Below are 115343 nucleotides of genomic sequence, written 5' to 3'. Positions count from 1 at the left end.
AATAAACTCAGTATAAGGCGATTTTACATCGTAATATTTGATCTCATTCGCATAATAATAGTTATACTTTTTACCTGTTGGCAACATCGATGGATTGAAAGGTGAATTTTGATATTCTAAATCCACAACAACACCTCCAACATTAGGATAAAATAATTTCCCAAACGCATCCTGCTTTATAAAGTTTTGGTTGTAATAGTTTTTGATATGCAATGTTGTATCAATAACTTCTGGCTTTCTGCCATTTGTCCAAAACTTATAATCGTCGATTTTAGTTTTAAAATACGTTATAGAATCATTCCCTGACGATCCTTTTAAAGGTTTTAAACTTTTTATCGAATCTTCTTGAGCTTGTGCTATCACAGCTCCCAATAAAAATAAACCAATGATTGTTTTTTTCATCCTGTTGAATAAATCGTTACAAAAGTAATCTAAAATTGAGAGATACAAAAAAACCCACTTATTTCTAAGTGGGTAAATGTTATAAAAAATTCTTACAACTTACTTCCAAAGTGGATGTTGAGTCATATTAGGGTTCAATAATCTTTCAGATAGTGACATTGGTAACACAAAAAATTTACTATCAGCTGGTATACTACAAGTATTGTTAGAAGAATTACAATTATCTCTCTTATCATACCCTAAGTTATTACGTTTTAAATCGTAAAAACGGTGTCCTTCTGCAATAAATTCTTTTTGAGCATCTAACAAAATTGCAGTAAGAGCATCACCTGTGTATGGTTTAGCATTTCTTTCTGCTGCGTGCTCATTAAGTTTTGCTAATGCTCCAGCATTATCTCCCTTTTTCGCCATGGCTTCCATGATAACATATTTAGCTTCTGTCATACGAAAGACTTTGATATTTCCATACCAATTCCCTCCCACACTACGAGGGTATTTTCTTGTCCAAACTCCACTCGGTGAGTCAGTATCAGGAGCCCCTGCTGTGTTCATTAAAGCTACACGCGCATCGTCATCATCTTTATTTGGTGTATCAACTCCGTCAAACAACTCATAAACCCATTTTCTAATTAATAATCCTTTATGAGTCCCTTGATTAGAATAGAATGTTGCAGGATGTGCATTAATTTGCAATGAGAATCCTGACTTTTGCTCTATCTCATAAATAGTTTCTGGTTGTTCTTCTGATTTTGCTTCAGATGTTCCTGTAAAGTAATCATATAGCTTATCATTCGTAATAACTTCAAAATTACTTGGAGATTTTTCTAATACTTCAGTTGCATATTGTATTGCTTTATCATAGTCACCAGAAGCACCTCTTGTCAAATAAACTTTAGATAAAATCAGTCTACCTGCAGTTGGAGAAAGAAATGTTTTAGAAGATCTAGCGCTTGGGTTCATTTCATTAATACCTTCTGTTAAATCTTTAATTATTTGATCATAATTTTCAGATACAGTATTTCTAGCAGGATAGTAATTTGGTGTTTCATATTTCATTAACATCAATGGTACTCCATCTTCTTGGTATTGACCTGACGTTGGATTAGAAGCGTACAATTGCATTAAATAGAAATAGGCTAATCCCCTTGCTATTTTCGCTTCTCCTTTGAAACTTTTTACAACATCTGTTTCAGGTAAATTATCGTCTAAAATTACAAAATTTGCTTTTTGTATCACATCATACAGTCCTCTCCAAGATCCAAATCCAGAATCTCCTGACCAGCCCATGCTCTGCATATTCTGATAATAGCCACTTGTTAAACTATTGCTAACGAAGACATTGTCTGACATTAAATCAGAATGAATTAGTAAATCTGCTCCGAATAATGAACCTGATGCTAATGATGTGTATATACTGTTTGTAGCCCACAACATTTCTTGTTCATTTGTTAAGTCTCCTGTATATATTTCGTCTAAAATAGGTTCTAAATCTAATCTATCTTCACTACATGAGTTTAACCCTAAAAGTGAAGTTGTTACAATTATACTTAATAATATTTTTTTCATAATGTGTTTCTAAGAAAATTAAAAATCTAATGATACTCCTAATGAAATAGATTTCATAATTGGTGAAGTATAGTCATATAATCCTTTACCTGCAGCACCTCCATAAGCATTAGAGTTTGATTCTGGATCAAAATCTAAATTTTTGTCAAATGTGTAAAGCCATAGATTAACACCTTTTGCATAGATTGTTAGATTATCTACTCCTGTACTTTTCTTAAACAAATCATTGAAAGTATAAGCTATTTTCACTTCTTTCAAACGAATATGATCTCCTTTTCTCACCCAACGATCTGAAAGTAATTCTGTTTCGTTTCCATGACCTGCAATCGGTTTTGGATTTTTAGCATTTCGATTATCAGGTGTCCAAGCGTCATATAATGCAGATTTAATTTGGTTATTCCCCATTTTAGATCCGTCACTTAAGATAAAGTTTTGCCACATATTGTGTACGTAGAAATCAAATTGTCCTGTGAAAAAGACTGAAAGCGTAAATCCTTTATAAGAAAAGTCATTTTTTATACTTGCCAAATACTTAGGGAAACCAGATTTTCCTAACCAAGCACTTTTTGCTTTAGTTCTATCTGTTGTCATTTCAGTTTTGGTTTCATCTGTCCACCATCTTCCTGCTCCTGTTTCTGGATCAACACCTGCCCATAAAGGAACATAATACTCACCAAATTCTCGCCCTACACTCAACGCTCTAATTCCGTTTCCTGAAATTCTTTCGATTGCATCAGGGCGATCAGGGAATAATGAAACTACTTTATTCTTGTTATAAGAGAATGTTCCAAAAATATTCCATTTGAATTCTTTATTAATAGGTTTAGCATTAATTGTAGATTCTATACCTTTATTTGAAAGTTCTCCAATATTTGCATAATATGAAGATGGATTTCCATGAACACCAATAATTGTCGTATTGTAAATTGCGTCGATTGTTCGCTTATTGTATACGTCTAATGTAATATCAAACTTGTTGAATAAATTAAAATCAACACCTATATTTAATTGTTTACTAATCTCCCAACCTAAATCTGGATTCCCTACCCTGCTTAAGCCAAGTGTGGTATTTGTTCCATACCCTGCTGGATTAATACTTTGTAAAAAGTATGTGTTATATTGTGGCCCCCATTGGTCTGCATACGGTATATTTCCGATCTCTCCATAGTTTCCTCTCAGTTTTAATTTTGATAATACATTACTATTTCCAAAGAAAGATTCTCTTGCTATATCCCAGCTACCTCCAATAGACCAGAAAATTCCACTTTTGTCATTCATACCTAACGTAGAGTTGGAGTCTCTTCTTAATTGTCCAGAAACCGTGTACTTACCATCATAAATATAGTTTAATCGACCAAAATAAGAAATCTGAGTCCATCTTAGGATATCATCACCAACTGATTTAGCTTTTGGATTTCCTCCATATGAAAGATATGGTAAAGGTTTAGTCAAACCAACAACTCTCGCCCATTCTTGTGTATATTCGTGCTCTTGGTATTCCATACCTACCCACGTTTGTAAATCATGTTTATCGTTGAATACTTTTCTGTAACTCAAAGAGTTTTGCCAGTTCCAATCAAAAACATTTGAATGTGCTACCGTCACAATACCTCCAGGTAATCCATCTGGTAAATCTTTATCATCCGGATCTGGTGCGATTTCTTGATTCTTACCATCTCCTACAGAAGGATCCCAATATTGTTTCTCTTTTATTCTTTGATTTTGAACACCAAACATCGAAAAGAAATACAAATTTTTTGCTAAGGTATATTCTGCATTAATCGAAGCTAAATACGTTTGAATATTTCCTTGTACAAAATCTACATTTTGAATGGCTAAAGGATTGAAATTCGAATTCCCTGCTCCTAAATTATCCATATTGTAAGATCCGTCTGCATTATAAATTGGATAGATTGGCAATACGCTAAATTGAGTTGTCCAAGGGTTACGATAAGCTCCTCCATCATCAAATGTTCTTCTTTTAACATTCGAATAATTCAGGTTAAGTCCTAAAGTTAACTTATCATTAATTTTATGATCTAATGCTGAATTTATACTTAGACGATTAAACTTTGAATTTATAATCAACGATTTATTGTCGTAGTACGATCCTCCAATACGGAAAGATGTATTTTCACTACCTCCACTCGCTGAAAAATTATACGTATTGACAGTAGACTGAGAACGTTGGATAGCTTTTCTCCAATCTGAATCTGTAACACCATCATATTTATATTGTGTATTAACAACATAATCTCTTGCAGCATCCATTGAAGAATAAACAGGATTACCATTTTTATCTACAGTATTGAAATAAGCTAAAGTAGCCCAATCAATAAATTCAGATGAAGTCATAAATTTTTGCTCATCGTATGCTATTGACTGTACTCCTGTATCACTTGATAAATTAAATCTTGTTTTCTGATTGTATCGTCCTTTTTTTGTCGTAATTACAATTACTCCATTTGCGCCACGTGCTCCATATAAAGCAGTAGCTGAAGCATCTTTAAGGACCATCACATTTTCTATTGCATTTGGATCAATTGAAGCCAATGGATTCCAAGACTCCATAATTCCCGCATTGTCTGCTCCTTTACCAACTACAACTCCATCAATTACATATAATGGGTTTGGAGTTCCAATAAGCGAGCCAACCCCACGAATTGTAATAATATTTGCAGAACCTGGATCTCCTGAATTAGATGAAAATGCTAACCCTGCAACACGTCCATTTAATACCTCGTCTACTGAAGCTGTAGGAGCTAATTCAAAATCCTCTTTCTTTACAATATCATAAGCACCAATTTTTTGTGCAGCATCCATTTTGATCCCACCAACTAAATTTACTGTACTTAATTCGATATTTTCAGATGCTTTTGAAGCGAATTTTACATCACCAAGCATTGTTGAAGTAACTTTAATTATCTTTTCTTCTCCCATAGAATCGATAATCTTCAATGTATCTCCTACTTTCGCGTCTACATTAAAATTTCCATCTCCATCTGTATAGACAGAAGCTCCTGTTCTTGTAACAATCACCTCTGCTTCTTCCATTGGAAATCCATTCGAGTCTTTTAAGACTCCTTTAACTTGAGCATAAGCCAAACCTCCCATCAAAAACATTGATAGAATGCCCAAAGAAGTAAATCTTCTCCTCATATTGTGTTAATTTTTAGTGCTAATTATTACAAATATGATAAATAAATATTTACAATGCAAATATTTTGTTAAAATTATTTAAAATTTACACAAAAAAACCACTTATCTCTAAGTGGTTATATATTAGTAAATAATAAATTATTCTACTTTATCAAAAAGAATAAGTAGTGCCTTCTGCTCCATCTTTTAGTTGAATTCCTAAATCACTTAATTGATCACGAATTTGGTCAGATAAAGCCCAATTTTTATCTACACGTGCTTGATTACGCATTTCGATTAGCATTTTTACAACACCATCTAATTTATCAGAACTTTCGTTAACAGCTTCAGTATCTAAACCTAAAACATCATGAACAAAACCATTCATAATTGCTTTCAAGCGTTCTAAATCTTCTGTTGTAATATTTTCGAAGCTATCTTTGATCGAGTTGATCATTTTCACGGCATCAAATAAATGAGCGATCATAATTGGCGTGTTGAAATCATCATCCATTGCGGTATATAATTTCGCTTCCAACTCATCAATGTTAACAGTAGATATTTTCTTCGGTGTAATATTTTCTAACGTTTTTAAGGCTTCAACCAAACGGTTATACCCTTTTTCCGAAGCCAACATCGCTTCATTCGAAATATCTAACACACTGCGGTAATGCGCTTGTAAAAAACAAAAACGAACGACACTTGGATGAAACGCTTTTTCGAAAAAGTTATTTTCGCCATTTACCAATTGCATTGGCAAGATGTAATTCCCTGTCGATTTACTCATACGTTGTCCATTCATCGTCAACATATTAGCATGCATCCAATATTTTACTGGTTCGTGGCCATTAGAACCTTTTGCTTGTGCAATTTCACATTCGTGGTGAGGGAATTTAAGATCCATTCCTCCTCCATGAATATCGAAAAAGTCACCAAGATATTTTGTACTCATCACTGTACATTCTAAGTGCCAACCCGGAAAACCATCTCCCCAAGGCGAAGCCCAACGCATAATGTGAGCAGGCGAAGCATTTTTCCAAAGTGCAAAATCTACTGGATTTTTCTTCTCTCCTTGTCCGTCTAAATCTCTTGTGTTATTGATTAACTCTTCGATATTACGGTTACTTAACTCACCATAATTAAGTCCTTTTTTGTTGTATGCTTCTACATCAAAATAAACTGATCCATTTACCTCGTAAGCTAAACCTAAATCGATTAATTTTTCTGTTAAAGCAATTTGTTCTAAAATATGTCCTGTTGCTGTAGGTTCGATTGTTGGAGGTAGTAAATTAAATTTTTCTAAAACTTGATGAAAATCTACCGTGTACTTTTGCACGATTTCCATTGGTTCTAATTTCTCTAATTTTGATTGTTTTACAAAACGATCATTTTCTACATTTCCGTCATCTGTTAAATGTCCCGCATCAGTAATATTACGAACGTAACGCACTTTGTAACCCAAAAATTTTAGGTAACGATAAATCATATCAAACGACATAAATGTACGTACATTTCCTAAATGCACATTACTGTAAACCGTTGGACCACAAACATACATTCCAACATTATCTTGATTGATTGGTTCGAATGTTTCTTTCTGTCCCGTTAAGGAGTTATGTAATTTTAATTGATTTTCTTTTACCATTTTATAGGATTTATAGTTTTAAACATTGAAAGGAGTTTTCATTCCGATATACGAAATAAACTCTTTTCTTAATTGCTCACTTTCTTTAAAAGCTCCACCAAATTCAGCTGTTACTGTACTTGATTCGATATCTTTGATTCCGCGCGAATTGACACACAAATGTTTCGCATCAATAATACATGCGACATCGTCTGTCCCCAAAGCATCTTGCATCGCTTTCACAATTTGCATTGTCAAACGCTCTTGTACTTGTGGACGTTTTGCATAATATTCTACAATACGATTCATTTTAGACAAACCGATTACTTTCCCTTTCGAGATGTAACCAACATGTGCACGACCAACGATTGGTAAAAAGTGATGTTCGCAAGTCGAATAAACCACGATATCCTTTTCAACCAGCATTTGATTGTAGTTATATTTATTTTCGAAAGTTGACATTCCAGGCTTACGCTCTGGTAATAAACCACCAAAAATCTCTTTTACGAACATTTTCGCAACACGTTTTGGCGTTCCTTTCAAACTATCATCTGTTAAATCTAAGCCTAAAGTTTCCATGATATTACGGAAATCCGCTTCAATCTTTTCCACTTTTTCTTCAGCAGACAACTCAAATGCATCAGCTCTCAAAGGCGTTTCTAAGTTTGCTGACATATGGTCGTCCCCCATTTCGTCATGAAGATGTTTATCACACATTACATAAAAATTTCTGCAAATTTATAAAAGTTAGTCATATAAAACCTTATCAAACCTCAATTATTCAATTGAAATGATTTCTATCTTTTATCAAATCAATGAAAAGATTATCTTTGATGTATCACAAATTCGAAAAAATGATCAAGAAAACTTACGGTATCGATTTTCTTTCGTTCGAGGATTACAAAGGAATCAAAGAAGGAAATATCGAAATTGAGCTTAACGAAGCAAGTAAAGAACAAATCTTAAAATCTCAACAAAACGTTGCTAAAATAGTTGCTTCTGGACAAACAGTTTATGGAATAAACACTGGTTTTGGACCTCTTTGCGACACAAAAATCTCTGAAGCAGAAACGCGTCAACTTCAACACAATCTATTAATCAGTCATGCAGTTGGTGTGGGAAATCCGATTAAGAAAGAAATTTCTAAAACCATGTTAATTGCAAAAGCACATGCTTTATCAAAAGGCTATTCAGGTGTGACTTTAGATGTGGTGGAACGAATTTTAGTAATGGTTGAAAAAGACATTATTCCAGTTGTTCCAGAAAAAGGATCCGTTGGTGCATCTGGAGATTTAGCTCCTTTATCACATTTATTTTTACCCTTAATCGGCGAAGGAAAAGTTTGGGATGGCGATACAATTGTTTCGACAAAAGAAGCTTTAGCCAAACATAATCTACAACCATTAAACTTATCCGCAAAAGAAGGTTTAGGATTAATCAATGGAACACAATTCATCTTATCTCATGCCTTACACGGATTAGAGAAATTTGAATATTTATTGAATTTAGCTGACGTCGCAGGCGCTTTATCATTAGAAGCTTACGAAGGTTCGCCTCGTCCATTCGAAGAAGAATTACACCAAGTTCGCCCATTCAAAGGAACATTGTTGGTTGCAGAACGTATGAGAAATTTATTAAAAGGTTCTGAAATTGCTTTCTCTCATGCAGAATGTGGTCGTGTACAAGACCCCTATTCGTTGCGTTGCATGCCACAAGTTCATGGCGCGTCACGAAATGCATTTTTCCATTTACAAGAATTAGCTGAAATCGAATTAAATTCTGTTACGGATAATCCAATCGTTGTTTCGGATAAAGATGCTATTTCAGGTGGAAACTTTCACGGACAACCATTAGCAATGGTGTTAGATTATGCGACAATTGCAGCCTCTGAATTAGGAAATATTTCGGATCGTCGTCAATATTTATTAATCGAAGGAAAATATGGATTACCAAAATTATTGACAGAAAGTTCTGGGTTAAATTCTGGATTTATGATTCCTCAATACACTTCTGCCGCGCTTTGTACAGAAAACAAAACGTTGTGTTTCCCTGCATCTGCTGATAGTATTCCAACATCTTTAGGACAAGAAGATCACGTTTCAATGGGAAGTATTTCTGGACGAAAATTCAACCAAGTCTTAGACAACGTAGAACGTATTTTAGCAATCGAATTAATGTACTCTTGCCAAGGTTTAGAATTTAGAAGACCACGTAAAACAAGTGCTTTCTTAGAAGAAGTTTTCACAAAAGTTCGTTCGGTTTGTCCAAAATTAGAAGATGATCGCTTAATTGGTGATGATATCAATGCTATTATCGATTTATTACAAACTAAAGATTTCAAAAAATTAATCATGAAGTTTTAGATTCTTCGACAAGCTCAGAATGACAGATTATGGATATAATTCAAGCTATTTTAGATTTTATTTCAGCACCAAATTTTAATAAAGAAAATACTCAAAAAGATAAGGCTGGATATTTTTTATTTATTACAAGCTTAATATCAATTGCTTTATTTTTTCTATCATCTGATTTATTTGAAAATCAACACTTCTTCTTAATTTTAATTTCTATAATAGGAGTTAGTATAATTTTGAATATAGTTTTAATTTTCATATTGATAAAATTCAAAATAATTCAACCTACTACTTTCAATAATTTCATTTTTTATTTAATAGGATTGATTTTACTTGTTAGTAGTTTTGGGTTATTTTTAATTGATTATTTTAAGATTATATCTAATTAATGCGATTCTGAAATGAGTTCAGAATGATACTCAAAATTTCATTAGGAATTCTTTTTCTGAATTAAAACCAAATGTCAAGCTGAATTTATTTCAGCTTCTCATCTTAAAAGAGAAAATATGTTCAAACTCGATAAAAAATCATTCATAATTGCAATTATTATCTTTTTGATTGAAGTAATTATTGCATTGTACATCAAAGACAAAATCATTCGTCCTTTTGTTGGTGATATTTTAGTCGTGATTTTTATTTACTATTTTATCAAAACATTTATCAACACAAAAGCAATTAACATTGCCATTTTTACGTTGATTTTTTCTTTTGTAGTTGAAATTTTACAATATTTTAATTTTGTAGAAATGATTGGTCTAGGACATAACAAAGCAGCTCGAATAATTATCGGAACATCATTTTCGTGGATTGATTTACTTTGTTATTTTGTCGGATTTATCCTATTATTTTTTATTGATAAAGATTTGAAGAAAGAAATGTAATTTGAACGAGATTCCTCGACAAGTTCAGAATAACAACAAAAAATCGTAAAACTTATAGCGTTTAACGCAAAACATAAAAACACAAAAAAAATGACTTTTCAAGAACAAATAAAACAAGGTATTCCTTCTGTTTTACCTCAAAAAAAAGAGAGAGATCCTAATATAAGTCACGCACCAAAGCGTAAAGAAATATTATCTAAGGAAGAAAAAAAATTAGCACTTAAAAATGCTTTACGCTATTTCGAGCCTATTCATCATGCTGAATTAATTCCAGAATTTAAACAAGAATTAGAAGATTTCGGGCGTATTTATATGTATCGTTTGATGCCTGATTACAAAATTTTTGCACGTCCAATTACAGATTATCCAGGAAATTCGGAACAAGCAAAAGCAATTCAATTAATGATTCAAAATAATTTGGATCAAGCAGTTGCACAACATCCAGAAGAATTAATCACCTATGGTGGAAATGGTGCAGTTTTCCAAAACTGGGCACAATATCTGTTAACAATGAAATATTTGTCTGAAATGACAGACGAACAAACATTGGTCATGTATTCTGGTCATCCAATGGGATTGTTTCCTTCACACAAAAATGCGCCTCGTGTTGTCGTTACGAATGGAATGGTCATTCCTAATTATTCGCAACCTGATGATTGGGAAAAAATGAATGCATTAGGCGTTTCTCAATACGGACAAATGACGGCAGGAAGTTACATGTATATTGGTCCGCAAGGAATTGTACATGGAACAACGATTACTGTTTTGAATGGTTGTCGTAAAATTGATGATAAAGGAACAGCAGGAAAATTATTTGTTACGGCTGGTTTAGGCGGAATGTCTGGAGCTCAACCAAAAGCAGGAAATATTGCAGGAGTGGTATCTGTTACTGCAGAAGTTAATCCAGCAGCGACTTGGAAACGCCACGAACAAGGTTGGGTGGACGAAGTAATTTCAGACTTGGATGAATTAGTCGCTCGTGTAAAAAAAGCTAAAGCAGATAAAGAAGTTGTTTCGATTGCTTATGATGGAAATATCGTTGATGTTTGGGAAAAATTTGACCAAGAAAACGTTTATATTGATTTAGGATCAGATCAAACTTCTTTGCATAATCCTTGGGCTGGTGGTTATTATCCGGTTGGATTAACATTAGAAGAATCAAATCAAATGATGGCCGAAAACCCAGAGTTATTCAAAGAAAAAGTCCAAGAATCTCTTCGTCGTCATGCTGCTGCGGTTAATAAACATACTGCAAAAGGAACGTATTTTTTTGATTATGGAAATGCCTTTTTATTAGAAGCTTCTCGTGCTGGAGCGGATGTTATGGCAGAAAACGGAATCGATTTCAAATATCCTTCGTATGTACAAGATATTATGGGTCCAATGTGTTTCGATTACGGATTTGGACCATTCCGTTGGGTCTGTACTTCTGGAAAACCAGAAGATTTACTAAAAACCGACGAAATCGCTTGTCAAGTTTTAGAAAAGATTATGCAACATTCTCCTGCTGAAATTCAACAACAGATGCAAGATAATATTACGTGGATAAAAGGTGCGCAAGAAAATAAATTGGTTGTTGGATCGCAAGCTCGAATTTTATATGCAGATGCAGAAGGACGAATCAAAATTGCGAAAGCCTTTAACGATGCAATTGCGAAAGGCGAAATAGAGCCAGTTGTTTTAGGTCGTGATCATCATGATGTTTCGGGAACAGATTCTCCTTTTCGCGAAACGTCTAACATTTATGATGGTTCAAAATTTACAGCTGATATGGCGATTCATAATGTTATTGGGGATAGTTTCCGTGGCGCAACTTGGGTTTCTATTCACAACGGTGGTGGCGTTGGTTGGGGCGAAGTAATCAACGGTGGTTTTGGAATGCTGTTAGATGGATCTTCAGATGCTGAAAACCGTTTAAAATCAATGTTACATTGGGATGTGAACAATGGAATTGCTCGACGTTCTTGGGCAAGAAATGACGAAGCTATTTTTGCGATTAAACGCGCTATGGAAGAAGAACCTTTGCTAAAGGTTACACTTCCTAATATGGTTGATGAAAATTTATTATAAAAGCTTATGAATACTATTGAAAATTTACTCAAATTAATTTCTTCTCAAAACAAAAGAGATATTAAAAAACTCGAAATTAGAGAATTAGAAGAAGAAAAAAAAGGGAACTTTATTGCTTTTGTAGATGACCAGTCAAATAGTTACGATGTAAATATAGTAATCAAAAATAAAGAAGTTACTTCCCATTCTTGTGATTGTGGAAGTAACGAATCTTGGTGTATTCATCAAAAAAAAATGCTAGAAGAAATCGTAAAACTTACCTCTTTAAAACCTGTTAAAAAAACTCGCATAAAAAAAGAAAAAGAGAGCGAAACTTTACTTAAACTAATTGAAGAAGAAGATTTAAGAAAATGGTTACTTGATTTTTTTAATACAAATAGAGAAGCTGAACAATATTTCATGTTATCATTTTCTCAAAAACAAAAAGAGTATTCTCTTGATGAAGTAGAACAATTAATAAAAGATACAATAACCTCAATAATAGGTAAAAAAAGGAAAGTAGAAATATCCGAAGTAAAAAAGATAATCGATTTACTACAAATTGCTCTTGAACCTGTATTTGCTTATATAGATTGCATTATTAAGACGACAGAAATCGCAAAACCACTAATTATAAGAATATGTGATTTATTACTTTCTTTTCATTTTAACTCGGGTACAACAAGTAAAAGATTAGAAAAATATGTTTACGCTATTATAGAAAAATATGCTTTTAGGATCAATAAAATAGCAGTAGAAGAACAATGGAAAAACGTTGTACTTGATCATTGGAGCAACTTCCTTAATATGGATAATATAACTGTAAATGATTTTGAAATAAATAAAGAAATATATTATCAAGCGACTACAGAGAGAAAAAAAATTATCGGACAACACCTTCTAAATTACCTAAAAAAATGGCATAAAGAAAATATAAATTATAACATAGAGATTCAGACATTCTTTCTACAAATCATGATAGAGACAGAGTTGTTTACAGAAATAAAAGATTATTTCAAACCATCAATTTATCAAAATGACTATAATTTAATGATTTTAGAAGAACTAATGAAAACTGACCATATTGCTGTAGAAGCTTATTGTAAAGATATTATTTCAAACAATTCTAAAGAAAAATACAACTACCCTTATTACAATATTCTAGAAAAACTTTATAAACAGACAAATGATTTGCCTAAATATACAGAAATAAAACTTTTAAAATTCCCTTACAATCCATCATTAGAAGATTTTCTTTTTATAAAAAATCATTTAAATGAAGAAGAAAAGTTTAAAAAATTCAGAACGAAAACACTTACTAATCTTAAAATAAATTTTTACGAATCAGATGATTGTATTGATTTATATTTTAAGATATTAGATGCTGAAAAGGAGTATAAAAAAATGATCGATGTAATAAGTAATTATGTTCCAGCTGAAATAATTTTATGTTATTTTGATCAACTCTTTTTATTTAACAAAAATACCTTCTTAATAAATTTACTTAAACGTTTAGCTTATCTCTACAGTTATTCTTCTCAAAAAGATATGGAACTTGATTTAATCAATAAAATTAAAAAATCATACGGCGATATACTTATTAAAAAATATTTAGATTTTTTAATTAATAGCGATAATTTTATAAAAATTAGAATTCAGAATAATGAATTTATAGAAAAACTACTTGACTAATTTATTTGTTTAATTGTGATCTCATAGACCTGAAATAAACAGTTGAATAAAATTCTGATGCTGAAAACAGTTTAAAATCAATATACATTGGGATGTGAAACTGAAACGATGAAGCTATCTTTTCGACAAAACGTGCCATGGAAGAAGAGCCTTTGCTAAAGGTTACACTTCCTAATATGGTTGATGAGAATTTATTATATATAACTAAACCCACCTCAATTGAGGTGGGCTTTATACTTCTATAAAAAGAATATTAAGAATGTATAGCTACAACAGTAGCTACTGCAGCTCTTACACAATCTTCGATATATGTTTTGATTGCATCACGATCCTCAACATTTATTTTACTGTCTTGATAAGCTTTTTCAACATCATTTTTCAAATCAGTAATTTTCTTTTCATATTTCTCTATTTCTTTTGCGTCTTTTACATTAATACGATCAATCAACGCTTTACCCAAATCACTTGCTAATTTTTTAGCTTTATCATTTAACAATGCAGGCATCGGAATTTTAGCAACAGCAGCATTTGCGGCAGCAATATCTGTATAAATAACTGTTGCAATATCTGATTTTACTACAGCTTTGTCGCAACTTGATTTGCTTCGTTTGCATCATACGCTTTGTCTAAAGCTTTCTGTGACTCTTTTTGCGCTTTTTCTTGAGGTGTTTCATTTTTACAAGATCCTAATGTAACTAATGCAAATACACCTAAAACTATTGAATTTTTTTTCATTTTTATTTATTTTGTTAGATAGATACAACCAAATATAAAAAAACAATAATTAGACAAACATCGTTCATCTATATTTTAGAACTATTTAAATTTAACAGATCATACAAACCATTGATATATGTTAACTTATTCAATTAAAACTTCTTACCCTACATCAATACAATCAATACATTGGAATTGTAAATTTGTATAAGAAAATAAAAAAACATCATTATGAACACAAAAAATATAGAAGCGGTTATCGCTCCAAGAGAGCCTCATTTCGTAGGAGATGGATTTAGAGTTCATAACTTTATTCCGAGCGGTTATCATTTAGACATGAGAAGAATGGATCCTTTTATTATGTTGGATTACAATTCAAAATTTGATTTTCTTGCAACGGACAAACCAAAAGGTGTTGGTGTACATCCGCATCGTGGTTTCGAAACCGTAACAATCGCTTATCAAGGAAGTGTTTCTCATCATGACAGTGCTGGCGGAGGTGGAACAATTCATCAAGGCGATGTACAATGGATGACAGCTGCGTCAGGAGTTTTACACAAAGAATATCATGCAGAAGAGTTTTACAAAAAAGGAGGAATTTTTCAAATGGTTCAATTATGGGTAAATCTCCCTGCAAAGGATAAAATGAGTGCGCCTAAATATCAAGCCATTGCACACAAAGATATTCCAACTGTTGAAGTTGAAAATGGATTTGTAGAAGTTATAGCTGGTGAATATAACCAAGCAAAAGGTGCTGCATCTACTTTTTCTCCTGTTCATATGTTGAATGCAAAATTAAATGAAGGTGGTAAAGCGAATTTTAGTTTCCCAGCACATTACAATACAGTTTTATTGGTTATTGAAGGTGAAGTAAAAGTGAATGAGCAAGAAATTGTTCCAACAGATCATTTGTTATTGTTTACTAATGAAGGAGAAGATTTTACAATCGAAGCGACTGAAAGTAGTGTGGTACTTATTTTGAGTGGAGAACCTCTAAATGAGCCAATCGCATCATACGGTCCATTTGTAATGAATACACAAGAGCAAATTCGTGAAGCATTTGACGATTACAATCACGGAAAATTTGGTACATTAGAAGATTAAATATTCAACTTAAAAATATATTAGATGGAAATTAAACAAATTGATGATAAAAAAAATGGCGCTTTTGCCATTTTAGATGGCGATAAAAAAGCTGGAGAAATGAGTTATGTTTGGGCTGGAGATGATAAAATCATCATCGATCATACAGAAGTTGATGAAGCTTATGGCGGACAAGGTATTGGTAAAAAAGTTTTATTAGCCTTGGTTGATTGGACAAGAAATAATAATATTAAAGTTATTCCTTTGTGTCCTTTTGCAAAAGCACAATTTGATAAAAACACAGAAATTAGAGATGTTTTATCTCAATAAAAAAAGGAACTCGATTTAGAGTTCCTTTTTGTTTTTAATATCCTATTGCTTTATCATCACCGCGTGGATCTGCGCCTGCTTGATATGTCCCGTCAGTATTAACTAATATTCCATCTACTCGCCCATAAGGTTGACGTTCTTTCAAAACATAACCTTTTTGTTTTAACGATTCGCGAACGTTTTCTGAAATTGCATTTGGTTCATAATCGATTTGATCTGGTAACCATTGATGATGAAATCTTGGTGCAGCAACAGCTTCTTGCATTGTCATTCCGAAATCAACAACATTTACAATTGCTTGAAAAACCGAAGTAATAATCGTAGAACCTCCAGGTGTTCCCACAACCATAAACAATTTACCATCTTTTTCTAAAATAGAAGGCGTCATCGAGCTTAACATTCTTTTCGAAGGTTCAATTGCATTTGCTTTTCCTCCAACTAAACCATATAAATTTGGTGTTCCTGGTTTTACAGAAAAATCATCCATCTCATCATTCAACAAAAATCCTGCACCTTCCACAACCACCAAAGAACCATACGAATTATTTAAAGTTGTCGTAACAGAAGCTGCGTTTCCATCTTTGTCAACAATAACATAATGCGTAGTTTCCAACGATTCTTTTGCAAATATTTCTCCTGCTTTAATTGCTGAACTCGGTGTTGCTTTATCAAACGAAAAATCTTTCATTCGATTGACATTATAATTTTTATCTAACAATTGTTTTTGAGGAACGTTCACAAAATCTGGATCACCTAAATGTTCTGCACGATCTGCATAAACACGACGCTCGGCTTCTACCATCACTTGCATTGTAGAATCTGCCTGAAATCCCCATTTATTGATTGGATAATCTTCGATAGATTGAAACAACGAAACCAATGCAATTCCTCCACTTGATGGTGGTGGCATCGAAATTACTTTAAGATTTCTATAATTTCCCGCAACTGGCGTTCTCCAAACCGATTGATATTGTTTTAAATCTTCGTGAGAAATAATCCCGTTTCCACGTTTCATTTCTTTTACAATCAGATCAGCCGTTCTTCCTTCATAAAAACCAGCGCGACCTTTTTGTTGAATCAGTTTTAATGTATTTGCTAATTCTTTTTGAACCAATAGATCTCCTTCTTTCCAAGAAGCTTTTGCAGTTAAAGCATTTATTTTTGAATTATATTTAACAAAATCGTCATACTTATTTGTCAATTCACTTGCTTGTTGCTTCGTAATTTTAAATCCTTTTTGAGCTAAATCAATTGCAGGTTGCACTAATTCTTTCCAACTCAATTTTCCGTATTTCTCGTGAGCTTTAACCATTCCATCGACTGTTCCTGGAACTCCTGCAGCAAATTGTCCATACAAACTTAGATCTGTAATCGCATTTCCATCTTTGTCCCAATACATATTCTCAGTCGCTTTTAAAGGTGCTTTTTCACGATAATCTAAGGCATCTGTTTTTCCTTTTGCATCTCGGTAAACCAAAAATCCGCCACCACCAATATTTCCTGCATTTGGGTAAACAACAGCCAAAGCAAACTGAACTGCAACAGAAGCGTCAATTGCATTCCCTCCTTTTTTTAGGATTTCTACTCCAACTTTTGAAGCTTCGGGATGAGCAGTCACCACCACTCCATTTTTATAAGATTCTTGCGCATTTAGTTGAATAATGGCAAAGAACGAAATTATTATAAATGATATTTTTTTCATAAAATCGATTTAAAACAAAAATATCAAAGTTTTAAAAAACTCCATCAACTAACATCGCTTTTAATTCATAAAAAAAGGAGCTCTAATTGAGCTCCTTTTTAAGATTATTTCTAAAAAATTGATTATTTCAATTTCTTTTTAACTTCTACAGTTTCGTATGCTTCGATGATATCATTTACTTGAATATCATTAAAGTTTTTAATGTTAAGACCACATTCGTAACCTTTGTTTACTTCTTTAACATCATCTTTAAAACGTTTCAATGAAGCTAATTCACCATCATGAATTACAACACCATCGCGGATAATGCGAACTTTAGAGCTTCTATAAACTTTACCGTCCAATACCATACATCCTGCAATTGTACCAACTTTCGTTACTTTGAATGTTTCACGAACTTCAATATTACCCGTTACTTGCTCTTTCAACTCTGGAGATAACATACCTTCCATTGCTTCTTTAATCTCTTCGATCGCAGCATAGATAATAGAATAAGTTCTGATTTCTACTTCTTCTTTATCAGCAATTTCACGAGCAGATACACCTGGGCGAACATTAAATCCGATAATAATTGCATCAGATGCAGATGCTAACAATACGTCAGATTCTGTAATTTGTCCAACACCTTTATGTAAGATGTTAACAATAATCTCCTCTGTAGAAAGTTTTTGTAATGAGTCTGTTAATGCTTCAACAGAACCATCCACATCTCCTTTCAAGATAATATTTAATTCTTTAAAGTCTCCTAAAGCAATACGACGTCCAATCTCATCAAGTGTGATGTGTTTTTGTGTACGAATAGTTTGCTCACGTTGTAATTGATCTCTACGAGATGCAATTTGTTTCGCTTCGCGTTCATCTTCGTAAACTTTAAACTTGTCACCTGCAGTTGGAGCTCCGTCTAAACCTAAAATTGTTACTGGAGTAGATGGACCGGCAACTTTAACGTTATTTCCTCGTTCATCTAATAATGCACGAACTTTACCATGGTGTGATCCTGCTAATACATAATCACCAATGTGTAATGTACCCGTTTGTACAATTATAGTCGAAACATATCCACGTCCTTTATCTAATGCAGCTTCTACAACTGTACCAGATGCTTTACGTTTTGGATTTGCTTTAAGATCTAATACTTCGGCTTCTAATAAAACTTTTTCTAATAAATCATCAACTCCTAAACCAGATTTAGCTGAAATCTCTTGAGATTGATAAGTACCACCCCAATCTTCAACTAATAAGTTCATTTGAGCTAATTGCTCTTTTACTTTTTCTGGATTAGCTGCTGGTTTATCAACCTTATTGATTGCGAATACCATTGGTACTCCTGCTGCTTGTGCGTGAGAAATTGCTTCACGTGTTTGTGGCATGATTTGGTCATCAGCAGCAATCACAATAATTGCAATATCCGTTACTTGTGCACCACGAGCACGCATCGCTGTAAAGGCTTCGTGACCTGGTGTATCTAAAAATGCTACACGTTTACCACTTGGTAATGTTACGTTGTACGCTCCAATATGTTGTGTAATACCTCCTGACTCACCAGCAATTACGTTTGCTTTACGAACATAATCTAATAAAGATGTTTTACCGTGGTCAACGTGTCCCATTACAGTTACGATTGGCGCGCGAGTTACTAAATCTTCTTCATTATCGATTTCTTCTTCTTCCGTTGAGATTTCTTCTTCAGCATTAGCAAATTCTGCTTCGAATCCGAAATCATCTGCAACTAACTGAATTGTATCAGCTTCAAGACGTTGGTTCATGGTAACCATGATACCTAAAGACATACATGCTGAAATAACTTCTGTAACAGAAACATCCATTAACGAAGCTAATTCGTTAACTGTTACAAATTCTGTTACATGTAAAGTTTTGTCCATGTCCATTGCTTCTTGCTCTTGCTCAGCAAATTCACGACGTTCTTTACGTTTATCTCTTCTGTGTTTAGCCCCTTTAGATCCTTTTCCTTTATTCGTAAGTTTATCTAAAGTGTCTTTAATTTGTTTTTTAACATCTTCGTCAGAAAGTTCTACTTGAGGAACTCTTGGTCCTCGGTTATTACCTCCTCTAAAGTTTCCACCTCCTTGACGGTTTCCACCTTGACCTTGGCGATTTCCACCTCCTTGTCCACCTTGGCGATTTCCACCTCCTTGTCCTTGACGGTTGTTATTATTTCCTCCTCCGTGGTTGTTGTTTCCACCTTGGCGGTTGTTATTGTTTCCACCTCCGTGGTTGTTATTTCCACCTTGGCGATTGTTATTATTCCCTCCGTTTTCACCAGCTTTTGCTACATCTTCTGGTTTAACGTTTTTCTGGATACGTTTGCGCTTTTTCTTGTCAGCAGCGTTATTAGCACCTTTCTGATTCCCCTTTTTATCGTCAGATTTTTTCTTATCAAATTTAGATAAGTCAATCTTTGCACCTGTAAAATTAGGTCCATCTAGTTTTGTGTAGACAGTTTCAATTTTTTGAGGTTCTACTGCTACTACGTCTTCAATTTCTTCTTTCTTCACTTCAGGCTTCGCTTCCGTTTTTACTTCAGGATTTTTAACCTCTTCCACCTTTTTAGGTTCTTCTTTCTTCACCTCTTTTTTAACTTCCGCTTTCGGTGCTTCCGCCTTTTTAGGTTCTGCTTGCTCTTTTTTAGGAGCTGGAGAATCTTGCTTTTTAGGTTTACCTGTATTATTTATTTTATCAAGATCAATCACTTTAATCACTTTTGGACCTTTAGTTTCCTCTCTTGATTCAGTTTTCTTTTCAGCTTTTGGCGCTTCTTCTTTCTTGATTTCTTCTTTTTTCACTTCTACCTTCACCTGAGGTTTCACCTCTTTGGCTTTCGGTTTTAAAGCATCTAAGTCTATTTTACCAACAGTCTTTGGCCCTTCCAATTCAACCTTAGTCGTTTCGATCATTTCAGGTTTCTTTTCAACTGGTTTTTCAGTAGCAGCTTTTGCTTCTGCTTCTTTCTTTTCAGCTGCTTTGATTTCTGAAATTTTGTTAATGACTACTTCACCGGAAGCTTGCTTTTGTTTAGCATCAGATCGGAATTCATTAACTAAAATATCGTAAGTTGGCACATCGATTTTAGAGTTCGGATTTTTCTCTACAGTTTTACCTTTCCCTTCTAAAAAGTCAACAGCTCTATCTATTGATATATTTAATTCTTTTAATACTTTACTTAATCTTATTGTTTCCGACATATGAAGCTAATCTCTTATTTTATTGTTTGCAAATGTATGAATTGTTTATGACTTGAGTATGAATTAATCTTCAAACTCTTCTTTTAACACACGAATAACGTCTAAGATTGTCTCTTCTTCTAAATCCGTACGTTTGATTAAGTCATCCACGTCTTGTTCTAAAATACTTTTGGCTGTATCTAACCCGATAGCACTAAATGCTTCGATTACCCATGCATCGATTTCGTCTGAGAATTCTGATAATTCTACGTCTTCGTCTTGGGCTCCTTCTCTGAAAATATCAATTTCCATTCCAACTAACTTAGAAGCTAAACGAACATTGTATCCACCTTTACCAATTGCTTTCGAAACTTCGTCTGCATTTACGTATACCAAAGCTTTATTTTCCTCTTCGTTAATTTCGATATTCGAAATTTTAGCTGGGCTTAAAGCTCGTTGAATGTATAAACTTTGGTTGTTAGTGTAGTTAATTACGTCAATGTTTTCATTACGTAATTCGCGTACGATTGAATGGATACGAGATCCTTTCATTCCAACACAAGCTCCTACTGGATCGATACGATCATCGTAAGATTCTACTGCTACTTTTGCTTTATCTCCAGGGATACGAACTACATTTTTGATGGTAATTAATCCGTCTAAAATTTCTGGAATTTCTTGTTCAAATAATTTCTCTAAGAATTTTGGTGATGTTCTTGATAAAATAATTTGAGGTTTTGCTCCTCTTAATTTTACATCATCTACAACAGCACGTAATGTATCTCCTTTTCTGAAAAAATCTGATGGTATTTGATTTTCTTTTGGTAAAATCATTTCGTTTTGCTCGTCATCCATTATAATCACTTGTTTGTGACGTACATAGTGAATTTCTCCCGTAACTACTTCTCCGATTAAACCTTTAAATTTTTCGTATAAATTAGAATTATCATGCTCCATTACTTTAGAAACCAATGTTTGGCGCAAAGTTAAAATAGCACGACGTCCTAATGCTTCGATCGGAATTTTTTCCGATACTTCTTCACCTACTTCAAAATCTGGCTCAATTTTACGTGCTTCAGACAATTCGATATCTGTTGCATCGTCTTCAGAAAAACCGTCTTCTACAACGATACGGTTATGCCAAATCTCTAAGTCTCCTTTATCAGGATTTACAATAATATCAAAGTTATCATCTGTACCATATTTCTTTTTCAAAACACTTTTCAATGTTTCTTCTAAGATGGCCATTAGCGTGATACGATCGATATTTTTATCGTCTTTAAAATCTCCAAAAGATTCGATTAATGCAAGATTGTCCATTAAACTTTATTTTTTTAAAAGGTGACTTTTATTATCGCTTTCTTGATGTCAGCGTAATTTATTTTTTCTTCGTGTTCTACTGTAATTTTTCCTTTTCCTAATGGCTTCGGCTCGCGTGCTTCCCAAAAAACTGTAACACCTTCATCATCGGCCTCTACAATTTCGCCTTCTATCACTTTATCATTTAATGTAGCTTCTAATGTTCGACCTACATTTTTTGCAAATTGACGTGGCATGGTTAATTCACTACCTACTCCAGGAGAAGAAACTTCCAATGCAAAATCACACTCTTCTCTATCAAGATTGTGTTCTACATGTCGGCTTATTCTTACAATTTCTTCGACTGAAAGACCTTCGTCTCCATCTGCTAAAATAATAATTTTATCATCTGGAGTGATTTTCCAATCGATTAGAAACAATGACGGATTCTCCGCGATTGCTTCATCTATTAGCTGTTTTACTTTATTTGAATCCATATACAACGAAAAAGAGAGCTATAACCAGCCCTCCTCCATTTATTTCTTTAAATTCTCTGCAAATATAGGTCATTTTTTTTTATTGACCTAATTTCAATCATTTAATCTGATTAATTCATGAGTTGATAAACGAATATTCCAATAAAAATTAAAGTCAATATCACGTCATACCCCGTCGTTAAAATAAAGCCTGTAAATGAACCAAATGCAGATTTTAAAGCAGATTTCGGGTTTGAGGCACTCAAAATTAATTCAGCCAATAGAGCTCCCAAAAAGGGTCCAATGATAAAACCTACCGGAGGAAAAAATAATCCGACAATTAACCCAACAACAGAACCCCAAATGCCATACTTCGTTCCGCCGAGTTTTTTGGTCATATAAATGGGTAATAAATAATCTAAAACAGCACCGATCAAAACAAATGAACCTGCAATAATTATTGTTCCCCAACCAAAGCTACAATCTCCACTAAATTTAAACACTAATAATCCTACCAATGCCAAAGGGGCTCCTGGTAATACTGGTAAAACTGTTCCAACTAACCCAACAACCAATAAAATTCCACTGATAAGATTTAGTATACTATCGTTATCCATATTTTTCAGTATTTTTTAAAACTGTAAATTTGCAAAATAAAATCTATTTAAAATTCAATTAACAGCTTATGCAAGATAAATCTTTTTACGAAGAAATTTCTGATGGTGTAAAATATTTTTTCAATCAATACTTCAAAATTGATCTGTCTGAAAATCTGTTCACTTTTTTAGAAGTTGTCATCTGGATCGCAATTCTATTTATATTAGATTTTATTCTAAGAGCGATTATTCTTCCTATTCTTAGAAAGATAAAAAATTTCATCGAAAACGATTGGATGATATTTTTGTACCGAAATAAAGTATTCGTTTCGCTTATTCATCTTATTCCAATCAGTTTTGCTTTAAGTATGAATCAAATTTTATTTAGAGATGACGGAAATGTATATATTGTTATTCAACGCATTACAGAATTAATCTCTTTAATTGTTTTCACTCAACTTATTTTTAGAGTAATTAATACAATAATAGATATTTACAATGTAGAAAATAGTTATACCACAGTTGGCGTAAGAACTTTTGGTCAAATGATGAAATTTATGATCACATTTTTCTCGATTATCTCTGGAATAATGATTTTATTCACCGTTGACAAAAATACAATTATTACAGTACTTGGAGCCTTAACTGCAGCGGTATTATTAATTTTTCGTGATGCTATTTTCGGATTCGTTTCTGGTTTACAAATTTCTTATTCTAAAATTGTAAAAGTTGGTGATTGGATTACAATTTCGAAAGGTGATATTGAAGGTATTGTAAAAGAAATTAACATCAACTTGGTAAAGATTGAAAAGTTTGATAAATCGATTGCAACTGTACCAACAGTGGATTTAGTTTCCTCTCAAGTAACCAATCATATGCCTATGATGGCAACAGGTACGCGCCAAATAAAACGTTCAATTTCATTTAATGTTAATTCGTTTCAATTTTGCAATGAAGATATGTTAAACCGTTTCGAAGATATTGCTTTAATTCACCAATATATTCAACAAAAAAGACATGAAATTTCGATTTACAATCAAAATATCAAAAATTCTGATCTTGATATCAATGGTAAAAACTTAACCAATATTGGTGTATTTCGCATCTATGTTGACTGTTATTTGAAGAGTTTAAAAACTGTATCACAAAAAGACCCAATCATCGTCAAACAATTACCTGTTTCGCCACTTGGAATGCCTTTGGAAATTGGTTGTTTTACGACTTCAGCGAATAATTTAGAATTCGAACGAATTCAATCCGACATTTTCGACCATTTATTAACAGCTTGTCGTAAATTTGACTTGGAAATTATGCAAAGCTTTTCGCTTTCTGACTTTAAAAAATTATAATATAAAAATCATGACTAAATTAAGTGTTAACATAAATAAAATTGCTACTATTCGTAATGCGCGTGGTGGAAATACGCCAAATCTTGTAGAAGCAGCTATTAAAATTCAAGAATTTGGTGGACAAGGCATTACGATTCATCCTCGTCCTGACGAGCGTCATATTCGTTACCAAGATGTCTATGATTTGAAACCTGTGATCACTACAGAATTTAATATCGAAGGAAAACCAATTGATAGTTTTATGGAATTGGTTTTAAATTCGAAACCAGAACAAGTTACCTTAGTTCCTGATGCAGAAGATGCAATCACTTCTAATGCTGGTTGGGACACAATCAAACATTTTGATTATTTGACAGATGTGATTAAAACGTTTAAAGATGCTGGAATCAGAACCTCTATTTTCTTAGATCCAAATCCTGCATTAATTGAAAGTGCTGCTAAAACTGGTGCAGATCGAATCGAATTGTATACAGAAGAATTTGCTACACAATATGGGTTAGGAAATCTTGAAGCGATTAATCCATACAAAGAAACCGCAAAATTAGCGATAGAAAATGGATTGGCTGTAAATGCGGGTCACGATTTGAGCTTAGATAACATCGAATTTTTTATTCGTGAAATTCCTCAAATTTCAGAAGTTTCAATTGGTCACGCACTAATTTCAGAAGCTTTGTATTTAGGTTTAGAGAATACCATTCAAGCATATTTACGTAAAATTGAAGTAGCAAATTTGTAGAAAAATGACAGAAATCTTACACAGTAAAATTGTTGGTTCTGGTGAAAAACATTTGTTGATTTTTCATGGTTTATTCGGACAATTGGACAATTGGAGTACATTGGGAAAACAATTTGGAGAGCATTTTACAACTCATCTAATTGATTTGCGCAATCATGGACGTAGTTTTCATAGCGAAGATTCGTCTTTAGCTGCCATGACGCAAGATATTGTGAATTACATGGAGGCTCATTCTATCGAGAAAGCTCATTTATTGGGACATTCTTTGGGTGGACGAATTGTTATCGATTTTGCTATGATTCATCAAAATAGATTAGATCATTTAATTGTCGCTGATATGGCTCCAAAAGCTTATCAACCTCATCATAATGCAATTTTTAAAGCCTTGAAATCTGTCGATTTTGATCAAGTTGAAACACGAAAAGATGTGGAAAAAACATTGGAACAATATATTCCAGAAATGGGTGTCCGTCAGTTTTTATTAAAAAACGTTTACCATGCTGATAATGGTCAATACGCATTTCGTTTCAATTTAGACGTTTTGGATAATTTTTACCAAGAAATGATTGGAACAGATTTATTAAAAGGTGAATTTGATGGACCAACTTTATTTTTGGGCGGCGCAAAATCAAATTACATTATGCCAGAAGATGAAATGATCATTTGCGAACGTTTTCCGAATGCAAAAATCAAGAAAATTGCAAATGCAGGACATTGGTTACATGCAGAGAATCCGAAAGATTTTACAACAGAAGTTTTAAATTTCTTATTGGATAAATAATAATAGAAAAGCGAAATTCGATGTAGGGTTTCGCTTTTTTTTAAAAAAATAAACTTAGTAAGTCATTCTAAACTTCTCGAAGCGCAAAATCACATCAAATTTAAATCTCTCTAAACTTTTCTACATCAAACTTTATCAAATCATTTGATTGAAGTTTTTGATTAGAAAAAGTCAACAATTCTAAATTTTGATAAGCAAAACGAATTAAATAATCTCGTCCTTGAAATTTAGATGAAATCACTTTTCCTTCGAAATTTCCATTAGCTGAAATAACAATTTCTTCGGGATAAACAACAACCGTAGAAGAGGAAACTATTCCCAAATCTTGCGAACGCTTTAACAGATTCACATAACCAAAAAGCTTGGCAACATATTCTGTTTTCGGAAATTCGCGCACGTTTTCTACCCCATTAAACTGAATCATTCTTCCGTTCTGTAAAACTAAAATTTTATCCGACGTATAAAATGCATCATTCAAATCGTGTGTTGTAAAAATGACAGTAATTTGATGCTCTTTACACCAATCCATTATTTTTTCGCGAATGCTAAGTTTCAAGGTTTGATCTAAATTAGAGAAAGGTTCGTCTAATAACAAAATCTCAGGTTGTTGCGCCAAAGCTCTTGCAATAGAAACACGTTGTCGTTGACCACCACTTAATTTATTGGGTAAAATATGTTTAAACTCTAACATTTCAACCACCTTTAAGGCTTCATCAATTTGTTGTTGTTTCAATTCTAAATCAAAATTGCTTAAATGTTTCCCTACATTTTCACCGACCGTAACAAAATCTAATAAATCATAATCTTGCGCTACATATTTCATCATTTTATGACCTGGAATGATATTATAAGCTGGACCACGCAACTTTTTTTTATTATATTTAATTTCGCCTTTATCAAAATCAAACAAGCCATAAATCAGCTTCAGTAAGGTCGATTTTCCACTTCCACTTTCACCAATAATACTAATCACTTCCCCTTTATTAACCTCGAAATTAATATCATCTATTACTTGCTCTTCGAAATCTGGATAATTGAAACTGAGTTGCTTTATGTTTAGCACGATTAAATAAATTTTCTTATTTTTGGCTAAGGTATTTAGAATTATTCAATATTAAATAAATGTTTAATTATTTACTTTATTGATATAAGTCAATACAAACAATCAATTTATATTATAATTTTGTATAAAATTTAAAATAAGCAATATGAAAAAATTATTTTTAGGATTAGCTGTTGTTTCTGCTGTTGTATTAACATCTTGTGGAGGAAATACTGAAACTAAAGTTGCTACAGAAGCTCAAGAAGGAGCTACTGCATCTGAAGGAGCTGCGGAGTTTGCTGTTGACACAACTACGTCAATTGTAAACTGGAAAGGCGGAAAAACTTTTGATGATATCAACAAACCAGAAGAAGGTCACTACGGAGTCGTAAAATTACAAGAAGGAACTGTTAATGTAAATAACGGTGTTTTAGAATCAGGTAAATTTATTGCTGATTTTACTTCTTTCGAATCTAAAGATTTAGACGCTGATGCTGAAAGCAAAGGAAAATTAGATGGTCACTTAAAATCTCCTGATTTCTTAGACGTTGAGAAATTCCCAACTGCAACTTTCGAAATTACAGAAGTAAAAGCAATTGAAGGAGGTGATTACAATTCAGAAATTTCTGGAAACTTAGATTTCCGTGGAGTTCCTAAAAATGTTACGTTCAAAGCTAATGTAACTGTTGATGCAGATGGTGTAACAATCAAATCTGAAGAGTTCGGAATCAACCGTAAAGACTTCGGAATTACTTTCGTTGGAGGAGCTGGATCTATCATCAAAGACGAAGTTTTATTACAAGTAGATTTATCTGCTAAAGCTACTGCTGCAACAGAAGAAGCTGCAAAATAATCGGATTAAAAGTCAATCATTATTATAAAAGTCACCTATCCAAAATAGGTGACTTTTTTAGTTAATCACAGAAAATAAAAATTTCTTAACTATTTTTTGTGAAAATTAAATGAACTTAATTATATTCGTACTCATAATTAATAACATACATTAACAAAACAATGAAAACAATTAAGTTCTTCCATCCGGATGAAACATTTAATTATAATATTGAAAAATCTTTATGTAAAGTGGTTTTTCAAGGAAATAAAAAATGTTTGTTGGTAGAAATACATTCCACTGATGACTTAGAACATGTAGAAGGAGATTCGTTACAAAATGATTTTCCACAACTTTCTCTATTTATCGATGATTTCCCTTTAGATGTAGAATCTGTAGAAGAATTAAATGGTAAAAAAGTATCTATTCCTTATGGATTCGCCGAGGAAGAAGACGAAGAAGGTGAAATCGTAGAAGTTTATTACACCTCACTAAATGTTTCAGAAGAAGATTTTGAAACTGTTAATAACGACTTAGCATTTAGTGTAAATGAAAAAGGGGTTTTGACACTTAACTGGAAAGGTGAAGTGCAAGATTTCACAGAAGAATCTGATGGAGATATTCCATTTGAAATTAATTGTTCATTCGAAGAATTCGATTTTAAAGAAGATGATTACGAATAAGTACCATACCAAAACCTCTCAAATTTGAGAGGTTTTTTTAATCACTATGAATTATGAAAAAGTTTACATTAACGCACCGATTATTACATTGGACAATAGGAATTGGCATGCTGATATTATTTATCACTGGCTTTCTACGTATGGAGTGGATGAGTAAAAAGAAGCTCTCTTCACTTATTGTGCAAGAAACATCTAAAGAAGGGGTAAATCTTTCGGAAGCTACCTTAAAAACGATTGGTAAAAATTCTTTAGAACCAATGTGGGAATGGCATGAGCTGTTTGCCTACATCATTTTAGGACTGTTTGTTCTACGAATTGTATATATGGTTGTAAAAGGAATTCGTTTTCCAAATCCATTTAAACATTCAGCTCCTAAAGAAAAATTTCAAGGATTGATCTATCTAATTTTTTATGGATTAGTGTTGATGAATCTCGTTACAGGTTTTTACTTAATGTGGGGAGACGGAACATACAAAGAACAAATGGAAGAATTACACAAAACTGGAATCTATTGGTTTCCTATTTTCTTCCTGATACATCTTGCAGGAATTGTTTATGACGAAATCAGTAAAAAATCTGGTATTGTATCGAAAATGATTAATGGAAATGATTGATAATAAAAAAGGCGCTTCTACGAAGCGCCTTTTATCTATATATTATATTATCTTCCTTTCATAAAAATCCAAGCTAATAATCCCCAACCGATAATCATAAAAAGACCTCCAAGTGGTGTAATTGGCCCTAAGAATTTAAGATTTGCATTCCAATAATCTGCAAACGATAACAAGTAGATACTTCCTGAAAAAACAAATGTTCCGGCAATTAAACACCAAGCTGCAGAGCGTTCTAAACCACTGTTAAACTGGAAATACATTCCGACAGCTAACAACACAATTGCATGATAAATTTGGTAACGTACACCAACTTCAAAACTTGCTAATTTTTCAGCAGGTAAAAACTTTTTGAATGCATGAGCACCAAAAGCACCTAATATAACTGCAGTCATCCCATATAATGATGCAATTGTCAACACAAGATTTTTCATAATTATCTCTTTTATATTTATTCAGATTTCTTTTTTCCAGCCACAAAATCTTTCAGATAATAAGGCTCAAAATATGCAACATCTTCAAATGATTTTTGAGTAAATTTTTCTTCCGAAACACGAATCATATCCTTTGCAGATGGAAAAGCTTGCACAAAAGTAGCGTTTAAATGCGACAATATTTCTTGACATTTTTCTGCTCCATCACCAACAAAAATAATTTTCTTTCCTTTCAACTCTTCAAAAGAAGTATCGTCAATTACTTTTGCTTCGGTTTCTGTCAATTGATTTCCTTGTCTATCAAACAAAGCTGTATAAACCTCCATTCGTCTTGCATCAATCATTGGAATAATATAATCCACCTCTTGGTTAAGTTGTGATTCAGCTAAAATTTGCAATGAATTAATTGCCATCAACGGAATATCAGAACCATATGCAAATCCTTTGGCAGACGAAACACCAATTCGTAATCCGGTATAAGAGCCTGGACCTTTTGACACACAAACAGCGTCGATATCTTTCCAATTTATTTCCGCACCTTGTACACACCAATCTACAAACTGATTCAGTTTTTCGCCATGTGCATAGTTTTCTTCATTTTCTTCAACCAGACAAAGTTGAACGCCATCTTTAGCAATCGAAACTGAACAATTTTTTGTTGAAGTTTCTAAATTTAAGATTGTTGCCATGCTGCAAAGATACATCACGAAAATTAGATGATTTGTGTTTGATAAGATGATTTTCTATTGGAAATAAAGAAAAATTGAACTCTAATCCAACGTAATTGGAATTCCTGCATAGAAATCCAGTACTTTTTGTTTGAAAACGTAATTGTATTTTGCTTGTAACATTTGTGATTCTGCAACCATCAAATCATTACGTGATCGGTTAAAATCATATTGATTAATCACTCCTGCATTATACGATTTTTGTGCAAAATCGTACGAAATCTTAGCATATTTCACCGCTTCTTTCGATGAATCATACGAGGCATAAGAACTATTGACTTCGAAATAGGCAGATTGCACATTTTTCAAAATATCTTGTTTAGATTGCAGAAGATTAATTTTCATCAAATCTTCGTTAATTAATGCTTTCTGAATATTAATTTTGTACGAATATTGGTTCCAAATCGGAATCGAAACTCCTACGCCAAATACTGCTGTTACATTATGCCCCAATTGATCTAACAACGCATCTTGACGCAATCGCTTGTTGAAATATTGCAAATAATTTGTACCAAAATTGAAAGTTCCTGTTATTTTTGGGAACAATGATGTTCGTGCAATTTCTGTTTCTTTCGTAGCAACATCAATCTGTAATTCGGCATACTTAACAGCAGGTTGATTTTGATAAGCCGTTTCTACGACATCTTCTAAATGATACAATTGTGAATTGATATTATCTGGAATTTTAACATCCGTTACACTAAAATCACGGTAATCGTTAAGTTGTAACAACATTGCTAAATTGAATAAAGCACGTTCTATTTCGATTTGTGCATTGACTACTTCGCGCGTATTTGTCGCAACTTCAGATTCGGATTGTGCTACAACTGATTGTGCAACGCTTCCTGCTTTTAATTTCTTTTTATTCTGATCTAATAATTGTTTGGAAATATTTAAGTTTCCGACTGCAACCTGTTTCAATTCTTTGTTTAATAAAACAGCCAAATAATAATTTGCTATTTGAAGCGAAATATCATTTACTGTTATTGCCGTTTGAACTTTTGACGCTTCTAATTCCAAAGCTGCTTTATCTTTGTTCAATTGAACAACTCCTCCGCTGTAAATATTGATGCTTGATTGCACTCCCAACGAATGTGCAAATTGATAATATCCTTTTTCGATAACAGGATTATAGGTTCCAATTGTAAAATTATTATCCACATATCCCGAAACCGTAGGCAACCACGCATTATAGGTTTGTTCTAAATTTTTGTTGAATAATTCTTGGTTGATGGTATTTTGCTGAACAGTCAAATTATTTTTTGAAGCATATTCAATACACTTTTCTATGGTCCATTCTTCTTGAGCAAATGAATGAATTGAAGCTAAAAATGTTAAAGCAAAAAATAATTTTTTCATAAACTATTCTGATCAGAGATTTAAAGATATAAAATAAGTCGAATTTCTAATCAAAATGTTACGAAATCCGACTTAAAGTTTTTTAGGGTTAAATTATTTTAACCTTTAATTTTAGAAGCAATTGCAAATTCTTCTGCAAAAGCAGCAATTCTTTCTGCCACCTCTTTTTCCTCTGTTGCTCTTTCGTACGAACTTGACATCGAAATTAGAATTTGATGAAAGAAACGTTTCATATCATCTTGCGTCATATCTTTTGTCCACAAATCGATACGTAAAGCTTCTTTCGATTTATCATCCCAAACAGAAAGTAACATTGCTTTTGTTTCTTCGTGACTAATACCACCATCTGGCGCATTCCAAGTCATTTTTTCTGGCACGTGATTTTCGTCCAATTCAATCTCTACAGTAATATTTGTTGTTCTCATAACTTCTACTTATTTAGTTTATTTCACAAAATGGTAAACTTTACCATCAATTGTTTTTGTTGTATAATTTGCTGAATTATTTCCTTCTAATGCTGGTTTGTATTTCGAATCCTTGAAGATTTTCTGCCCATCCATATCATCTAATAAAGCTTTCAGTTCAACTTTAGGGTTCTCTTTCATGTATTGACGAATAATTTGCAAACCAATCCAAGCCGCAATTCTACCAGGAGAATCTTGTTCTATTTCGTTGTTAAATTTTGAAAAAGGACTTAATGCCAAAAATCGTTTATCTAACGAAGCATCTGAACTAAATACATAATTTTGTTCGACAAAAAAGTTCCAAATTTGTCCTTCATTGTCAATACACCATTGTATTTGTTCTGGCGTGTAACCAACTTTATATTCGTCTGCAGTATCTACTAATAAAGCATCTTGCAAAATTAATTTTTTCCCTTCGTAAATCATTTTATCAATAAATAATTGATTTCTTGGGCTAAATGTTACCACATCATTTGCTATCGCATCAACTGCCTGAGATGGTAAACGATTAAGATCTAAATTAATTCGCAAATAACGTTCAACACCAATACTATCATACAGCTTATTTTTTGAGCCTAAATAGGCATCCATTGCGATAAACATTAAGCCAGATTGCTGACTAAACATCACAGGATAATCGATATTTTGCAAACCTGATGAATAGGTATAAATAGTTGGAATTTTATATTCAGGAAAATAAAATTGGTAACGTTGAAACATTGGAGTCAACATTTGATTTAATTCTTTAAAATCTCCAAAAACTTTTCTTGATTGTCCATAAATACTCAATTCTTCTTTATTACGACGTTGGTTTTCCCAAATACTATCCGTTGTTTTAGCATCAAAAAAGAAAGGATAATCTTTTCGTAAAGTCGTTAATGGGATAGAGTCATTAAAAAAATCTTGGCTGATATCATGAATGTTTAATTGAACATTTTGTTCTTCAACATCTACTTCCCACGATTTCTCTTTTTTGCACGATGTAAATAAAATTAAACTCGCAAAAGCTAAGCCATATACAAATTTCATTGCTTGGTTATTTAGCTAACAAAAATAGTAAAATAATCGGTAGTATTTTCAACCCTAATTTTTTTCATAATCTGCTATCTTTGAAATAAATTATTACACTATGCAAACTGAAAAAGTTGTAGAATATATTGTTACTTGGTTGAAAGATTATTTGGAGACAGCACACCAAAAAGGCTTTGTGATTGGAATTTCGGGCGGAATAGATTCGGCTGTAACCTCAACACTTTGTGCGATGACAGGTTATCCTTTACTTAATTTGGAAATGCCTATTCACCAAGAAAAAAATCAAGCAGATAGAGCTAAACGTCATATCGAATGGCTGAACGAACAATTTTCTTCACCAATTGATTCAATAGAAGTTGATTTAACAACCACTTTTGATGCAATGGTCTCGGCTTTACCAAAAACGGAAACAACAGATAAAGTGAATTTAGCTTTAGCTAATACGCGTGCTCGTTTGCGTATGACAACACTTTATTATTTTGCTGGTTTACACAATTATTTGGTTGCAGGAACTGGAAATAAAGTCGAAGATTTTGGCGTTGGTTTTTATACAAAATATGGTGATGGCGGTGTAGATCTTAGTCCAATTGCTGATTTGATGAAATCGGAAGTGTATGAAATTGCACGCTTTTTAGGAATCAATACGGATATTCAGAAAGCTAAACCAACCGATGGTTTGTTTGGTGATGATCGTTCGGATGAAGATCAATTGGGAGCAAATTATGATGAATTGGAATGGGCGATGAAAGCGAAAGAAGCTGGACAAACTGCAGATGATTTTGAAGGTCGAGAAAAAGAAGTTTTCGAGATTTATTCGAGATTAAATCGAATCAATCAACATAAAATGGTTCCAATTCCGATTTGTGATATTCCTGAGGAGTTGATGAAGTAAGTTGCGGTAAGCGGTAAGCGGTAAGCGGTAAGCGGTAAGCGGTAAGCGGTAAGCGGTAAGCGGTAAGCGGTAAGCGGTAAGCGGTAAGCGGTAAGCGGTAAGCGGTAAGCGGTAAGCGGTAAGCGGTAAGCGGTAAGCGGTAAGCGGTAAGCAAAATTATTTTTTATAGTTTAAAAGCAAGCGAGAGTTTGCTTTTTTTATTTTGATGTGATGTTGAAACAAGTTCAACATGACTTCTACTTATTTATCATTCTGATTTCTATGACAAAACCAAGTTATTTTTATAAATATTTTGATTTTTAATTAGTGCATAAATCCGATGAATAATTTTATTTCTAACAGCATTTAAAACAGACATTTTATTTTTCCCTCCTCCTACCTTTCGATGATAATAAATAGCCAAGTCATTGTCTAAACGAATAGCACTCATTGCAGCTAAATGCAATAGTTTCTTCAAATCTTTATCAGCCATTGATGAAACTTTCGGTTTTCGCCTTATGGAAGTTCCAGATTGAAAATCAAATGGGGCTATTCCAGCATAGCAAGCCATTTGTCTTGGCGTATTTATGGTTGTAAAACCATCCGTTTTAATCAACATATTAAAAGCTAAAACTTTTCCTACTCCAGGGATTGATTGTATTCTTTTATAATGGTTATAAAGCTGTTCATCATTACAAATTAATTGATAGATTCTATCTTCGATCTCATTAATTTGTTTCGTTAATACATCGATTAGCTTAGTGTTTAAACGTAAAACAGCTTTGTCAACAATTGATTTTAAAAATAATTCATCTTTTGCTTGAGCTAGTAATCCAGCTCTTATTTTAACGCGATGTTTTCTTTCAGCATTCAATAATTTAATTTTTTCAATCACTTGAGAATTAGGTTTCCACTCTTGAAGATCCATATAGTTTTTCAGTAAAAATACAGCAATACGTTCGCTGTCAATTTTATCATTTTTACCTCTAACTAATCCCATACTTTTTTTCAAATGCAAAGGATTGATGACATAAACAGTAAAAGAATAGTTGACTAAAACGCTGTAAAGAATAGCGTTAAATCGACCTGTATTCTCCATTCCAATCAGAATTTCTTGTTTTTTATCAAACTGTTTGAAAAAATCTTTTATTGCTTTTTCAGTATTAGAAATGTTCTCAAAACGATTCTCTTTATTTACTTGAATACAGATGTCTAAAGTTAATTTACTCACATCAATTCCGATAACAATTTTTTCCATAAATTTGAATTTAATGAGAAGAGAAACTTATCAATAACTCGATTCCTTACTAATGGGTTTTAAGCCCGAATTTCTATTTGAGAATTTGATAAGAAAGAGTTGAGTCTTAATCAGAATATGAGATTATATAGCTCTGAACTCGTTATAGTGTACTCAAACTCTATTCTCTTCTTTTTTTATTACAATTTAAGATTTTCAAATCTAAAGGATCTTGTTGACAAATCTAATTCTGCGCCATTTGATCTATAAATTTTTAATTTACCACCTTTTAATTTATCAAATATTAATGTAGGATTAGTCCCTCCTAAAACAATTCCTGATGAATTTGAACTCTTATCTGCAACCACTCTTTGAATGTCATGCTGGATTTCATGGAGTATCGTTTCTCGAATTCTTTCGTTAACTCCTTCTTGTTCAAATTGTATCTTTCCAACATTAATTGCAATAGTTCGCTCTCCGTTAGTTGATTGATGGCTTCTTCCGTAAGTATCGTCTGTTCTGTTTGCATAGAATGTAACTTTTACTTTAGCTAAGTTAGGATAATTTTTAAATACTATCTCCAATAGAAGAAATATTCATAACTCCTCTAGAAAATGAAATATCCAAAATTGTATTTTGATTTTTAATCTTTAAAAATATTGGAGGCGTATCTCTGGGAGAATATTTTTCCATTATTATTCCTGAAAAATCTTTTTGTATTTCTTTAATTACGGCTTTTCTATTAGTAAAATCATCAAATAAATCACAGCCTTTCCAAAAAATGGTTACAAACAAAACAAATAATAGAATTTTTTTCATCTATCTAAAATAAACAAAAAACTCAGTATTGCTACTGAGTTTTTTTATGTTGTAAATAATAGGTTATTGCAATGTAAGCAAGTGCGATTCCGGATAAGTTTGCCATCAAATCGACAAAATCAAAACTACGATGTAATGATGTTAAAACGCCTTGTAAAATTTCGATAAGGAAACTAATCAAAAACGGAATTATCATCAAGCGTAGGTTTGTTAATTTGTAGCTGACAAATAATAATATCGTCATCAATCCAAACATTCCACAATGTACAACTTTATCTAAATTATCAATCTCCAAGAAGATTTCTAATTCTTTGATTGTACTTAATTTTGAGAAATTCTCTTGTGGAAGCAAGGTCAAATAAAACACCAAGCCTACATAAGCAAAGAATATTATTTGTTTTGTCTTATGCACCGATTAATTCACCGTAAGCAGCTGCGTCTAATAAAGCATCTAATTGAGAAGCATCTTCAATTTTCACTTTGATGATCCATCCTTTTCCGTAAGGATCAGTGTTAATTAATTCTGGTTCTCCTTCTAATTCTGTATTGAATTCTACTACTTCTCCACTAATTGGCATAAATAAATCAGAAACTGTTTTTACTGCTTCTACTGTCCCAAAAACTTCTTCTTGACCTAAAGTTTCTCCTTCAGTTTCTACATCAACATAAACGATATCTCCTAACTCTCCTTGTGCGAAAGCTGTAATACCGATAGTTGCTACGTCTCCTTCTACAGAAATCCACTCGTGATCTTTACTGTACTTTAAATTGTTTGGAATGCTCATACTGTTTGTTTTATTGTTTTTAATTTCCGAATGTAAAGGTAGCACTAAATCCGGCACGAATTTGAGAAATTGGAAAAGCTGTTGAAATTTTATATTTGCTCATCATCTGATCCCAATAGAATCTCAAGTTCAAATTCTTGCTCACATTATAATCTGCCGTCAACTTGAACGACATAATTCGTTGTCCACCTGTTATTTGCGAATCACCATAAATACTTGTTGGGGTATCTGGATTCTGTAAATCGTCAAAGTTATAAATTACTTTTCTGATTGTTGTTTGATTATCTCTTAACGAAAAATCTCCTCGAATATTCAAATCTCCTTTTACCGTTTTTTGACTTCCTTGGTAACGAATCTTCATCTTGAAATCTTTGAAAATATAACCAAATCCTATAATATATTCCGATCCATAATCTTCTGTATACGTATAATTTGTTGTACTTAAAGACAATAAACGATCTCTGTTATATTGCGCTCTCAACTGCATACTGTTACGGAACGTTAAATCTACTCCTAACAATGGCGAGAACGATTCGATCATCGTTACAGCTCCATATAAATTCTGCGTATAGAAATTTCCGTTCTCATCTCTTCCTGTCACTTGTCCGCCAGACATAATACCTGTATCTAACATAAAGTTTGGATTCGACTGAACTCCTGTTGCTGTATACGTTGAATTATACGCACTCGAAATTTCGACATTATCAAAATATTTATTGACAATTGGAATAGATTTTAAACCTGTATACGCCACTCTCCAGTTCGGAACTGGAATAGATCGATTGTATCCTAATTTTGAAGAACCTGCATCTTTTCCTTGTACTGCAGCTAAAAAGGCTGGTAAAAGAACATCAGAACTTCTTGCGTTAAAGCCTTCATAATATCCCATTCCATCTTTGTTTCCACTTCCTCTTTTTTGTGCTAAGCGCTCAGAAATAGTTTTGGTATTCGTTAAGAATTGATCAAAAATAGCATCACCATCTTTAAAAGCTGTTTTGATGTTAACTGTCGAAATATTAAGATTTGTTAATTCGTCTATGTAAGGATTTGCCACATCAAGATTAAATCCTGAATGATAAATACGGCGATCTTTCATGCGTTTTGCATTCAAATCTATTCGTAAATCTGGAATTGGCTCAATTAATGCTGTTGCATTAAAATCAGTTCCTTTTGTAATTTGATAAGCATCTGTCATCAACTCATCTCCTACAATTAAACCTCTTTCAACTAACTGACGTTTGATATCGAATTGTGTTCCGTATACAAAACCTAAACTTGGTCCGTTTTTACCATCAACACCAAAGAAACCTGGCTCGTATAATAATCCTGGAATTACAGCTCCGTTGCGTTGATTATACGTAAAATTCGCACGTTTTAATGATGATAAAACCATCCAACCATAATCTTTGGCTGTAAATTTATGTTTGAATTTGTACGCTGATTTCTTATTTGTTCGACGTTTTTTAGAGAATAATGTTGTGTAAACTGTATTCAATGAATCAATCTCTTGACGACGACCTTTCAAAATAGAATCGTAACGTTTGTAACCTTTAAATTCTGGATAGAATTTCGCGAAATCTAAATCTCCAATCAAATTGATTGAATTTGAATTCTGTGCCGTTCCTTTTCCTAAATTAACTGGTCGAGTTGAAGTTGATCCATCTGGATTAATCACTTCTGTTTCGAAATTACGATAAGCTGTCGAAGTTGCCATCCAGTTATAATTTGACGTAAAACCTGTTTCGACATTCATCCAATTTAAATACGGGAAGAATTTCAATGGTAATTTATAATTCACCTGAAATTGCTGATCATATTGCACAGGACGACCAATGGTAAACATGTTTTGCCAAATCATATCTTGATCTGCACGTTGGAAAGTCGTTCCATCATTCAACGTCATGGTTGAAGATGTTAAATCTAAACGCAATGATTTTGTTAAATCAAACCCTAAATTATATTGCCAATTGAACAAGAAATTGTTACTGTACGTTGGACGAATCAAACTTGAAGATCCACCTCCTAAATATTGACTAATATCACGGTATTGTCTTTCGCTGTATGTACGCGCAATTTCGGTACGGAAAGAGAATCGTGTTGGCAATGGATTGATATTAAACTCTCGAATAAATTGTAAATATTTGCTCGATTCTTCTTTTGGTTGAACCATTCTCCATTTTTTAAATGGTTCGTATGATTTCCCTCTAAATCCGTATGTATAATTCAACGAAGCTCTCAGTTGCTGATTAACGTTGTATTGTGTATAGATATCACGATAATAATTATCCGAATACATCATCGACAAAGAGAAGTTCGATGGATCATAAAAACGAACAGGATTATTGTTATTCGTTGATCTAACTTTGCGAACATTGTTAAATGCAAAACTTTTGTATTGCGTATAAGTTCGAACAACTTTTTCTAATTCAGCTTTATTAGGCGCTTCATCAAAAATAATATCGTTGTCTAACGGATTGTATTTTGGATCGACAAAACTTTCTTGAATCGTAAAATCGAACGGAATTTCCATTCCCCATTTCTTCGGTAAGAATTTGTCTAATTTTACTTGTGCATTCAAGGCATATTGCAATGATTCGTCTTGATTACGATTCGCAGGACCTTGATCTATCGCTCCAAATCCTACAGAACTTGTACTTCCCGAAACTTGAACATTGGCAAAATCTCCTAAATTAAATTGCACATTAGCTGCTGCTGCATATCCACCTTTGTTATCAATTTCGCTTAAACGAAGTTCGTTCACCCAAAGTAATACTTCTTTTTCTGAAGAGCCAGAAGTGTTACGTACCCCAATCATAATCGATGATACATTACCAAGTGTTGGACGTCCTTTTACGTAAACTGTTTTGTTTGGATTTTCTTGATCGAACGCAAAATTAAAACGTTGCAATGTACTGAAGCCATCTAAATCCCTTTGTTTTTTTGCATCTGTAAACAAATCTGTATTCAGATCAATAAAGTTTTCATCTGGCCAAACTGCACTTTCTGTTGTTGCGCTTTGAGGGGTGTACTTCAACGGCATTTCGTATTCGTAGTAGTTATCAGTATAATCACTACCTACACGAATAAATAATTTTGTTCCATCATCAACAGCATTCGACGTTCTGTCTAATAAGTTTTGTGCCGAAACAAACATTTGCAATTTTTTGTATCGTCTCAAATCTAAATTCGTATTCTTAAAAATTGCTTTTGATGTACTACCTGGTTTAAACTTCGCTTTCAATGTCATCGAAGCTTCGTTCTGAGATTGATATCCAATCGCTCCTTGCGTTTGCTCGCGATAAACTCCTGGAGGCATCATATATCGTGGACGATCAGTTCCGTTACGTTCAATACTTACTTCACCAACTTCTAAATCGTCGATATTTTTATCATCTTCGTAACCTTCTTGATTACTAATAATATAAGGGTAAATATTTTTTGTGTAACGACGCCATTCCGAACGAACTAAATCAAAAGTACCGAAACGAAGTGTTGTTTCTTCCTCAAACCCACGCATTACCATACGCATAAAACGAGCAGCAGTTAAAACGCTTTCCGCTTGTGCAATAGAGGCATCATTGTTCAACTCTTCTACTCCGTCTCCATCAATATCTAAATCGAAGTTATCAACAGGAATACGAACTTGGTACCATTTTACTTTCTGCGAAGATTTATCTGGAAATTCACCATCAACTTCTTTTCTTCCAACAATAAATTTATTGTTTGGATCTTCTAAACTTTGACGATCAATTTTTAAGGTATACTGATTATAATTCTCCGTTTGATCTAAGTTAAAGTCGCCATTAATATCTTCTGTATCTGGCACTAATGAAGAAGCGTGTAAAGGATTATCCGTTGAATTGTTTCCTTGAGGATTTCTAAAATAACGGTAACGATCTTGGACTGTATTTCCGATAGAAGCTCCTCTAAAACGATCATCTAAGAAGAATAAATAGTTATCATTTGCAGGATCTAATTCCCCTGTAACTAAATTATTACTTGTAATTCCGTATCGTTGAGCTTCTTCTTCATCGGTCAATCCATTGTATCCTAAATCTTGTTGTTTACGTGCTTCTCCTTCTGTATCGAACGCATATAAAATAGGATTCAATTGAGGTGTTAATCCCCATTTTGAAGAAACTGTAGCAGCTCCATTGCCTGAATGTGGCAATCCATTTTCGTACATCATTTCGCCGTCTTTCAAGACATCTTCCGAAACATTTCCTAAATGCACTAACAATTCTCCTTCTCCCCCTTTTCCATCTGCATATGGGTCCATCATCCAAAATTCGATGTATTCAACATTCGAATCCTTGAAGTTAGAAACCGAAATAGGTCGCATCATTGCTCCCCAATTTTTGGTATCTGTTGCATTTGGATTGATGTTATATGGACCACGTTCTTGCGGATAAAATGTCATATCCAATGTACTGATATACGAGTTGGTTCCTGCCATGACATCACGTTGATCAAAAAGTTCTTTCAACTTAACTCGACGTGCCATGTGCGATGACATTTCTTTATCTGACAAAGGTGAACTACCTCCAAGTCCATAAAAACGAGGATCTATCGAATACCATGACATCATACGACGACCATTATTAAAGGATAAATCGTCATTTTTCATTCCATTCGGGAAGAATGGGTGATAACCAGTGGCTGAATATCCCGCAGGTTTTCCTGGTGTAGATCCAAATTTCCATGAACCAACATCCAATAAACTGATACGAGATTGTGCATCTTCAAAATCATCAATGTAAGAATATCCTCCTGTAACATTGTTGACACCTGGCATTAAGTAAGCAGCTTCTGCCTGAACATTAATGTTCGACATTTCATCTGTTTTGATTCCAGGAATTTTATTGGTTAAACGCGTTAACCACTCAGCTTCTGAGTTATATTGTGTATTAAGTCCAAAAATAGTATTATTAACAGGTTCTGAACCAAATTGTGTTTTTTGTGTAACAGGACGTTCTTGGTAATTGATTAATGTACCTCCCAACATAAATTTATCGCTAAAATTATGTTCGACATTAATTCCCATGAAACGTTTTTTCTGTAAATTAAATGTAGATTGATTCTCTAATGCCACATTAATTGGTGCACCAGAGTTTTTCAATTGTTCGTTGATGATTTTTACACGTCCTAATTGATAATCGACTGTATAATCAACACCTTCTGTTAAGGTTGCTCCACCAGAAGTTACTTTTACAGAACCTTGCGGCACATTGAAAGCTCCTAAAGGAATACCATCAGAAACTGTTCCTTTGTAACGACCTTCTAAGGTATAACGATTGGCTAACTTTTCGCCAGAAAGTGTATTTGGTAATTGACGATAAATCTCATTGAAAACGTATTCTTGATTTTGCCCTTGTAACTTATTATCCAAATATTTACCAAAAGGTTCAACAGAAGTAAAAATAATATTTCCTCTTTCTGTGTCAATGGTAAGCCCAGACTCAAAATCGAATAAACCATCTCCTTTACTTCCATCAGGGTTTTGTTGTAATTGTCCGTTCGAATTTAAACGGTCCATATTCAACACTTGTAACAATGATTGTTCTGAAACGGCAGAATTTGGTAGATAATTTAATGTTCCTGAAGATTGTTCTCCATTATCTTTGAAATTTACATTTAACATAAAATCTTCACTCGAAACACCATAAGCATTTAACGAGTAAATATTTTTCATCATCAAATCCCACATTGGCGAAGCCACGTTTACAGCTGAATTTGGCTTAATTAATTTCGCAATAATTGGTTTATCTGTTTGATCAGACATTTGTCCAACGGTATACAATTTTCCAGGATCAGAACTTGTTGTATACTGAAAAGATACCGCTAATAAATCTTCACCATCAATCAAAGGTGTATTCAACGAAATATATCCCAATTTTGGATAGAATGTAAATTCTGATGCATCAAGTTTTCGAACGTTTTCGTTGACGATAAAGTTCTCTCCATCTTGAAATTGTTCTCCATTGTAAGAAAATCCATTCAAATAACTTCTTGCGTCACTAATCTTTGAAAAACCTTGCGAATTGATCGAATTAAATAAAGTATTGCTATCGTTATTTGGAGTTGAATTACTTTCGGCAATATCTCGTAAAGCAATAACCGAACGTCTTGTTTGCTGATTACCTCCAGATTTATCAACTTTCCAAACTTCTATTCGCTGGATATTGATATTACTGTTAACTGCAGGATAATTCGCTAAAGCTCTATCATAACTATTTCTGAAATATTGACCTAAGAAGAAGTGTCTGTTGTATTCGTATTTTTCGGCAGCAACTTTAAAATCTGTCATTACACCACCACCTTGTACCACGATATTTTTCGATTCCGAACGTTGTTCTGAGAAAACAGCCGATACATTTGTACGACCAAATTTCAGATCTGTTCGAACTCCAAAAAGTGATTGAGCACCTGTAATTAACGAAGTACTAAGTGGCATCGAAATATTACCAACCTCTATATTTTGTAAAATATCATCTTCACCAGCAAATGGATCCAACTTAGTTCCTAAGGCTTTGCGCCATTGAAGTTTCATTTGATTTTCGAAACCGAATCCAGCTTGCGTATCATAATTAACTTTCAATTGTAAGTTTTCACCTACTTTTCCCAAAATACTCAACTGCATACGTTGGTTAAGATCCATCGTAAGGGTTTGTCTATTTTGCGGCAAAAGCATCGGGTTATCAATCTTTTGTAAGAAAACCCCTAAGTCTAAATTAGCGTAACCTTGTGGTGTTAAGGAAATTTCTGAACCTCCAAAAATAGTTTCGAAAGCTTTAGACTTGATTCTAAAACTTGGTAAAATATTACTGTCCTTTTTCCCTTCTTTATCTCCAAAACGTTGCTCACGATAATATTGATCATTTGTTTGAGATTTAGTACGGAAGTAATTTTTCATGTCTTGATTCTGAACCAATGTCAAATACTCTTGACGTGTCAAATAAATTGGTTCGGAAACTAAACTTGTTCCTATTTGAGGATATAAGATATACTGACGCTTTATCGCATCGTACTGTACATCGTATGTTATTTGATTATCTAAAAACAATCCACCTTTTTGATCGCGCATAGGAAATTTGAGTGTATCACTTTCCTGTGCCATCACATCGCCCATAGCTCCCATTGCAAAAAGGAAACACAATGCTGCTATAGTAGAGCCTTTACGAATAGTTTTTGGTTCGTTATGAATCTTCATTAAATTTTCTTCAAGGTTTCTTTTACTAAGAATTCTACATCTGCATCTGGTTGATCTTGTAGGATTTTGTCCATGACTTTCTCTGCAGATTTTTTAGGAATTCCTAAAACTTCTAAAGCAGATAACGCTTCATTCTTAGATTTATTTTTGACCGAAGTAGAATTAACATCTAATATTAAACTTTGATCCAGTTTATCTTTCAAATCAATAATAATTCGCTGAGCTGTTTTGGCTCCGATTCCTTTTACGCTTTGCAGCAATTTGGCATCTTCTGTTGCGATTGCTGTAACGATTTCTTTAGACGATAAAGTCGAAATAATCATCATTCCAGAAGCTGGACCAACACCATTAACACTAATTAATTTCTGAAAAATTTCTCGTTCTTCTTTCGTTGCAAATCCATAAAGGATATGTGCATCTTCGCGAACAATCAAATGTGTGAAAATTGTAACCGCTTCTTCGTGTTCTAAAGTAGAATAGGTATTCAGTGAAATATTAACCCAATATCCTACACCATTGCAATCTATTACTGCATTTGTTGGATAAATCTCGATTAATTTACCTCTTAATTGTGTTATCATTTTGACGTTTATTTAGTTACACTATATAGAGTGATAACGTCAAAAATACAATTTATTTTGGAAGGGTGTAAATAGTTTATTTGTTAGAATCTAATTTTAATTGTAAGGATTGTAATAATCGATTTTCGAAGTCAGAAATAATACTTTTTGCCAAGAAATTGACATACCAATTTAATTTAGTAAGGAATATTTATAACTTCTCCTTGATTTTTTAATAAAAAATGATTCTCTGGATTGTTTACATCAATTTCTTGATTAGGATATAAATGATAAATACCTATATTTTTAGTATCTATTACTAATTTCGTATTATTTGTATTTCTATAAATCCATGGATTTAAAAAAGTCCATTCTACATTTTTTATCTTAGCTAAATCATCTAAATCTCCTGTATCACCAGAAATATAAATCTTCTTATTATGCCATTTAATTAAATATGAATAATGTTTATACGAAATACCAAAAACTTTATGTTTTGTCTTAAAAGCTTTAATTTCAAAATTTGGAATTGACTCATGTAACTTCACTAATTTGCTAATATTCCAAGGACCGAACTTCTGTCCATTATATCTTTTCACAATTTTTTTAGAATAATGATCTGAATGTTTATGTGTAAAAATAAAAATAGATTTATTCTTAACCTCTTCAATTTCTTTATCATCATATTTCATATAGTTGTGAGCTCCTGATTTATATGGAAAATCTATATAAAAATTATTTATTCCATCTGTCATATGAAATCCACAATTTCCTATAAACTTGATTTTAATTTCTTTCGACTGCCCAAATCCTAAATTAGATAAAAGAATAAAAACAATAACCAATCCATTCTTAAAATAAAAACTATTCATTTTTAATTACTTATTTATATAAATAAAGCTAAAATAAGCTTATTTAAATATAAAACAACATAGTAAATACAAAATAAATAAAATCCTCTAAGAAAATCAATAAAGTTCTACATACAATGCTCATCCATTCCATTTAACTGAAGTGCTTCTTTGGCTGGTGAGATAAACGGAATATCTAATTCTAATCCGCGAAGAATAAATAATACACCAAGTATTAAGGTGATGATTGGTAAGATTTTTAAAATGGTTTGTCGTTGTTTGACTGATAAAAAATTACCAAATAAAACGGTTGCAAACATTAGTGGTAATGTTCCAAGTCCGAAAAAGAACATGAACATGGCGCTTTTGTAAACCGATCCTAAACCAATAGCTGCAGTTAAAGAGGCGTAAACCATTCCGCAAGGTAATAAGCCATTTAATAGACCAACTATATAAAGTGAAGAAGAATCTTTCTTGATTAAGAATTTACCAAGAGAGATTTTTACTTTTACCATCAAGGCGTTTACTGGACGAAGCTGAGATGCTCCGTTTTCGTAGAATTTCGGAATCATGACCATAATAATCATTAGCACTCCAATCAATATACTTAGGTAGTTTTGTAAACCCACAAATGTAAATGATTCGCCAATTAGTCCTAAAATTGCGCCTAAAATCGTGTAAGTGGTTACACGTCCCAATTGATAAGTGAGATTGCGAAGTGTAAATTTTAGTTTGTCTTGGGATTTTAATCCCAAAGATAAAGCAATAGGTCCGCACATCCCTACGCAATGCAGGGACGATGTAAGACCTATAGATAATGCTATGATAACTATTGTGGAATCCATCGAATGGACTTTTTAATCAAGTATGTTTGATTATTTTCCTTCCAGCTTAATGTTAATTCATATTCTCCGTCTATTAACTTAACAGAAGGTATTAAGAAATTTTTTCGGTCAGATAATCTGATGTTAGTTTTGATATCTTTAGTTTCGTCTGCGTTTCGCATCAAAAAAATATCTCCTTTAAAATCTGCCGCAGTAGTTGCTGGAAATTGAAACAAAAGTCCATTTGCTTGTACAATTACTTCTGGCTTTTCGGCTAAAGCATTTGCACGTTTCTCTGCGTTGATTTCGTCTTGAAAATGTATTTCTTTTTCGTAGTAATTTTCCGTTACCATTCCGCCTGTATCTCCTGCAAAATATAGCAATGATAGGATAAATGTCATAAAACATCCTAAGGCAATTGCTACATAATGTCCCCAATTTAACTTCATATTTATTAATATTTGAATGGAGCTGAGAAGCTCGTTTCGTATTTATCGATTACTTTTCCTTTTTGATTGATCAATCCAATGACCACTTTTTCTTTGTACGATTTTACTTCATTTGTTGGAATTTTCAAGAAGAATTTCCCTTGAATGATTTGACCTTTTTCCATGTTCAATTTATTAACACCTTCGTACATTTCTACTTTTGAATCTTTGTGTGATAATAATTCTATTGATACAATTTGGTCGGCATTTGTTTTGTTGTATAATGTATATTCAAATTGATTGACGTAATATTGACCTTCTACTTTATAATCTGTTCCTGGTACTTTTAGGTATTTAGACTCTACATCTGAACGAGAGAAAAGGAAAGCTGTCATAGCACCAATCAATAATAACAAGGCAAATGTGTAAGCTGCTAAACGTTTTGAGAATTTGAATTTCTCTCCACGTTTGATATCATCTTCAGAAGCATAACGAATCAATCCTGTTGGTAAACCAACTTTTACCATTACTTCGTCACATGCATCGATACAAGCTGTACAGTTGACACATTCTAATTGGATTCCGTTACGGATATCAATACCAGTTGGGCAAACAACTACACATTGTCCACAGTCGATACAATCTCCTTTTCCAGCAGCTTTACGATCTTCATTCTTTTTGAATTTTGCACGTCCAGCTGTAGATTCACCACGTTTGAAATCATATGTTACATTAATTGTATGCGAATCAATAAGTACACCTTGAAAACGTCCGTAAGGGCAAACCAACGTACAAGCTTGTTCTCGGAACCATGCAAATACAAAGTAAAACATTCCAGAAAAGATAACTAATCCAATCAATGTCCCGATATGTTCTGCTGGACCGTCAAGAATAACTGCGTATAAAGCATCTGCTCCAATAATGTAAGCTAAGAATACATTTGCTATGATAAATGAAATGATAGCGAAGATGGTCCATTTTAATAGTTTTTTACGAATTTTTTCTTCGTCCCATTCTTGTTTATCTAATCTCATTTGTTTTGCTCTGTCACCTTCTATGGCATATTCTATTTTTCGGAAAACCATTTCCAAGAATATTGTTTGGGGACATACCCAACCACAAAACAACCGTCCATAAGCCATGGTAAATAATACGATAAAAATAATGGTCGTAATCATTCCGATAGCTAACAAGAAAAAGTCTGAGGTAAAGAAAGGGAAACCGAATAAAATGAATTGACTTTGTAAGACATCAAATTTGAACAAAGGATTTCCGTTTGGTAATTTAAAAAAGGGTGTTAAGATTAATATTGCTAACAATACATAACTAACGTATGTCCTATAATTAGTAAACTTACCTTTTGGTTTTTTAGGATATACCCATTTTCGTTCTCCTGTTCTTTCCATTGTTCCAATGGAAGTACGAACGTCTTCGTTCATTTGGTTATTATCCTCCAAATAATCGTTTAAATTAAATTCATCTTTTGGGTCAGAATTTTGAACACTCATTGTCGTGAATTTTAAATGTATACAAATTTACGACTAAAAATGAAAAGAGAGCCTATAAATAAGCTCTCTTTCAATATGATATTTGTTGTAATTATTTGTTGTTAATTACTTTTGCTTCCAAGATTCTACTAAATCTCCTTGTGGAGCAGCTGCACCTTCAGCAACTGTCTTAGTAGCTTCTTTTTGGTTGATGTAGTACACATAAGAAGCAATTTTCTCGATTGCTAAACCAGATAACTCTTTACGTTGTCCGAATGCACGCATCTGAGGATTTTGTGGAGATCCATCATAAATAATGTGATAGATATTTTTGAATAAACTATCTTCAACATGATTCACCCAGTAATCATCTGTTAAGTTTGGTCCAATACCTCCAATACCATCTTGCATGTGACATTGAGTACAGTTTTGATCGAATAATTTTTTTCCTTGTTCTACAATCGCTGGATCATTCGATTTATCAATAGCACCTGTGATGTCAATATCATTTTGAACTGCCCAAATACTATCCACTTTATCTTTATAAACCATTTCTTCTTCGTATTCTTTGTCCATGTGAGCGAAGTCTGTAAAACTATATGCCATTACATAAACAACCATAAATACAATACCGAAATAGAATAATGATAACCACCATTGTGGTAAAGCATTGTCTAACTCTTTGATTCCGTCAAAACCATGATCTAAGATGATAGACTCTTCTTCTTTATCAGATTGTTTTTTAGCAGCTGAACTAAATAAGCGTTTGAAATAACCTATTTTTCCTTCTTCTAAATACTGTGCTTGTTCTACTTCTGATAATCTTTTGAATCTTTCTACTTCGATTACTTTGTTCAAAGCATTAATAATTAAAAGCATTACCGTTGCAATTGCTAATACTGCCCAGAAAATTCCTTGTGCGAACACATGTTTTAAATGTTCAAGTAAATTGTTTACCATTCCTTGAAAACCTGGTTCTGGCACCACATCTACTGGCGTAACCATTGTAAACGCTAAGATTATAGCTAATAGCGTTAATGGGATAAATATATAGGCCGGGGTACGTTGTCTCATTTTGTATTATTTTTTTCGTTCTCTTCTGGTTCTAAATCTAAAGCTGCAGACTCGTTATCTTTATAAAAATCTTTTGGTTTTTTCATAACCTTAACAAATACTGTTATAAAGATTGCCATAAATCCTATTAGGATTAATGTCTGCAACAAAGATGCATACTCATACTGAGAAAGGAATTCTTTATAATATTTTAACATTAGTTACTCGCTGTCTCTACTTGTTCAGCACTGATATCTGTTCCTAAACGTTGTAAATACGCAATTAATGCAGTAATCTCACGGTCTCTTAACGGAACAAACTCTTTTCCTTCAGCTTTAGCTTCAGCTTCTTTTTTAGCATATAAGTCTTTCAAATCATTAGCATCTTTAAAGATACTTGTTTCGATCGCTACTGCTTGTTTGTTCATAGAAACTTGCATACTATCAAAATCTTCTTGTTCATAAGGAACTCCTAATGCAACCATAGATTTCATTTTATCACGCGTTAACTCACGGTCTAATTTATTTTCGATTAACCATGGGTAACGAGGCATGATAGATCCGTCTGATGTAGAACGTGGATTCCACATGTGTTTGTAATGCCAAGCATCTGGATTTTTACCTCCTTCACGGTGCAAGTCAGGACCTGTTCTTTTTGATCCCCATAAGAATGGATAATCGTAAACAAATTCTCCTGCTTTAGAGTATTCTCCATAACGTTTTACCTCGTCTCTAAACGGACGAATCATCTGAGTGTGACAAGCGTTACAACCTTCTCTAATATATAAATCACGTCCTTCTAACTCTAAAGGTGTATATGGTTTTACACTTGAAATTGTAGGTACGTTAGATTTTACTACAATTGTAGGTACAATCTCTACTAAACCACCAACAGCTAAAGTTAATACAGCTCCGATTGTTAAAACGATAGGAGTTCTTTCCATCCAAGAGTGTACTCCTTCTCCTTGTGTACGTGAAGCTGTTTTTGGTGCTAATGCAGGAGCTTCTGCTTCTTCATTCGCAATAAAGCTTCCTGATTTTACAGTTTTCCAAACATTAATAACCATTAAAATTGATCCAATCAAATATAATGTTCCTCCAAATGCACGTAATGGATATAACCATTGTTTAAGAATTGTAACTGTTTGTAAGAAGTTACCATATTCTAATGTTCCGTCAGCTGCGAATTGTTTCCACATTAAACCTTGTGTCCAACCTGCAACATACATAGGAATTACCCAGAATAAGATACCGAAAGTACCAATCCAGAAGTGTGCATTTGCCATCTTAACAGATGCTAATTTAGTTCCAAATAACTTTGGTACTAAGTAATAGATCATACCAAAAGCGATAAATCCATTCCATCCTAAAGTACCTACGTGTACGTGAGCAGGAACCCAGTCTGTAAAGTGACCAATTTTATTTAAAGTTTTTGTTGCTAATAACGGTCCTTCGAAGGTAGCCATACCATAACAAGTTAAAGCAACTACGAAGAATTTCAAGATTGGATTTTCTCTTACTTTATCCCATGCACCACGTAATGTTAATAAACCATTTAACATACCTCCCCAAGATGGAGCGATTAACATGATAGAGAATCCTGTTCCTAAAGCTTGTGCCCAACCTGGTAATGCTGTATAAAGCAAGTGGTGAGGTCCAGCCCAGATATAAATGAAAATCAATGACCAGAAGTGAACAATAGATAACTTGTATGAGAATACAGGTCTATTTGCTGCTTTTGGTACAAAGTAATACATTAATCCTAAAATAGGAGTTGTTAAGAAGAATGCTACGGCATTGTGTCCGTACCACCATTGCACTAACGCGTCTTGAACTCCAGAATATAATGAGTAAGACTTTGGAGCTGTTAAGCTAAAAGTCACTGGAATTTCTAAGTTATTAAATACGTGTAGCATTGTAATAGCTGCCCAAGTTCCGATGTAGAACCAAATAGCTACGTACAAGTGACGTACACGACGTTTAGCAATTGTTAAGAACATTTGTGCTCCGAACAACACCCAAACTAGCGCGATTAAAATATCAATTGGCCATTCGTGCTCAGCATACTCTTTAGAAGTGTTGTATCCTAAGATAAATGTAACAAATGATAATACAATAAATAATTGCCATCCCCAGAAAACGATCCAGCTTAAAACGTCGCTGTACATTCTGGTTTTCAACAATCTTTGCATTGAATAATAAGCTCCGGTAAAGAACGAGTTACCAACAAAGGCGAATACCGCGAATGTTGTGTGTATCATTCTTAATCTACCAAAACCAAGTGTTCCTTGCGAGTTGATTAAACCTTGAATATTCCCTCCAATTGTACCATCATCCGATCCGAAGATGTATTCTGGTAACGTAGGAAAAAACAACAAAGTTGCAACCAATACTCCAAAGAAAAATGCCATAACTGCCCAAAACAATGTGGCATAAAGGAAATACTTTACGATCTTATTGTCGTAACTAAAAGTCTGCATTTGCATTATGAGTCGATTTTATCTTGTGTTTTTTTATCATCTTTTAACATTCTCACTGCTGGAGATTCATCTTCGTCAAACTGTCCCTTTTTATATCCCATAAAGAATAATAGAAGGAAAATTGCCCCCAAAGAGACACTAACCAATATCATTAATAATAATATCCCCATAGCTCCACAAAATTACAAAGCCCTAAGTTCTTATCACAATGATTTTGGTCAGAGCAGTATGTATATACGTAATTTAAAATCAGTCTAAATTCCATTTCGTTATTTTATCTGCAATTCGTGTGCTTGCCGTAGCAAAAATTAACACTGAAATAGAACTTATTGGCATTAAAATCGCTGCTACGACTGGTTGTAAATATCCAGAAACGGCAAAACTAAGCCCAACTATATTGTATAAGAAACTAATAAAAAATGCAATTTTTACAAATTTCATTGTTGTCTTTGCTAATTTCAAAAAGTTTGGAATAGCCGAAAAACTTCTCGCATCCAAAATTCCGTCACATGAAGGTGAAAAACTGTTAATATCTTCAGAGATTGAAATCCCAACTGTACTTTGTTTCAAAGCTCCAGCATCATTTAATCCATCTCCAAGCATCATCACTTTTTTTCCATCTTCTTCCAATTGTTTGATGTATTCTAATTTATCCGTTGGTGATTGATTAAAAATCAATTTTGCATTTGATGGAAAAATCGTTTCTAAATATTCTTTTTCAGAATCATTATCCCCTGACAAAACATGCAATTGATATGCATCCAACTCTTTCAATATACCATCCAATCCTTTTCGGTATCGATTGGTATAAACAAATTTACCAAAAACTTCTCCATCAATTGATATAAAAACTTGAGATTGATTTAATCTATTTTCATTAAAAATTGCATTGGTAAAACTTCTCGACCCAACTTTTAATTGATGCCCATCTACTTCTGCTTGTTGACCTTTCCCAACTATTTCTTCGTAATTAGAAATCGGCAAATGATCGTCAACATTTAGTTTTTTATACAACGTACGACTAAGCGGGTGATTTGAATTTCTGATTAATGCTTTTACCAATTGTTTCTGATAATCGGATAATTCTTTTCCTTCGTATTGTACTTGCGCTTCGTCACTTTCTGTAATTGTTCCTGTCTTGTCAAAAACTACATCCGTAATTTTTTCCATTCTTTCTACAGTCGATGTGTTTTTTACATAAAACTTTTTGTTACCGAAAATACGCATCATATGTCCCAAAATAAACGGCGAGGACAATCCTAACGCACAAGGACAAGCAATAATAAGAATAGATGTGACTACTTCTAAAATTTTAGAAGAATCGTGATAATACCAGTAAACAGCTGAAATTGCTGTAATAATCAGAATAATTAACGTAAAATAATGACTAATCTTATTGGTTAATGCATTTAATTCTGATTCTTCTTTTTGAAAAGCATCATTGTTCCAAAGTTGGGTTAAATAACTTTGATTAACATCCGAAATAATTTCTAATTCGATGGCATGACCAGACTGCTTACCTCCTGCAAATATCTTATCTCCAGCTTTTTTAGGAATCAAACGCGCTTCTCCTGTCACAAACGAGTTGTCGATCATCGCTTCTCCTTTCATTAAAATAGCATCAGCTGGGATGATTTCTTCATTTCTGATTAATATTCGATCACCTTTTTTTAAATCAGCCAACAAAATAGGTTGTTCATATCCATCTTCTAACTTCGCAACTGCAATAGGGTAAAATGACTTATAATCTCTATCAAATGCTAACGCTTGCATCGTTTGTTGTTGAAACCATTTTCCTGTTAACATCAAAAACAATAACATTGCTAATGTATCGAAATAACCGGGCGAAATATCGAAAATGATATCATAAGTAGATTTGAACATAATCACGATTATCCCCAAAGCTATAGGTACATCGATATTGATGTATTTATTTTTCAAACCTTGCCAAGCAGAAACAAAATAATCAGTAGAAGAATAAAAGAATACAGGCAAAGACAACGCGAACATAGTCCAGCGGAAATATCCTTTATTTTCTTCTAACCATTGTTCTTTTACTTCTCCAAAAACCTCTACATATTCAGGGAACGATAGAAGCATTATATTTCCAAAACAGAAACCTGCAATTACCAATTTACTCACCAAAGAGCGATCGACTTTGCTTTTATTCTTTTTATCTAATGTTTTTAGATTAATAGATGGTTTGTACCCAAGATTTGTAATTAATCGTGCTAAATCTCCTAATTTCAAATCCGCATCTCGATAGGTAATCTGAACAGTTTTTTGAGTAAAATTAACATTAGAAGAAATGATATTTGGGTTGATTGTATCCAAACTCTCTAACAACCAAACACAGGAAGTACAGTGCATTACAGGTACATAAAAGGAGACAACTGTAACGCCATCATCAGAAAAATCTACAACTTTATCAAAGATTTCTTTTGTGTTTAAGAAATCAAATTGATGATTACTTTTTCCATCAGGACGCAAACCTGCATTACGATTAAGATCGTAATAATCTTTCAAGTTATTTACGTTTAAAATCTCGTAAACCGTTTTACAACCCTGACAACAAAAATCCTTTTCATCGAACTGAATAACCTCTTCTTCAATCCGTTGACCACAGTGAAAACAATTCTCTTCCATACTATTTTACAAAATTACTTTCCTTTTATCAGAATTAACGTTAACTTTGTATGAATTAAGTCATAACAATAAGATATGTCAGAGTTTAATGAGAATGTAGTATCGATTAAAGCGATGTTTGATAACCCAGAGTCTTTTGGGGTTTTTAGTAAAGAAGAATTGTTGGAGTTCGAGCAAGAGAAAAAAATCTTGAATCTAAAAAAAGGTGACGAAATCATCCAGGAAGGAAATACGCCAAAAGGTATTTACTGTGTGATGAAAGGGACAGCAAAACTTTTTAAGATTGGTTTCAACGGAAAAGAACAAATTTTACGCTTTATTAACGAAGGTGACATCATAGGATATCGTTCAATTTTAAGTCAAGAAGTTTTTGGTGCATCTGCAACTGCGATGACTGCGATTGAAATTTATTACATTCCAGAAAAATTCTTCTTAAAATTACTGGAAATTAATCCAAAATTAGCCTTCAATATTCTACAACGAATCGCAAAAGATTTAGGAGAATATGCACGTACAATTACATATTTAGCTCAAAAAACGGTTCGCGAACGATTGGCAGAAGTTTTAATTTTATTAGAAGGCAAATTAGGTACTGATAAAGATGGTTTCATCAATATTTCTTTAACACGTGAAGAAATGGCAAATTTAATTGGAACAGCAACAGAATCTGCAATTCGATTAATTTCTGAATTTAAAACAGATGAATTGATAGAAGTTGAAGGTCGAAAAATCAAACTTTTGGATCATCAAAAATTGACGAAATTAGGTCATGTAATATTATAATAAAGAAATCCTCTCAAAAAAATGAGAGGATTTTTTTTGCTTTAAACCTATTAGCTATTTTAATTTCATGTTATAACATGAAAAAATTCTAAAGTAAACACAAAAAAACTGATACATTTTTTTGAATTGATTGCCTGTAACTTTTGTTACAACGAAAAAAGGAACGAAACCCTACCTTTGAATTAATTGTAAATAGAAAAAAATGAAGAAGATAGTTTTTATGCTTGCTTTTGCAACTACTTTCACAGCACAAGCCAACACAACACAACTTGAAAACAACCAAATTGAACAATCGTACCAACTGAAAAAGAAAGGTAAATATGCAATTATGGTACAAAACAAAATGATGTTGATGTCATCGATTATGACTGGTCAGGAAATGTTAAAGAACAATCCGAAATCAACATTTGAAATTGTGATGATTGCTGCTGCTGTTAAGGATATAGCAGAAGATAATGAGCTAAAAGAAATGATGAAAAAAGCGAATGCAGCTGGAATTAAGTTTACTTCGTGCGAATTTGCAATGAATAAATTAGGTGTAAATAAATCTCAATATTTAGAGTTTGTGCAAACAACACCAAATGCATTTATTTATCTTTTCGAATTACAAGAAAAAGGTTTTAAACAAATTATACTTTAACCAAAAAAGATGGATTTTATCAATCCATCTTTTTTTATGTTATTCTTCCAAATCACTCTCTTCATCCTCATCATAATACTGAAAAAGGAAATTATTGTAAGGAAAACGTTTCATGTGAAGTTCTTTTACTTCTTCATAAACCGTTTCTCGTAATTCTTCTAAATTATCTTTTTCTGTAGCAGAAATAAACAATGTCGGATAATCCGTTTTTGCCATCCAAGTTCGTTTCCAATCTTCTAACGAATAGTTTTCAAATTTCTTTTCAGACAAATCATCTTCATCTTGTTTCGTATAAGAAAAATTATCAATTTTATTAAAAACCATAATCGTTGGCTTCTCTTTCGAATCAATTTCAGCTAAAATTTGATTCACTGAATTAACATGATCTTCAAAACTTGCATGCGAAATATCGACGACATGAACCAATAAATCTGCTTCACGAACCTCATCCAATGTCGACTTAAAGGATTCTACCAATTGTGTTGGCAATTTTCGAATAAACCCAACCGTATCCGTTAACAAGAAAGGTAAATTACCAATCACTACTTTACGAACTGTTGTATCTAATGTTGCAAATAACTTGTTTTCTGCAAAAACTTCTGACTTCGACAAAACATTCATCAACGTCGATTTTCCAACATTAGTATAACCAACCAACGCTACGCGCACCAATGCACCACGATTTTTACGTTGAGTCGCCATTTGCTTGTCAATTCCTTTCAGTTTTTCTTTCAGTAATGTAATACGATCACGAATAATACGTCTATCAGTTTCGATTTCCGTTTCTCCAGGACCACGCATTCCAATTCCACCTCGCTGACGCTCTAAATGCGTCCACATTCGTGTTAAACGAGGTAATAAATATTGATACTGTGCCAATTCTACTTGCGTTCTTGCATAAGAAGTTTGAGCTCTTTGTGCAAAAATATCAAGAATCAATTGTGTTCTATCAATAATTTTTTTATTGACAACTTTCTCAATATTTTTTAACTGAGACGGTGTTAATTCATCATCAAAAATTACTGTATCAATGTCATATTGCTCTACAAATGCAGCAATTTCATCTAATTTCCCGCTTCCTACAAAAAATTTAGAATCAGGACGATCCATTTTTTGAGTGAAACGTTCACCAACTGTAGCTCCTGCTGTATACGCCAAGAACTCCAATTCATCCATATATTCAGTCAGTTTTTCTTCGGATTGTTCGCGTGTAATCAATCCAACTAAAACGACCTTTTCGTATTGTGCTTCTTTCTTTTCTAACATAAATCTCTACAAAAATAAAATAAAGTTTTTGATGTCAAACCACTTCATCAAAATTCTTAACGATTATTTACAAAATCCCCTTAATTATACTCAAATAAAATTATCATATTTGCCAGCTAATTAAACAATATTTTATACGAAGAAAAATTTACTAGTTGGGGCTTTAACCCTATTATCATTAAATGTTAATGCTCAAAACCAAAATATTTCTTTTGAAGAATCTGAAGGTTTTTCAATCGGAAATCTAAACAACCAAAAAAAACTGGTTCAATTGGGAATATGTTTCTGATGAAAATTCTAAAGTCAATAATACAATTTCGAGCAAAGGAACGAATTCTGTATATGTTATAAATGATGAAGTAGAAGAAGGAAATTGGGGTGGAATCGCTTATCCAATTGCAAAGTATCGTAAATACACTATTTCTGCTGATGTTTATTTGGAGAAAACTGAAAATTCAAATTATGAAATGTTAGGCTTTTATAACGAAAACAATGAGTTCGATTTGGTTGGTGGTTTGATATTTTACTTTGATGGAGAAATTGCATACAAACACATGAAAAATAGTGTAACAGTTGGTACATGGACACCTAAAAAATGGTACAATGTGAAAGCTGAAGTCGATTTAAATGCAAAAAAAGTTATTTACTATTTAGATCATGTAAAAATTCAAGAAACAATTATAGATGATGTGAATAAAGATATTACCGAAGTAGATTTTAGTTTTGATAATTATGGTTCAAGTTTTTTTGTAGATAATGTAACTATTATTGATTTAGAAAATTTAGGATTAACAGAGAATAACAAGAATCCTATTTCTATTTATCCAAATCCATCTTCAACATACATTAATATTAATACTACAGAAAAAATAAAAACCGTTACCGTTACAGATTTAACAGGTAAAATAATTTTAAATCAACAAGATTCCAATAAAATCGATATTCATCATTTGTCAAATGGGGTATATCTTATCAACATTAATACAGACAACTCCCAATCAATTCAAAAATTTATAAAAAAGTAAATATTTAGAAAATAAAACCTAATTACTATAAATTTTAAAATATAACATTAGAAATGAGATTCTTCTTAATTATTTTTTCTAAACATTAAAAATTTCATTGCTAATTAAAATATCCTTTATAAATTTGTCTCAACAAAAAGAAATTATGTACACAGTTCAGTTCCATCATCATCACCATCATACTTGCACTCAAGCGAGCTGATTGTGATATGGACTTGTGCCAAATAATATATCTAAATCCCGTTTGAGTACATCAAACGGGTTTTCTTTTTTTTAGCTTTTTTGATGTACTCCTATAAATATAAAATAAAATGAATACATTAAAAATAGCCATTCAAAAATCAGGACGATTAAACGAAGATAGTCTTAAGTTACTTAAAGATTGTGGTGTTTCAATTGATAATGGTATTGATCAACTTCGTGTACAAGCTCGCAACTTTCCATTAGAAATTTTCTTCTTAAGAAACTCTGATATTCCTCAATATGTTAAAGATGGTGTAGTAGATTGTGCCATAATAGGTGAGAATTTATTAATAGAAAATGAGATGGAATTACCTGTTCTTCAAAAGTTAGGTTTTTCTAAATGTAGACTATCGGTAGCTGTTCCAAAATCTTCGCAATACAATTCTTTAAATGATTTTGAGAACAAAAAAATTGCTACTTCTTATCCAAATACGGTTTTAAACTTCTTTAAGTCAAAAAATATAAATATCGAAATTCATGAAATTTCTGGTTCTGTAGAAATTGCACCAAGCATTGGACTTTCAGACGCAATTGTAGATATTGTTTCTTCTGGAAACACTTTATTTAAAAATAATTTAAAAGAGTTTGAAACTATTCTCAAAAGCGAAGCTATTTTAATTTCTAGTGAGAATCTCGATTTTGATAAATTTTCTCTATTAAAAAAACTACAGTTTAGAATTGAATCTGTTCTTAAAGCTAGAAAGTCAAAGTATATTTTAATGAATGTTCCAAACGATAAAATAGAAATGGTAAGTAATATTCTTCCAGTTCTAAAATCGCCAACAGTTATGCCTCTTTCAGAATCAGGATGGAGTAGTGTACATTCGGTGATTAACGAAGATACCTTTTGGGACATCATCGAGCAATTAAAAGCTGCTGGTGCTGAAGGTATTTTAGTATTGGAAATTGAGAAAATGATTTTATAGTGTTGATGTGCTTAAGTTGTTAAGTTCATAAGTAGTTATTTATATAAAGAATAAAAAACACTTACAAACCTTAAAGACTTATAAACTTAAACACTTTATAACATAAAAACTAAAAAAGATGCAAACTTATATAAACCCACAACTTTCAGATTGGTCAGCTTTAACTTCTCGCCCAACGAAAGAAGCGCAAGATTTACAAAAATTCGTTTTAAATGTTTTTGGTAAAATTCAATTGGATAAAGATCAGGCCTTAATTGACTTTACCGAACAATTCGATAAAGTTCAATTAACTTCCTTAGAAGTTTCAGTTGAAGAAATGGAAGAAGCCAAAGCTTTAATTTCGGACGATTTAAAAAAAGCGATTCAATTAGCAGCTTCAAACATCGAGAAATTTCACGCCGTACAACGCGAAGAAATTAAAGTAATTGAAACGACTAAAGGTGTTAATTGTTGGAGAGAATCACGCGGAATCGAAAATGTCGGAATCTACATTCCAGGTGGAACAGCTCCATTATTTTCAACTACTTTGATGTTAGGAATTCCTGCAAAATTAGCCAGATGCGAAAACATTATTTTATGTACGCCTCCAAACAAAGAAGGTAAAATTCACCCAGCGATTTTATATACAGCCAACTTAATCGGAATTGATAAAATATATAAAGTTGGCGGAATTCAAGCCATTGGCGCATTAACTTTTGGAACAGAAACGATTCAGAAAGTGGATAAAATTTTCGGTCCAGGAAACCAATATGTAACGGCAGCCAAACAAGTTGCGCAAAATTTTGGTGTAGCAATCGATATGCCTGCGGGTCCAAGCGAAGTTTTAGTAATCGCAGATGAAACTTCGGTTCCGAAATATGTCGCAGCAGATTTACTTTCTCAGGCTGAACACGGCATCGACTCACAAGTGATTTTATTGACAACTAATCAGCAAACTTTAAAAGAAACAATTGTTGAATTACAATCTCAAATAGAACTTTTACCAAGAAGAGAATTAGCAGCAAAAGCTTTAGAAAATTCGAGAGGAATTGTTCTTAATTCAATTGAAGAATGTATAGCTTTTTCTAATATTTATGCACCAGAGCACTTAATTTTCGCTTGCGAAACAGCTGAAGATTATATTCCAAATATCATCAATGCCGGTTCTGTTTTCCTAGGAAACTATTCGTGCGAATCGGCTGGAGATTATGCTTCCGGAACCAATCATACCTTGCCAACAAATGGGTATGCGAAAAATTATTCTGGAGTTTCTTTAGATAGTTTCATCAAGAAAATTACGTTTCAAAAATTGACAGCAGAAGGAATTCTAAATATTGGTCCGGCCATCGAATTAATGGCTGAGGCTGAAGAATTATTTGCACACAAAAATGCGGTGACGCTAAGATTATTAGACTTGAAATAATTTGATAAGTGAGTAAGTTTTTAAGTGGTTTAGAATTGCGGTATAAATAACTTAAAAACCTAACAAAATAAGCATTTAACAACTTAAAAACCTGTCAACATAAACACTTAATAACTTAAAATAAAATGTTCAACATAAATAACATCATTCGTCCCAACGTAAAAGCAATGAAAGCGTATTCATCTGCGCGCGACGAATTTCAAGATATTAATGACGATTTCGTTTTCTTAGATGCCAACGAAAATCCTTTCAACAATGGTTTAAATCGCTATCCAGATCCTTTTCAACGCAAAGTAAAATCGATTTTAAGTGAAATTAAAAATTTTCCTACTGATCAGATTTTATTAGGCAATGGAAGCGACGAAGTTTTGGATTTAATTTTTCGTGCGTTTTGCGAACCGAATCAAGATAACGTCATCGCGATTTCACCTTCTTACGGAATGTACATCTTTTTGGCCAATTTAAACGCTGTGGAATACCGCAAATCCTTATTAAACGAATCAGATTTTCAACCCAACATCGAAGATATTTTCTCGAAAGTGGATGAAAATACAAAAATGATTTTCTTGTGTTCACCTAATAATCCAACAGGAGAAATCATTAAAAGAGAAGCGATTTTAGAAATTGTAAATAGTTTCAACGGATTGGTAATTATCGATGAAGCCTATATTGATTTCGCAACTGAACCATCTTGGATCGAAGAGATCAACAATTATCCAAACGTAATTGTTACGCAAACTTTATCAAAAGCTGTTGGTTTAGCCGGAATTCGTTTAGGAATTTTATATGCCTCTCAAGAAATTGTAGAGGTCTTAAATAAAATTAAACCGCCTTATAACATCAATCAATTGACACAATTAAAAGCGATTGAAATTTTAAGCGATTACGAAAAAGTGGTAGCAGCAACAAATACGATTGTTCAACAAAAAGAAGTTTTAGAAAATGCGTTAACGGAGATTTCTTTTGTCGAAAAAATCTATCCAAGTGATGCGAATTTTATCTTAATCAAAGTGGATAATGCCAACGAGCGTTACGACAAATTGGTTGAAAAAGGAATTGTCATCCGTAACCGTAACAATGACGATTTATGTAAGAATTGTTTGAGAATTACTGTTGGAACGGAAGAGGAAAATGGGAAGTTGGTACAAGTACTTAAGGGGTTAAGTTAGTAAGTGATTAAGTGTTTATGTGGTAGAGTGTCTAAGTTGGTTTTATCTCTGATTATTAAATATTTAAACTTACTAACTTAAAAACTTACTAACCGTACAACTTAAAAACATACAAACTAAACAACTTACAAACTTAATAACACACCTACTGACCAACTTAAAAACATTTTCCTTAACTTAATATCTATCAAACCTTAAAACCAAATAATATGGGCCTAGTTTATGATTTAAATTTATGGAAAGAAGCGCATCAACTAGTTTTAGAAGTGTATAAAACAGTCGATAAATTTCCTAAATCAGAGATTTTTGCTTTATCGAGTCAAATGAAACGTTGTGCAGTTTCTGTTCCGGCAAACATTGTTGAAGGATATAAAAAACAAACGAAAGCTCATCAAATACATTTTTATAACATTTCGGATACATCTTTAGAAGAACTGAAGTATTACTTTTTACTTTCTAGAGATTTGAAATATATAACTGAAAAAGAATACAAAATATTGATTAGTAAAAGTGAAGAAGTTGGAAAAATGATTACAGGTTATATTAAACATATCAAAAGTAAATAACTTAAAAACTTCATCACCTAATCACTTACAAACTAAAAAATGAAAAAAATACTTTTTATAGATAGAGACGGAACCCTAATTCTAGAACCAGCCGACTACCAAGTGGACAGCTTTGAGAAATTAGAATTCTATCCAGAAACATTTACTTATTTAGGGAAAATTGCCAAAGAATTGGATTACGAATTAGCGATGGTAACGAACCAAGATGGTTTAGGAACACCGGCAAATCCTGAAGAATTATTCTGGCCGATTCAAAATTTCGTAGTAAAAGCATTTGAAAACGAAGGAGTAAAATTTTCAGCAATTTTCATCGATAAAACTTTTGCACACGAAAATGCACCGACACGCAAGCCTGGAACTGCGATGTTAACTAAATACATCAACAATCCGGCATACGATTTAGCAAATTCGTTTGTAATCGGAGACCGAATTACCGATGTGAAATTAGCTCAGAATTTAGGAGCAAAAGGAATTTTTATTGCAAATGACGAAGCATTAGGAGCAGACGAAATCAACGATAACGAAGGTTTAAACGAAGCGATTGCATTAAAAACAACATCGTGGAAAGAGATTTACGAATTCTTAAAATTACAAAATCGTACGGCTTCTATTGTTCGTAACACAAACGAAACAAATATTAAAATCGATTTAAACTTAGACGGAACAGGGAAATCAGATATTTCGACTGGAATCCACTTTTTCGATCATATGTTAGATCAAATTGCGCGTCACGGGCAAATGGATTTAGTGATTAAGGTGGACGGTGATTTAGAAGTGGACGAACACCACACAATTGAAGATACAGCCATTGCGTTAGGTGAAGTTTTTGCTCAAGCGTTAGGAAATAAATTAGGGATCGAGCGCTATGGTTTCACTTTACCAATGGATGATTGTTTAGCGCAAGCGGCAATTGATTTTGGAGGAAGAAACTGGTTGGTTTGGGAAGCGGAATTTAAACGCGAAATGATTGGTCAAATGCCAACAGAAATGTTCTATCACTTCTTTAAATCGTTTACAGACGGTGCAAAATCGAACTTAAATATCAAAGCGGAAGGAACAAACGAACACCACAAAATCGAAGCGATTTTTAAAGCGTTTGCGAAAGCGATTAAAGTGGCGGTAAAACGTGATCCAGAAAAAATGATTTTACCATCAACAAAAGGACTTTTGTAATAATTTTTAAGTTGTAAAGTTATGAAGTGATAAAGTTATTTGTTGGTTTAAGACTTAAAATCCAACCACAAATTAACTTACAAACGTAAACACTTATCAACATAAAAACTTAACCACTCAAATAATATGATAGCAATAGTAAAATATAACGCAGGAAATGTAAAATCGGTTTACAATGCCGTAACTCGTTTGGGTTACGAAGCGGTAATTACAGATGATTTTGAAACCTTGCAAAATGCAGACAAAGTCATTTTTCCAGGTGTGGGAGAAGCGAGTTCGGCCATGACTTATCTAAAAGAAAAAGGATTAGATAAAATCATCCAAAACTTAAAACAACCAACGTTAGGAATTTGTTTAGGTCAGCAATTGATGTGTGCTTTTTCGGAAGAAGGAAATACAGAGTGTTTAGGAATTTTTCCCATTCAAGTGAAATTATTTCCATCAACGGAAATCGTTCCACATATGGGATGGAATACCATTTATGACTTAAAAACGTCTTTGTTTAACGGAATCGAAGAAAACTCGGACATCTATTATGTTCACAGCTTTTATTGTGAGAATTCAGAATATACGATTGCGAAAACCAACTATATTCTAGAATATTCAGCGGCTTTAAATAAAGATAATTTTTACGCGACTCAATTTCATCCAGAAAAATCAGCTGGAATTGGAGAACAGATTTTGAAGAACTTTTTGTCTTTATAGTTTGTCAGTTATGAAGTGATAAGGTTATTAAGTTGTAAAATTTTATGTTCAAAAGTTAATCCCCATTAATTGAAGAACACAATAACTAAAAAACTTACAAACATAATAATTGAAACACTTAAAAACACAATAACTTAAACACTTAAAAACATAATAACTTAAACACTTAAAAACATAATAACTGAAACACTTAAAAACATAAACACTTAAAATTTAAAGAAATGAGAATCATCCCAGCTATAGATATTATCGACGGAAAATGCGTTCGATTATCACAAGGCGATTACGATACAAAAAAAATATACAACGAAAACCCATTAGAAGTGGCGAAAGAATTCGAAGATTACGGAATCGAATATTTACACTTAGTGGATTTAGATGGAGCCAAATCAAAGCAAATCATCAACTATAAAACATTAGAATTAATTGCTTCTAAAACCAATTTAAAAGTGGATTTTGGTGGTGGAATTAAAGCTAATGATGATATCAGAATTGCTTTTGAATGTGGTGCGAATCAAATTACAGGTGGAAGTATTGCCGTTCAAAATCCGACGTTATTTCAAGAATGGATTGCGCAATACGGAAGCGAAAAAATCATTTTAGGAGCAGATGCTAAAGATCGTAAAATTGCGACGCACGGTTGGTTAGAAACTTCTGAATTAGATGTAATTGATTTTATCCAAGAATACAAAGCAAAAGGAATTGATTATGTAATTTGTACAGACATCGCAAAAGATGGTATGTTACAAGGAACATCAAACGAATTGTATGCAGAAATTTTAGCTGCTGCAGACGTTAAATTAATTGCATCTGGAGGCGTTTCTTCCATCGACGATTTAATTAAAGTAAAAGAATTAGGTTGCGAAGGAGCGATTTTAGGAAAGGCAATTTACGAAGGTCGTATTCAGTTAAAGGATTTGGTACAGTTTATCGGTTAGAAAGTGGTAAAGGGGGTAAGTTGGTAAGTTTTTAGGTTTTGAAACTAAACCACTTAATCTCTTAATCACCTAGTCACTTAAACACATAAAAACTTAAACACATAAAAACCTTAGAACGTGTTAAAAAAAAGAATCATCCCCTGTCTCGACATTAAAGATGGAAGAACAGTAAAAGGAGTTAATTTCGAAGGATTACGCGATGCGGGAGATCCGGTGGAATTAGCCAAGAAATATGTAGAAGAAGGCGCTGACGAATTGGTATTTTTGGATATTACAGCGACGCTTGAGAAACGCAAAACCTTAGCTGAAATGGTCGAAAAAATTGCGGCAGCGATTAATATTCCATTTACGGTGGGTGGCGGAATCAATTCGGTAGAAGATGCTTCGGCTGTAATTCAAGCAGGTGCGGATAAAGTTTCTGTGAATTCTTCTGCGGTAAAAAATCCTCAATTGGTGGCTGATTTAGCCTCTCGTTTTGGATCCCAATGTGTGGTGGTCGCAGTAGATACTCGCGACGTCAATGGAACGCAAAAAGTGTTTGTCAGCGGTGGAAAAATTGAAACCGAGTGGAAAACATTAGATTGGGTAAAGAAAGTGGAAGAACTAGGAGCTGGTGAAATTCTACTAACCTCAATGGATGGTGACGGAACAAAAACAGGTTTCAAAATAGATATTACGAAAGCGGTGGCTGATGCTGTAAATCTACCGGTGATTGCTTCGGGAGGAGCTGGAAAAATAGAACATTTTACAGAAGTTTTTACCCAAACAAAAGCAAGTGGCGCTTTGGCTGCAAGTATTTTTCATTTTGGTGAAGTTCCAATACCTATGCTTAAAAATTATTTAAAAGAACAAAATATACCGATACGATGAATATCGATTTCACAAAAAGTAATGATGGATTAGTTCCAGTTATTATTCAAAATTACCTAAACAATCAAGTGTTGATGTTAGGTTATATGAACGAAGAAGCGTTTAACAAAACACAAGAAAGTGGGAAAGTTACTTTCTTCTCACGTTCAAAAAACAGATTATGGACAAAAGGCGAAGAATCGGGAAACTTCCTTGAAGTAAAATCGATTGCAATTGATTGTGATAACGACACAATTCTAATCAAAGCAAAACCATATGGACCAACGTGTCATACAGGTTCTACAACGTGTTTCAACGAAATTTCGAATCGTGGATTTGTTTATGAATTAGAACAAACGATTAACGATCGAATCGATTTAGCAGAAGATAAAGATTCGTACACCTATAAGTTATACAATAAAGGAATCAATAAAGTGGCGCAGAAAGTCGGAGAAGAAGCCGTAGAAATTGTTATCGAAGCGAAAGACAATAACGACGATTTATTCTTAGGTGAAGCTGCCGATTTGATGTATCACTATTTGATTTTACTAAAAGCGAAAGGATTCAAATTAGAAGACGTGGAAAACGTTTTAAAATCAAGAGAAAATGGTCCAAGACGACCGGAATAAATTAGAAAAAACCTCATCTATCAGGATGAGGTTTTTTTATGAAAATATTTTGAATGGATTTTCCCATGTAATATCTATGGAAGCATAATGTGTGCTATGCGTAGCATTTTTTTCAATTAAATTATTCATATATCCTAAACTGATAGCCAACGGAGTGTTCTGTGGTCTAAAAGTATAAAACAAGGTAAAACGTGATTCTTTATATTTAAAACGACTCCATTCCTTGGATAAATTATGTTTATTCGTTGCAAAAAGAATTTCTGCACCTCCTGTAATCGTATGATGATTTTCTAAATCAATCGGAACTGAAATTTGTGATTTTAAACGAGAACGCAATTGTATAGGTTCATCCGTATTTTTCCAGTGATGATCGACAAATTTACGAGCTTCTTGTCGTACCGTTTGTGTTAATTTGACTTTCCCTATTGAAGTAGAATACGCCACACGTCCATAAATTCTCATTTCATTTTGTGTCGATATGTTTTCGATATCATCATCCATCGAATATTCCATTTGTTTACGATAACTTAAGGCATAAGACACTTTCCAATGTTTATCCAATTGGTGATAAAATTCTTGATTTATCACAATGATTGCTGGCTTTGATGTAATGTTGTAATTCTCTTCATCACTCTTTAAACCTAATCCAACATACGTCATTGATTCTATCTTTTCATTCAGATCTTGTTTCATTCCTAATGCGAACCAACTTGCACCATTGGTATCGCCCAAACCAGGAGGAGAAACTTGTGCATTGATGCAAATGGAAAAAAGAAGAAAACTTAAGAATGATATATATTTCATGGTAGTCGTTTGAATATGATACGTCAAAAGTAAAATGCAAATCTGTAACGAAATAGGAATCCTTTACTTATTTGAATAAAAATTTACATTTTTTTCAAAACAGATTCATTCAATTCTTGTTAAGAGGATTCAATTATAAATTCTCCAAATTCATTTTAAATGATAAATGATATTTAGCACCTTCACATAATTTTAATTTTAAAATTTAGAATTATTATAAATAAAGTCTTACTTTTGACATCAAATTAAAATTGGTCTAAATAATAATAGATAAGATAAACGCTAGATATGAAAAAGTTATTCATCACAGTTGCCGTATTAATCGCTTCTTTTTTACAAGCGCAAACCAACACTTTAATGGATGCAGGTTTTTGGAAAAACAAACCATCAGTTGAAACTGTAAAAGCAGAAATTGGAAAAGGAAACAGTCCTTCGCAGCAAAATGCAGGATTTTTTGATCCTGTGGTGATAGCGATAAATAATAAAGCAGATTTTGGTGTTTTAAAATTTTTAATTGAACAAGATGGAAATGCTGTGGATAAAAAAACACACCATTCTCGCATTTATTTGCAATGGGCTGCTGCAGCTGGAAATCTTGAATTAGTCAATTATTTAATCGCAAAAGGTTCCGATGTTCACTACAAAGACAGCCACGGTGATGATGTGATTACATACGCAGCAAGTGCTGGAAACAAGAATTTAGCGGTTTATGATGCCTTAATCAAAGCAGGTGCTAATCCTAAAGTAAAAAACGAGGATGGTACAAACATCATTATGGAGTCTATCGCAAATGATACGGATTTAAAAATTGCAGAATACTTTGTTTCTAAAGGTATTTCATTAACGGAGAAAGATAAATTCGGACGTACAGTAGCTGACTATTCTACGAAAGTTGGAAATTTAGAAATCTTAGATTTATTAGCTGCTAAAGGTGTAAAACCTACAGATCAAGCTTTATTTTTCGCAGCGCAAGGCTCTAGAATGAAAGAAAATGGAGTCGAAATTTTCAAAACTTTAGTTGAAAAATATAAATTAAATCCAAAAGCTCTAAACCCTCAAGGACAATCATTATTACACGCCTTATCTCGTCGTGGAAATTCAGAAATCATCAATTATGTAATTTCGAAAGGAGCTGATGTTAAAGTAGTAGATAAAGCAGGCAACACCGCATTAATGGTGGCTGCTGCCGGAAAAAACACCGATTTAATCAATTTATTCTTATCAAAATCTAACAATGTTAATGCTGTAAACTCTAATGGAGAATCGGCTTTGACAAAGACGGTAGCATCTGGAACTCCTGAAATCGTAACTTTATTAATCGATAAAGGTGCAAAAACGGATATCAAGGATAAAGAAGGTAATAATTTAGCATCATATTGGTTCAATTCTTTCAAACCAAATGATGAAACATTTGCACAAAAACAAGAAATATTAGCAAAGGCGAAGATAGATTTTAAAGCCACTCAACAAAAAGGTTCGACATTATTGCATTTAGCTGTAGATAAAGGTGATAACGCTTTAGTAAAGAAAGCAATTGAATTAGGAGTAAATATTAATGCACAAGACGAAGACGGGAATACAGCTTTACATAAAGCAGCTTTAATTGCTAAAGATGATCAAATCTTAAAAACTTTAATTGGTGCGGGTGCTCAAAAAAATTTAAAAACAGAATTTGAAGAAACAGCTTACGAATTAGCTGCTCAAAACGAATTCTTGAAGAAAAATAATGTATCGATTGACTTCTTAAAATAATACAGAAAATGAAATTTAACGTCATAAAAAAATTATTCAGCGTCGTAGTTATACTAATGGCTACTGCCACTTTCGCTCAAACAACGAAGTATAAAACAATGATTCAGATGGAGAATTATACAGGTAAGGAAGCTTACATTGTAATTTCTTTGATTAATCCAAAAGGACAATATGAGAAAACGTTAGGAGTTTTAGGAAAAGATAATGAATGGTATAATACGTTAAAAGAGTGGGATAAATTCAATAAAAAGAAAAAAGAAAAATTAAACGGAATTACAGGAGCTTCTGTGGCAGGTGGCGCAAGAGCAACACGTGTGATCGAATTTGATACAGCGAAATTAAATAAAGGGTATAAAATCCGTTTTGAATCTGCTGTTGAAACACAAAAGTACGTGGTAAAAGATGCTGAAATTGCATTAACATCTGCGGCATTAGACAATAAAGCAGGAATTAAAGGAACAGAATACATTAAAGCCGTACGTTTTATTAAAGTTCAGTAAAATGATCCTATCGATTTGGAGGTATGCCCATTTGGCATTAGCCTTTATATCATCAGCTTTTCTTTTAATCCTTTCCACGACAGGAGTAATTTTAGCGGTTGATGCCATCAATGAGAAATCTCCGGCCTACAAAGTCGAAAATTTTGAAAATATTACACTCGCGCAGGTTCTTCCGACATTGCGCGAGAATTATTTTGAAATTATCGAAATAAAAGTTGATAACAACGATTTTGTAACGATTGATGCTATGGACGAAGATGGGAATCCTATTCAATCTTACATCGATCCCCATACAGGAAAAAACATTGGAGAAATCGTTCCGAAAAGTGATTTCATCAATTGGACCACTGCCCTACACCGCTCATTATTTTTAAAAGAAACAGGACGCGCCATTGTGGGTATCGTTTCCTTTATCTTATTTTTAATTTCAGTGACTGGATTAATCTTAGTGATTCAACGCCAAAACGGAATTTTAAATTTCTTTACAAAAGTCAATAAAGACTCATTTGCCCAATATTTTCATGTGGCAACCGGACGTTGGTTGTTAATTCCTATTGTGATCATTGGATTAACAGGAACATTCATTTTCTTGGCACGATTAGAACCTTTAGTAGGCCAACCAACAGAAGTGGAACACCCCATCAAAGAAAATTTACCTGCCAAAGAGTTAAGCGAAATCAAATTCTTCCAAAACACAAAATTAAGTAGTGTAGAACGAATCGAATTTCCTTTTATTCCAGATGATGAAGCTGAACCATTTGTTGTTCATTTAAGAAAGAAAAGTGTAACAATCAATCAAGTGAATGGTGAAATTATGACTGAATCATTCCATCCGTATTCAGCTGTCGTGGAAAAATTCAATATCGATTTACACACAGGTCGTACCAATGTCATTTGGGCTGCAATTTTAGGAATCGCATCACTTAATATTTTATTCTTTATTTGGTCAGGATTTGCCATTACCTTAAAACGTACACGTACGAAAATCGGAAAGAATAAATTCAAGGCTAATGAAGCTGAAATTGTAGTTTTAGTGGGTTCTGAAAATGGTTCAACAGTTGGTTTTGCGAATAAAATTCATCAACAATTTTTAGCCAACGGAAAGAAATCCTTCATGGTTCAAATGAATCAATATGAAACGTATCCTAATGCTGAACATATCGTGGTTTTTACTTCCACTTATGGAATTGGAGATGCGCCCGCGAATGCCAAGAAATTTGAAGAATTAATTGCTCAATATCCTCAACCACAAAAGGTTAAATTCTCAGTCGTAGGATTTGGTTCAAGAGCTTACTCCGATTATTGTGGCTACGCGGTGAAAGTGGATCAATGGTTCGAAAAACAATCGTGGGCAACACGTTTATTGGATTTAAAAACCATCAACGATAAATCTCCAGAAGAATTTACAAATTGGGTGATTGCTTACAAAGAGGCTATGGATATTCCGTTAGCCACAACGCCAGCCATGTATGTGGGGAAAGCACCAAAATTAAAAGATTTAAAGGTGATTTCTTCGACACAAATTACCGATGAAGATGCCACTTTTACAGTAGTTTTAGATGCAAAACAGAAGTTTAAATCAGGCGATTTATTGGCTATTTATCCAGCGAATGATCATCGTGAGCGTTTGTATTCGATTGGTAAAGTCGAGAATAAATTACAACTTATTGTGAAGTTACATGAATTTGGATTAGGTTCTCAATATTTACACAACCTAAAAGAAAATTCAATTATAAAAGTAAGAATTGTTAAGAACAAAGCGTTTCATTTTCCTAAAAAAGCATCTCAAGTCATTATGATTGCAAATGGAACAGGTATTGCGCCTTTTCTTGGAATGATTGATGAGAACAAAAATAATGTTGAAACACATTTGTACACCGGTTTTCGACATTTAAATCCTACCACAAAAGGATATCAAGATTTTGCAAAAAAACAAATTGAAAAAAATCATTTAGCAAGCTATCACAACGCTTTTTCTCGTGAAGAAAACAAACAATATGTAATGGATTTAGTTCATCGAGATGCTAAGTTTTTTGCAGAAACCTTACAAAACAAAGGGATTATTATGGTTTGTGGGGCTTTAGCCATGCAACATGATGTAGAAAAGGTGTTAGAGGAAATTTGTCAAGAGCATTTAAATAAATCATTTGAAGAATTTAAAGCAAACGGACAATTTTTGACGGATTGTTATTAGAATTTGTTCCGTTTTATTTCTCCATAATTTTGAAAAATTTTATCGAATACTTCAAACACTCGAAATAACGTTTAAGTTTCTTCAGTTCAAGTAATTCTGACAAGAATTATATCGAGAACTAAGACGAAATTTTAAACTATTTTTACTTTTCCTAATACAACATAAATGAAAAATACATTTCTAAAAAATATATTCACTTTTATACTATTGTATGCTCTAATTCCGACGAATGCTCAAACGGTCGGAGTTAGAGACACAATTTTGATGGGAAGTCGTTTTCAAATTACTTTGGTTGATAAAGATTCTATTTCTGCCGAAAAAAATATTAACAAAGCAATTGATGAAATGATTAGAATCGAAGAATTAATTTCAGATTGGAAACCAACTTCACAGGTTTCTCAAGTCAATCAAAATGCAGGAATCAAACCAATAAAAGTTGATCGAGAAGTTTTTGAATTGACAAAAAGAGCAATTTATTTTTCTCAACTTACCAATGGAGCTTTTGATATTAGTTTTGCAGCAATGGACAAAGTTTGGAAATTTGATGGCACGATGGAAGAAATTCCAACAGAAAATGAAATCAAAAAAGCGATTGAAAAAGTTGGTTATCAAAACATCTTACTTGATGAAAAAAATTCGACTATTTTCTTGAAAAAAGCTGGAATGAAAATCGGTTTTGGATCAACAGGAAAGGGCTATGCAGCACAAAAAGCGCGAACTTATATGCAAAATTTAGGAATACAAGCTGGTATTATAGATGCTTCTGGTGATATGACAACTTGGGGAAATCAACCAAATGGTGAACCTTGGAAAATTGGAATTACAAACCCGTTCAAACGCTTTAAAATGGCAGATATTTTAGTTATGAAAAATGCTGCTGTTACTACATCTGGCGATTACGAAAAATTTATTTTAATTGACGGAATTCGTTATTCACATATCATCAATCCCAAAACTGGTTATCCTTCTACAGGTTTAACAGGTGTTACCGTGATTGGTCCTGATGCTGAAATGTGCAATGGTTTCAGTACTTCAATCATGGTTTTAGGAAAAGGAAAAGGTTTAGAATTGATCAATCAACAAAAAGACTACGCTGCACTTTTAATTACAGACAAAGGGAAAATTATTCGTTCTAAAAATTACAAGAAAATAAAACAGACTCTTGGGAGATAAAATTTACAAATTCACTTTTTAAAATTAATATTTTAACCTAAATATTTTGATGTAAAATAAAGTGTAAGTAAAATTATTAAGAATAATTATCTTTATACAGATTTTAACTTAAATTGTATGATTACTAATTCAATCTTAAAAAATGTTTATTATAATTTTATGAAAATCGGATTAATTACTTTGTCTGCAATTATGATTTTTATAGCTGGTAAAACATTTGGAGCTTTTATAAAATTATACATAATTTAAAATCTTCTTTTAGATTTTTTTTATTTATAAAATGTTTATATCATTGCTTTTACTTTAAAGAAATGAAAAAAAATGGTTACTAAAATCTCTAAATTTATATCTTCTGCAATTTTACTATTATTAATTTATTTTAATTTTAGTGAAAATTTATATATAGTAATCTTAATTATTTCTTTCATCTTCATTTTTAAAAAAATCACGCATAAAAAAGATTGTTTATAGTCTATTGAAAAAAAACTAAAACACTTCTTTGTCTAAAATAGATTTAGTTTTCCTGTATAGCAAATTACTTATCTTCTTAAAAAAATTCATCCCATTTGTAATTCGTGTTACACTTCATTTTAAATAAAAAATCGAAATTGCATCAAAATATTAAACAATGAATAACGATAAAAAAGCTCATTAGGAACATATATATGACGTAAAAACTCCACAAGAAGTTAGTTGGACACAAGAAAAACCCGAAACTTCTTTAAATTTTATTCAATCATTTTCGGTGGATAAAACAGCAAAAATTATTGATGTTGGCGGTGGAGAAAGTAAATTAGTTGATTTTTTATTGGAAGAAGGATACGAAAATATTTCGGTTTTGGATATTTCTGCAAATGCATTAGAAAAAGCTAAAAAACGTTTGGGAGATAGAGCTAAAAAAGTGAATTGGATTGTTGCGGATATCACCGAATTCGAACCTACAGAACAATACGATGTATGGCACGACAGAGCTGTTTTTCATTTTTTAACAGAAGATAATGACATCAAAAAATACCAAGATTTAGTTTCGAAAGCGGTGAAAGGCAAAATGGTTATCGGAACTTTTTCAACAAATGGACCTTTGAAATGTAGCGGTTTAGAAATTAAGCAAAACGATGAAATTTCGTTAACATCTACCTTTGCTGCTGATTTTGAAAAAATAGAATGTTTTACGATAGATCACATAACGCCATTTGATACGATACAAAATTTTATTTTTTGTAGTTTCAACAAAAAATAAAATGCGTTAGGGATTGCAGTGGAAATCCTTTGCTGTAGAGCAAAGATTGAAACGGAAAGCCCGCTCGAACGCCCAAAACATAAAAATCATCTGCTTAATTAAGTAGATGATTTTCTATTTGTAATACCTTATTGTATACTGCATTTTCTTTTTTGATATCGTTCAAAATCCAGTTTAATTCGGGATCAATTCGCTTTATTTTATGCTCTAAAGTAGGTTTAATCTCTTGATTAGGATATACACCATGTCCCATCTCTTCTCGCTTTTCGATAGGCGAAAGATAAACTGTTCCCACCGACATTTGTAGTTTTGAATGAGGTAACGTAAACTTAGGCATCAAACCAGCCACCGTTCCATTAAAATCGCCTCCAGTTTCTTCTCCAACAAAAAATGCACGATTCTTGAGTTGAAGATTCGCCGAAATAAGCGAAGAAGCGGAATACGATCCTCCATTGATCATCACATACAAATTCCCTTTGTAAATAAGCGATTTGTCTATTTTTACAAACGAGAAAGGCAGGTGCAATTCGTATTCATTATCCGAATTTTTGGATGTTGCAAAGTAGGTATAACCAGATCCCAACCAAAGTAACGGGTAGGAATAAGTGGGAAAAATATTGTACAATGATTTTCCAAATGAAGTCTTATTGGCAACAATTTTTTTACCTAAAAAAGACTTCGAATCATCGACCAAATACGCATACAAATAATGTGCATCTTTGATGAATCCGCCCCCGTTATTGCGAAGATCCAGTACCAAGTTTTGAACTTTATGATTTTTGATATCTGTAAAAACTTCTTTATATAGCTCTTGTATCTTACCTTTTCTAAAATCAGTTACTTTTAGTACTGCAATAGTACTGTCGTTCGTAGGAAAAGATAAATCTTTGGAATAAGCTGCCGAATTTTTGGAGTATCCGTACGTTTTTTGCTTAATTCGAACTTTTCGGTCGATTTGCTTTTGTTCTTTGGTGATTTTTGGAAGTTCCTTTTTCTCAGTTTCTTTTGATTTGGGATAAGTCCTAAATGTTTTTTTTCGGATTGGTTTATTCCCCATTAAAAAAGTAAGTTCGACTGAATCTTTAATCCCCTGCTCTAATGTAACATAATTCAAAAATGTTCGGTTGAATACATTATCTGTAAAAGTGGTGTTTTTCCCATCGCCAAAAATGCTTTTTTTGTATTTATCGTATAGATATTTTGTTGGAATATTATCTATAAAAACTAATGCTGAACCAGGATTTATTGGATTTATTTTAGACTGATCATGTACCAAAAAAACTGAATCATTTTTCCAAAAGAAACTATAATCATTAAACGCTGACTTTGAATCTTTGTATTGCTTTATTTCCTTTTTATTCAATCGTTTATAAATCGGATAAATATATGTATGTCCGTGCTCTAAACTTTCGAAAATCGGAAAAAACTTAATGTAAAAATCATTTGGTTTTAATGATTTTGTAAGGGTCTTTTTTAAGCTGTCAAATTTAAAATCTAATTCATTTTGAGCAAGATACATATCCAATTTTGGATGATATCTTTTTAGTTTTTTGTAGGCAAAATCAACGTCTTTCTTTAGCTTATTTGCTGGGATTTTTTTATCAATATGTGCATTGTATTTCTCCACAGAAACACAACTACACATTAAAAAGAGAAACAAATAAGTAAAAAGAGACGTTAATTTCATTCGGTATTCTAATAAAAGATAGAAAGTTACAATTTTGATGTTTTAGTTCGGTAATTATTTTGAGAAATCATTTTGATTTTCATGTTATTGACCTCCATTGTCATACTCATTGGTCCAGAAAAAGTTGATTCGTTAATGTTTTGATCGAAAACATTCATCGTTAAACTTCCGTTTAATTTGTACTCGTCAAAGTTAATATTTAACTGACTTGGCATTTTTATGTTACCAACCGAAGTCATTTCTACACCAAAATAAGCTTTTCCATCTGCAATTTTTAGTAATTTATACACTCCTTTAATATTCATCTCGATATCAACACCTTGCTGCAAAGGCATTTTGAAAGGAATTATCACTTCGTGCATATCCCCAATCTTAAAAGTTTCTTTTGGAAAAATCATAAACATAGACATCGAATTCATCATATTATCGTACAAATCTTTCATGTTCGATAAATCCCCTGTCATTTCATCCGATGAATATTGTCTTCCTTTCTCGTTCTCAACACCATTAATCTTGATTTTCAACAATTCTTTTGTTATAGCATCTTGATCCATTGGAATTTCTTGTCCATTGACATTCATTTTAGAATCTAACTTTTTGTAAAAAATTTCGAAAGGTAAATCACCTTCTTTATCCATTTCTTTTGTAACGGTTAAAGTTTGAAAACTCATGTCCATTTTAGTTTCCACTTGACTCAATTCATTCGAAAGTTTTTCGTCACCTGCCATTTGCATCTGCATGTTCATCTGCATATCCATGTCCATTTGATAGGATGATTCTGGGTGAAATTTCAGTTTGAATTGAAATGTTTCTTGTGCAAATCCTACGATAGAACTTGACACCATTAAAAACGTTGTAATTATTTGTTTCATTATTGATTTATTTAACTTCTTGATAAAATTCTTGAATAAAATTTTCCATGTATAGATGACGTTTTTCTGCAATTTGTTTTGCTGTTTTAGTGTTCATCAAATCTTTTAATCTAAATAATTTATCATAAAAATGTTGTACACTTGATGCATCTTTCGAGTTATCATACGGATTATACAAAATGCTGCCTACGCTCCCACCATAAGCAAAACAACGCGCAATTCCGACAGCTCCAATTGCATCCAAACGATCGGCATCTTGTACTATTTCTGCTTCTATTGTAGTTGGTTTATTTCCTTTACTAAACGAAACTTGCGAAACAATTTCTAAAATACGTACAATCGTTTCTTCCTCAACCTGAATAGATGCTAAAAACGCTCTAATTAACTTTTCAGATTTATCTACTCCATCATGCAATTTATAATCACCAATATCATGTGTCCAAGCAGCTAATTCGACTAAAAAAGGGTCTGCATCTTCAGTTTCTAAAATCTTTTTAGCGTTCGTTACTACACGTTCGATATGAAAATAATCGTGTCCAGTTCCTTCATCTAAAAAGGTTTTCTTGATATAAGCTTGTGTTTGAGCAAGTATGTCTTTTTTATTCATGCTAAAAAATATTTTCGAGTTTAAAAGTACATCAGAATCGTTATTCAACAAACTTGAATCTTCAGAATTAATTTAATCATCACTTTTAAAAGAATTATTTATAAAAAAATTGTATATTTGCACCTCAAATTTGTAAAACGGGACGAGTTCCCCAAATAATTAGTTATACTATGGCTACAAGAATTAGATTACAAAGACATGGTCGTAAAGGAAAACCATTCTTTCACATCGTAGTTGCTGACTCAAGAGCAAAACGTGATGGTCGTTTCATCGAAAAATTAGGTACTTACAACCCAATTACTAACCCTGCAACAATTGAATTAAACATTGATTCAGCTGTAGAATGGTTACAAACAGGTGCTGAGCCATCTAATACTGCTAAAGCTTTATTATCTTACAAAGGTGCTTACATGAAAAAACACTTATTAGGTGGTGTTGCTAAAGGAGCATTTTCTCAAGAAGAAGCTGAAAAACGTTTTGAAGCTTGGTTAGAAGCTAAAGATGCAAAAGTTCAAGCTAAAAAAGACGGTTTAACTTCAGGTGCTGCTGCTGCTAAAGCTGCTGCATTAGAAGCTGAAAAAGCTGTTAATGATGCGCGTGTAAAAGCTGCTCAGGAAGCTGAAGCTGCTGCACAAGCAGAAGAAACTCCTGCTGAAGAAGCAGAAGGTACAACTGAAGAAGTTGCTACAGAAGAATAATTTTTAAGTTCAGAGAAGTTCCAGATGACAAAAAATGATTGCTACTATTTAGGTAAAATTACAAAGAGACACGGTTTCAAGGGTAATTTAATCATTCATTTGGACACGGACGAACCAGAATTATACGATACTTTGGAAGCAGTGTTCATCGAGAAAGATGGTACACTGGTTCCATTTTTTTTTGAAACCTCTCAGCCTTATCAAGGCACAAAATTATTAGTAAAGTTTGAAGATGTTGAAGACGAAGAAGTCGACAAGTTAATCAATCGTGAACTTTATTTACCTCTTAAGTCGTTACCAGAACTTTCTGGAACAGACTTTTATTACCACGAAATTGTTGGTTTTACGATTTACGACCAAACAAATACAGAAGTTGGAACGATAAAATCTGTCAACGATTCTGCTGCTCAAGCTTATTTCGAAGTGGATGCAAACGGAAAAGAAATCCTAATTCCGATGATTGACGAATGGATTCTTGAAGTAAATCGTGAAGAAAAAGCAATGCTTATTAATATTCCTGATGGTTTATTAGAAATTTATTTGGGGTAAATCCTTATCTTTCATTTATTAATATTTTCAATAAATGGAAGAACTTATTCATTTTACTAATTCCACTCCATTCCACGGACATATTCATTTGATGTCTTTACAATTCGATGCTTTTAACTCTAAAATAGAACTAATTATTCAAGTCCGATACGATAATTATGATCACTTGTGGGAAATAAAAGCAGAAAATGTCATTGATTATAAAAACTTTAATCATTGTTCATTAACCCCATTTTTTCGAATTAAAGAATATACTAATCATTTTCTTGTAAAATATCATACAGAAGCTCAAATTACAATCAAATTAGATAAAATTCCTGATAAAAATCCAATTCTGTTAGGTAAAATTCATAGTTTTCTCAAAAAAGAAACTGGGTTATGGATGAATCTAAATAACTTAAACAAACGATACATCACTTTTCCGAAATCTCTCTTTCATAAATTTAGATTATTTTGTGAATCAGAGAATTTAACATATGAAATGGAAGAAATAAGCAAACCTATTAAATCAAATCTAAAACTTTTATTTTTTGGAAATGATTTAATCGCTCCTGACAATTACAGTTTTGGACAAGCTTTTATTCTTGCTGAAAATTTTAAAGCAAAAAGACTTAATTAAAAAACAATCCCTCTATTTTTATTGTCAATTTCGTACCTTTGCAAACTCAATCGTAATTAAAAATGGAAGAAGAAAAAAAATCATTGAATTTTATCGAGCAAATCATTGAAGATGATTTAGCTAATGGGATGCCAAAAGAAAATTTACGTTTTCGTTTCCCACCAGAACCAAATGGTTATTTGCACATCGGGCACGCAAAAGCAATCTGCTTAAACTTCGGTTTAGGACAACGTTACAATGCGCCTGTAAACTTACGTTTTGACGACACTAATCCTGACAAAGAAGAACAAGAATTCGTAGATTCTATCCGCGAAGATGTGAAATGGTTAGGTTTCGAGTGGGCTGAAGAACGTTATGCTTCTGATTATTTCCAGCAGCTTTACGATTGGGCTGTTCAATTAATCAAAGAAGGAAAAGCGTACATCGACGATCAATCTTCAGAAGTAATTAATGAACAACGTAAAACACCGTTTGAACCTGGAATCGAATCTCCTTATAGAAACCGTTCTGTTGAAGAAAATTTAGCGATTTTCGAACGAATGAAAGCAGGCGAATTTGAAGAAGGAACACATGTTTTACGTGCAAAAATTGACATGACTTCTCCAAATATGAACATGCGTGACCCTGTGATGTATCGTATTTTAAAACGTCCTCATCACCGTACTGGAGACACATGGAAAATGTACCCGATGTACGACTGGACACATGGAGAATCTGATTATATCGAAGGAATCTCACATTCATTATGTTCGTTAGAATTCAAAAATCACCGTGATTTATATGAATGGTATGCGAATAATGTTGAGTTACCGAATCAACCTCAAAAACCAAAACAACGCGAATTTGCTCGTGGTAATGTTTCGTACATGATTACAAGTAAGCGTAAATTAATGAAATTGGTACAAGAAGGAGTTGTAACAGGTTGGGATGATCCACGTATGCCAACTATTTCAGGTTTACGTCGTCGTGGGTACACACCAGAATCTATCAAGAACTTCTGGAATACTGCTGGTGTTGCAAAACGTGATAATGTATTGGATATTTCGTTATTGGAATTCTCTGTTCGTGATCATTTAAATAAAATCGCACCACGTGTTTTTGCTGTAATTGATCCAGTTAAAGTAATTATCGAAAACTATCCAGAAGGACAAGTTGAGGAATTAGAAATTGAGAATAATCCAGAAGATGAAACTGCGGGATCTCGCATCGTACCTTTTACTCGTGAAATTTATATTGAACGTGAAGATTTTATGGAAGAAGCGCCTAAAAAATTCTTCCGTTTATCATTAGGAAACGAAGTTCGTTTGAAAGGTGCCTACTTTATTAAAGCAGAACGAGTTGAAAAAGATGCTGAAGGAAACATTACAACAATTTTCGCTACTTATGATCCTGAAACAAAATCTGGTAGTGGAACTGAAGCGTCTAAACGTAAAGTAAAAGGAACATTACATTGGGTTTCTGCAACAGAAAATATTCCAATCGAAGTTCGCGAATACGATCGCTTATTTACAGTAGAATCTCCGGATGCAGAGAAAGATGTTGACTTCTTACAATTTGTTAACCCAAACTCATTAACGGTTAAAAATGGATTCGCTGAACCAGCGCTGAAAAACGCTAAAGTAGAAGATAAATTCCAATTTCAACGCATTGGATATTTTGCTTTGGATCGTGATTCTTCTGAAAATAAATTAGTTTTCAACAGAACTGTAACCCTAAAAGATACTTGGGCAAAAGTAAACAAATAATAAATCTATTTCATTAAATATCAAGCTCGGACAATTATGTTCGAGCTTTTTTTATTATATTTAATAAAATTTAAAACATGAATAATAAACTCTATTTCATCATATTTACTGCATTTATTGCCTTATACAGTTGTCAATCATCTAAAAATGCAACCACAAATAACACACAAGAAATAGAACATATACAGCACTCAGATTTAATTGGAAGGTGGAAACTTGTAAAGCTTTCGGGAGGAATAATAGGTCGCGAACAACTTCCACCAACTAATATGGTTACAGTTTTAGAATTCACACCAACCGAAATGATTACAATAATTAATGGTAAAGAAACCAATCGTACAACATACACTATAGCGAAAGGCAAAAGTATTCATACGACAGAACTTGTTCCCATGATTTACACAAATGGAAACCCTTCGATGGGTAAAAGTTTTCAGGTAGATCAAAATACACTTGGGATTAACGAAGAATTTAATGACGGTTTTTATTATACCTATATAAAAATTGGCGAAAACGATGACGGATTACTTAGAGAATAAAAACTCCATCAAAAATTGGAACGAAGATGACCGACCACGAGAGAAATTAGCTTTAAAAGGACGTTCATCTTTGTCTGATGCAGAATTATTAGCGATTATCATGGGGAGCGGAAACCGTGATGAATCAGCTGTAGAGTTAGCAAAACGCATCTTAAACTCCGCTAATAAAAACTGGAATGAATTAGCTAAATATTCGATTGAAGATTTATGCAAATTTAAAGGTATAGGCGAAGCAAAAGCTATTTCAATTATCACAGCAATGGAAATTGGACGCAGACGAAATTCGCAAGAAGTTTTGGAACGAGATAAAATAACATCAAGCAAAGATGCCGCTACCATTCTTCAACAACAAATTGGCGATTTACCAAACGAAGAATTTTGGGTTATGTTTCTTAATCAAGGAAATCGAATCATCAAAACAGAACAGATTTCTCGTGGTGGAATTACACAAACTGCCGTTGATGTACGCGTAATTTTTAAACGTGCTTTAGAATTAATGGCAACCGCAATCATACTTTCTCATAATCATCCTTCAGGAAATCTCGTTCCAAGCCAAGCGGATCAATCAATCACTCGAAAAATAAAAGAAGGCGCTACGTTATTGGATATACAAGTACTGGATCATATTATAGTTTCTCAAAAAGATTTTTATTCGTTTGCGGATGAAGGCCTAATTTGATATCTTTAAGGATTATTGCATCACTATTTTGAATTCAAAAGTCATCATATATACTGAAAAAATCACTAATCGAATCAATTACATATTTGATTTCATTTTTCGTGAATTTTCTGGAATTGACTACAACATAACAACCAATTTTGAAGAATTTTCCAATTCTTTTTTACCCAAAATTAATTTTTCGAATCAAACTTTAGAAGTCGAAATCAATTTCAACGTAAATGATATTTTTCTCGAAACTAATATTAAAGAAAATGTTGATTATTCTAAATTGAATGAAATTGGAAAATCATTTTACTGGCTTTCACGTTACGAAGAATATAATGCGAAAACTGAACAATTTGATCAACATAATCGATTTTTAGGTTCAGATTTAGATTATTCTCGACCAATTGTTGATGAAATTTGTCTTGATATTCAACAAAAAATACAAACTAAATATCCTGAAATTTCTTTTAAAAAAAGAGTTTTTAAACAAATCATTACACATGATGTTGATTATGCATGGAAGTATTTGCACCATAATTCAACGATAAAATATGGTTCGCTTTTCAAAAAGATTATTAAGGGAAATATCAATGAAGCCAAGAAGCAAATCAATGTTTTAACACATCAAGAAAAAGATCCGTATGACACCTATAATTATTTAAAAGGGTTAGCTAAGAAACATGAAATCGAAACCATCTTTTTTTGGTTATTGGGCGATTATTCTTCTTTTGATAAAAATCATCATTGGAAAAATAAACCACAACAGGAATTAATCCGCACTATTTCGAATTGGGCCAAAATTGGGATTCACCCGTCTTATCAATCCAATGTAGATGCTAAGTTATTAACAGCAGAAATTTCTCGTTTAAAATCGATTACAAATAATTCCGTTAAATCATCTCGCCAACATTTCATCAAATTGAGCTTTCCTTACACTTATCAACAATTGTTAATAAATGAAATTTCAGAAGATTATACGATGGGATTCCCGCATCAGATTGGGTTTAGAGCTGGGACTTCTACTCCTTTCAAATGGTTTGACTTATCAACAAATCAACAAACAATGTTAACAATCTATCCTTTTGTTGCTATGGATGTTACGTTGAAAAACTATTTACTATTAACACCACAACAAGCTATTGATGAATTAAAAACATTGAAGCAAACAATTAAAAACGTCAACGGTACGTTTATAACATTGTTTCATCAATCTAATCTAACTGAAAATTGGGCTGATTGGCGAAAAGTTTATGAAAGTATTTTCAAATGATAAAGCGAGTTTCACGAAAAAAATTAGATGTTAATAAATACACCGAATGTTTAAATAAATCGGTGAACTATCGTATTTATGCGGAAGTTTTTTATTTAGATGCTTTGGTTGAAAACAATTGGGATTGTTATGTTTTGAATGATTATGAAGCAATAATGCCTTTGCCTTTTGTGAAAAAAATTGGGTTTAAATTTATTACACAGCCTATTTATTGTCAACAATTAGGTGTTTTTCATCAAGAAAATTTATCGAAAGAAACCTTTCAACTTTTTGAAAATAAATTACATCGAAATTTAGTGAGAGCTTATTCTTTTAATGAAGAAAATACAGAAATGTTTGAGCCGAAGGGAATAAAACGAGTTAATCAAATTTTGGATTTGCAACAAGAAATTCAATTAGATAATAAAACGAAAAAAAATATTAAATCGTTTATTAATAAAAAGGTTGAATTAAAAAGTAATCATAATTTAGAAGAAATTGTTAACTTCAAAAAAGCAAATACTAATCATAGAGTAGATGTAAATAAATTAACAACATTAGCTAAAGTTCTATTAAAAAATAATAAAATAAAGATCGATTCTTGTTATCAAAATAATGAATTAATTGCTTTTAGCATTTTTGTGAAGAGCAAAAAAAGAATTATTTATCTAAATTCTTCCGCTAATCACTTCGCTAAAAAATTATCTGCTCCTACAGGGTTAATATATCATCAAATAAAGAAAAATGATGAATTTCATTATTTAGATTTTGAAGGATCGGAGATTAGTAGTATAAATCATTTTTTCAAAGGATTTGGAGCTACAGAAAAATTTTATACCAACTATAAAAATTTGTAAAGTGAAATTCAAAAAAATTAAGAAAAAAGATTTAGATTGTTTTTTTCATTCCGATTTTTATAAAAATCTAACTCATGTTCCTTTAACCTTAAATAGATTAACTTCTTACGTTCACAACCCTTATTCTAATGAAAATGATTATGTGTTATATCTACTAATCGAAAATGAACAGATCATCAGTTATCGCACTTTATTACATGATAAAAATAGCAAAGACGAAATATTCGTTTGGTCAAGTGGTAGTTGGACTAATCCATCATTTCGAAAAAAAGGTTATTCTAAACAATTATTTCTAGAAGTTAGAAAGGATTATAGTGATAAAATAATTATCTATACAAGAAGTATTTCTTCTAAAATATTATATCAATCTTTTAAAGATTTATATTTTATTGAAGATCATCATTCAAAAGAATTACATTATGATTTTTCAATTCTGAACAAAAAATTTCCTAAAATTATTAGTTCTATTTTAAATAAATTTATCCGAATCAAAAGCAATAAAGAATATAAAAATCAATTTAAAATTTCTAAGCTTAATATTGACACCTCTATTTTTTTAGATGAACAAATTTCTAATGATTTATTCCCCTTAACTATTGAAAAAATAAAATGGATAAAAAACTATCCTTGGTTACATCAAAAAAGCGAAGCAAAAAATAGCAACCAAATTTTTGATTTTAGCTTTATTGATTCAAGTTTCAAATCTGATGCTTTTGAAATGACGAATAAAAATGAGCAAGTGACAGCTTTTTACTACAGAAATATTCGTCAAAATATTTTTTATCTTCATTATGTTTATTATCAATCAAACAAAGAAGCGTTAATGATTGCTGAAGCAATTTTAGAAGAATTTAATGGCGAAAAGCTTAGTATAATTGTTATAAGAGATAAAGTAATTCAAGATTATATCCGAAAATTACAAAAACCTTTGTTTATAAAATCATATAAAAATTTTCTCTATATTTCTGAAGATAAAAAATATCATTTAACAAAAAACATTCAACACGGAATTGGTGAATTAATTTTTACATAAATCATGATTTTTAAGAAAAATATATATCCTTTTTACCATACTATTTCGAATAAAAAATTGTCTTACATCAATAATTTATATCCTCTAAAATCTGTTGACCAATTTCAACGTGAGTTAGATTTTTTTCAGAAAAATTATACTAATATTTCTCTTATAGAATTGATTGATTTTTACAAAAAAAATAACGAAATTCCGCAAAATAATTATTTTCATTTAACATTTGATGACGGTTTAAAAGAATCTATTTCTATCATTTCACCTATTTTGAAAGAGCGAAATTTGGATGCTACTTTTTTTATCAATCCAAGTTTTATCAATAATAAAGAGATTTTTTATCGCTATAAAGTAGGACTTTTACTAGAGAAAATTTCGGATAAAAATTTAATAAATAAATTTTTAAATTTTTCTATTCATGACACTAATATTATCAATCAACTTGTTGAAGAATATGAAATTAATCTTGACGAATTGGATATTTATCTTAATCAAAATGATATTAATCGCTTAATTAATCTAGGTTTCTCAATAGGCGCACATTCCATGAATCATCCATATTACAAGGATATTTCTTTTCAAGAACAATTAGTTCAAACAAATGATAGCTTAGATTATATTCAAAATAATTTTAACTTAGATTATCGTATTTTTTCATTTCCTTTTACAGACGATGGTGTTTCAAAATTATTTTTTGAAAGTATAAGTTCTGATTTAACTTTTGGAACAGCTGGAATGAAAGATGATATAATTTCTACAAATATTCAGCGTTTACCAATGGACAATTGTTTATCTAATCCTGCTATATTTATCAAAAAAAAGAAGTATAAATTTTATCTTCAAAAAATATTGAATAAACACATTGTTTTGCATTAAGTTAATCACAAATAATACCTGAAAATTTGTAAATTAACTATCTAAATTATCTACCTATGCATAAATTTATTTTTTATAGTGTAATATTTTCTGTGTTTTCATGTTCTTCGCAACAAGGAGGATTAATTTATCCTAATCAGAATAATAATCAAACATCATCCAAAATAACTCTAAATAATCAAGAGCAATCAACAATTAACTCTTTTGTTATAACAAATGATTTGCAACCAATTACTTTACAAATAAATGTAATTATTCTAAAACGTGATGATGGAACGGGAAATTACGATTTGAAAAATCCCAAAGAAAAAACCGCATTAGAGAACTTTATGAATTTCACGAATAATGTATGGAGCCAATTTTCTCAACCTAATGATTTGACAGGATGTCATACAGGAAAAGATTTTTATCCAGATGCAAAAATTCGTTTCAAATATAATTATATCGAAATTAAAGATGATTATGCATGGAATTATAAAAATAGTGGTGCTGATTTACAGAAAAAAAAATACAGCGGAATAACGCCATACAGAGGTTGGTATTTAACTTATTTGGATGATAAAATTGCAAAAGACAAAACAATTCCTAGAGGAATAAATGTTTATTTGACAATGGACGGAGATAATTATGATCGATTATATAAAGTTAAAAGTAAAGATTATAACTTAAATGGTGTAGCTGCAGCAGAATCTCCAAGTAATAATTTATCGCAAAGCACAAGTATTCATATACCCAATCGCTACCTAAAATATTTATCGCACAGATACCAAGATCCTATTCGATTTAATAAAACCGTTCAAGAGACCATGTCTTGGGATGTAAACGATGCCCGCGGTTTAGCTCACGAAATTGGACATAGTCTTGGTTTAGGACATCACAACCAATACCATAATGCAAATGCTTGTAAATATACAATTATGTCTCAAGTTGGTCTAAATCCAAGAAATTACCTTCAACCAACTGAAATTTTAAAAGTTCATAAAAATCTTCGAGAGACCAATTTGATTCAATTTGCTACAGAAGACTCTTTTTTAGGAAATACTTTTTTAATTGATGAAAACACAAAATGGGATAAAACACAACGCTTTTATTCTAATTTAAAAATAGAAGATAATATCTCTTTAACGATTACAGAACCTATAGTTATTTCTCCACAAGCAACAATTATCTTTGGAAACAATTCAAAAATTATTTTCGAAAATAAAGGAAAGATTATTTATCCAAATGGAAATGATTTTAAAAATTACATTCATAAAAAAAGTAATTCTATTGTTCAACATTAATTTTTAAATCCACCGAAAATATTCGCTTTGGATTATCATAAAGTTTTAAGACATTTCCATCAAAGTTTTTGGGTGTGTAAATTGCACACATAGTATTCTCTACATGATATAAATTATCATGAAACTGCTTTGGAACACCTTTCAATATTGCATTTACTATTTCAAATCGAATATCCTCTGGCGAGAAACCATAGTCGTGCCAAATCACTATTGAATTCTCATGAATTAAATGTTCAAAAACATTTTTAGTATCAGAAACTACAAAATCAAAATGATGATTACCATCAATAAAAATCACGTCAAACTTTTTATTTAAACCTGCAAAATTAAATTTTGTAGAATCTCCTAAGTGTTGTTTAATTATTGAATTATTTCGAATAAAAAAACCATGTGCATTTGCATATTCTTTTGTAAAATTATACGTTTTATAATCGTTAATATCCAAATCTAACGTATTCAAATCAGCTGCAACATCAGTTAAATTAGCTATACTTTCTCCTCTCCAAGTTCCTATTTCAAAATATTTACATTGCTCAAATTCTTTACATGCATTTTTCAACAATAATAAATCTGTGATTAGTGAACCTCCATCCAAAAACGCAACAGTCTCTAATCTTCCATCAAAATTAGGAAACAATTGATCCAACGAAACTTGCTTAAATCCTTTTTTATAAAAATCTGGCGTTTTCTTTTCCCAGTTTTCATTTTGATTGATAATAACATTTAATAACCATGGATTTTTACATATCTGTAAAATTCCATCTATTGTTTTTAATATTTTTTTTGAAAATGACATTTTAAATACTTTTTAAATACTTTCTAAATAAATAACATGCATACAAACCTGAAATAACAAAGGTGAATAACATGCCAAAAGCAGCTCCTTCAATTCCATAAGAGGGAATTAGAAATGCGTCAAAAATAACTAAACTTATAATTGAAAGTAAGGATACTCTAACATTCCAATCAGATCTACCAATTGTGCTATTCAAATTAATGTATAATATTCTGAAAAGCATTCCTAATACAACAGCAATTGTTACAATAAAAAACACTTTATCACCTAATAAATAGGTTTGATTAAAGAATAATTTGATCAACCAATCCTTTAAAAAATAGCTTCCGAAAACTATGATAACTCCAAGAGGGATAAAGATTTTGTAATAATTTTTAATATAAAACTTCAAAAAGTTTTTATCGTGACAATTCTGAATAATTCGAGGAAAATCCGTTTGAAATAAAATGGTCGGAAGAAATAATAAATTCATCGGAAGAATAATCGCAACCTTATATAAAGCAATATCTTTATCAAGCATGAATAATGCAATCATCGCAATATCAATCGAAAATAATAATTCAGACGCAAAATAAGCTAACGATTCCATTCTACCATATCGCCACATTGCTTTCCAATTCATTGAAGTAATCTGATTTACAGCTTTTTGAATTATATTTTTTGAATAAAAAAACAAACTCAAAAATGGAGCAATCGCTAACGAAACCATATATCCAATCGCGCCAAAATAAATCGTTAAAATAAATGTTAGTAACAATCCAATACAATTGATAAAAATATTGAGAAATGCAAACTTCTTATTTTTTCCATTTATTCGATAATCGATTGTTAAATGAGATTGAAAAAACATTCCAAAAAGACGTATTGCAAACAATAAAATAATCCATTCTAATTGCTCAAATTTAAGCGTATAAATATTTGCAACTGCTATAAAAATTAGAGCTAATAAAAATTGATAAACCATTCCATTCCTCAGTAACTTACGACTCAAATCTTGTTTTATTTGCTCATCATTTTCTCCTGCACCAAATTTCATTAGAACCTGTAACGAGCCAAAACCACTCCATGGAGACATAAAAGCTACAATTGAAGCAATAAGTGTTATTCGACCAAATTCATCTTGCGGAATCATTTTCACAATAAAAATTATATTAATCAACATGACTAATTTTTCTATCAAAAAAGATAAAAAAACGTAAAAGCCATTATTTTGCAAAAATGATTGTATAAATTTGATTAAATCTTTCATTTCAAAACTTCTGTATAAATTTCATTATAATGTTGGGCAATTTCTTCTTTAGCAAATAGCTTTCTTGCATAGTCATTCATCTTTTCAGCTTCTGCAAATTTCTTCCCTTTTATAACCTCAATCATCGCTTCAAACAATTGATCTTCATTTTCAGATTCGATTAAAATTCCAAAATTATTCGGAAAAAACTCTTCAATACCACCAACTTTCGTCGCAATTAATGGTAATCCTGTCGCAAAAGCTTCTGCTTGTACACAAGGTTGGTTTTCGAATCGACTAAATAACACAAAACAATCTGCATCATTCATCTTCTGATTAACTTCATGATGTTCTAATCGTCCAAAAGTTGTGATATAATTTTCTAACTTATGTTCTTTTATAAAATGTATAATTGGAGTTAAATCACCATTTCCTCCTATATAAAATTTAAACGAATAATTGTTTTCTGCTAATCTTTTTGCCACATTCAACATGCCTGAGATATTTTTGTGTTGATCACCTAAATGTGATAAATGCAAAAAACGAATTTCGTTAGAATTTAAATCTAATTTGTAATCAAATCTTTCTAAATCAACAACATTTGGAATTACTTGATAAGAAACTTTATGATTAATCTTTTTTATAGATTCTCCTAAATGAGTGGAAACAGGTAAAACTATATCAACAAAATTAAGAATTTTCTTAATCGCCAAGCGCTTATAAAACGGAAGTTGAATAAATTTATTCGGATGCAAATTCGTCCAATGTTCTGTTAAAATAACAGGTTTTTTATATTCTATTTTTAAGTAGGTTAATAATAAACCCGCTGGATAAATAACATTCAAATGAATTACATCAAAATGATTAACCAAAGCAATACCCTTTAGAAATGCTCTAATTTGTTTAATCAAATTAAACGGACCGAAAAAAGATGGTTTAAAATAAATAATTATCTCTCTTACATTTTCATTGATATTATCTGTAATCTCAAAATCAGATTTCAAATTTTGGTCCTTAATTGCATGTACAAGTATTACATTATTTAAAGTAGATATTGCTCTTAAATGGCGTTGTATAAAATCTCCATTATCTAAAAGTACACGACTTGGGTACCAAGAAGCCAAAGCTAATATATCTTTTCGCAAATTATTCACCTTACTTTTTATATCTCTTAAGTTCTTTCATTACAAAGTATAACTGAACTAAATAGCCTACTCCAGCAAAGAAAGAATATAGGGATAACGTTAAAAGTATATTTTTATTTAAACCGCCAATCACACAAGTTGTAATTGTGACCAAAACAAGGTAAATATTAAAGTATAAGGCGTAATGATTTTTCTTGATAACCACTACAATTTGTTGAATAGGATTCATCGCCGAACGACATAAAATCCAAAACGAAAGAATCCACGTCATAATATGCAAACCTCGCCATTCTGGACCAAGCATCCATTCGAGAATAAAAATTCCAATAAAATTCATCAACAAAAGAAAAACAGCAATTGCAGCAACATTATACACAATCACTTTTTTTGACAAATCATACAACTGATGCGCTCTATGATCAATCATTGAAGCTGATTTTTGAAAGAAAACCTTCGAAATCGAATTGGATAACAAAACCAATGGAACAACCAAAACTTTAGATGCATTTCCATAAAAACCTGCATCTTCTTTCGTAAAATAAAACAACAACAAAATCGTCATTAGATTATTCGCAATCACATTCAGAGATTCTGATGGTAATGTATACTTTATAATCTCTTTATTTTTTGAAATTGTTTTTTTTGCTAAATTAAAATCAATCGAAGAAAATCGCCCTTTGGTAATCGAAAAATAAAACACACAAGATAAAACTGTCCCGAAAATAGTTCCATAAATCAAACCTGTTTCTTTATAGCCCATCCAATAAAAAATGGCCTGAAAAACAACTGAAAAAACTGCATTAATCACGACTCCTGTTGAAATGCTTTTGAATAATTTATACTTAGTAAACAACGTATTTTGAACATTGTTCCAAGCTGTAAACAATCCTGCAACGCAACTTAGAAAAACAATAAATAAGGAGGTTTTGAACGTGAAAATTTTTTCTAAAACAGCGTAGCCTAAAAAGAATAAAATCGTTACAACGCTACTCACTAATAATAAGGTCGTGAACAAATTTCGAATTGCTTTAGACGATTTCGAAATTACAAAAATATTCTCCAAACGAAATGTTGTCAAAATAGAAAGAATAGCTACAAAACCTAAAAAAGCATTGTAAGTACCTGATGCTTCTGGTCCATAAATTCTTGCCAAAATTATTCCTCCAACAAGCATTATCGCTTGCGCAATCGTGTTCCCAGCAAGCAAGGACAAAACGCCTTTTGCATTCTTCGTTTTAAATTTTTCTAACCTTGTTTTCAATTGATGTAATCTTCATCAGCAAATCTACATAAAATCCTTAGCTTTGCATTTATGAACACAATAAAACACGTTTTTTTCGACCTTGATAATACACTTTGGGATTTCAGAAAAAATGCAAAATTCGCTTTAAAAGAACTTTATATAAAATACGATGTTGAAAACCGATATGGTTTTTCATTTGAAGAATTTCACCCTTTTTACCACGATAGTAACGAAAGTCTTTGGGCTTTAATTCGTGACAAAAAAATCACAAAAGAAGAATTAAGAGCAAGACGTTTTAAAGACGCTTTTGATAAATTAGGTATCGACAATGATGCTTTGGCGAAAATTTTCGAAGAAGAATACATGGAAACGATTACCAATTATAATGAAGTAGTAGATGGTGCAATGGAATTGTTAGATTATTTGAAACCAAATTACAACCTACATATCATTACAAATGGTTTTATCGAAGTCTCAAAACGTAAAATTGAAACATCAGATTTAAACGGTTATTTTGACACAGTTACCTATGCTGATGAAATCAAAATTTTGAAACCAGATCCTCGTATTTTCTCTTTAGCAATGGAAAAATCTGGCGCTAAAAAAGATGAGTCAATTTATATTGGTGATGATTGGATTGCGGATGCGGTTGGTGCAAAAGCATACGGAATGTCAGCAATTTTCTTTGATCGACTAGACGAAAACTTCTCAATGGATGACGTTCCAACGATTAAACATTTGGATGAAGTTAGAAATTATTTATAATAAAAAAAGGTTCAGAATTAGACTGCACCCAAAAGTTTGGACAGATTAAAAATTAATAATTATAAAAATGAGTTCGATATTGTATCGGGCTCATTTTATTTAAGTTCGATTTTATTCTATCGTTATTGTAATAGTAAATGTATTGTTTTATTTCTTTTTTTAGCTCTTCAATAGAATTAAATTTTTGTAAATAAAATAGTTCCGATTTCAGTATTCCGAAGAAATTCTCGATAATAGCATTATCTAAGCAATTTCCTTTTCTACTCATACTTTGTATGATTCCTTTTTCATTTAATAAAGCCTGATATTGTTTCATTTGATATTGCCATCCTTGATCGGAATGTAATATCAAATCTTTGGTGTCTTTCGTTATTTTAAATGCCTTTTTAAGCATTTGAGTTACTTGATTAAAAACAGGTCGTTCGCTTAACTCATAGCTGATAATTTCTTGATTGTACAGATCCATTATTGGTGATAAATATAGTTTTTTATCTTTTACTTTAAACTCGGTAACATCTGTTACCCATTTTTGGTTGGGTTTATCAGCCTTAAATGCTCTTTGCAAGATGTTTGGTGCAATCTTTCCTTGTTCTCCTTTGTAAGATTTGTATTTTTTTCTTCGAATCAAACTCTTTAATCCTAAGCTATTCATCAGTTTAAGAACAGTTTTATGATTGATGATAGTTCCTGATTTTCTTAATTCATCGGTAATTCGTCGATAGCCATATCGCCCTTTATGCTGATGATAAATGGATTTTATCTTAAGTTTTAATTCCTCGTATTTATCTGTTTTACTACGTGAAATATGATAGTAAAAGCTGCTTCTAGCCATATGTGTACAATCTAAAAGTAAATTTAGATGAAATTCTGGCCTTAATTCATTTATGGCTTGCGTCCAAGTTTCTTTTGTTTTTCTTCCTCGGCTTGAATTAAGGCATTGAACTTTTTTAAGAGTGCAACTTCACAACGTAAACGTTCAATCTCTAACAATAGTTCTTCTTCTCTTGTTAACGGTTGTTTCGATTTTTTAGGTCTACCCTTAGATGTGCTCATAGTCTTGGGACGGCCTTTTGGTTTGGGGTTTAATCCGTCTATTCCAAAGGTAGCAAAATCTTTTTGCCATTTTATAATAACCGATTCACTTGGAATATTAAATTTCAAGCGTGCTTCACGAAAACTAAGAAACTGTTTGGTTATAGACTTAATAACTTTCAACTTAAATTCAACGCTATACGTTTGGTTTTTTTTAGGTTCTATACCTGAAATTCCTTGATTATGATAATCAGAAACCCATTTCTTTAATAAAGAAGCATGTATATTTTCTTTTTTACTAATTGAACATATTGTTCGATGTTTTTCTAAAACTTCTTTCACACAACGTAACTTAAATGCTACACCATATTTTACTTTTCTTGTCATAAAAAATGCCCCCAAAAGTGTCTAACTTTTTGGGGGCAGTGTAAATTTTCTGAACCTTTTTTTATTTTCTAGCTTTATAATCTTACATCGAATAATAAATATCAAAAACATCCCCCATCACAAAATCATAACTTTATTTAGTAACAAAGCTTACGATAACCGAAAAAACCAATATGGAAGAGGCATAGGTGTTCTTAATTTTCCTTTCTCGATATTCGAAATAATTTTATTTGAAGCTTTTTCAGGATCAAGTATTGGAACAATGCGAGATTTTAGCTCATCAAACATTCCTGTATTGATATAAAATGGCATGGCACAATTTATAATTACCTTACGTTTTTGTTGTTTCATTTCGAGACTCACCGTTTTCGTAAAAACCAACTATTGCATATTTATTCGCTACATAAGCAGCTATTTTTGAAGTTGAAGTTTTTTCCTCCCATTGACGCAATATTACAAATCACACCTGTATTTCGTTTCACCATTTCGGGCAAAAAAGCATGCGTCAACACCATAACCGCATTAACATTCATCGTTCGGTTAATTTCTTCTAAGGTATGATCAATGTAATTTTTACCAACAACAATACCCGCATTGTTAATTAACACATCAATAGATTTATTATCATTTTTAATTTTTTCGATTGTTGATAAAAGCTCTTCTTGATTTGACAAATCTACCTGATAAGCAGAAATTGGAATATTAAAATGAGAAAACTCTTCTTTTACTTGGTTAATTCCAGCTAAATTATAATCGAGCATCACCAATTCTTGCGCACCTTTTTCTAACACTTTTCTGCTCATTATCTTTCCAATCCCAGAAGCAGAACCAGTAATCAAAACTATTTTATCTTTAAAATTAAATTTCATTATATCAATAATTTAATCATTTATAATTCACTATTCACGTTTGCTTTTACCATAAAAATAAGCATTCTCTTTTTATAATAAAATAGTAGATAAGCGTAATTTTTTTCTTTTGATCTATTCGATGTATTTAAGAAGATAATTTTGAAGGAAATATATTTTAAAAATTTATTACAAATTCTTTGCAAAATTAAAAATAGTCTTTATATTTGCAGTCCAAAATAAGAACAATCGTTTCTTATCAGGAATGGCCGAGTGGCGCAACTGAATAGCGCACTTGATTACGGCTCAAGAGGTTACAGGTTTGAATCCTGTCTCGGTCACAAAAGCAAAAGCTCATCAAAATTTGATGAGCTTTTTTGTTTTAATACACTTCTGTTTCTTGTGGAATTTCCTCTAATTTTTTCTTTTGTTTTGACATAAAAAAGATACAATTCCCGAACCAGGTTAACCAAAAAATATAAAATCCAAAATGAAATGTTTTCTTTAGTAATCGATGCGATGTTTCTGTGAAATCATAATATGTATAAATTAATCCTATTATTCCTATCGAAAGAAAGATTAAGGGCAATAACAATTGTTTCAAACGTTTGGTTGTTTTCATTTTCCAAACAGATAACACCACAAAAATTATCGCTTGAATCGCAAATAATAAAAGTGCTGTTTTCCACCACGATTTTAGAATAGTGTATTCGTTGTAAATAATCGTGATTCCGACTTTTCCGATGAATGACATTTTCGAAATCATGATTCCAGAAAGCAAAGAAGAAAAAGCTAAGATTAGTAAATGTATAATTTTGTTTTTCATTTGATTTAAATCAAAAAGTTAAATAAATTAATTGTTTAAATATCGTCTAAGTTCTCGATACGATTCATATCAGAATCACTAGAACTGACGAAATCATCGTAATAAAAATATTAAATAAGTTATTCCAATTATTAAACCAATCAGAACTGGAATTCCGATTATTAAATTATAAAAATCATTCGTACCAGATTCTGAATTTGAGAATTCATCAAATTTTAGTTTAGGTTTAAAGATTTTAATGATAATAAATCTTATTGTTAATCCTATAAAACCTCCAATAAATTCAAAAAGAATATATCCTAAAATTTCGAAAATCACTTGCATACAAATAATTTATATCCTAATATAATCAAAAAAAAGCCTTGCAAATGCAAGGCTTTTAAATATTTTAAAGAAATTGATTCTTATAAGTTAATTGAGAAATCCATTAATTCGTGGAATTTTCTTAATCTATCGATTAAACCCTCTCTATCTAAAGCTTCTAAAGATTCAGTTCCGAATTTTTCACAAGTTACAGATGCTAAAGCAGATCCATAAACGATTGCACGTTTCATATTATCGAAAGAAAAATCATTTGTTTTTGCTAAATATCCTGAGAATCCTCCTGCGAATGTATCTCCTGCTCCTGTTGGATCAAAAACATCTTCTAATGGTAAAGCTGGAGCAAAGAAAACTTGTTCATCTTGGAACAATAAAGCACCGTGCTCACCTTTTTTGATGATAACCGTTTTAGGACCAAATGTCATAATTTTTTTAGCTGCTTTTACTAAGCTGTATTCTCCTGACATTTGACGCGCTTCTTCATCATTAATAGAAATCACATCAACATCTTTGATGACATCCATTAATTCATCCCAAGCACAATCCATCCAAAAGTTCATTGTATCTAAAACAACCAAACCTGGACGTTGATCTAACTGCGTTAAAACTCCTTTTTGTACCAATGGATGTAAGTTACCTAACATCAAAACATCTGGAGATTTGTAAGTTTGAGGAACAACTGGATTAAACGTTTCTAATACATTCAATTCTGTAGCTAATGTATCACGTGTATTCAAATCGTTGTGGTATTTTCCTTCCCAGAAGAATGTTTTTCCATCTTTTACGATTTCCATTCCATCTAAATTGATTCCTTTCGAACGTAATAAATCAATGTATTTTTGAGGAAAATCTCCTCCAACAACTGAAACAATAGCTGTATCTACGCCTAATAGAGAAGACGCCATTCCGATATATGTAGCGGCACCACCTAAGATTTTATCTGTTTTCCCAAAAGGAGACTCTAATTTATCAAAGGCAACTGTACCAACTGTTAATAAACTCATTTTGTATATTCTAAATTAAATAATTTGCAAATGTATTGAATTGATTTGAATTAAGGCATAATGCCTATTTATTATTTTTAATTTAATCCCTTCTTAACTGCTTGTCCATTAAAAAATTACGATTAAATTATCACAAATATTTATAAAGCATTAGCTAAATCTGTAAACGCAACCTCTGTTTGTTCACCAGAAATCATGTCTTTTACTGTTGCTTTTTGTTCTGCAATTTCTTTCTCACCTAAAAGAATTACTTTTTTAATTCCTTTTTTATCAGCATATCCCATTTGCTTTTTCATTTTCGCATCATCAGGATAAACCTCCGTATTAATACCTTGTTGACGTAATTGTTTCACCAATTTCATCGCAACTGCAGCTTCTGTTTTTCCAAAATTAATGAACAATGCCTGAATATTCGTTGAATCTTCCAAAGCTGGAAATAGATTATTTTCTTCTAAAACTAAATAAATACGATCTAAACCAAACGAAATTCCAACACCAGAAATATCTTTCAGACCAAAAATGCCTGTCAAATCATCGTAGCGACCTCCACCACCAATAGATGATGAGAATTCTCCGATTTTTGCTTTTACTTCGAAAATGGCTCCAGTATAGTAATCTAATCCTCGAGCTAAAGTTAAGTTCAAGAATAATTCGGCAGATTGTAATCCTAAATTTGCTGTTTGCTCAAAAACAAATTCTAATTCTTCGATACCTTTTAATCCAGTTTCAGACGATTTTAAAATATCTTTTAACTGCGCAAATTGCGTTTTATAATCTCCTTTCATAGAGAATAAAGGTGACAAAATCTCGATTGCAGCTTCCGAAATTCCTTTTCCTCGCATTTCTTCTTTTACCGCTTCTTCCCCAATTTTATCTAATTTATCCAAAGCAACTGTAAAATCAATCAATTGAGCCGAAATATCTGCTACTTCTGCTAAACCAGATAAAATTTTACGGTTATTGATATGAATTTCAACTGGCGCTTTCAGTTCTGTAAAAACAGTATCGTATAACTGAACAAAATCAACCTCTTGTAACAGAGAATCTGAACCTACAACATCCGCATCACATTGAAAAAACTCTCTGAAACGCCCTTTCTGAGGACGATCTGCACGCCAAACAGGTTGAATTTGGTAACGTTTGAACGGAAATGTAATCTCATTTTGGTGTTGTACGACGTAACGTGCAAAAGGCACTGTTAAGTCGTAACGCAACGCTTTTTCTGAGATTTGAGATGTGATTTTTTGACTATTTCTATCTGTTAATAATTGTTCATCAACTTTCGCTAAATAATCACCAGAATTTAAAATCTTAAAAATTAATCGATCCCCCTCTTCTCCATATTTCCCTGTTAAGGTTGATAAATTTTCGAATGATGGAGTTTCGATCGGAGAAAATCCGAATAACACGAATTGTTTTTTAATCGTGTTGATAATATATTGACGACGATTCACTTCTAAAGGAGAGAAATCTCTTGTTCCTTTTGGAATCGATGGTTTTTGAATGGCCATTTTTCTAAATCTTACTTATAAAGATACAAAAATACATCATTTTGATTTTTAACCCGACATTTTAGGAATAAATCATTGATTTAGAAAATATTTATCTGTGCATCACATTTTATTGCATCATTTTTGAACAAAATCTTTTCTCGAATTGATGATTTTAATAAAAAAGAGGTAAACTTCAAACTTCATCCATCGTAATTCTAATTCGTAAATTAAATCGTAATTTTGCCTTATGTATTTAAAAGAACTTAAAGCAAGACAATTCAAGAATTTTGATGAAAATAATTTCGAATTTTCCTCAAAAATTAATGCATTTGTGGGACAAAATGGAAAGGGAAAAACCAATGTGTTGGACGCGATTCATTATTTGGCTTTAAGCAAATCGTATCTCAACCATTCGGATGCGATGAACATACAATTTGATTGTGATTTTTTTACATTAGAAGGCACTTTTGATAAGAATGAAGCAGATGATGTTATTTTCTGTTTGGTTCGTTCTGGTCAACCCAAACAACTAAAACGAAATTCGAAGTCATATGATCGTATATCGGATCATATCGGTCAATATCCTTTGGTCATGATTTCGCCTTATGATAGCGATTTGATAAAGGAAGGAAGTGAAGTTCGTCGAAAGTTTTTGGATAATATTATCTCGCAATCGAACAAGCAATATTTAGCTGATTTAATGCGATACAATAAAGTATTAGTCCAACGAAATGCTTTACTAAAATATTTTGTTGCCAATAATACGTTTGACGCTTCATCGTTAGAAATTTATGATGAAGAGTTGATTCATTTGGGTAAAAAAATACACGAAACTCGAAAAGAATTTATAAAAACTTTTTTAGACGCTTTCCTAAAATATTACAACGAAATTTCGGAAGGACGAGAAAAAGTAAATATCGAATATGTTTCGCAATTAAACGATGCACCTTTTGAAAAGGTTTTAAAAGATGCTTTATACAAAGATCGTTCGGCTCAATATTCTACAGCTGGAATTCATAAAGATGATTTGTTGTTTACGATCACCAATTATCCCATCAAAAAATTTGGGTCGCAAGGTCAACAAAAATCCTATTTAATTGCGTTGAAATTAGCTCAATTAGAAGTGATAAAAAATTCGCTCAACATTACACCTTTGTTATTATTGGATGATATTTTTGATAAATTAGACGAACATCGTGTAACACAATTGATTAAATTAGTGAACGAAGAACGTTTTGGTCAAATTTTTATTACCGATACACATCCCGAAAGAACTGAACAAATCATCAAACAAATTAACGCTGAAAGTAAAGTTTTCCGACTATGAAAAAGTATGAAAAACGAAGTAATCAACAAACGCTTGGTCAAGCTTTAGAGCATTTCATTAAACAAAATGGAAAAGAAGAATTGATTTGGGAAGTGAAGGCTGAAGAAGCTTGGCGAACTGTTATGGGCAAATTTTTTGAAAAATATACCGATCGTGTTGAAGTAAGACAACGTACTTTATATGTTAAAATTAATTCCCCTGCAATGCGTCATGAATTGATGATGGGAAAATCTAAAATCATTGCAAATATTAATGAGGAAATCAAAAAAGATTTTTTGGTTGATGTAAAAATTTATTAGAAAATGCCTTACATAGAACACTCAAACTATCCGAAACCCAGTTTTCTGAATCGAAATTCGCATTATTCTACGATCTATCCTGCTAAATTTAAAAAATATCCCGTTCCAACCTATACACGAGAAAAAATCGCCACAGAAGATGGTGATTTTTTGAATTTGGATTGGCGTTTTCAAGAAAATAAAGATCAATTAATCATACTTTTTCATGGTTTAGAAGGCGATTCGAAACGAACCTATCTAAATTCGTGTTCAGACTTCTTTTATAAAAAAGGCTTCAATATTTTGGCTTGGAATCATCGTTCGTGTGGTGGTGAGATGAATAAAACATTGCGTTTGTATCATCATGGTTCGATTGACGATGTTCATTGTGTGATTGAAAAAGCAATAAACGAAAATTATAAAAATATTTATTTGATTGGCTATTCGATGGGAGGAGCTTTGGTGTTAAATTATTTGGGTAATTACACCATCGATGAACGTATAAAATGTGGGGTTATTTTTTCTGCTCCAATTTCGCTGAAGTCTTGTGCAGATGAATTAAAGAAATTTCCAAATACTGTTTATTTCAAAAACTTCAAGAGAACACTTGCACAAAAATTTGCAGAAAAAGCCAAACAATTTCCTGGAAAAGTGAATGAAGAAATGATTGATAAAATCAAAACTTTTGATGAAGTGGACGATTATTTTACAGCGCCAATGCATGGTTATCAAAACAAAGAAGAGTATTATACTAAGGCTTCTCCAGCAACTGTTTTGAACCGTATCACAACACCTTGTTTGATTGTAAATGCTGCAAATGATCCTTTTTTGGGGGATGAGTGTTATCCTATTGAGCGATTAAAAAATCATTCCTACTGCACTTTCGAAATGCCTAAATATGGTGGACATTGTGGATTTCCTTTAAAGGATAATTCTCACTCTTGGTCTGAGATAAGGGCTTGGGAATTTATAAAGAGTTTGTAAAATAATACGCATAAAAAAACCTCGAAGTAAACTTCGAGGTTTTTGTTATTTATAGGTATGGAGTTATTATAACTCGTACCCTGGATTTTGTTTAATTAACGTTCCATCAATATTGATTTCCGCTCTTGGAATAGGGAAAGCAATAAGTGCTGGATCTACCGTTGTTGGAACATAAGATTTATCTCCCCAACGTAATAAATCCCATTGTCTTTGTCCTTCTCCCATTAACTCACGTGCACGTTCATCTTTAAGATCGTCCATTGTTACTGTTGTAACAGGTTCTAAACCTCGTTGAGTAATTAACGTATTGAAATATGTTACAGCTTTAGCAACATCACCACCGTTTAATTCAGCTTCAACACCGTTTAATAAAACCTCTTCATTTCTGATCATTTTGATGTTATCATTTCCTGAAATATTTGTGTATTTACCAGTAATGAATCCTTTTTCATTAATTAATGATTTTCTAATGTCAGATGCTTGATACAACTCATCAGCCACGCCTGCTTTAAGTTGAATATTAGCGTACCCGCTTGGGTTTAATCTATATCCATAAGATGTAGTTCCTAAAGACGATACTTGTCCAACTGCTAATTCGAAAATTGAATTTGAAGCTGCTCCATTTAACGTATAGTTAAAAGATTCTTTTAATAAACCTGAAGCAATTGGAGTTGTATAACCCTCTGCAGCCAATTCATTTGTTAAAGTTCTAACTTTAGCGTAATCACCTTTGTATAAGTAGAATCTTGACATTAAAGCTTTCAAAGCAGGAACACCTAAATCAGTTTTTGTTAATCCTGATCCTGTATTATTTGTCATTAATTCTAAAGCTTTTGTAAAATCTGCATCGATTTGTGCTTCAGTTTCAGCAATTGTTGCACGAGCCATTTTAGCTTTTGGATCAAATTTAGTTGGAATAACAATTCCTAAGTCTCCACCTGTATATTTTTGACCATAAAGTCTCAATAAGTCGAAGAATGCAATTGCTCTTAAACCATAAGCTTGTCCTTGAGAGAAAGAAGCTTTTGATCGATCTAAATCTGTACCATCTAATGTTGCAATATCAGTATTAATAACAATGTTTGTTTTCGCCACCATTGCATAGATTTGATTCCATGTACTTGTTGCGTAACCATCTGTTGATAACATTGTATAGTTTTGTACATTTTGGTAGTATCCTCCAGCTAAATTACTATACATATTGTCTGATCTTACTTCTCCGTACGCTAAGAAATCTGCTCCATAATATGTGTTTGCTCTCATCGATACATATGCACCTCTTACGAAAGCTTGAACTTCTTGTAAACTTTTTAAAGGAGCCTGTTCAACATCTTGGTAAAATTCTCTTTCAACGAAATCATCACTACACGATACATTGAATGATAATATCGATGCCGTTATGAATGCTATACTTAATAATCTTTTTTTCATTTTAATTTTTTTTTAGAAACTAACGTTAACACCTAATAAGAATGTTTTTAATACAGGTAAACTAAAGTTTGTGTACCCAGCAATGTTAGTTTCTGGATCAAACTTCAATCTATCATCAAAATTGTGTGTCCAGGCGTTATTTGCCATCACATACATTTGAACTGAATTAAGTCCAGTTCCTTGCAACATTTTAGAGTCAAATGTATAGGCTAATCTTGCGTTACTTAAACGAATGTAATCTGCATCATACAAGAAGCGTGTAGAAGCCGCGTTTGATCTTTTATTTCCTCCATAAACTGGTTTTGGATTAGAAGCTGTTGTATTTTCAGGTGTCCAATAATCTCCCATTACATCTCCATAACCAGGGTAGTTTGCTGTATATTGTCCATCACTAAAAGCGTAAGAAGACCAATCGTCATAGATTTTCCCTCCAAATCCGTATGTGAATTGTAAATCTAATGAGAATCCTTGGTAAGATAATGTTGTATTAAGACCTCCAAACACATTACTCATAAATGAACCTTGTACTTCTTGTACAGCTTCATTATAGTTATTTGTTGTTGCTCCATCTTTACCGTTAATGTACCATAATGGATCACCAGTTGCAGCGTCTACACCAGCCCATTTTCTTAAATAGAATGTACGAACACCTTCACCTTCTCTCATGATAGTAGTTGAAGTTTTTACTTCACCACCATATAAATCTGTAATTTCGTTATTTAACGTAGATAAGTTAAATCCTAAATTCCAGTTAAATTGATTACGGTCTCCTCTAATGATATCAGCATTTAAAGAGAATTCGAATCCTTCGTTTACTAACTCTCCAATATTATCAACGTAAGAAGTCATTCCTTGAGATCCTGAAATTGGAATACTAGAAATTAAGTCTTTTGTTTTCTTGTTGAAATATTCAGCAGAGAATTTAATACGATCATTTAAGAATCCGAAATCGATCCCTACGTTGAATGGGTTAACAGTTTCCCATGACAAGTTTGGATTAAACACTCCTGAATAATTTGCTCCTGCTGCATCATTGTAATTCGAATTAAATGAATATAATCCATAAGGATTTGCAGATACTTGGTTACCAATTTTACCGTAAGATGCTCTTAATTTCATCATCGATATAGCGCGGCTACCTTTAAGCATTCCAATTCTAGCTAAATCAACACCTACTCCAGCAGACCAGAAATCTCCTTCTTTTTGACCTGGCATAAATTGAGATAAAATATCACGACGATAAGAAGCGTCTACTAAAATTAATCTGTCATAATCGTAGTGTGCAGTAGCTGCATATCCCCAACGAGATGAAACACCTCTAGTACCACCATATCCTAATGGCACAACAAAGTTAGTTAATGTCTCTAAGTTAGGAGAACCTACGTTTTGAGCACTCGCATTTAAGAATTTAGAATCAGATTTATATGCTTCTTGAATTAACGAAACACCTACATTATGTAAATCATATTTTTGGTTCCAACTAACCATATTCTGTACGTTGAAATTGAAATATCTACTTACATAAGCATTACTCATCCCGTTTCTAGAAAAACCATCTCCGTGTAAAGGGCTATAGTATCTATCTTCTTCGATATTAATATATTCAGGGGCAAATACTAATGTGTATTTAATATTTTTCCAAATATCATATTCAGCCTTAAAGTTTGCAAAAACTCTTGCAGTCTGAGCTTTACTGTAGTTTAAATCTAATAAAGCAGCTGGATTGAATTGTCCATTTGATAAACGACCACTTGAAGGATCCCAGTAATAAGAACCGTCTGCGTTTCTTACTGGATCTGTTGGTCTATTAAAATATTGAGATAAAATAGGGTTAGCAAATCCTCCTCCATCTGGCAAAGATTTTAAATTACTATAAGACATTTGGATGTCTGTAGATAATTTTAATTTATCAGTTGCTTGGTAAGATAATTTATTTGTGAATGCTAAACGTTTGAAATCAGAATTTTTAATTACAGACTCTTGTTTAAAATAGTTAGCAGAAGCGTAGTAAGATAATCTATCATTAGCTCCAGAAACATTAAAGTCTACATTTTGTTGAAACCCTTTCTTTTGAGTTTCATCTTTCCAATTTGTATCTGCTGTAGAATTATAAATACCAGCAACACTTGCTCCTAAAGCTCCATCTGCTAATGTTTTATAAGTCATTGTCAAATCATCAAACATTCCTGGATTTGCCGCTTGATATCTGTTCATTACACCTACAGCTAAATACTCTTTGTATTCGTTAGCAGTAAATGGTCTGTACCCTTCAACTGCACGGTCATTCCATCCAATAGATGAAGAGAAGTTAAATTTAGCAGCACCTTTTCTTCCTGATTTTGTTGTAACAATAATTACACCTGCTCCTGCATCAGCACCATATACTGCTGTTGAAACGGCATCTTTTAAAACAGTTACACTTTCGATATCATCAGGATTCATACTTGCTAAAATGTTACTTGTAGTATTATTTCTTGTTAAATCACCACTTGAAACACGTACTCCATCAACAATCCAAATTGGGTTTGTACTACCGTTAATAGAAGAAATACCACGTACACGTACATTAGCCATACCTCCTGGTTGCCCTGAAGCATTACCTGTTTGTACCCCAGACACACGTCCTTGTAACATTTTATCTACAGAAGCAACTGGAAGGTCTTCAATAGATTTTGATGTCATTGTACTTGTAGCACCTGTTATTTCTTTTACAGTTTTTGTTTGACCAAAACCAATAACAACAACCTCGTCTAAATCTTTTGTTTCATCAGCAAATTTTAAAGCTCCTAAGTTAGTAGAAGTTACTTTAAATTCTTTTCCATTGATTACTAATGTATCTCCTACTTTAGCATCAATGTTAAAATTCCCATTCTCGTCTGTATATGCAACTTTATCAGTACCTTTTACAGTAACCTCTACGTCAGACTCTGGGAAATTGTTGGCATCGTTAACTACACCCGTTACTTGAGCAAAAGCCATTGTTCCTAACCCTAGGAAAGCTAATAAGCCCAAAGATGTTAATCTTCTCCTCATAGTTTTATATTTTATAACATTTTGGACAAAACTCTAACTTTTTTTTAAGATTTCCAAAAACTTAAGGTTTTTTTTATTTATCAAGTATACAATATAAAATAGCTATATAATACTAAATAACAACAATTATATTCAAAAAATATCACTAAATTAAATTAATTGCATGTCGTTAATAAATAAAACTTATCTTTAATATTCTTTTTTACATTATTGATTTTAACTTTACCTTTAATTTAATCTTAAAGCTTCATAATATTTATCAAAAAAAATGGCTATCTAAAAAGATAGCCATTTTGGTATTTAACAAGTTTATTAAAAATCTTTATATATTAATAACCTGGAGTTTGCGTCATATTTGTATTTAAATTTAATACAGATTGAGGAATTGGAAATTGCCATTTGAAATCACCAGCTTTTAATGTTAATTCAGAAGAAGATGTACCAGTACCATCTGCTAAATATCCATTTCCACTTCTCTGAATTCCACTTGTGTAAGCTGAAGAAATTCCACTAACACCTTGTAAACGTTTTAATGTGAACCAACGGTCACCGTTTTCGAAAGCTAATTCTTTGCGACGCTCTAATTGGATTGCATCAAAAATAGCAGCTCCTGTTTCTCCTCCTTCGTATGAAGAGTAACGTACATCTCTCAATTTATTAAGAGTTGTTAATGCACTTGCACTGTCTCCTGCTAAATATTGAGCTTCCGCTAAATTTAAGATTGCTTCTTCAACACGTAAATAACGACCGTTATTTAATCCTAATTTAACTTTACCATTGATGTATTTATTAACAGCAATTACTTGTTGATAATCATGATTAGAAGGGGTAAAAACTTTGAAATATGCATTAACACGCTCAGGTTCTGTTTCTTGATTGTATAAAGCATAAAAATCTTTATCTACCGCGTATTCAATTACAATATTTTCATCAGTTGCTCCTTGACTAAAATTTGTACCAATTGTAGGATCTCCAGAATTAACAAATGGAATTTCGAATAATACTCCATTGCTATTATTAGATGTCCACAACGCTGCTAATTCAGAAGGATTAGCTGGTGCTACTGCATCAACAGCAGGTTGTGTAAATTCGATTGCTTTCTTGTAATCTCCTTTGTATAAATATATTTTACCTAATAAAGCTTGAGCTGCATATTGATTAATTACAGACGCTTCTTTTGTTGCTTTCAAATTTGGAATAGCTGCTTCTAAATCTGCAATCATTTTATCGTACGTTTCTGCAATTGTAGCATCACGTTTAGGCATTGCTTTTGGATCATATTGATCGATATATGCAATACCTACAGTTGTAGGTGCATCTGCAGATTGTGTAGGAATTTCGGCATAAGTGCGAGCTACCTCAAAGTGTGCTAATGCACGAACAGCTTTTGCTTGAGCGACAACATTATTCTTGAAATCACCATCAGGTAAATTATCTGCATTAGCTAAAATAATATTGGCTCTTGAGATAATATTGTATGATGTTGAATAAATACTTGTTGGTACAGAGTTAGAATTATATGCCCATGTATGCGCTCTTTGTCCTGAACGACGTCCATTAGGATCTAAGATTAAGTTGTCAGACATAATATCACCAACTGCGATAATATCACTTGCATTGCTTAATCCTGCATAATAACCTGCTTGACCAAAACCTTTGTATACTCCATTTAATGCATTGGTAAAATCAGATTCTGTTTTGTAATAATCTGAAACTTCAATAGCGTCGAATGGTTTTTGATTGATATCATCATCACTACATGATGTAAAACTTAATGCACAAGCTAATAATGATAATACTAAAATATTTTTTTTCATTTTGTTACAATTTTTTAGAATGATACATTAAATCCGATTGAAAAAAAACGAACTAACGGATAAGAGAACGCTGTAAATGAGTTAGATACATATCCTGATGATCCTGCCGCACTACTTTCACTTGTTCCTGTACCAGCAATTGGGTTACCATGGTAATTTGTCCACAATGCTAAGTTTTGTACTTGAGCAAACATTCTTAAATTTTTAACAAAAGTACCTTCTACTAACTTAGAGAAATTGTATCCTAATGATAAACTACGGAATGCGATATAATCTGAGCTCTCTAAATATTTTGTAGAATATTCTGGCCCTGTTGTATTAGGCATTGCAAATGCTGCATGATCACCTGGTTGTTTCCAGTAATTTGCTGCTTCTACCACGTGGTTATCTAAAGATGTTGGATCTGTTAAGTATGCGTATGTGTTGTTGTACATGTATCCACCTGCTGAGTATGTAAAGTCTGCATTAATGTCAAATCCGTAGAATTTTGCATTCAATCCGAAACCTCCCATTAATTTTGGAAGTGGCGTTTTATTTGTTGCAACAGCGTCACCACCATCATAAACATCCGTTATGTTTCCGTCTTTATCAAAGTACAAATCTTTACCCGTATTTGCGTCAACACCTGCATGTTTTACTAAATAGAATTGGTAAGGTTTACCACCTGATACATGAATCATACTTTCGTAAGAATCAGACATGATCAATGAATTTTGACCATCTGCTAATTCATTAACTTTGTAATTTAAGTTTGTTACGTTACCGTAGAAAGATAAATCAAAGTTTTTAGAACGAATTACATCATAGTTTAACTCTAACTCAACACCTTCTGTTTTAATTTCTCCAGCATTAACAGTTGTTATATATCCTCCTGCTTCTGCAGATAGTTGTTTGTTAAAAATAAAGTCTGAACGTAATTCATTGAAATATGCAGCAGAACCTGTTAAACGACTTCCAAAGAATCCGAAATCAACTCCTACATTAAATTTCTTGTTAGTTTCCCAAGTTGCATTAACATCAGCTAAGTTAGTTGTAGGAAAACTTGCAGGATTACCATTATAAGTTCCTAAGATATTCATCAAGTTCATATTTGCATAACGTGCCAAACCTGAGTCATCTCCTACTTCACCGTATGATGCTTTAAGTGTTAAATTACTAACTGCTTTTGCATCACGTAAAAAGTTCTCTTTTGCTAAATTCCATCCCAAAGCAACACCCCAGAATGTTCCATATTTATTATCTAAACCTGCTAAAGAAGTACCGTCACGACGAACATAAGCATCTACAAAATATTTATTAGCAAAATCATAAGACGCTGCCCCTAAATAACCAAATTTAGTTACTCTCCATCTTTCTGATCTTGAATTTTGTTCGATTAAAGTAGCTGAACCTTGCGTTTGTAAATTATCGTTAGGAAAACCTGCTCCATATAAAGACATTGAATATAAACTTTGGTTAATATATTCTGTTGCAGCTGTTACGCGTAAGTTATGTTTTCCAAAACTATTTTCGTAAGAAACCTCATTACGCCAGTTGTAATCGAAACGATCTGTACTTCTATCTGTTTTAGCACCAGCATCACCTAATAATTCAGATAATAACGCAGATGGTTTTAGGAAGTTTTCATATTGTGTGCGGTTATATGTTGCACCAAAAGTTGTACGTGCTGATACATTTTTTGTAATATCAGCTTCTACAAATCCAGTCCCATAAATACGTAAATATCTTGTTTCAGCATCAGTATTTTCCATCTCATCTGCAACAGGGTATCCCATGTAGTTTGCATTTGGATTGTAGATACGATCTCCTTGTTCATCTAATGCATAATCACCGTTTGCATCCATTTGATAGAATGTTTCGTATGGGCGATTCATTAATGTATTAAAGAAAGGTGATTGTGCATTCACACGGTCACGAGGAGAATCTAAAGTTGTATAAGATCCATTTACATTAACACCGTAACGTAACCAATCTTTTACTTTAGTTGTATTATTAAATGTTGCAGAAATTCTTTCTAAACCATTATAATACTGTACAGCACCCTCGTTCTTATCATATCCAATAGAAAAATTATTTGATGATTCACCATCATTTTTACTAATCGAAACAAAGTGAGATGATGTTAAACCATTTTTGTATAAATCATCAGACCATTTGTGGTCATTCTTTGATAAACGTGCGATTTCTTCTGAAGTACGAGCTTGTCCTAATCCTAAATTAGGAATAGTACTTAAACTATTTTGGTAATTTAACAATTGCTCGGCATTCATCAAATTAATATTTGGCAAGTCAACCATATCGTTAACTCCAATACGAGACGAATAGCTTACAATTGCTTCACCTTTTTTCGCAGATTTAGTTTTCATGATGATTACACCGTTCGCTCCACGAGATCCAAAGATTGCTAATTGAGAAGCATCTTTCAATACCTTTACTTCTTCGATATCTGCAGGGTTAATTGTATTAACATCAGAAGCTGTCATATACGTACCATCAACAACATATAATGGAGATTTTACACCACCATTCAAACCAATTGCTCCACGAATTGTAACGTTAGCAGTTGCACCAGGAGCACCACTCATTGCTTGAGATGACAAACCAGCCGCTTTACCTCCCAACATTTGGTCAATAGAAACAGAAGGGTTCATCTGTTCTAAATCTTTTGCCTTAACAGTTGTTACACCTGATTTAGATGGAGCGTTGAAAATAGATTTTACAACTACTTCACTTAAATCAACTGGACTACTTGTTGTAGCAACATACTTTAAAGTTCCTAAGCTATTGCTTGTTACTGTGAATTCTTTCCCATTAATTACTAAAACATCTCCAATTTTAGCATCAATATCAAATTTTCCGTCTAAATCAGTATAGACAACTTTGTCCGTACCTTTTACAGATACTTCTACATCCGATTCCGGAAAATTATCTGCGTCATTTACAACACCTGTTACTTGAGCAAATGCAGCTGTTCCTAAACCAAGGAAAGCCAATAAACTCAAAGATGTGATTATTCTCCTCATAGTCTTATTTTTATAAAATAGGGGAACAAATCCGCAAATTAAATTTTAGCTAAATAAAACAAATTGATAAATATTTAATATTTTATTAAATCAAGACAAAAAAGGTTTTATTTATCAGCTTTAAAATTTGAGAGAATGATAATTTTAGAAAGATTACATTTTTAACAAATATGATAAACATCTATCTGTTTTTATGTTAATTATTTTCAATTACACTAAAATCAATATTGCATAATATTAAAAAAACAATTAATTACAATTATTTTTTTATACGAAGAACCGTTAAAAAATGACACTAAAAATTATCTTTTTCTTAATGGAAAAATAATTTTTAAAATAAAAAAGACGGCTAAAATAGCCGTCTTAAAGTTAAATCAATTAATTGGTCAATTAATCAATTTTGATATTATCGATAATTAAATCGTACGCAACTTCTTTTCCTACTTTTAAAGAAAATAAGTCATTTCCGACTGTTTTTTGAATATCAAGTCCTTCAATATTTAAGGTTACAAGAACCCATTCTCCTTTTGTATCTATTGCACCATTGTATTGGTTATTTTCTGCTCCAGAAACTGTAACTGGTTGATTTGCTAATTCGCCTACATTAAAAGGTGTAAAACCAGTTGTAGATTTGTTTACATTTAATGATAATGATTTTCCTGATTTACCTTTTACATAGAATGTAATTTTCTTCGGATTAGTAGGAAGTTCGTTTGTTAACTTTGCAGTAAATACATAATCGTTACCTGCTGGTGTTCCTTTTATTTGTAATGCATTCGAATCATCTCTTCCTAAACCTACAGCACTTGTTGCATAGTCTTTAAGTCCAAATTTTGCGTTAATAGAAGACATAAAATCTGCCCAAACGTTAAAATCAGATCCTTTAAATAACAAGTTAGCAGCTTCTGTATCATTTCCGCCACCTGGATTTTGTCCTCCACCTACATCAAAACGAGGTTGATCAAAGTTGACATCTTTTGTATCACGGATATATACTTGCCAAGTAGACCCATATTTAGAAACTACAACTGTAATAGAACCACTTCCTGTTGGTAATGGCTCGTCTTTCCAATCTGCAAAGTTTGAGTTTCTTAATACTACACCTGAACGGCTTCCTGTTTTATCAACTAATTCTCTGTTCTCTATTTGAGATGCTGTACCATATGTTTTATCAACATCTGGTTGTAAGAATTGTACATTGTTAATCTTAACTAATGTGTTCACATTCTCATTTCTCATTGCCTCTGCTAAACTATTGAACTCTTTTGGCTGAATAGCTTGAATAGGCTCACATGTTTTAACTACATATTTCTCATACTCTGTAAGACCTATACGACCTATATCAAAAGAAGGGTCCACTGATCCGATTTTTACAATACCTGCTCTTGTATCTTGTTGAGCTCTTAAGCCTTTAAGACGAATTTGAATCTTAGAACCTAAAGGGTATTTTGTATATAGATTACCTGCATTAATTTCTATTTGAGTTCCGACAGTTGGATTTACTGGATCATCTTGAATAGAAATTGTTTTGTAGATATTTCCTGTTTCATCGCTTGAAATAACATACGCTTCTAAAATTAAATCATCAAGAATTGCTTTATTCTCATCAACGTTTAATTGATTCGAATTCACTTTTTGCATTAACTCTGGTAAAGTAATATTCGCTGTAGGTAAGTTACACTCGATTGGAGGAGTTGAATAGTCGTCATCTTGTACACACGACTGTGCTGTAAATAAGCCTAAACTTAAGGCTGTAGCTAATGTTATTTTTGATATTGTATTCATTGTTATATTTTCTTTAGTCGTTAATTAAAATCTGAAATAAATGTTTGCAAAATAAGTTGTTCCCATTCCATAGAACATTTTTGGTCCAAACATGCGTTGATAATTTTTATCGATTGCATTGTTGTAGTTACCAATTCTCATTTGTTCAAATCCTCCAGTGACATAACTTTTATTGTTTAAAACATTATTGATCGTTCCTGAAATTCCTGCAGAATATTTACCAATACGGAATGTTTTTCCTAAGTTGATATTCAACATAAATTCATCACTAAATTTTTCTTGTTTTAACACTTGTTTCAATCCTTCTTCAGTTACATTAGGCACAACTGCACCTTGAGCACCTGTAACAAAACCGCTTGTTCTACGGTATGGAGCGATATCAGCATAATTATTCATTAAATAATTCCCTGAAACACCTACCCACCAAAACTTAGGTGCACGATATTCTGCTCCTAAAGAAAATCCTGATTGAGGCCCTGACGCTACTTTATAATTTTCGATATGAGCTGTTCCGAAATTTTTGTAAGGAATACCTTGTACACCAAATTCGTCTGAATATAAATTATAGCTTGGATTATCTTTGTAAATATATTGACCAATAGATGCTACTGCTGATAAAGTAAGAACGGGTAAAACTTGTGCTTCTACAGCCAACTCAGTTCCTAAATATTCTTTACCAACACCAGTCATTACTTCTGATACAAATAATCTACTTTCGTCACTTGTTCCATCGATATAACCAAACGATTTTTCAATTTCATCTTTTGTTCTTGTATAGTATGCAGTAGCACGAGCTTTGATACGTGGCGCTCTTAAAATATATGATAGATCACTTGAGAAAATTTTCGCACTTTCTATTCCATCAACAGTTACATCATTCATACGAGCATTTGGAAAAATTTCATCAGAAGTTGGTGCTTCTGTTTGATACATTACATTTGCTTGCACAAAATTACGTCCGTCTAATTTTACCAAGAAATTAGATTTAACTCCAAAATCTACGAAATCATACGTTTTACTTTTTCCATAAGAACGATCTTTGTACATTTCGTTTTGAAATTTACCATCACGATAGAACTTCGTTAAGGCAGCTTTCATTCCAATCGTTACATCTAAAAATTTTCCTTTGATTTTAGACTGCATATATAAATCTGCATAATCACGGTTAATTTCGTAGTAGTACTCTTGTTTATCTCCTTTTCCAACTCTATCTCTTTCAGAAGCATCACGGTTATCTAAAAGATTAAAGCGATAATAACGTGCTACACCATTATCTACTATAGAGTTATAATCATCTGTATTCAACACATATTGCGCACCCATTAAATCTTGGATCTCACGATACAATTTAGATTTTGTATTTTGGTAAGATGCTGCGATTGTCAAATCGATATTTGGTGCTAACTCTGTTTGGAAATTTGTGTAAGCAGTAGCTGTTTGATCTTCGTTAACATCAGCTGTCAACCAATATGCTGCTCTTCCTGTAGCACTATTTTCATTAGCTCTATATAAATTACCCCAATTTAACTGAGAAATCTCTCCATTTCTCCATTGACCAAGTACTTTATTGTAGTTTGCTTGCTGAAAATCTGTTGGAATTCCATTGATATTGTTACGATCAAAAAGATAATAACTTGGCATGTTTCCATAATACGTTGGTGATGGATTATTTGCATTAAACCAATCTAAACGAGAACCACTTTCTTTACCAAATTGATACGAAAGTGTTGTTGTCAATTTAGATTTTTCATTAATATTCCAATGGTGCGTTAACATATTTACTGGTTCGAAGGTTTTCTTCACACGTTCGTTACGTTTTTCACCATCTTGCCATCCCCAATACGAATTGTAGTAAATTCCTTTCATATCTACCACTTCTTGTGTATTTGGAGAACCAGTAGAACGACGAGTAGGCGCACCAAAACTTGTCAAGTTTAAGGTATGTTTTTCATTAAACTTTTTCTCTATACCTAAATAGTACGCATAAGCATCATAAAAAGTACCTTCTATAATTCCTTCTTCAGCCCAACGTCTACTTCCTGAAATCATAAATGCCCAACCATTATCCATCAAACCTGTGTTATAGGTTGCCATTACACGATTTCTGTACGAACGATTGGTGTTAGAATAAGCTAAACTTACTCCTTTACGCATTGTCGAAGGACGAGTATCAAAATTTGTTACTCCTCCTAAATCTCCAAAAGCATATTTAGAAGGCTCTAATCCGTATGTTAACTCTTCTGGACGACGAGTAACATCATTTAGACCTCCCCAGTTATTGAAGGTTGCACGTCCATTATCCATTTTGTTCATACGAACTCCATTAAAATGTACGTCATTATATTTGTTATCTAAACCTCTTGGTTTAAACCAATACGAACCTAATTCGTATGCAGATACACGAGCAAAAACGTCGCGTGAAGATTGTAAAAGTCCTGAATTTGAAGCTGTAGAACTTTCATCATCAGATAACTCATCATCTGTTAATGTAATAATACCAACTTCTGCTGTATTTGGATTAAATGTTAATTTAATTTCACCTAAGTCAAGCTCTTTTTGTCCTGCTACAGTGATTTCTTTTTCAAAAGGGTCGTACCCTACGCCATAAACTTGTAATTTGTATGTTCCATCTGGAATATCAACAAACTGAAAATAACCTATACGATCAGTAATCGCAGCATCATTCACTGCGCCTCCGTCTAATCGTACAGTGAGGTTATAAACCTCTTCACCAGTTGCAGCATTTTTAGCCACCCCAGTAACCTTTGTCTGCGCCTGTGCAAAAGCGACAGTTGCAGCAAAGACCGAAAGACTTAACAATAATTTGTTCATTCAAACGAATTTTTATTTATAAATTAGCTATCTAAAAAAAATAGGACAACAAATTTAGTAAATTCATAATTAATAACATATGTTTAAAATTAATAAATCTT

The 115343-nt window shown here is 32.3% G+C and carries 102 protein-coding genes, 1 tRNA gene and 1 pseudogene (2 of these 104 only partly in view); 48 read left to right on the top strand and 56 right to left on the bottom strand.

Annotated features, from left to right (window positions below; genetic code table 11):
- The 5 genes from NZD85_RS11505 to folE all read right to left on the bottom strand — a co-directional run.
- A protein-coding gene (locus NZD85_RS11505) for a putative porin (RefSeq protein WP_260541907.1) crosses the window boundary here: on the bottom strand, positions 1-402 show its 5' portion. Its footprint begins 1563 nt before the window's first position; only the first 402 of its 1965 coding nucleotides appear in the window; the start codon lies at positions 400-402; its stop codon lies beyond the left edge, outside the window.
- Positions 403-501: 99 nt separating this feature from the next.
- Positions 502-1968 carry a RagB/SusD family nutrient uptake outer membrane protein gene (locus tag NZD85_RS11500; RefSeq protein WP_171623370.1) on the bottom strand — a complete coding sequence of 489 codons (1467 nt, stop codon included), beginning with the start codon at positions 1966-1968 and terminating at the stop codon, positions 502-504.
- 18 nt (positions 1969-1986) lie between these two features.
- Positions 1987-5127, bottom strand: coding sequence for a SusC/RagA family TonB-linked outer membrane protein (locus NZD85_RS11495; protein WP_171623369.1), 3141 nt, complete (start codon positions 5125-5127; stop codon positions 1987-1989).
- A 151-nt stretch (positions 5128-5278) separates the two neighbouring features.
- Complete coding sequence (cysS, locus tag NZD85_RS11490) at positions 5279-6751, bottom strand: cysteine--tRNA ligase (RefSeq protein WP_171623368.1); 1473 nt, start codon at positions 6749-6751, stop codon at positions 5279-5281.
- An 18-nt stretch (positions 6752-6769) separates the two neighbouring features.
- Positions 6770-7447 (bottom strand): GTP cyclohydrolase I FolE, encoded by a 678-nt coding sequence (gene folE / locus NZD85_RS11485; RefSeq protein WP_171623367.1) that lies wholly within the window; start codon positions 7445-7447, stop codon positions 6770-6772.
- Positions 7448-7545: 98 nt separating this feature from the next.
- Here folE and hutH point away from each other — a divergent pair, with 98 nt between their 5' ends.
- From hutH to NZD85_RS11460, 5 genes are all read left to right on the top strand, one after another.
- Positions 7546-9093: a histidine ammonia-lyase gene (gene hutH, locus NZD85_RS11480; RefSeq protein WP_396127062.1), complete on the top strand. Its 1548-nt coding sequence runs from the start codon at positions 7546-7548 to the stop codon at positions 9091-9093.
- Positions 9094-9122: 29 nt separating this feature from the next.
- A complete protein-coding gene (locus tag NZD85_RS11475) occupies positions 9123-9473 on the top strand; it encodes a hypothetical protein (RefSeq protein ID WP_260541906.1) in 351 nt (116 codons plus the stop codon).
- A gap of 117 nt (positions 9474-9590) precedes the next feature.
- Positions 9591-9965 (top strand): ribosomal maturation YjgA family protein, encoded by a 375-nt coding sequence (locus NZD85_RS11470; RefSeq protein ID WP_260541905.1) that lies wholly within the window; start codon positions 9591-9593, stop codon positions 9963-9965.
- Positions 9966-10055: 90 nt separating this feature from the next.
- The gene (locus tag NZD85_RS11465; RefSeq protein ID WP_260541904.1) at positions 10056-12035 is read left to right on the top strand and encodes a urocanate hydratase; all 1980 of its coding nucleotides are present in this window, start codon (positions 10056-10058) and stop codon (positions 12033-12035) included.
- 6 nt (positions 12036-12041) lie between these two features.
- Positions 12042-13706, top strand: a complete 1665-nt coding sequence (locus tag NZD85_RS11460; RefSeq protein ID WP_188319262.1) for a hypothetical protein — start codon at positions 12042-12044, stop codon at positions 13704-13706.
- 253 nt (positions 13707-13959) lie between these two features.
- On the opposite strand, the gene NZD85_RS11455 is transcribed toward NZD85_RS11460, so the two are convergent.
- Together NZD85_RS11455 and NZD85_RS11450 are read right to left on the bottom strand one after the other, a co-directional pair.
- Positions 13960-14211, bottom strand: a complete 252-nt coding sequence (locus NZD85_RS11455) for a hypothetical protein (RefSeq protein WP_260541903.1) — start codon at positions 14209-14211, stop codon at positions 13960-13962.
- 71 nt (positions 14212-14282) lie between these two features.
- Positions 14283-14441, bottom strand: coding sequence for a hypothetical protein (locus NZD85_RS11450; protein WP_185144212.1), 159 nt, complete (start codon positions 14439-14441; stop codon positions 14283-14285).
- A 213-nt stretch (positions 14442-14654) separates the two neighbouring features.
- Between NZD85_RS11450 and NZD85_RS11445 the strand changes: the two genes are divergently transcribed.
- Positions 14655-15527, top strand: coding sequence for a pirin family protein (locus NZD85_RS11445; protein ID WP_260541901.1), 873 nt, complete (start codon positions 14655-14657; stop codon positions 15525-15527).
- Between the two features lie 24 nt (positions 15528-15551).
- A complete protein-coding gene (locus NZD85_RS11440; protein ID WP_260541900.1) occupies positions 15552-15836 on the top strand; it encodes a GNAT family N-acetyltransferase in 285 nt (94 codons plus the stop codon).
- 34 nt (positions 15837-15870) lie between these two features.
- Here the strand turns inward: NZD85_RS11440 and ggt are convergent, their stop codons facing one another.
- The 5 genes from ggt to NZD85_RS11415 form a co-directional block, all read right to left on the bottom strand.
- Complete coding sequence (gene ggt, locus NZD85_RS11435; RefSeq protein WP_260541899.1) at positions 15871-17538, bottom strand: gamma-glutamyltransferase; 1668 nt, start codon at positions 17536-17538, stop codon at positions 15871-15873.
- A gap of 122 nt (positions 17539-17660) precedes the next feature.
- Positions 17661-20741, bottom strand: coding sequence for a translation initiation factor IF-2 (gene infB, locus NZD85_RS11430; protein ID WP_260541898.1), 3081 nt, complete (start codon positions 20739-20741; stop codon positions 17661-17663).
- 63 nt (positions 20742-20804) lie between these two features.
- A complete protein-coding gene (gene nusA / locus NZD85_RS11425) occupies positions 20805-22040 on the bottom strand; it encodes a transcription termination factor NusA (RefSeq protein ID WP_260541897.1) in 1236 nt (411 codons plus the stop codon).
- A gap of 14 nt (positions 22041-22054) precedes the next feature.
- Positions 22055-22516, bottom strand: a complete 462-nt coding sequence (gene rimP / locus NZD85_RS11420; protein WP_225542370.1) for a ribosome assembly cofactor RimP — start codon at positions 22514-22516, stop codon at positions 22055-22057.
- 110 nt (positions 22517-22626) lie between these two features.
- Positions 22627-23112, bottom strand: a complete 486-nt coding sequence (locus tag NZD85_RS11415) for a DUF456 domain-containing protein (protein ID WP_171623355.1) — start codon at positions 23110-23112, stop codon at positions 22627-22629.
- Positions 23113-23180: 68 nt separating this feature from the next.
- On the opposite strand from NZD85_RS11415, the gene NZD85_RS11410 reads away from it, so the two are divergent.
- The 3 genes from NZD85_RS11410 to NZD85_RS11400 are packed head-to-tail and all read left to right on the top strand — an operon-like array spanning position 23181 to position 25957.
- Positions 23181-24440, top strand: a complete 1260-nt coding sequence (locus NZD85_RS11410; RefSeq protein WP_260541896.1) for a mechanosensitive ion channel family protein — start codon at positions 23181-23183, stop codon at positions 24438-24440.
- A gap of 10 nt (positions 24441-24450) precedes the next feature.
- Positions 24451-25176 carry a pyridoxine 5'-phosphate synthase gene (locus NZD85_RS11405; protein ID WP_171623353.1) on the top strand — a complete coding sequence of 242 codons (726 nt, stop codon included), beginning with the start codon at positions 24451-24453 and terminating at the stop codon, positions 25174-25176.
- Positions 25177-25180: 4 nt separating this feature from the next.
- Positions 25181-25957 (top strand): alpha/beta fold hydrolase, encoded by a 777-nt coding sequence (locus NZD85_RS11400; protein WP_260541894.1) that lies wholly within the window; start codon positions 25181-25183, stop codon positions 25955-25957.
- A gap of 100 nt (positions 25958-26057) precedes the next feature.
- On the opposite strand, the gene NZD85_RS11395 is transcribed toward NZD85_RS11400, so the two are convergent.
- Complete coding sequence (locus NZD85_RS11395; RefSeq protein WP_260541893.1) at positions 26058-27020, bottom strand: ABC transporter ATP-binding protein; 963 nt, start codon at positions 27018-27020, stop codon at positions 26058-26060.
- A gap of 145 nt (positions 27021-27165) precedes the next feature.
- Here NZD85_RS11395 and NZD85_RS11390 point away from each other — a divergent pair, with 145 nt between their 5' ends.
- From NZD85_RS11390 to NZD85_RS11380, 3 genes are all read left to right on the top strand, one after another.
- Entirely contained in the window at positions 27166-27852 is a 687-nt protein-coding gene (locus NZD85_RS11390) for a YceI family protein (RefSeq protein WP_260541892.1), read from the top strand.
- Positions 27853-28013: 161 nt separating this feature from the next.
- Positions 28014-28514: a hypothetical protein gene (locus NZD85_RS11385; protein ID WP_171623350.1), complete on the top strand. Its 501-nt coding sequence runs from the start codon at positions 28014-28016 to the stop codon at positions 28512-28514.
- Between the two features lie 53 nt (positions 28515-28567).
- Entirely contained in the window at positions 28568-29128 is a 561-nt protein-coding gene (locus tag NZD85_RS11380) for a cytochrome b/b6 domain-containing protein (RefSeq protein ID WP_260541891.1), read from the top strand.
- Between the two features lie 47 nt (positions 29129-29175).
- On the opposite strand, the gene NZD85_RS11375 is transcribed toward NZD85_RS11380, so the two are convergent.
- From NZD85_RS11375 to gldB, 5 genes are all read right to left on the bottom strand, one after another.
- Entirely contained in the window at positions 29176-29559 is a 384-nt protein-coding gene (locus NZD85_RS11375) for a DUF423 domain-containing protein (RefSeq protein ID WP_171623348.1), read from the bottom strand.
- Between the two features lie 17 nt (positions 29560-29576).
- A complete protein-coding gene (gene tsaB, locus NZD85_RS11370; RefSeq protein ID WP_260541890.1) occupies positions 29577-30248 on the bottom strand; it encodes a tRNA (adenosine(37)-N6)-threonylcarbamoyltransferase complex dimerization subunit type 1 TsaB in 672 nt (223 codons plus the stop codon).
- An 81-nt stretch (positions 30249-30329) separates the two neighbouring features.
- Positions 30330-31646: a TolC family protein gene (locus NZD85_RS11365; RefSeq protein WP_171623346.1), complete on the bottom strand. Its 1317-nt coding sequence runs from the start codon at positions 31644-31646 to the stop codon at positions 30330-30332.
- Between the two features lie 98 nt (positions 31647-31744).
- A complete protein-coding gene (gldC, locus tag NZD85_RS11360; protein WP_171623345.1) occupies positions 31745-32071 on the bottom strand; it encodes a gliding motility protein GldC in 327 nt (108 codons plus the stop codon).
- Positions 32072-32089: 18 nt separating this feature from the next.
- Positions 32090-33139: a gliding motility lipoprotein GldB gene (gene gldB, locus NZD85_RS11355; protein ID WP_260541889.1), complete on the bottom strand. Its 1050-nt coding sequence runs from the start codon at positions 33137-33139 to the stop codon at positions 32090-32092.
- Positions 33140-33239: 100 nt separating this feature from the next.
- Between gldB and nadE the strand changes: the two genes are divergently transcribed.
- Complete coding sequence (gene nadE / locus NZD85_RS11350) at positions 33240-34034, top strand: NAD(+) synthase (protein WP_260541888.1); 795 nt, start codon at positions 33240-33242, stop codon at positions 34032-34034.
- A 259-nt stretch (positions 34035-34293) separates the two neighbouring features.
- Here the strand turns inward: nadE and NZD85_RS11345 are convergent, their stop codons facing one another.
- From NZD85_RS11345 to NZD85_RS11275, 15 genes are all read right to left on the bottom strand, one after another.
- On the bottom strand, positions 34294-35271 hold the full coding sequence (locus NZD85_RS11345) for an IS110 family RNA-guided transposase (RefSeq protein ID WP_260541887.1): 978 nt from the start codon (positions 35269-35271) through the stop codon (positions 34294-34296).
- A gap of 179 nt (positions 35272-35450) precedes the next feature.
- On the bottom strand, positions 35451-35834 hold the full coding sequence (locus NZD85_RS11340) for a hypothetical protein (protein WP_260541885.1): 384 nt from the start codon (positions 35832-35834) through the stop codon (positions 35451-35453).
- Positions 35818-36069 (bottom strand): hypothetical protein, encoded by a 252-nt coding sequence (locus NZD85_RS11335; protein WP_260541884.1) that lies wholly within the window; start codon positions 36067-36069, stop codon positions 35818-35820. Before NZD85_RS11335 ends, NZD85_RS11340 begins: the two co-directional genes overlap by 17 nt.
- Positions 36070-36100: 31 nt before the next feature.
- Positions 36101-36481 (bottom strand): VanZ family protein, encoded by a 381-nt coding sequence (locus NZD85_RS11330; protein WP_188319276.1) that lies wholly within the window; start codon positions 36479-36481, stop codon positions 36101-36103.
- On the bottom strand, positions 36474-36854 hold the full coding sequence (gcvH, locus tag NZD85_RS11325) for a glycine cleavage system protein GcvH (protein ID WP_038335019.1): 381 nt from the start codon (positions 36852-36854) through the stop codon (positions 36474-36476). Before gcvH ends, NZD85_RS11330 begins: the two co-directional genes overlap by 8 nt.
- A 19-nt stretch (positions 36855-36873) precedes the next feature.
- Complete coding sequence (gene sov, locus NZD85_RS11320; RefSeq protein WP_260541883.1) at positions 36874-44064, bottom strand: T9SS outer membrane translocon Sov/SprA; 7191 nt, start codon at positions 44062-44064, stop codon at positions 36874-36876.
- Positions 44064-44645: a Holliday junction branch migration protein RuvA gene (gene ruvA, locus NZD85_RS11315; RefSeq protein ID WP_171623849.1), complete on the bottom strand. Its 582-nt coding sequence runs from the start codon at positions 44643-44645 to the stop codon at positions 44064-44066. The genes sov and ruvA overlap by 1 nt, the downstream gene beginning before the upstream one ends.
- A 176-nt stretch (positions 44646-44821) precedes the next feature.
- Entirely contained in the window at positions 44822-45496 is a 675-nt protein-coding gene (locus NZD85_RS11310; protein WP_260541880.1) for an MBL fold metallo-hydrolase, read from the bottom strand.
- 107 nt (positions 45497-45603) lie between these two features.
- Positions 45604-46320, bottom strand: coding sequence for a sulfite exporter TauE/SafE family protein (locus NZD85_RS11305; RefSeq protein WP_260541878.1), 717 nt, complete (start codon positions 46318-46320; stop codon positions 45604-45606).
- Positions 46305-46748, bottom strand: coding sequence for a FixH family protein (locus NZD85_RS11300; RefSeq protein WP_171623847.1), 444 nt, complete (start codon positions 46746-46748; stop codon positions 46305-46307). The genes NZD85_RS11305 and NZD85_RS11300 overlap by 16 nt, the downstream gene beginning before the upstream one ends.
- Positions 46749-46753: 5 nt before the next feature.
- The gene (ccoG, locus tag NZD85_RS11295; protein ID WP_225540324.1) at positions 46754-48235 is read right to left on the bottom strand and encodes a cytochrome c oxidase accessory protein CcoG; all 1482 of its coding nucleotides are present in this window, start codon (positions 48233-48235) and stop codon (positions 46754-46756) included.
- A gap of 105 nt (positions 48236-48340) precedes the next feature.
- Positions 48341-49288, bottom strand: a complete 948-nt coding sequence (locus tag NZD85_RS11290) for a cbb3-type cytochrome c oxidase N-terminal domain-containing protein (RefSeq protein WP_260541877.1) — start codon at positions 49286-49288, stop codon at positions 48341-48343.
- 196 nt (positions 49289-49484) lie between these two features.
- Positions 49485-51752 (bottom strand): cytochrome-c oxidase, cbb3-type subunit II, encoded by a 2268-nt coding sequence (gene ccoO, locus NZD85_RS11285; protein WP_260541875.1) that lies wholly within the window; start codon positions 51750-51752, stop codon positions 49485-49487.
- Positions 51752-51898, bottom strand: a complete 147-nt coding sequence (ccoS, locus tag NZD85_RS11280) for a cbb3-type cytochrome oxidase assembly protein CcoS (RefSeq protein ID WP_317619465.1) — start codon at positions 51896-51898, stop codon at positions 51752-51754. The genes ccoO and ccoS overlap by 1 nt, the downstream gene beginning before the upstream one ends.
- A 97-nt stretch (positions 51899-51995) precedes the next feature.
- Positions 51996-54392, bottom strand: a complete 2397-nt coding sequence (locus NZD85_RS11275; RefSeq protein WP_260541874.1) for a heavy metal translocating P-type ATPase — start codon at positions 54390-54392, stop codon at positions 51996-51998.
- A 75-nt stretch (positions 54393-54467) separates the two neighbouring features.
- Between NZD85_RS11275 and NZD85_RS11270 the strand changes: the two genes are divergently transcribed.
- Both NZD85_RS11270 and NZD85_RS11265 read left to right on the top strand, forming a co-directional pair.
- Positions 54468-55175, top strand: coding sequence for a Crp/Fnr family transcriptional regulator (locus tag NZD85_RS11270; RefSeq protein WP_171623841.1), 708 nt, complete (start codon positions 54468-54470; stop codon positions 55173-55175).
- Between the two features lie 202 nt (positions 55176-55377).
- Positions 55378-55815, top strand: coding sequence for a DsrE family protein (locus NZD85_RS11265; protein WP_171623840.1), 438 nt, complete (start codon positions 55378-55380; stop codon positions 55813-55815).
- Positions 55816-55854: 39 nt separating this feature from the next.
- Here NZD85_RS11265 and hflX read toward each other — a convergent pair whose 3' ends face one another.
- Positions 55855-57081 (bottom strand): GTPase HflX, encoded by a 1227-nt coding sequence (hflX, locus tag NZD85_RS11260; protein WP_188319284.1) that lies wholly within the window; start codon positions 57079-57081, stop codon positions 55855-55857.
- A 467-nt stretch (positions 57082-57548) separates the two neighbouring features.
- Between hflX and NZD85_RS11255 the strand changes: the two genes are divergently transcribed.
- The 10 genes from NZD85_RS11255 to hisIE all read left to right on the top strand — a co-directional run bounded on the left by NZD85_RS11255 (position 57549) and on the right by hisIE (position 66706).
- On the top strand, positions 57549-58106 hold the full coding sequence (locus NZD85_RS11255; protein ID WP_260541871.1) for a T9SS type A sorting domain-containing protein: 558 nt from the start codon (positions 57549-57551) through the stop codon (positions 58104-58106).
- 311 nt (positions 58107-58417) lie between these two features.
- Positions 58418-59275: an ATP phosphoribosyltransferase gene (gene hisG, locus NZD85_RS11250; protein WP_260541870.1), complete on the top strand. Its 858-nt coding sequence runs from the start codon at positions 58418-58420 to the stop codon at positions 59273-59275.
- A 118-nt stretch (positions 59276-59393) separates the two neighbouring features.
- The gene (hisD, locus tag NZD85_RS11245; RefSeq protein ID WP_260541869.1) at positions 59394-60677 is read left to right on the top strand and encodes a histidinol dehydrogenase; all 1284 of its coding nucleotides are present in this window, start codon (positions 59394-59396) and stop codon (positions 60675-60677) included.
- 125 nt (positions 60678-60802) lie between these two features.
- On the top strand, positions 60803-61846 hold the full coding sequence (gene hisC, locus NZD85_RS11240; protein ID WP_260541868.1) for a histidinol-phosphate transaminase: 1044 nt from the start codon (positions 60803-60805) through the stop codon (positions 61844-61846).
- A 209-nt stretch (positions 61847-62055) separates the two neighbouring features.
- Positions 62056-62412, top strand: a complete 357-nt coding sequence (locus NZD85_RS11235; protein ID WP_260541867.1) for a four helix bundle protein — start codon at positions 62056-62058, stop codon at positions 62410-62412.
- Positions 62413-62451: 39 nt separating this feature from the next.
- Positions 62452-63585 (top strand): bifunctional histidinol-phosphatase/imidazoleglycerol-phosphate dehydratase HisB, encoded by a 1134-nt coding sequence (gene hisB / locus NZD85_RS11230; RefSeq protein WP_260541866.1) that lies wholly within the window; start codon positions 62452-62454, stop codon positions 63583-63585.
- 126 nt (positions 63586-63711) lie between these two features.
- The gene (gene hisH / locus NZD85_RS11225) at positions 63712-64290 is read left to right on the top strand and encodes an imidazole glycerol phosphate synthase subunit HisH (protein WP_260541864.1); all 579 of its coding nucleotides are present in this window, start codon (positions 63712-63714) and stop codon (positions 64288-64290) included.
- A gap of 221 nt (positions 64291-64511) precedes the next feature.
- Positions 64512-65228, top strand: a complete 717-nt coding sequence (gene hisA, locus NZD85_RS11220; RefSeq protein ID WP_260541862.1) for a 1-(5-phosphoribosyl)-5-[(5-phosphoribosylamino)methylideneamino]imidazole-4-carboxamide isomerase — start codon at positions 64512-64514, stop codon at positions 65226-65228.
- Between the two features lie 117 nt (positions 65229-65345).
- A complete protein-coding gene (hisF, locus tag NZD85_RS11215; protein WP_260541861.1) occupies positions 65346-66098 on the top strand; it encodes an imidazole glycerol phosphate synthase subunit HisF in 753 nt (250 codons plus the stop codon).
- A complete protein-coding gene (gene hisIE, locus NZD85_RS11210) occupies positions 66095-66706 on the top strand; it encodes a bifunctional phosphoribosyl-AMP cyclohydrolase/phosphoribosyl-ATP diphosphatase HisIE (protein ID WP_260541860.1) in 612 nt (203 codons plus the stop codon). The genes hisF and hisIE overlap by 4 nt, the downstream gene beginning before the upstream one ends.
- Before the next feature lie 36 nt (positions 66707-66742).
- On the opposite strand, the gene NZD85_RS11205 is transcribed toward hisIE, so the two are convergent.
- The gene (locus NZD85_RS11205; RefSeq protein ID WP_260541859.1) at positions 66743-67510 is read right to left on the bottom strand and encodes a DUF2490 domain-containing protein; all 768 of its coding nucleotides are present in this window, start codon (positions 67508-67510) and stop codon (positions 66743-66745) included.
- A gap of 288 nt (positions 67511-67798) precedes the next feature.
- Here NZD85_RS11205 and NZD85_RS11200 point away from each other — a divergent pair, with 288 nt between their 5' ends.
- From NZD85_RS11200 to NZD85_RS11180, 5 genes are all read left to right on the top strand, one after another.
- Positions 67799-69262 carry an ankyrin repeat domain-containing protein gene (locus NZD85_RS11200; RefSeq protein ID WP_260541858.1) on the top strand — a complete coding sequence of 488 codons (1464 nt, stop codon included), beginning with the start codon at positions 67799-67801 and terminating at the stop codon, positions 69260-69262.
- A 56-nt stretch (positions 69263-69318) separates the two neighbouring features.
- Entirely contained in the window at positions 69319-69762 is a 444-nt protein-coding gene (locus NZD85_RS11195) for a DUF2271 domain-containing protein (RefSeq protein WP_394369884.1), read from the top strand.
- A gap of 1 nt (position 69763) precedes the next feature.
- Positions 69764-71956: a PepSY domain-containing protein gene (locus NZD85_RS11190; protein ID WP_260541857.1), complete on the top strand. Its 2193-nt coding sequence runs from the start codon at positions 69764-69766 to the stop codon at positions 71954-71956.
- A 165-nt stretch (positions 71957-72121) separates the two neighbouring features.
- Positions 72122-73129, top strand: a complete 1008-nt coding sequence (locus tag NZD85_RS11185) for an FAD:protein FMN transferase (RefSeq protein WP_260541856.1) — start codon at positions 72122-72124, stop codon at positions 73127-73129.
- 745 nt (positions 73130-73874) lie between these two features.
- Entirely contained in the window at positions 73875-74369 is a 495-nt protein-coding gene (locus NZD85_RS11180) for a class I SAM-dependent methyltransferase (protein ID WP_317619455.1), read from the top strand.
- Positions 74370-74463: 94 nt separating this feature from the next.
- On the opposite strand, the gene NZD85_RS11175 is transcribed toward NZD85_RS11180, so the two are convergent.
- The 3 genes from NZD85_RS11175 to NZD85_RS11165 form a co-directional block, all read right to left on the bottom strand.
- Positions 74464-75996: a S41 family peptidase gene (locus NZD85_RS11175; RefSeq protein ID WP_260541855.1), complete on the bottom strand. Its 1533-nt coding sequence runs from the start codon at positions 75994-75996 to the stop codon at positions 74464-74466.
- A gap of 86 nt (positions 75997-76082) precedes the next feature.
- The gene (locus NZD85_RS11170; protein ID WP_260541854.1) at positions 76083-76928 is read right to left on the bottom strand and encodes a hypothetical protein; all 846 of its coding nucleotides are present in this window, start codon (positions 76926-76928) and stop codon (positions 76083-76085) included.
- Between the two features lie 7 nt (positions 76929-76935).
- A complete protein-coding gene (locus tag NZD85_RS11165; protein ID WP_171623801.1) occupies positions 76936-77535 on the bottom strand; it encodes an HD domain-containing protein in 600 nt (199 codons plus the stop codon).
- A gap of 170 nt (positions 77536-77705) precedes the next feature.
- Between NZD85_RS11165 and NZD85_RS11160 the strand changes: the two genes are divergently transcribed.
- The 11 genes from NZD85_RS11160 to NZD85_RS11110 all read left to right on the top strand — a co-directional run bounded on the left by NZD85_RS11160 (position 77706) and on the right by NZD85_RS11110 (position 87644).
- Positions 77706-78233, top strand: coding sequence for a 30S ribosomal protein S16 (locus tag NZD85_RS11160; protein WP_171623802.1), 528 nt, complete (start codon positions 77706-77708; stop codon positions 78231-78233).
- A 24-nt stretch (positions 78234-78257) separates the two neighbouring features.
- Positions 78258-78782: a ribosome maturation factor RimM gene (rimM, locus tag NZD85_RS11155; protein WP_260541853.1), complete on the top strand. Its 525-nt coding sequence runs from the start codon at positions 78258-78260 to the stop codon at positions 78780-78782.
- A 34-nt stretch (positions 78783-78816) separates the two neighbouring features.
- A complete protein-coding gene (locus tag NZD85_RS11150; RefSeq protein ID WP_260541851.1) occupies positions 78817-79401 on the top strand; it encodes a hypothetical protein in 585 nt (194 codons plus the stop codon).
- A 62-nt stretch (positions 79402-79463) separates the two neighbouring features.
- Positions 79464-81146: a glutamine--tRNA ligase/YqeY domain fusion protein gene (locus NZD85_RS11145; protein WP_188319292.1), complete on the top strand. Its 1683-nt coding sequence runs from the start codon at positions 79464-79466 to the stop codon at positions 81144-81146.
- A 77-nt stretch (positions 81147-81223) separates the two neighbouring features.
- Positions 81224-81685, top strand: coding sequence for a hypothetical protein (locus tag NZD85_RS11140; RefSeq protein WP_171623806.1), 462 nt, complete (start codon positions 81224-81226; stop codon positions 81683-81685).
- Complete coding sequence (gene radC, locus NZD85_RS11135; RefSeq protein WP_260541850.1) at positions 81663-82364, top strand: RadC family protein; 702 nt, start codon at positions 81663-81665, stop codon at positions 82362-82364. The genes NZD85_RS11140 and radC overlap by 23 nt, the downstream gene beginning before the upstream one ends.
- Before the next feature lie 28 nt (positions 82365-82392).
- A complete protein-coding gene (locus NZD85_RS11130; protein ID WP_260541849.1) occupies positions 82393-83622 on the top strand; it encodes a polysaccharide deacetylase family protein in 1230 nt (409 codons plus the stop codon).
- On the top strand, positions 83619-84458 hold the full coding sequence (locus NZD85_RS11125) for a hypothetical protein (protein ID WP_260541848.1): 840 nt from the start codon (positions 83619-83621) through the stop codon (positions 84456-84458). The genes NZD85_RS11130 and NZD85_RS11125 overlap by 4 nt, the downstream gene beginning before the upstream one ends.
- 1 nt (position 84459) lies before the next feature.
- The gene (locus NZD85_RS11120; RefSeq protein ID WP_260541847.1) at positions 84460-85491 is read left to right on the top strand and encodes a hypothetical protein; all 1032 of its coding nucleotides are present in this window, start codon (positions 84460-84462) and stop codon (positions 85489-85491) included.
- A 3-nt stretch (positions 85492-85494) separates the two neighbouring features.
- Positions 85495-86361, top strand: coding sequence for a polysaccharide deacetylase family protein (locus NZD85_RS11115; RefSeq protein ID WP_260541846.1), 867 nt, complete (start codon positions 85495-85497; stop codon positions 86359-86361).
- 56 nt (positions 86362-86417) lie between these two features.
- Positions 86418-87644 (top strand): zinc metalloprotease, encoded by a 1227-nt coding sequence (locus NZD85_RS11110; protein WP_260541845.1) that lies wholly within the window; start codon positions 86418-86420, stop codon positions 87642-87644.
- Here the strand turns inward: NZD85_RS11110 and NZD85_RS11105 are convergent.
- From NZD85_RS11105 to NZD85_RS11090, 4 genes are read right to left on the bottom strand one after another with little or no spacing between them, the layout of a single operon-like run.
- Complete coding sequence (locus NZD85_RS11105) at positions 87628-88440, bottom strand: class I SAM-dependent methyltransferase (protein ID WP_260541844.1); 813 nt, start codon at positions 88438-88440, stop codon at positions 87628-87630. The genes NZD85_RS11110 and NZD85_RS11105 overlap by 17 nt on opposite strands.
- A 1-nt stretch (position 88441) precedes the next feature.
- Complete coding sequence (locus tag NZD85_RS11100) at positions 88442-89689, bottom strand: oligosaccharide flippase family protein (protein WP_260541842.1); 1248 nt, start codon at positions 89687-89689, stop codon at positions 88442-88444.
- A complete protein-coding gene (locus NZD85_RS11095; protein WP_260541841.1) occupies positions 89686-90813 on the bottom strand; it encodes a glycosyltransferase in 1128 nt (375 codons plus the stop codon). Before NZD85_RS11095 ends, NZD85_RS11100 begins: the two co-directional genes overlap by 4 nt.
- Before the next feature lie 10 nt (positions 90814-90823).
- Entirely contained in the window at positions 90824-92074 is a 1251-nt protein-coding gene (locus tag NZD85_RS11090; RefSeq protein ID WP_171623814.1) for a lipopolysaccharide biosynthesis protein, read from the bottom strand.
- Between the two features lie 51 nt (positions 92075-92125).
- Between NZD85_RS11090 and NZD85_RS11085 the strand changes: the two genes are divergently transcribed.
- The gene (locus NZD85_RS11085; protein WP_260541840.1) at positions 92126-92821 is read left to right on the top strand and encodes a YjjG family noncanonical pyrimidine nucleotidase; all 696 of its coding nucleotides are present in this window, start codon (positions 92126-92128) and stop codon (positions 92819-92821) included.
- A 52-nt stretch (positions 92822-92873) separates the two neighbouring features.
- Here the strand turns inward: NZD85_RS11085 and NZD85_RS11080 are convergent.
- The 4 genes and pseudogenes from NZD85_RS11080 to NZD85_RS11065 form a co-directional block, all read right to left on the bottom strand.
- Positions 92874-93713: pseudogene (locus NZD85_RS11080) on the bottom strand (IS3 family transposase); the annotation flags it as partial.
- The gene (locus NZD85_RS11075) at positions 93704-94240 is read right to left on the bottom strand and encodes a helix-turn-helix domain-containing protein (protein ID WP_260541839.1); all 537 of its coding nucleotides are present in this window, start codon (positions 94238-94240) and stop codon (positions 93704-93706) included. The pseudogene NZD85_RS11080 and the gene NZD85_RS11075, both read right to left, overlap by 10 nt.
- Positions 94241-94390: 150 nt before the next feature.
- Complete coding sequence (locus tag NZD85_RS11070; protein WP_260541838.1) at positions 94391-94591, bottom strand: Rossmann-fold NAD(P)-binding domain-containing protein; 201 nt, start codon at positions 94589-94591, stop codon at positions 94391-94393.
- Positions 94592-94632: 41 nt separating this feature from the next.
- A complete protein-coding gene (locus NZD85_RS11065; RefSeq protein WP_260541837.1) occupies positions 94633-95109 on the bottom strand; it encodes an SDR family NAD(P)-dependent oxidoreductase in 477 nt (158 codons plus the stop codon).
- 246 nt (positions 95110-95355) lie between these two features.
- On the opposite strand from NZD85_RS11065, the gene NZD85_RS11060 reads away from it, so the two are divergent.
- Positions 95356-95429 (top strand) — tRNA-Arg (locus NZD85_RS11060).
- Positions 95430-95470: 41 nt separating this feature from the next.
- Here the strand turns inward: NZD85_RS11060 and NZD85_RS11055 are convergent.
- The 4 genes from NZD85_RS11055 to hisS all read right to left on the bottom strand — a co-directional run bounded on the left by NZD85_RS11055 (position 95471) and on the right by hisS (position 98750).
- On the bottom strand, positions 95471-95914 hold the full coding sequence (locus NZD85_RS11055; protein WP_260541836.1) for a hypothetical protein: 444 nt from the start codon (positions 95912-95914) through the stop codon (positions 95471-95473).
- A gap of 93 nt (positions 95915-96007) precedes the next feature.
- Positions 96008-96238: a hypothetical protein gene (locus tag NZD85_RS11050; RefSeq protein WP_188319299.1), complete on the bottom strand. Its 231-nt coding sequence runs from the start codon at positions 96236-96238 to the stop codon at positions 96008-96010.
- An 80-nt stretch (positions 96239-96318) separates the two neighbouring features.
- Entirely contained in the window at positions 96319-97239 is a 921-nt protein-coding gene (locus tag NZD85_RS11045; protein ID WP_171623264.1) for a PfkB family carbohydrate kinase, read from the bottom strand.
- Positions 97240-97379: 140 nt separating this feature from the next.
- On the bottom strand, positions 97380-98750 hold the full coding sequence (gene hisS / locus NZD85_RS11040; protein ID WP_260541834.1) for a histidine--tRNA ligase: 1371 nt from the start codon (positions 98748-98750) through the stop codon (positions 97380-97382).
- Between the two features lie 229 nt (positions 98751-98979).
- On the opposite strand from hisS, the gene recF reads away from it, so the two are divergent.
- Genes recF through NZD85_RS11025 form a run of 3 tightly spaced genes read left to right on the top strand, consistent with a single transcriptional unit; the run spans position 98980 to position 101321 of the window.
- The gene (gene recF / locus NZD85_RS11035; protein ID WP_171623266.1) at positions 98980-100059 is read left to right on the top strand and encodes a DNA replication/repair protein RecF; all 1080 of its coding nucleotides are present in this window, start codon (positions 98980-98982) and stop codon (positions 100057-100059) included.
- Positions 100056-100358: a DUF721 domain-containing protein gene (locus NZD85_RS11030; protein ID WP_260541833.1), complete on the top strand. Its 303-nt coding sequence runs from the start codon at positions 100056-100058 to the stop codon at positions 100356-100358. Before recF ends, NZD85_RS11030 begins: the two co-directional genes overlap by 4 nt.
- A 3-nt stretch (positions 100359-100361) precedes the next feature.
- Positions 100362-101321, top strand: coding sequence for a YheT family hydrolase (locus tag NZD85_RS11025; protein WP_260541832.1), 960 nt, complete (start codon positions 100362-100364; stop codon positions 101319-101321).
- Positions 101322-101387: 66 nt separating this feature from the next.
- Here NZD85_RS11025 and NZD85_RS11020 read toward each other — a convergent pair whose 3' ends face one another.
- From NZD85_RS11020 to NZD85_RS10995, 6 genes are all read right to left on the bottom strand, one after another.
- Positions 101388-102752 carry a RagB/SusD family nutrient uptake outer membrane protein gene (locus tag NZD85_RS11020; RefSeq protein ID WP_260541831.1) on the bottom strand — a complete coding sequence of 455 codons (1365 nt, stop codon included), beginning with the start codon at positions 102750-102752 and terminating at the stop codon, positions 101388-101390.
- A 12-nt stretch (positions 102753-102764) separates the two neighbouring features.
- Positions 102765-105785, bottom strand: a complete 3021-nt coding sequence (locus tag NZD85_RS11015; RefSeq protein ID WP_260541830.1) for a SusC/RagA family TonB-linked outer membrane protein — start codon at positions 105783-105785, stop codon at positions 102765-102767.
- Positions 105786-106114: 329 nt separating this feature from the next.
- Positions 106115-107602: a RagB/SusD family nutrient uptake outer membrane protein gene (locus NZD85_RS11010; RefSeq protein ID WP_260541828.1), complete on the bottom strand. Its 1488-nt coding sequence runs from the start codon at positions 107600-107602 to the stop codon at positions 106115-106117.
- Positions 107603-107616: 14 nt separating this feature from the next.
- Positions 107617-110625 (bottom strand): SusC/RagA family TonB-linked outer membrane protein, encoded by a 3009-nt coding sequence (locus NZD85_RS11005; RefSeq protein ID WP_260541826.1) that lies wholly within the window; start codon positions 110623-110625, stop codon positions 107617-107619.
- A gap of 390 nt (positions 110626-111015) precedes the next feature.
- A complete protein-coding gene (locus NZD85_RS11000; RefSeq protein WP_260541825.1) occupies positions 111016-112410 on the bottom strand; it encodes a DUF5689 domain-containing protein in 1395 nt (464 codons plus the stop codon).
- A 24-nt stretch (positions 112411-112434) separates the two neighbouring features.
- Entirely contained in the window at positions 112435-115242 is a 2808-nt protein-coding gene (locus tag NZD85_RS10995) for a TonB-dependent receptor (RefSeq protein ID WP_260541824.1), read from the bottom strand.
- A gap of 79 nt (positions 115243-115321) precedes the next feature.
- On the opposite strand from NZD85_RS10995, the gene NZD85_RS10990 reads away from it, so the two are divergent.
- A protein-coding gene (locus NZD85_RS10990; RefSeq protein ID WP_260541823.1) for an endonuclease/exonuclease/phosphatase family protein crosses the window boundary here: on the top strand, positions 115322-115343 show its beginning. The gene runs 1184 nt beyond the window's last position; only the first 22 of its 1206 coding nucleotides appear in the window; the start codon lies at positions 115322-115324; its stop codon lies beyond the right edge, outside the window.

Origin of the sequence: Empedobacter stercoris, from assembly GCF_025244765.1 — a bacterium.
Taxonomy (GTDB): Bacteria; Bacteroidota; Bacteroidia; order Flavobacteriales; family Weeksellaceae; genus Empedobacter; species Empedobacter stercoris.
The sequence above is the reverse complement of the archived record's forward strand: the minus strand, read 5'-3'. Positions and strand labels throughout refer to the sequence as shown.

What these genes read in the sequence shown, in the direction of transcription:
- hflX (WP_188319284.1), bottom strand. Translation starts at nt 57,081, where the DNA reads ATGTTAGAAAAGAAAGAAGCACAATACGAAAAGGTCGTTTTAGTTGGA.
- hisC (WP_260541868.1), top strand. Translation starts at nt 60,803, where the DNA reads ATGTTCAACATAAATAACATCATTCGTCCCAACGTAAAAGCAATGAAA.
- NZD85_RS11140 (WP_171623806.1), top strand. Translation starts at nt 81,224, where the DNA reads ATGAATAATAAACTCTATTTCATCATATTTACTGCATTTATTGCCTTA.
- NZD85_RS11065 (WP_260541837.1), bottom strand. Translation starts at nt 95,109, where the DNA reads ATGAAATTTAATTTTAAAGATAAAATAGTTTTGATTACTGGTTCTGCT.
- NZD85_RS11190 (WP_260541857.1), top strand. Translation starts at nt 69,764, where the DNA reads ATGATCCTATCGATTTGGAGGTATGCCCATTTGGCATTAGCCTTTATA.
- NZD85_RS11105 (WP_260541844.1), bottom strand. Translation starts at nt 88,440, where the DNA reads ATGTCATTTTCAAAAAAAATATTAAAAACAATAGATGGAATTTTACAG.
- NZD85_RS11160 (WP_171623802.1), top strand. Translation starts at nt 77,706, where the DNA reads ATGGCTACAAGAATTAGATTACAAAGACATGGTCGTAAAGGAAAACCA.
- hisIE (WP_260541860.1), top strand. Translation starts at nt 66,095, where the DNA reads ATGAATATCGATTTCACAAAAAGTAATGATGGATTAGTTCCAGTTATT.
- hisA (WP_260541862.1), top strand. Translation starts at nt 64,512, where the DNA reads ATGAGAATCATCCCAGCTATAGATATTATCGACGGAAAATGCGTTCGA.
- NZD85_RS11415 (WP_171623355.1), bottom strand. Translation starts at nt 23,112, where the DNA reads ATGGATAACGATAGTATACTAAATCTTATCAGTGGAATTTTATTGGTT.
- NZD85_RS11475 (WP_260541906.1), top strand. Translation starts at nt 9,123, where the DNA reads ATGGATATAATTCAAGCTATTTTAGATTTTATTTCAGCACCAAATTTT.
- ccoG (WP_225540324.1), bottom strand. Translation starts at nt 48,235, where the DNA reads ATGAGTGTTCAAAATTCTGACCCAAAAGATGAATTTAATTTAAACGAT.
- NZD85_RS11075 (WP_260541839.1), bottom strand. Translation starts at nt 94,240, where the DNA reads ATGACAAGAAAAGTAAAATATGGTGTAGCATTTAAGTTACGTTGTGTG.
- hisB (WP_260541866.1), top strand. Translation starts at nt 62,452, where the DNA reads ATGAAAAAAATACTTTTTATAGATAGAGACGGAACCCTAATTCTAGAA.
- NZD85_RS11445 (WP_260541901.1), top strand. Translation starts at nt 14,655, where the DNA reads ATGAACACAAAAAATATAGAAGCGGTTATCGCTCCAAGAGAGCCTCAT.
- NZD85_RS11460 (WP_188319262.1), top strand. Translation starts at nt 12,042, where the DNA reads ATGAATACTATTGAAAATTTACTCAAATTAATTTCTTCTCAAAACAAA.
- NZD85_RS11025 (WP_260541832.1), top strand. Translation starts at nt 100,362, where the DNA reads ATGCCTTACATAGAACACTCAAACTATCCGAAACCCAGTTTTCTGAAT.
- NZD85_RS11010 (WP_260541828.1), bottom strand. Translation starts at nt 107,602, where the DNA reads ATGAAAAAAAATATTTTAGTATTATCATTATTAGCTTGTGCATTAAGT.
- hisS (WP_260541834.1), bottom strand. Translation starts at nt 98,750, where the DNA reads ATGGCCATTCAAAAACCATCGATTCCAAAAGGAACAAGAGATTTCTCT.
- tsaB (WP_260541890.1), bottom strand. Translation starts at nt 30,248, where the DNA reads ATGGCAACAATCTTAAATTTAGAAACTTCAACAAAAAATTGTTCAGTT.
- folE (WP_171623367.1), bottom strand. Translation starts at nt 7,447, where the DNA reads ATGTGTGATAAACATCTTCATGACGAAATGGGGGACGACCATATGTCA.
- NZD85_RS11030 (WP_260541833.1), top strand. Translation starts at nt 100,056, where the DNA reads ATGAAAAAGTATGAAAAACGAAGTAATCAACAAACGCTTGGTCAAGCT.
- NZD85_RS11305 (WP_260541878.1), bottom strand. Translation starts at nt 46,320, where the DNA reads ATGGATTCCACAATAGTTATCATAGCATTATCTATAGGTCTTACATCG.
- NZD85_RS11290 (WP_260541877.1), bottom strand. Translation starts at nt 49,288, where the DNA reads ATGAGACAACGTACCCCGGCCTATATATTTATCCCATTAACGCTATTA.
- NZD85_RS11145 (WP_188319292.1), top strand. Translation starts at nt 79,464, where the DNA reads ATGGAAGAAGAAAAAAAATCATTGAATTTTATCGAGCAAATCATTGAA.
- NZD85_RS11500 (WP_171623370.1), bottom strand. Translation starts at nt 1,968, where the DNA reads ATGAAAAAAATATTATTAAGTATAATTGTAACAACTTCACTTTTAGGG.
- NZD85_RS10995 (WP_260541824.1), bottom strand. Translation starts at nt 115,242, where the DNA reads ATGAACAAATTATTGTTAAGTCTTTCGGTCTTTGCTGCAACTGTCGCT.
- gldC (WP_171623345.1), bottom strand. Translation starts at nt 32,071, where the DNA reads ATGAGAACAACAAATATTACTGTAGAGATTGAATTGGACGAAAATCAC.
- ccoS (WP_317619465.1), bottom strand. Translation starts at nt 51,898, where the DNA reads ATGATATTGGTTAGTGTCTCTTTGGGGGCAATTTTCCTTCTATTATTC.
- NZD85_RS11055 (WP_260541836.1), bottom strand. Translation starts at nt 95,914, where the DNA reads ATGAAAAACAAAATTATACATTTACTAATCTTAGCTTTTTCTTCTTTG.
- NZD85_RS11185 (WP_260541856.1), top strand. Translation starts at nt 72,122, where the DNA reads ATGAAAAATACATTTCTAAAAAATATATTCACTTTTATACTATTGTAT.
- NZD85_RS11015 (WP_260541830.1), bottom strand. Translation starts at nt 105,785, where the DNA reads ATGAGGAGAAGATTAACATCTTTGGGCTTATTAGCTTTCCTAGGGTTA.
- hisH (WP_260541864.1), top strand. Translation starts at nt 63,712, where the DNA reads ATGATAGCAATAGTAAAATATAACGCAGGAAATGTAAAATCGGTTTAC.
- infB (WP_260541898.1), bottom strand. Translation starts at nt 20,741, where the DNA reads ATGTCGGAAACAATAAGATTAAGTAAAGTATTAAAAGAATTAAATATA.
- NZD85_RS11265 (WP_171623840.1), top strand. Translation starts at nt 55,378, where the DNA reads ATGAAGAAGATAGTTTTTATGCTTGCTTTTGCAACTACTTTCACAGCA.
- nusA (WP_260541897.1), bottom strand. Translation starts at nt 22,040, where the DNA reads ATGGACAATCTTGCATTAATCGAATCTTTTGGAGATTTTAAAGACGAT.
- NZD85_RS11000 (WP_260541825.1), bottom strand. Translation starts at nt 112,410, where the DNA reads ATGAATACAATATCAAAAATAACATTAGCTACAGCCTTAAGTTTAGGC.
- NZD85_RS11440 (WP_260541900.1), top strand. Translation starts at nt 15,552, where the DNA reads ATGGAAATTAAACAAATTGATGATAAAAAAAATGGCGCTTTTGCCATT.
- ruvA (WP_171623849.1), bottom strand. Translation starts at nt 44,645, where the DNA reads ATGATAACACAATTAAGAGGTAAATTAATCGAGATTTATCCAACAAAT.
- hisD (WP_260541869.1), top strand. Translation starts at nt 59,394, where the DNA reads ATGCAAACTTATATAAACCCACAACTTTCAGATTGGTCAGCTTTAACT.
- nadE (WP_260541888.1), top strand. Translation starts at nt 33,240, where the DNA reads ATGCAAACTGAAAAAGTTGTAGAATATATTGTTACTTGGTTGAAAGAT.
- NZD85_RS11310 (WP_260541880.1), bottom strand. Translation starts at nt 45,496, where the DNA reads ATGAATAGTTTTTATTTTAAGAATGGATTGGTTATTGTTTTTATTCTT.
- sov (WP_260541883.1), bottom strand. Translation starts at nt 44,064, where the DNA reads ATGAAGATTCATAACGAACCAAAAACTATTCGTAAAGGCTCTACTATA.
- NZD85_RS11275 (WP_260541874.1), bottom strand. Translation starts at nt 54,392, where the DNA reads ATGGAAGAGAATTGTTTTCACTGTGGTCAACGGATTGAAGAAGAGGTT.
- hutH (WP_396127062.1), top strand. Translation starts at nt 7,546, where the DNA reads ATGAAAAGATTATCTTTGATGTATCACAAATTCGAAAAAATGATCAAG.
- NZD85_RS11380 (WP_260541891.1), top strand. Translation starts at nt 28,568, where the DNA reads ATGAAAAAGTTTACATTAACGCACCGATTATTACATTGGACAATAGGA.
- NZD85_RS11375 (WP_171623348.1), bottom strand. Translation starts at nt 29,559, where the DNA reads ATGAAAAATCTTGTGTTGACAATTGCATCATTATATGGGATGACTGCA.
- recF (WP_171623266.1), top strand. Translation starts at nt 98,980, where the DNA reads ATGTATTTAAAAGAACTTAAAGCAAGACAATTCAAGAATTTTGATGAA.
- NZD85_RS11150 (WP_260541851.1), top strand. Translation starts at nt 78,817, where the DNA reads ATGGAAGAACTTATTCATTTTACTAATTCCACTCCATTCCACGGACAT.
- NZD85_RS11270 (WP_171623841.1), top strand. Translation starts at nt 54,468, where the DNA reads ATGTCAGAGTTTAATGAGAATGTAGTATCGATTAAAGCGATGTTTGAT.
- ggt (WP_260541899.1), bottom strand. Translation starts at nt 17,538, where the DNA reads ATGAAAAAAATATCATTTATAATAATTTCGTTCTTTGCCATTATTCAA.
- NZD85_RS11235 (WP_260541867.1), top strand. Translation starts at nt 62,056, where the DNA reads ATGGGCCTAGTTTATGATTTAAATTTATGGAAAGAAGCGCATCAACTA.
- NZD85_RS11125 (WP_260541848.1), top strand. Translation starts at nt 83,619, where the DNA reads ATGATAAAGCGAGTTTCACGAAAAAAATTAGATGTTAATAAATACACC.
- NZD85_RS11400 (WP_260541894.1), top strand. Translation starts at nt 25,181, where the DNA reads ATGACAGAAATCTTACACAGTAAAATTGTTGGTTCTGGTGAAAAACAT.
- NZD85_RS11405 (WP_171623353.1), top strand. Translation starts at nt 24,451, where the DNA reads ATGACTAAATTAAGTGTTAACATAAATAAAATTGCTACTATTCGTAAT.
- NZD85_RS11255 (WP_260541871.1), top strand. Translation starts at nt 57,549, where the DNA reads ATGTTAGGCTTTTATAACGAAAACAATGAGTTCGATTTGGTTGGTGGT.
- ccoO (WP_260541875.1), bottom strand. Translation starts at nt 51,752, where the DNA reads ATGCAAATGCAGACTTTTAGTTACGACAATAAGATCGTAAAGTATTTC.
- NZD85_RS11005 (WP_260541826.1), bottom strand. Translation starts at nt 110,625, where the DNA reads ATGAGGAGAATAATCACATCTTTGAGTTTATTGGCTTTCCTTGGTTTA.
- NZD85_RS11365 (WP_171623346.1), bottom strand. Translation starts at nt 31,646, where the DNA reads ATGAAAAAATTATTTTTTGCTTTAACATTTTTAGCTTCAATTCATTCA.
- NZD85_RS11070 (WP_260541838.1), bottom strand. Translation starts at nt 94,591, where the DNA reads ATGAAACAACAAAAACGTAAGGTAATTATAAATTGTGCCATGCCATTT.
- NZD85_RS11335 (WP_260541884.1), bottom strand. Translation starts at nt 36,069, where the DNA reads ATGAAAAAAATTCTATTATTTGTTTTGTTTGTAACCATTTTTTGGAAA.
- NZD85_RS11300 (WP_171623847.1), bottom strand. Translation starts at nt 46,748, where the DNA reads ATGAAGTTAAATTGGGGACATTATGTAGCAATTGCCTTAGGATGTTTT.
- NZD85_RS11050 (WP_188319299.1), bottom strand. Translation starts at nt 96,238, where the DNA reads ATGCAAGTGATTTTCGAAATTTTAGGATATATTCTTTTTGAATTTATT.
- NZD85_RS11385 (WP_171623350.1), top strand. Translation starts at nt 28,014, where the DNA reads ATGAAAACAATTAAGTTCTTCCATCCGGATGAAACATTTAATTATAAT.
- hisG (WP_260541870.1), top strand. Translation starts at nt 58,418, where the DNA reads ATGAATACATTAAAAATAGCCATTCAAAAATCAGGACGATTAAACGAA.
- NZD85_RS11345 (WP_260541887.1), bottom strand. Translation starts at nt 35,271, where the DNA reads ATGGAAAAAATTGTTATCGGAATTGATGTGAGTAAATTAACTTTAGAC.
- NZD85_RS11470 (WP_260541905.1), top strand. Translation starts at nt 9,591, where the DNA reads ATGTTCAAACTCGATAAAAAATCATTCATAATTGCAATTATTATCTTT.
- NZD85_RS11170 (WP_260541854.1), bottom strand. Translation starts at nt 76,928, where the DNA reads ATGAAACAAATAATTACAACGTTTTTAATGGTGTCAAGTTCTATCGTA.
- NZD85_RS11465 (WP_260541904.1), top strand. Translation starts at nt 10,056, where the DNA reads ATGACTTTTCAAGAACAAATAAAACAAGGTATTCCTTCTGTTTTACCT.
- NZD85_RS11165 (WP_171623801.1), bottom strand. Translation starts at nt 77,535, where the DNA reads ATGAATAAAAAAGACATACTTGCTCAAACACAAGCTTATATCAAGAAA.
- gldB (WP_260541889.1), bottom strand. Translation starts at nt 33,139, where the DNA reads ATGAAATTTGTATATGGCTTAGCTTTTGCGAGTTTAATTTTATTTACA.
- radC (WP_260541850.1), top strand. Translation starts at nt 81,663, where the DNA reads ATGACGGATTACTTAGAGAATAAAAACTCCATCAAAAATTGGAACGAA.
- NZD85_RS11195 (WP_394369884.1), top strand. Translation starts at nt 69,319, where the DNA reads ATGGCTACTGCCACTTTCGCTCAAACAACGAAGTATAAAACAATGATT.
- cysS (WP_171623368.1), bottom strand. Translation starts at nt 6,751, where the DNA reads ATGGTAAAAGAAAATCAATTAAAATTACATAACTCCTTAACGGGACAG.
- rimP (WP_225542370.1), bottom strand. Translation starts at nt 22,516, where the DNA reads ATGGATTCAAATAAAGTAAAACAGCTAATAGATGAAGCAATCGCGGAG.
- gcvH (WP_038335019.1), bottom strand. Translation starts at nt 36,854, where the DNA reads ATGAGCATTCCAAACAATTTAAAGTACAGTAAAGATCACGAGTGGATT.
- NZD85_RS11450 (WP_185144212.1), bottom strand. Translation starts at nt 14,441, where the DNA reads ATGAAAAAAAATTCAATAGTTTTAGGTGTATTTGCATTAGTTACATTA.
- NZD85_RS11205 (WP_260541859.1), bottom strand. Translation starts at nt 67,510, where the DNA reads ATGAAATATATATCATTCTTAAGTTTTCTTCTTTTTTCCATTTGCATC.
- NZD85_RS11100 (WP_260541842.1), bottom strand. Translation starts at nt 89,689, where the DNA reads ATGAAAGATTTAATCAAATTTATACAATCATTTTTGCAAAATAATGGC.
- NZD85_RS11200 (WP_260541858.1), top strand. Translation starts at nt 67,799, where the DNA reads ATGAAAAAGTTATTCATCACAGTTGCCGTATTAATCGCTTCTTTTTTA.
- rimM (WP_260541853.1), top strand. Translation starts at nt 78,258, where the DNA reads ATGACAAAAAATGATTGCTACTATTTAGGTAAAATTACAAAGAGACAC.
- NZD85_RS11495 (WP_171623369.1), bottom strand. Translation starts at nt 5,127, where the DNA reads ATGAGGAGAAGATTTACTTCTTTGGGCATTCTATCAATGTTTTTGATG.
- NZD85_RS11455 (WP_260541903.1), bottom strand. Translation starts at nt 14,211, where the DNA reads ATGCCTGCATTGTTAAATGATAAAGCTAAAAAATTAGCAAGTGATTTG.
- NZD85_RS11110 (WP_260541845.1), top strand. Translation starts at nt 86,418, where the DNA reads ATGCATAAATTTATTTTTTATAGTGTAATATTTTCTGTGTTTTCATGT.
- NZD85_RS11390 (WP_260541892.1), top strand. Translation starts at nt 27,166, where the DNA reads ATGAAAAAATTATTTTTAGGATTAGCTGTTGTTTCTGCTGTTGTATTA.
- NZD85_RS11045 (WP_171623264.1), bottom strand. Translation starts at nt 97,239, where the DNA reads ATGAGTTTATTAACAGTTGGTACAGTTGCCTTTGATAAATTAGAGTCT.
- NZD85_RS11115 (WP_260541846.1), top strand. Translation starts at nt 85,495, where the DNA reads ATGATTTTTAAGAAAAATATATATCCTTTTTACCATACTATTTCGAAT.
- NZD85_RS11085 (WP_260541840.1), top strand. Translation starts at nt 92,126, where the DNA reads ATGAACACAATAAAACACGTTTTTTTCGACCTTGATAATACACTTTGG.
- NZD85_RS11020 (WP_260541831.1), bottom strand. Translation starts at nt 102,752, where the DNA reads ATGAAAAAAAGATTATTAAGTATAGCATTCATAACGGCATCGATATTA.
- NZD85_RS11410 (WP_260541896.1), top strand. Translation starts at nt 23,181, where the DNA reads ATGCAAGATAAATCTTTTTACGAAGAAATTTCTGATGGTGTAAAATAT.